This is a genomic window from Halopenitus salinus (assembly GCF_055397165.1).
The window spans coordinates 57,672-173,014 of sequence record NZ_AP043852.1; the positions used below are offsets into that span (position 1 = coordinate 57,672).

A 115,343-nucleotide genomic window follows, 5' to 3' on the forward strand; every position below is an offset into this window, starting at 1 on the left:
CCCCGCCCGACGCGAATCGCAATGATGTTCTCATTCGTTTCGTCCAGTACCTCAAACATTCGACTGGACGCTGTGATGGACATGGTTAGTGGGAGTGGTTCGTGGTGCCGGCAGGGTCAGTGTCGAGGTCGACGTGGCCGACGAACTCGACGGTCGCATGATCGATCCCTCGATTCGTGAGATGGTCGTGGACTCGGGATCGAATCCCCCGTTGCTCTTCGAGAGTGGTCGCCGTATCGGTGAACCGGACGGTTGCCACGGTGAGTTGACTACAGACTTGCCAGACGTGGAGATCCTCGATCTGGTCGACACCATCGAGTGTCGTCAATTCATCCCGGAGTTCTTCGGACGACACCGGGCTCCGTTCCAACAGGATCGAGGTGCTTTCTCGGAGGACGTTCCCAGCCGACGCGAGCACCAGCAGCCCGATGAGCACGGCCGCCACGGGGTCTGCGATAGGGAGGTCAAACACTGCGACGGCGGCAGTCGAGACGATTACCGCAACAGATCCCCCGGCGTCACCGAGCAGGTGGTAGAACGCCCCGCGTTCGTTGAGACTCATCTCACCACCCTGCAACACGTACACGGAGCCGATGTTCACCAGCAGGCCACCCGTCGCGATGATCAGCGTCAACTCTGGATTGATCGCCACCGGCTCGAGGAACCGCTGGTAGGACTCCCAGACGATGTATCCGACCATCGGGAGGAGCAAGACGCCGTTCAGGAAGGCCGCAACCGGCTCCAGTCGGTGGAGACCGTACGACCACGCCTCGCCACCCTCGAACCGTTCGGCGGTATAGCTCGCGCCGAACGCCATCGCGTACGCCAGCATATCGAACAGCATGTGGAGTGCGTCGCTGATAAGCGCGACCGACCCGAACAGGAGTCCACCAGCCAATTCGACGACGAATCCAAGGAAATTGACGACCGCGACGAGTGCAAGCCGGCGCGTACTGCCACCTGTTGCAGACGCGGATTCGTGTTCTGCCGTATCTTGTGTATGCTCGTGGGGGCTCATACATTCATTTTGGAGGGAGAGCTATTTCGAATCTGAGGACTCTGGGTTTTCTTGAGTAGACTCCTTCGACCTATCTTCGGTCGCCAACGGCGAATCCTCCGCCGATGATTCAGTACGGTCCGAGGGTTCGGTCTCGCTATCGCCTTCTTCAGGTGCTGTGTCGGACTGTTCCGATTCCTCGGTGAGCGATGTATCCTGGGCGGAGGAGCCACTGAAGTCGAGCGGACGAAGCCAGATGAACCAAACGACAAATATGGTTGTGCCATAGCCGACGATCCACACGAGATCAGCTACGGCAGAGAGGTTCGCCTGTTCGAGAGTGTATACCAACAAACCGGGGCCGATGAGCCCAATGAGCACTACGAGGACGGCAAACTGCGGAGACGAGAGTCCGAACGGGTATTCTCGCTGGTCGGCCACCATATGGGAATTCACAGTTTCCTCGTTCTCTGTCCCCATATTATCCCTCCAGAGCGTTAGTTTCGGTGTCTGTCTCCGGCGTGATTCGAGAGAGTCGCATCGCATTCCCGGTGACGGCCGTCGTCATCCCGGCGTCGCCAGCGAGGACAGCGAGCCAGATAGGGACGTATCCGAACGGGACTGCCATTGCCAGCCCGGCTTTTACAGCGAGACTCGACCAGATGTTCTGCCGGATGACGCCGTTCGCATCGTTTGCGAGTTCGTAGAGGTACGGGAGCTTTGCGAGGTCATCGCCCATCAGAGCGATATCTGCAGTCTCCAGCGCCGTGTCGGTCCCGGCTGCCCCCATCGCCACGCCGACTGTGGCGGTGGCGAGCGCCGGCGCGTCGTTGATACCGTCCCCGACCATCGCAACGCCGTCGTACTCGTCGACGAGCTCCTCGATCGCGGTCACCTTCTCTTCGGGGAGCAATTCGGCTTGGTACTCGTCGACGCCGACCTGTTCGGCGATCGCGCGGGCAGTCCGCTCGTTGTCACCCGTCAGCATCACCGTTCGGGAGACGCCGAGTTGCTTGAGTCGCGTCACTGTTCGCTTCGCTTCCGGTCGGATCTCGTCGGCGACTGCGATGACGCCTTCGAGTTCGTCTTCGGTTCCAACGAGGACAACGGTCTTCCCTTCTGCTTGGAGTTCGGGGACGGTCTCGTCGAGAAGGTCGAGGCAGTTGTTCAGGTCGCACATCTGCCTGGCTGTCTGGGTGACGACACCGCCGTCAGTGGTCGCGTGGACGTGTGATAGGTCGAATCCCAGCTCCTCGAACAGCCCCGGCTTGCCAGCGAAGTGGGGCGTCCCGTCGAGGTCGGCCCGGACGCCCTTGCCGGTGATGCTCTCGAAATCATCGATCTCGCGCTCGGCGACTCCCATGCTGCCGGCCTCAGCGACGATCGCCTCGCCGATGGGATGTTCGCTCCGTTGTTCGAGCCCGCGGGCACACCGCAGGACGTCTTCCTCCGAATTCTCGTTCAATGGAACGACGTCAGTGACGGTGAGCTCACCTTTCGTGAGCGTCCCTGTTTTGTCGAAGGCGACGACGTCGACGACCTCCTCGGTATCGTTATTTTCGGGAGCGTCGCTCGGGGCGAGGCTGACCGCCAGAGCGACATTGATTGTTTCGTCGTCGTCGATGGCGACCGGACGACAGCTCGCCGACGAATTACTAACGTCGTTGCTGATCTCCAGTCTGAACGCTTCGACGGTGACCGATTCGCGTTCGAGCCGTATGTTGAATCCGCCGAGAGCGCACGCAGAGCCGGGTCAAAACTCCGCGAAATATTCGGGGAGGGTATTACGGTGTACGGCAGCGGCGACCTTGACTCGCTCCGAAAGGAGGTCGTCGCCGATGAGTAGTACGCGAATCGAGCAACTCATCGACAACGTGCAAGCCGCGTTCGACCGCCGCCCAACAGATATCGAGGCCGGACTTGATGTCGAGGATGCCGCCCTCCTTCAGCTGCGGAAGGCCTGTCGCTTGCTCGCCGGCGCCGAGGCGCTTCAGGATGCAAGCTACTACACCCTCGTCATCGAAGCGTCGTTCGTCGCTATCGAACGGACCGTGGAATTCCGCCTCCTCGAACGCGGCACGATGCAGCCGGACGATCTCCCCGGAACGCATCCTGGTGTCTACCGAGAGGCGGCGGTGACCGGTGTTTTCGGGGAATCGATGGGGCTGATCTCGCAGATCTCTGGCGTGACCACCGGGCAAAAACGTACTATCAGGACGGGCTCGCCTCAGCATCGCGTGCTGACGCGATGTATGAGCTCGCCACCGAGATTCATGCATACGTGACTGGGCGGTCTCGACAAGGGCACGAATGTATCTGTGGGGTGCCAACGTAGGCGAATGTGTCTAAGTAGTCGAGGGAAAGTCATCAAGGCTATTAACCAACACGAGATGCGATTAGACGCGGATTAGTTGGTTAAATAGATGAGGATCTTCGTAGTTTACCTGAATTGAGGCGATAAGGCCCCTTCCTCAACGAGCGAGCGGAGCGAGCGAGTAGGGAGGGGATACAGCGTTGACGAGACGCTGTGCGTCTCGTCCGCACACGAGAGCTTTGCTCTCGTAAACGCCGCACAGGTAGCAAACCCGTCCGACGCTCGGCCTACAGGCCCACCGCCATCTTTATGTTAAAACATAATATAAACATTGGTGATGGACAGACACGAAATCGAAGGTCATGAAGTCATCGACGGGACGGCCAAAGCCACCGGCAACGGCGCTCACGTTCTCGTCCCGAAGGGTTGGCGTGGCGCAGACGTGAAAGTCGTCCGGACCACCGAACCCGACGAGTAGCACACTCGATGAACTACAACTACAGGTACCGACTCCACCCGTCCGACGCCCTCGAACAACGGTTAGCGTGGTCTGTCGATACCTGTAGACAGGTCTACAACCACTTCCTTCACCGACTCAACCGCACCGACAACACCTCGGTATACAGCGAACAGAAACTCCTGCCGAGTCTCAAGAAATGGTGGAACGACCTGAAACACGTTCACTCGAAGGTGCTACAGAAGGTCGTACAACGGCTGTACGACAACCTCTCGACGCTTCGCGGCCGCAAAGAGAATGGCTACCGCGTGGGGACGCTCAAGTGGAAAGCACCGAACGAGTACCGCAGTTTCACCTACAGTCAATCCGGCTTCAAGCTCAAGAACACGAGCGGTCGGACAAAACTATGGCTCTCGAAACTAGGAGAAGTCCCACTCACGTTCCACCGCGACCTACCCAACGACACCGAAATCAAGACAGTCACCGTCAAGCAAGAACCGACTGGGAAGTGGTACGCCATTCTCGGCGTCGAAACTCCGGACGACCCGCCGGAGAAACCGGAGAACCCCGAGAAGCGCGTCGGAATCGACGTTGGGATTCTCAAGTACGCCCACGACACCGACGGGACCGCCATCGAATCCCTCGACCTATCCGATGAGCGCGAACGCTTGGAACGCGCACAGCGCGACCTTTCGCGGAAGGAACACGGGTCTGCGAATTGGGAGAAACAGCGCCGGGTCGTGGCCGAGCGTCACGCCGAGTTGAAGAGTAAGCGCCGCGACTTCCTCCACAAGTTGTCGAACTACTACGCCCGAGAATACGACCTTGTGGCCGTAGAGGACTTGGACGCCGCCGGACTGGTCGAACTCCCCGGCAACTCACGGAACCGCGCAGGGGCGGCGTGGGGGACGTTCCTGCGGATGCTAGAATACAAATGCGAGCGCGAAGGCACGCACTTCGTCGCCGTAGATCCGGCAGGAACCACCACGGAATGCGCGTCCTGCGGTGTTTCGACGGGCAAGCCGCTGTGGGTGCGCGAACACTCGTGTCCGGCGTGTGGGTTTGAGGCGGATAGAGACGCGAACGCGGCGTGGAACATTCTTTCTCGTGGTGTGAATAAGCGGTTAGGAGCGGGACGCTCCGAATCAACGCCTGTGGAGACTGCGCTCCCTGTGTCCTCTGTTGCGGATGCAAAGCGCGTCGTGGAAACAGGAAGCCCCACCCTCAAGCGCGAGCTGTCAGGCGAGCGGTAGGGTGGGATAGTTCACTCTAGAGTAACCCACTTTGCCACTCTCAGTCGAACATACAGCTATGGGCGCCAGTTTGGACGATGAGAATTATATCGCATACGGGGTATGGGTGTTCGTCATCGTGAGAATCGTGGTTAACCAACAAAGCTCTCTCAATCGATCCCTGTGTTGGTTAATCTTGCTCGCAGGCCCCGAACGCCGTCAGCTCCGGCACCCGTGTCTCTGCGAGCTCGCGACGGATCTTCGAGCGATCCCAGCCAAGCGGTGACAACACACTTTCGACAGCTCTGACCAGCTGCGTTTCGTAGTACGACGGATCGTACGACTCGATCTCCTCGTGAGCCAACGCGACCCGTTCTCGCGAGGTCTTCTCGTCGTCGAGGACCACGTACTCGATATCCTGGCCCGGATGGACTGCCAGGTCCTGCTCGCGAGCTCGTTTCAAGGCGGCCACGTTCTGGGTGTTCTGTGAGTAGCCTTCCAGCGGCTTGGAGACACGATTCCGCTCGACGAGCCGCTCCACTGCTACGTTGCCCGTCTGCAGTTCGTCGATTGCTCGTTCGAGCCGTCCGAGTACCGCATCCGGTGACCGCGTGGCATCGAGCCGTTCGAGACAGTCCCGCTGGACGTCCTCGATGAACGGCGGGGTCGAACGCTGCCGAGCTTCGATGCCTCGGATCTTGAACTCGTCGTCGCCAGCGACTTTGCCGAAGTACTTCGTCAACGCCCCGGCGTCGCTCTCGCGCTGCGGGACGAACGCCACCCAGTCGTAGTGAGCCTCGTGTTCGAGCCGAATCTCGACGCGTTCCGTAATCTCCGTCGCGAGCGCCTCGAGGTCCTCGCGGTCCGCGTCGTCGACGTCGGGGTCCGGGGTCACCCAGATGGAGTCGACGATGCCGTGGACGACGCGCCAGCCGCCGGCTTCCAGTCGCTGTTTCGCCGTTAGTAGGATCTCGCGAGCGAACGCGTTGATCGCTTCGTGGCACTCGATGCGGCCGAACTTCGCGTTGCTGAACCCCTGATAGCCGAAGCAGGCGACGAGGATCCACTTTAGCGCTCCCGACCGCCCCTCGAGTTCTGCCAGCCGCTCCTCGTCGGGGTTGTCTCGATCCTTCTCGCGACGGATGGCCGCCTTGATCTCGTCGCGAGCGTCGATGATCGGCTGCAGCACGTCGACGAGGTAGCCCCGGTCGTCGCAGATCGAGTACCCGAGGCCGGGGACGTCGTCGCGGTCGCTGTGGCAGTCACACCGGATGACGTCCGGCGAGACGTTCCGGGTACAGATGATGTTCGGGTACAACGAGGAGAAGTCGAGTTCATGGACGTTCTCGTGGAGGCCGACCTCGGGCGCGAAGATGAACCCGCCGCGGTCGGCGTCGTGGAGCGTCCCCATCGGCTTGTAGAACTCGTGGCGCCAGGAGTTCCATGGGACGAGGACGCCGCGGTCGTGGGCCTCGCAGATCTGGATCGCCGTGAGCACGTTCCCGATCGACGCCCACGCAAGTTCCTGGATGGGCTTCTTTGAGCGCGACACGAGGTCGAGAACGCCGTCGAGGTTGGTCTCCCCGTAGAAGAACGTGTTCGACTGGTCGATGATCGCCCGCCCGGGGACGTTGTACCGCGCCGGCGAGTGACCGACGCGGCCGTAGCTCGAGTACGTCGACCGGCTCGCGAGCTGCTGATAGTCGACGTCCGGCCACCGACTTAGCGAGAAGTCGTGGACGCCGGCGTCCGTCGCCATCTCGTACAGGGTCGGGACGATCTCGCTCGTCGAGGAGATCAGAACATCTGGATCGTGCGCTTCGAGTGCCCCTTGGACGGCGGTCAGGAGATCCGTTGGCGAGCCGGTGACGGCGTCGCCGGCGACGTGTAGTTTCTCGTAGACGTCGTTGCTCGTTTCGGTCACCGGGACGCTGAGCCGGAGCGTCGACAGCTCGCTCGCCGGCGTCGGATCGGCGCCGGTCTCCAGACAGTACCGGAACTCTCGCGAGAAGTCGACGTTGAAACAAGCGAGATCCCCGACTGGATAGTCCGACAGCTGGCGCGCTTGCCGGGCGAGTGGAGTGACGCGGTCGATGTGGGCGACGTCGACCGCGAGAACGGCCTCCTCGTCTCGTCGAAAGTCCGGCCGTCGCGCAACCAGCTCGGTCGCGACGACATCCGGGTGCTGGTCGTACACCGACTGAAGTGTCGTGAGGTCGAGGCCGGACGCTGGGTCGCGAGGAGCGACGTAGAAACGCGGGGTGTAGTCATCGCGCTCGGTCGCGACGGCGCCGTCGGCGGTTGCCTCCCACTCCAGGACGCGGCCGTCATCCAGGAAGTCGATGCTGAACGGCATCTACGTCTCTCTGACGTTCGAGTCGCCGATAAGCGATGGCGTGTCGTTTCCGGATTTCAACGTAGGCCTCCAAGGGCGCCTCTACTGGTGTTCTCTGGCCGTTTGTCCGTTCTCCGTTATCTCTGAACGGTTTCCGGAATTCATATCGTTGGATTCAGTCGGTGTACTCTCCAATAGAAGTAATATAGGAATGTACCAAAGGACTATGTTCCTCTATCCCGTGCGTTTCCATATGAGCGACCGAAACCCGCCGGAGGAGTTTGGGGACATCAACGAGGCGGTCGGTGAGGAATGGGAGGCCGAAACAACGCCCTACGAGCGCATTCGACACGTCGTCGCGCATACGTACAGTCCCGTCTCAGCTGATGCGGTGGCTGACGATGCACGGACCGCTCCAAAGACCGCGCGAAAGCACCTGAACACACTCGCTGACGAAGGATTTGTCGAGACGGCACCTGGCGACCAGGGTGGTACGCTCTATCGTCGCTCACCTGAATCACTCGTTGTCGAACAGGCTGCCGACATCCTCGAGCATGTCTCGACTGACGAACTCGTGACACGAATCCAGGAAATGCGCGAGCAGCTCACCGAGTACCGGTCCGAATTCGGTGTGGACTCGCCAGAAGAATTGGCGGTCGAGCAGACGAACCAGGCTCTTACCGAGGCCGGATCCCCACAGGAGGAGATCGACCCAGAGACAATTCGTGAGTGGAAGACGCTCCGGCGGAACCTCGCGTTTGCGAACGCTGCCCTCTCGATTGGGAACGCTGAGCAGTTCGTCGACACCGATCATCGCTCGACTGACGACAGCGTCCCTGCCTGAGCAATGCGAGATTCGTCTGACCAAGCAGAAACCCATACTCTCCGGGGGGCTACGGATCGGCCGGCGCTACTGACGATTCGTGACGTCGTCGAGGAGATGGAACCGCTCGCAACAGCTGAACTCGACGACTACCTCCATCCATCCGTCCTCGAAGTTGTGCTTGACGACGGACTATGTGCGGCCGATGAGGCCCGAATCGACATCCAGTGGACGACACGAGATGATTACAAATTCCACTACACCGACACGGAAGGGGTGAATCTGCGCTGGGGGAAGCACCCACACGCAGGCGACTACATCCACGTCCCCGGATTAGAACACTACCACCCACCGCCGAATGCGAATTCTGACCCAGACAAGGTCGAGGAGTCTTGTATCACACAGTCTCCCGAAGAGTTAGTCACTCGCGCCGTCCTCAAACTCTGGCGGGTCGCCTACCACACGAATTCGTATGAACCTCTCAATGCAGGTCGCAACCCGCCGTAGGAACCAATCCAAGTGCTTTCCTCCACGAATCTCTACTGAGACGCGATTTCTTCAAGCGATCGGCTCCAGCGACTTCATAGAGAAATCTGACTTTGAGCAATACCGTTCTGCAAGCTCCATCAACGCTCGAGTTCGTCGGATATCGGCGACGTTGTGAGTGATGAGTGGCCCGTAGGCCCCCTCCTCCCATGCTGTGACTGCCTCGCTACTGTCGGTGAATGGATCCAGCTCGTTCAATCCGGCGCCGATCAGTTCGTCGTATACGCCACTCAGCGTGTCTTCACTCGTATTGAAGCGTGTCTCGAAGACGTCCATCACGTCGACGTATGGCAACGTGCCAAACGGCCAGTCGAGGCCGTGTGTACAGAGCCGTGTGCGAAGGAACGGGAGGTCGAATCCTCCGTTCCACCGCTCACCGTTGTATGCAACGAGCTTTGCATCACGTTGAGTGAGTGTCGATGCGACAAACGTTGCCAGTTCGTTCAGGAGGCCCTGTTCGCTGTCATGGAGTGAGAGCTGTACCGGTGTCTGGAGGGCGTCGTTGAGCCGATCCGCGAGGTCTGCTTGTGGTGCCGTTCCGGTATGGAGAAACACTCGCGACGAGACCGCCGAGTCAAACCCAACTACTGTGAGTTCATCACCGGCCTGAAATCCCGTTGTTTCGATGTCGAAGGCGATTGTCGTCAACTGAGTCATTTTGATCCTCCAGTGGTGCCTTCGGTAGGCGATTGCTGTTGTTCGACCACGGTTTCCGAAAGCTGTTGCTCAAGCTCTGCTAGACGTTCCTCGTGGTCGTCGAGGCGGGCCTCCTGTTCGAGATCGATGCTGAACAGCGCCGGCAGCAGCGGGTTCTGGTGGTTCAATAGCCCGCTCGCGTCGGCGTGTTCGCGGGCGTACTCGAACAGCCGGTCGAAGCGCGGCTGGTCGCGACGCCGCAGTGCCCGGCGGAACTCCGCCCAGCGCTCTTCGATGGCCCGCAGCGCATCTCGGTAGGTTGGGTTCGTCCGCCCCATCGCTATCGTCCTCCTGCCCCAGTTGCGGTCCACGCATCGAGCAAGGGGTCCGCGGTGGCCGCCACCGTCTCACCGTCAGCGGTGACCCCCGTGCCGACACCCTCTGGGGTCGGCGTCGATGGCGCCGGCGTCCTCGGTTCCACGCCGACCTGCGTGGCGCGTGCCGCGAGCAGCTGCCGCCAGTACGCGAACGTCGTCTGGTAGTACGCGCCGTCGTCGACGGGATAGACGAGCGTCTCGAAGTCCTCGCCGACGACCCGTGGGCCTATCCGAGTTTGCTCGCACTCCAGATGGTGGTCGGCGACCGTCGCGACCGGCTCGGTGAATTCGTTTCGTTCGTTTCGCGTAATGAGCACCGGGATGTCGTACCCCTCGGCGTAGGTCGCCAACCGGGCGAGAGTTCGAGCCTGAAGGATTTTCGCGTGGGCCTCGCCGAGGGTATCGTCGGCGCGGTACTGGGCGTCGACGGCCGGTGCGACGATGAGGGCGGGCGTGTGGGGCGACGTGTCCTCGTCGTGACCTGGTGCCCCTCGACCGGCCGTCCCTGAATCGGCGGTGGACATCTGGATCGACTTGTTCACCGCTGACGGGAGATCACAGACGGCGCCGTAGTGCTGGTAGGCGGTGAATCCGCGTGCCACGTGGATTCGGTTGAGCAACCGTTGACTGGGCGCGATCTGAGCGAGTGTCGTCGTCGTCGCGTGACCATTTGCGTCGACCCAGAAGGCGGGCCCGTCGTGCAGGAGGAGATGGTCGAGCACGAGCGACTGCAGGATTGGGACGCCGCGGCCTCCCTCGACGTCGAGCAGCGTGATGCCGTCGCCGAGTGACGGCAACAACATCCCGTCCGTAGCCGGATCGGCCTGGTCAGCGAGGGACCGATTGCGGTCGGCTCCCCGTGTCGGCTGGTCCACCGCCAATCGGTTCGACGTTGAGTGTTCTCCCATACTCGACTAGAGGTCCACTTTCTCGATAAGCCGCGGCGTGTCGCTTCCGCGTTTCAGGGAATTCGACTTGATTCCCTCCAATCCCGGCACAGTCCCGGGTAGCCTCTGTTTGGATCCTGTTTCCGAGAATAGTTCCTGAATCCCGTGTTCTTCGTGTTAACCAACATCCGGCCGTATTGCCGGCGGCGTGTTGGTTAAACCTACACAGCTGCAGTCTCGAGTCTGACTGCTCGGAATGTTAATGCTCAACGCCACGTTGGAAGAGGTGCACTATGAGCTACCCACGAACCCACGTCGACCACCGAAACCCCGATCACCACGAGTCAATCCACTCAACTTGAAATATCGCAAATGTCCACGTCGTTGCCCGGGAATTCCTTACTTCACGGTACCACGATGTGCTTCAAACAGTTCTCCACCCCCTTGGCGAGTCTCTGGACACCAAAGACCAACATGCACTCAACGACCTTGGAATCGTCCATGCTACTGGTTCCTTGAACGAGCTTTCCCCCTTCGTTCGAACATACGTCAAACTCGACGAGTATTGAACGCGCCCATCGTACTGCGCTCAACGAATTGTTCGCTGATCGACGCGCTCACGTCCTGAGTTGCTGTACGCGGTTGGGGTGCCATAGAACTGTTTACACGGTGGTTGTTTTCAGGAGCATCAGAAATGGTCCGTTTGCTCAGTCTCTTTATATTGAGTGATTCGGGGGTCAGCTGTCGCGTGTGGCAACCGGTCTATGATACACTATTACTGTGCTTTGCCAGCTTATAAGTCGTGTTAGTGTGTAGCATAGAGTAGGGAGGAGTCGCTATCGCCAGAGGCAAGAGTGAGACTCAAGGAAAAGAATAATAATCAGGCTGGAAAAAGACTCGGACCTGTAAACGTATCCCTGACAAAACACACACTGAAAAATGGAACGGACAGGCACTCTTTACGATTTCGCGGAACACGAGACGGAGACTTCCTTCCGTGCATACATTGAGGAGCTTATAGAGGACCGCGAAGAACCTGTCCGGGCCTTAACTGTTATCTCGGAGCGTACTCCGAAAGAGATCTTCGACAAATACCCATTAGAGGAATACAGTGTTTCAGTCAAGGATCAAGAGGTCTTCACGAGCGGTCGCCTGATCAGAGAGATCGAAGGCGAGTCGTACGAAGGAGGCTCCCGGCAGTTCAAGGATAACTTCTTCATCGTAAGTCACTCCGAGGAGAAACTATACACCATTTTCACGGTCTCTGACAAGGATTTCTTCGACAAAGCGCTCACCCGTTACATCGAGACTCTCCCTTCGGAGATTACTGGATCTTTCCTGTCCAGCGAAGATCTCCGCCGCCTTATCCAGAACTTCGATAACCGTGTGAACGGCAATCTCGTGGTGAAAAAAGCCGTTCTCAAGTCGACCGGAGAGGACACGCAAATCGAATACCACGAGGACAAGCCATACTACGAAGTCTTCAACGAGGCCTCAACCAATGATCTCTACGTCGACAAAATCGAACTCACCGTTCACAATACGGGTACGGCATTCCAGTTCTTCGTGTCCCGTAACGGAGCAACTCGTTACATCCGAGGCTCCAGCGACCTCTACTTCAACGTCTTGTTGAACAGCTTAGCCTCCTTCATCTCTGACAAAGGAGAGCTCTTCCAGGACCGTGACAGAGAGTACGGATCTCGAGATACAGACCCAATCAAAATCCAGTACGAAGAAGGCTCGATAACTGGTGTCGAGGAGAACAAACGGCTGATAAAGGCACTAAAGGGGATAAAACGCACCTCTGTTACTGTCTACCACGACAATCCGTATATGCACGCATCTGTTCTCGACTTCGACGACGGAACCAGCGTCGATGTTTACCTCACATCGGACAGCGATATCTCGATCATCCCCGGATTCAACGCCTCGAAAAAGTCACTGAGCAGGATCTGCGACCAAATTAACAAAGGATTCCTTGAGGGGGAAGTCAAAGCCGAGGAGGAGCAGGAACGCGATTTCGACGACTACTTCTCAGCAGCATAACCACCCGTGACAGAGTCAGATAGTTTCGTACAGTGCGTTGACCAAACCTTCGATAGATTTGAGAGATACGACAGATACGTCGATGTCGTTTCTGCCTGGGAAGAGTTCCTTGATGACCAATATAGCTCTGAATTCCGAGACTTCACCTTCGATCGCTTTCCAGAGGAAAGTATCCAGTACAACGGGTCAGAGCTGACTCCGACCTTTACAGCCTATTTCGATGAAGACTACGGTATCCTGTTCGACGTCCAGCATAATCTTCCTCGAGACGAAGAAGATCTGAAGAAATTTTTAGAGGAAATCTCCGGCTATGACCAGGGCTATCCGTTCCGGGTCAACGGGTCAGATACCGAGATACCCGAAAAATATGATATCGCCTTGCTCATCAGCAATCAGAATGCTCAGACGGCGGAACACAGGGTCCAGAACTTCCTCTCCAAGGGAGAGGTTCAGTTCGACTCAAATCTGGTACTGCTCAGCTACGATTACGTCGATCAAAACACGAATCCGAAATACGAGTTTGGAAGACTGTCAAAGGTGGATCAGAACTTCCGAGACAACGTGCTCCCGGAACGTAAGCAGATCAGCACTCGTCTTTCCATAGGGGACGGCGGCTTCGAGACCATCGATTCACCGCCTGGATTCTTCGACGACAAGAAATCAACAGGCGTCCTCTGTAACAAGGAACTCTCTGAACTCTACTTCGCCTGTTACCTCTGGCACAACGTATTCTTCAACTGCCTTGATGACACCGAACAGGTCATCTGGCAGGGTAAGAATCCGCGCCGGATTATCGAGTTCAAGGTCACGGTTGACGAACTCTATGCGATGCTCAACCGGAAATACATCCCTGGCAACGGAGTTCGGGAAGAGTGGATCCGGTCTACACTGGAGTATCTCGTTGGAGTCGAGGCTGCTGAACAGGTATCTGACGACGAGTACCGGGTTAAGTTCCGTAATCTCCAGGACAAACGAAGAGATCACAAAGACGTTGTCACCCGTCGATCTGATCTGGCTGACTTAGCTCACATCTTCGCAGAATGGTACTGCGAAAACGCTGTCGACACCGGTACCTCTGTTCGGTCAGATATCCGTGACGACTCTACACAGACTACTATCACGAGCGACCTGACTGAGCCGGAGAAAGGCGAGTACTGAATCTATGTCTGGAAGTGAAAAGGAGGGGCAGAAGGAAAAGAATGGGGAGGCCTCTGGAGGAGGAGAACAGGCAATCAGTTCTAAGCGCGATTTAGCGAATAGATATCAGTCGATGGTGGCCGACCAGTTTCAGTCGGTCTCAAACTTCGAGGATAAGGCCTGGAAGGCTATCAGAGCGAATATCGCACTCATCGGTATCTATCTCACAGGTATCTCTGTCCTGCTGCGTACCTCAGATTCGACGCCTAGTATCGCCCTGATTGATACTCCGCCGGTCCTGATCGGGATAGTCGGCCTGTTCGCGTCCCTTGTCTATGCGATTATTGTGATGCTGGGGATCAAGATCGGGTTTGGGCCTTCGACTGATACTGCTGAATCCTTGATTAAGAGTGAGTTAGAGGCTGATGAGTATGATTCTATCATAGTTACAAACTATGCCAAGACAGTCAACAGCAACTGGGGTGTTTTGGAGGACAAGTCCACGCGACTGAGGAGGTCTTTCGCCTTACTCGTTGTCGGCTTGACTGAGATGTCTCTGGGGTTGCTGTTCATCATCTCCCCTTCCCATTCGCGGATAGTCGAGATCAAGGCCGGATCTTTCATTGTAGTCTCAGCGATCGCAGGGTACATAGCCTACTATCTCTGGACGAAGGGCTACGAGTCCGAGGATAATGGCGAGGAAGAAGTGGGTGGTGAGGGTGAGGATTCAGACTTGAATGAGTCTTAGTATATCGAGCGGGCTCTGTTGAAATCCTCAACCAGTGATATGTTCTTAGAGCCGTGCTGAATACAGAGTATCAGTTCACCACAGCAAGATTTTCATAATCCCCTACTTATGGAAAGGTCAAATACTATTACCGATTGGAACATCTTTTAGTCCACGACCCGTGCAACCTGATAATGACATAGAGTTTGACAGAGTTACGGATAAGCAGCTTTGTGCCTGTATCAGAGGTTCTCTCAATACTACTGAGGCCGATCTACACGGTCACGTTGTGCCAGCTGATTTGTATCCCAAATTCGTTGAGTCGATGAAGGAACACCCCGAACGAAGGCTTGTTTCTGCCCATCACAAGAGAGACGAAATAATAGGTGAGATTCTATGGGCAGGTGTCAGAGAAGCTGAAGAAAAGACACATCTTGTTGGTGGAGTGGGGATCTATGAAGATGAGAGAAATCGATTGAATGAGATTGAGAAAGACATCCTCGGTGGGTTTAGTATCACTCTCGTCGGATATTCAAACAGTGCCGAAGATGATTGGGATCCGGATGCGGTGGATTTTGAATACAGAGGCTTTGGGGACGATTATCACAGGCTGAAAGGAGTTGTCGATGAAGGCAATATCCCCGCCCGGTTTGAAGTCCAAAAGTCAGCTGCTGGAGCATTCTTTCTGCAAGCTGTCGCTCAGAATTGGGTAACTATCCTGGAACTTGCGATGGCAGCGTGGGCAGTCTATGAGGCGCGGAAAGCCCGCCTGAAAGATTCAGAAGATCCTGCTGAAGAAACCACACCGCAAGTAGTCATCAAGGACACCGAGGTGAATGTCAATCAAGACATCGACGAGTTCCTCGACGGTTTACTGGACGCGCTTGACAAGGACCTCGATGAGGCCCAACGGCAGGTCGTGATTGAAGAAGCACTCGAAGCAAGAGAGGTTGCCAAGGGCGAGAAGGAAATTGAATCAGAGGCAGAAGATTGACCAGAGTCGATTTGATCTATTACACTTGTTGACCCGCGATTCATTTAATGATCCAGCTGGGTCTTCAACCTCTAATTGAAGTCTACAAAGTGCTTCGTGAAAGATTCGCGCCCTCTATTCAGCAGGCCGTTTGTATCAGCCGCTGAGGAATTCAACAGAACCATCGAGCGGTATTTTCGCCCAACACATAACATCTAGAACTCAGCTCTGTACTGCGCACACATAGCGGGAGGGAATGAGGTGTGGGAACTCTTGAATGACCGCCTCGTACACGGTTCCTTTCTGAGTTCTCTCGACACACACTCGAAGTCGAGTCTGGCCGTTCCGGAACTGCACTGGAAAGTGCCCTTGCTCCACTCCTTGAAAGCGGATTTCTCTCACACACAGATGATGAGAAAACGCCTTATTCTGTTGATGAACACCACGCGCTATATCGACCGACTGAACGGCTCTTCGACGCACTTTTTGACCAAGTAGCTGTTCTCTGTGAGCTACTGCCCCCGACCGAGCTCTAATCGAACGAGTCAGAGCCGTTCACATTTCCAGATACGTTGAAGACTCTCCCGGTCGGACCCGGATGTATGTGTGGCCGAAACTCGCTTTTCATCGATCAGGCTGACCTCGAGGCTCGATTCGACGCCGAGGTCGTCGCGGACGGCGGGTATACACCCCGATACAACATCGCGCCTGGCGACGATCTCCACATCATCACGAACGAGGCCTCCGACGAGATCGACACCTACCACTGGGGCCTGATTCCGTTCTGGGCCGACGAGCCCGAAGCGGGGATGATCAACGCTCGTTCGGAAACCGCAGACGAGAAACGCGTCTTTGACCGAGCGTGGGATTCTCGACCCTGTCTCGTCCTCTCGTCGGGCTTCTACGAGTGGCGATCGACGAACGGAGGATCGAAACAGCCCTTCCGGATTCACCGCGAGGGTGATCCGGCGTTCGCGATGGCCGGCCTCTGGGACGTCTGGGACGGTGCCGACGAGTCGATCTCGTGTGTAACGATCCTGACAACGGATCCGAACGACCTGATGAAGCCGATTCACGATCGAATGCCGGTCGTCCTTCCGAAAGACGTCGAGTCCGAGTGGCTCTCCGCCGGGGCAGATGCACGCAAGCGGTTGTGTCAGCCGTATCCAAAAGACGATTTAGCGGCCTACGAGGTCTCCACGCGGGTTAACAATCCCGGCAACGACGATCCGAAGATCATCGAACCGCTCGAACACGAGCAATCGGGACTCGGCGAATTCAGCTCGGGATAGCTGTTGACAGCGCGTGCCATCGAATCAGCTGTGAGATAGCGTGTATCTCGATCGAATCCGTAGGACTATGAAAATCCAGAGCAGTAGCGAACACGAGTAAGAAATCTCGCTATGACACCGCCACCGCACGGCGATGATACCGTCAAGCCCCTCGTCCAGCAACACTGGAACGGGCGGGCAGCAACATTTGACGAGGAGCGTCAACACGGAATCCACTCCGAGGAACAGCACGACCGCTGGCTCTCAGTGCTGCGGAAATGGACGGGGGACGACTCCCATCGGATACTCGACGTCGGTTGTGGGACAGGGGTCATCTCGCTGTTGCTCGCAGAACTCGGCCACGACGTCGTGGGCGTCGACGTCGCCCGGGAGATGCTCAAACACGCCCGATCGAAGGCTCGACAGACCGAGTACTCGATCGCGTTCCAGCAAGGGGACGCGGAGCGACTCGCCCTGCCGGATGACGCCGCCGAACTGGTAACCGCTCGCCACCTTGTCTGGACGCTTCCCAATCCGACTACAGCACTGCAGGAGTGGCAACGCGTCGTCGAGCCAGGTGGGCGGGTTCTCCTGATCGAGGGGTACTGGAACCACGACGAGCCGTGGGACGAGTACGAAGCCATACACGACGATCTGCCGATGTACCACGGCCGACCGCCCGACGAACTGAGCGACGTGCTCCTCCAGGGGGGCTTCTCCGATGTCACACACGAACCGCTGATGGATGCAACACTGTGGGGCGGAGAACCCTACCACGACTACTACATCATGAGCGGCACTGTCCCCCGTTGATGCGGGCTACATCCCTGTAGCGACGGTTTACTCCGTATTCCACGGGACACGTGGCTTCTCCTACGACACGATCGGGAATCTGCTTCGTGGCGGATTCGTTGCGGCAATTGACACAACGATCATCTCGGGACCTGCCTGTGTAATCGACACCTCCCATCTCCTTGAGGATGCTGCCGACGAATCGGGTCGATCGCCGGTCCAAAGCAGAAAGAGTGGTTATCCCGCCACCGTCTTTCGATGAGAGACGAACTCTAGCCAGGAATCGTCAGTCAAATAACGTCCTCTGTAGTCGATGCGTTCTTGAACGTCTTCAGGTCTGTGTAAACACGACCCTGCGGTGCCTTGTTCTTGTACCGGATCGGGTCTTCTAACTCATACAAACTGCCGGGTTCGAAGATGACAACCTGATCACCGGGGTCAAAATCTGCTTCGTCGCCAATGTACGATTCTTGGTCGCGAGCCAAAGTAGCCTCCTCTGCAGGAACGATCTCTTTGATAGACGCGATGTATTGGATTTCCATCGGGCCACCCGCGACGTAGAACGCTGCATAGTCGGGATCCTGACCAACTCGGACGAACCCCCAGGCGTTGTTCTCTTTGAGGAACTGAATGCCTGAGATTCTCGTGGGGAAGATGGCTATCTGGCTATTCGGCGGTCCGGGGATATCCGCCCGTGCAATCGTTCCCGCGAGAGCGTCTTTCCCCTTACCAGGTGTCCACTCGAACTCATCGCCGTGTTCGATTTCCTCAATGTTTCTTCCTCCTATCGAGAAATCATCTCGACCTTGGCGTTCGAGAGATGACGCTAACACGTCGACGAATTGCTTTGCCCCGTCCTGCACTGTCTGTGAGACGGCATCTCCGATTTCATCTGTAACGACACCCGCTATCCGCGTTGAGATCTCCGCTTTATTTTCCCGAAGTTGGTCCGCAGCTCGGCGGGTGGTCTCGACGTTTTCGGCGATCGTCTCTGATTCTCCGGATGCAATAGAGTCTCGAGAGAAGGCCCGAAGTAACCCGATCCTGTCCGGTAAATCATTCAGATCTATGTTACCAAGATGTATCTCGTCAGGCCTCTGGCTATCCTGTTTTCGTTTGTAGAGTTCCACCGTCGTTCCGTTGGTGAGCATCCCCCAGTCCACACCAGTCTGGCGCATGTAGCTCGTGAGTTGGTCTCGGTGTCCTGATGAAATAGCCGTGTCAGCTCCTTTTGCTTCGACAAAAACCACTGGTGCATCCTCTAATTCCAAGGCATAATCGACTTTCTTCGTTCCCACACCCATTTGGACCGAGTACTCTAATTCGACTTCGGAGGAGAGCATATCCCAACCCAGCAACTCCAGAAGCGGCTCAATGAGCTTTCGTCGCGTATTCTGTTCGTCCATTTGCGGGGACGACTCGAGAAGAGACTTTGATTGGTCGACGTAGTTAACTAACTCCTCCTTATCCATATCCAGCCACTTTTGACCCAGTTCTCTTAGTGATAAGGATCTGTGGTAATCGATAGCACGATTCAGTATGAGTACCGACCCAACCGGCTCAACGAAAGAGGAAGATCTGGGTACAGTGCTTGGAATCATCGCCACGACGGTCTCTCAACATCCCGGAAACGATGATCCGCTGGTCATCGAACCACAACCAAGCAGGCCTCGGTGAGTGTAGTTCCGGATAGGTGACGGCGTCACGGTCACCCCATCGGCGAAGCGACCGTCGAATCGACGATTGAGTATTCTCGATCACGACTCGTTCCCTCGGCCTCGAGGTGGTTGTACTGGACCATTTTCGAGAGATACGTCCGGACGGTCCGCTTCGTCCGGGGATCGTCGATGTCGTCGGAATAGCGCTCGTGGATCTCACTCGGCCCGAGTGGCCCGTGATCGCGCACGATTTCGTAGACGACCCGCTGATGGGTCGTGAGTGACTTGAGGCTCTTCTGCTTAATCTGGGCTCGAGCATCTTCGGGTCACCAACTCACCCTTACTCGGCCGCACTCTTCACGCTAAGGTTGACACCTTTTTTCATCGGCTGTGTTATGTTTATGTTTGAAAAGAGGATTTCAACAGTGTCGTGTATGAGTAGTTCGACGCGAATCGGATCCTCTGTCAGGGCTTGGAGCCTTCCGATAAAGCAACTAGCCCAGTGTGAGGTGGCCAACGAGAAGACTATAATGACTCTCACGAATCACCCGATATGGCCAATCCCTACGACGTTCTTGGGGTTCATCCGGATGCCGACGAGGAAGTTGTCAAGGCAGTGTATCAGGCCCTGGTAAAGAAACACCATCCAGACCAAGGAGGGGATCAAGAAGAATTTCAGCGAATCAAGGAAGCGTACGACCAGATCGAAGACAGTACTGGGACAAAACAGCAGCGGCAGGATCGTGATGCTGCATTCGAGGGCTTTGCGGATTCGATACTCGGGTTGAGCACGCCAGTTACATCCGAGACAATTCGTGGACGGCTTTCGGATGACTTGTCGATCCACCAAGGTCCTGTTCAAGTATCTCTCCTCGGATTCTTTCGAACGGACATTACTGATCTCGTCTGGGAGCACAAGCGTGATTCAGCAAACACTTCGAATCGATTTCTCGCCCTGTTCCATATCGAGAACACGTCTGAATACGTTCAGAAATGGCAGGGATCAGCGGAGACGAAGTATGTTGGAACAGACGGGTACAATTATGAGTCAATGCAGAACTCATTCTTGGCTACTGAACAGTATTCGCCGCTTCCAGCTCAGTATAGCGTGGATTTCGTGGACATGGAACCGGGGACCCAAACACTGGGTGTCGTTGCGCCAGAGGAAATCCCAATCGGCGTCGATGTTGATCGAGTGATTTACTCTCAGAACGTTTTTGAAGGAGACCAAACCGATGGATGGGTCCAACACAAGTATCGATTCGTGTTCGATATCACGCCAGAGACCCGCAAACAAATGCGAGCCCTCGTTGCTTCACCATTCGAACCGGCCGGCGAAATTGATGCAAAGCCGAAGGATACACCGAATGCCGACGTGTCGGCGGACGAGGAATCATTATCACCAGACGGCGATCTATCGGATACTGACCGACGAAGGTTACAGGACATTCTCCGACTGGAACCAACGAGCAACAAAGAGCTCGCATCCGAATGGAACTTAGAAAGTGGAAAACAGGTCTATCAGTACCTCTCAACGACTCTTGATGAATACTACTACCGTGATGATGAAAAACGTATCAGAGCTACCGAGTCCGCTAGTGAGATACTTTCCTAAATCTGAGTAAGAACAGACTCGAAGTAGTGGCTGTCTGCCGGAGCAGATGAATGTAAGCAGTTGTGTCAGCTATATTTTGACACCATTTGGCGGCTTACGAATACACGATCGAACCAAAGCCCGATCGCTTCGCGACATCGCCGATCAGTCCGGCGCCGAGGACTTCGAGGAGTGGTGTCGGTGGATCAATCGGGACCGGAGACTGCCCAAGAGTTCGTGGCCTTCTACGAGACCATGAACGAGCAGGCTGTCGCCCGTCGTGAACGGGACGGTGTGTACTGGGTGGCAGGCTGATGATATCCAGCGACGACGTTGATTACGACCAGAACGATCGCGCCGGCATCAAGGCCGGTCCAAATTCCACGAAAATCCGGCTGTGCAGTCCGGTTCCGACGGTCTTTTTTCTCATCTGTGTGTGAATCTCCCGTGTAGCCAATTAGGAAAGTTGACTCCGACCCATTCGACCCCCCAACATCATACAACATCCTGATTGGCTGCATTCCCCCTTTGTTGTTCCGTCGATCGTCGCCCAACACTCATCCGTATCCCTGGTGAACGACCGTATCTGCCCGGCGACTCACGTCGATCTCGTGACCGATCGCCGAAGAATCAGGTCCGTTGCATCGCCAAGCACAACCGCAGGTCGCCTCTTGGCCGACGTCGATCAGCGTGACCGCGGCCCACGCAGACAACGACGGCCCGCAGGTTACGTACGTTAAGTCTCATCAGACGCAACCACTACCTTTACTCCTAGAGTAGAGGGAGGCATGTTTCAACGGTATGGATTAACGACACGTGAGGGAGTTATCGCCCTTGGGGTGATTCTATCGGTGAATGCGCTTGGGGCATTACCGGCGGTATTCTTTGGTGCAGATACGGGATGGATCGACCGTCCGTGGTTCTATCCACCGGAAATTCTCTTTCCAATCGTATGGACGCTCCTGTTCACACTGATGGGAGCAGCTTTATTCATCGTCTGGCGGCATGGAACGGATCAACGATCTGTCCAAGTCGCTCTCAGTATATTCGCCATCCAGTTTGCCCTGAATCTAGGCTGGACACCGGTTTTCTTTGGGCTTCAGCGAGCTGATCTGGGACTCGTTTTGATCCTTCTGCTGTGGGCCACAATTGTTGCCACAATCGTTCTATTTTCTCGGGTTAGTCGTATCGCGGCCGCATTGCTGGTTCCGTATCTCGGATGGGTTTCGTTTGCAGTCATACTCAATTACGCAATCTACGCTGCAGGATAAAATGGCTACTTGGTTGTGACTCTCAACCAACTTTTCCGATAAATGGCGTTGTTGTTCGAAGGGCCGTGCTGAATAAACCAATGTCAGAGGAGTATCAACCCCGTCTGAGTAAATGTTAATAGAAAGCACCGAAATTGTACTGGAATTACTCTATGAACCGACGTCACTATATCGGCGCCACTGGGACGGTGGTAGTGAGTTCCGTTGGAGTGTGGGCCGCATATCAGCTAGATCAAGGAAACATCTCTCTTGGCGAGGATTCAGATATTTCTGAGACCGTAAGTCGGAGTCCCGAAACGGTAGAGTTTGACGTCTTGGCTGGGACCGAGATCCGCGTTAGTGTGAGAGATACGGGCTCCGAGAGCGCCCCATATACCGGTTCATTTACGTTGCAAGATCCGAACGGAAACGATGTTCTTACTGCAGGACCTCGATCGTCGGAGACGACGATGGAAACACATACTGCCGAACTGGATGGCACATATCGTCTTATTGTTAATCCACAAAACACGCGTCTCATTGTGAATATTTTTCTTCAAGAGCAAGGTGAGTGACTACGAGGCTGTTCGCTACGTTTGTCTACGATATCGTTTGAGAACAAACGCGATCGGACTGGATGTACGTACGATATACAAATCATTTAGTGATTCACATCTGCATTCGGTGTTATAATGTGGTGTGAGACTCCGTCGTGGAGCCGGAGACGAGTTTTGAAACGGTCAGCCGTCTCGGCTGTCGGTGTGGCTGCGATCGGTCACTCAGGATCAGTCTCTGCTCAGTCCACAGATGCGTCGATCGCGATCGACGATCAAGAGACGGATGGTCAGACGATCGTCGTCGCAGAGGCTCGAACCGACGTCGAAGCCACACTCATCATCATTTCGGATCATCAAGTCGACGGAACCAACATCAACTATCGAACGATCGAACTGGGTGCCGGTACCGACGTTACCGATCGACCTCTCGAACTGAGTAAGCCAATCCCCGAAACACAGGAGATACGGGCCGAGATCTGGGCTGATGATGAACTTCTTGCCCGGGATAGTGCACTCGTGGCGGTTGATGAGTCAATTGCGGATGCAGGACCGGCAGTCGAACTCGTTGAAGCCGATCCTGATTCCGGATTCTACCTTCCGTACGCTCTGTTTAAACCCACGACAGATCAGACAACTGAACGTCCGATTTACGTTCAGCCAAACAATGCCCCACGGGTCGAAACACGGGATGAACTGCAAGACCAAATCACCGATAGTGAATTCCGGGCTGCTGGTGAGCTTCGATTCCCGGGGCTTATCCCCGGATTGCCGCGGTTACCCGAAGACGGACTAGATCTCGTCCAAACCTTAGCGATTCAAACGTTACGGCCGGAAACCGGATTGGACGACATTACAACCGACGCATTCCCACAAGAGACGATCGAGCGGGTTGACGAGCAGATCGTGAACATGATCGATGACGCTCGAGAACGACTGGGCGATGAAGGATACCCAGTAAGCGATCTGATTCACATGGAGGGATTTTCGGGAGCAGGGACGTTCACGTCGCGATTTGCGTTCCTGCATCCAGGTCGAGTCAGCACCATTTCGGTTGGCGGGACGGGTGCAGCTCCGCTCCCCCACGACACGCTGAACGGGACACGCCTGCCCTATCCGCTCGGTACGGCTGATTATGAAGATCTCACGGGGAGATCATTCGACGAAGAGGCTTGGATGAACATTGATCAGTTCTTCTTCAACGGTGAAGAAGACCAGCCACTCCCGGAAACGGATCCACGAGGGTACTACGGAATCTCCACACAGTATGGCGATCGGGCTGTCGACGTCTACGGCAAAAACCGGATCACGGAACGGCTCCCAATCACGATGTCCGTGTACGAAGAAGCCGGCGCGAGTATGACATCCAAAGTGTACGAGGGTGTCGGACACTTGGTGAACGGGGAGATGCTCGATGATATCGTCGCCTTTCACCGAGAACGTTCGACGGCTGAGCACGCATTGTTCGGACTATCTGTGCGCCGATCCGCTGATCAAATCGGCGTCGACGAGTCGGTCACCGTGACCGTCGATATCGAAAATCGAGTGAGCCGTGTTGCAACCGCAACGCCGAGTTTGAGCGTCGATCAGCGAGAGATCAGTACGAAACAAAAGCAGATATCGCCTGGTGAAAGCGAGACGATCGAGTTTGAGCACTCGTTCGACACTCCTGGCTCGTACGAGTTTCGTGTTGATGGGAGACGAGTAAGTGGGAGTCCGATCGAGGTGGTTGAGAATCCACAGAGTAGTGCGGCGAACTCCAGCGATGTCTCAACAGCAGGTACGGAACCAACGAAGAGTCCGACTCCAGAGCAGGATGACGTAACGGCTGAGGAACAACCTGGGTTCGGTGTACTACAGGCGATCGCGTCAGCAGGTGGACTCGGATACCTGATCAAACGGCGAGCGTCAAATAACGAGTAGTGAGCGAGGTTGGTCACCCCATGGGCGAAGCGACCTTCGAATCGACGATCGAGTACTCCCGATCCCGACTCGTTCCCTCGGCCTCGAGGAGGTTGTACTGGACCATCTTCGAGAGATATGTCCGGACCGTCCGCTTCGTTCGAGGATCGTCGACGTCGTCGGAATAGTGCTCGTGGATCTCACTCGGTCCAATTGGCCCGTGATCGCGCACGATTTCGTAGACGACGCGCTGATGGGGCGTGAGCGACTCGAGGCTCTTCTGTTTGATCTGGGCACGTGCATCCTCGGCTGAGTCGAGGAGGATGTCGTCGGTGATCCGGTCGCAGTTCTCGCGATCGGCCTTGCTGGCCGCGGTCCGCAGAATTCCGATCGCGAGGCGGGCGTCGCCGGCGGCCGCATCCGCGATCCGGTAGAGCTGGTCGTCGACGATGACGTCCTCGTCGAGGCCCCACTTCGCGCGAGCACGCAGAATGTCGAACAACTGGTCGTCGTGGTACTTGTCCATCCGGACGTGCTCGCTCGACCGGAGGCGGCTCACGAGGCGATCGTCGATCTGACTGAACAGCTCTTCTTCCGTGTTCGCGATGCAGATGATCGCGAATTGTGGGAGATCATGAAGGGTGTAGATGATGCTCGGGTCCTCGAGCTGATCGACCTCGTCGAGGATGACCACGGTTCGAGGACCGTCGTACTCCTGGAGTCGATTGGTGAGTTCGTCGTGGGGTGTCGACTGACGGTGGATGTCGATCGTCGTTCCGAGATCGTCGAGAATCTGGTAGAGCGCACGAAATCGGGTGTGGTTCCGCCAGCAGTTGACGTAGGTCGCCTCGACGTCGAGAACCTCCTCGCGAAGGCGCTCGGTGACGAACTTCGAGATGCAGGTCTTACCGGCGCCGCTTGGGCCGGTGACGATCGCCGTGTCGGCGGGCTCGTCGTTTGTGATCGGCTCGAGGACGCTGGAAAGGTGGTTCACCTCGGCGTCGCGATGCTCGACCTCACGAGGGACGAACCCGGCACGGAGAACGCGAGCATCGCGAATCATCTGTCGGTGAGTGACTAGTTCCGGTGTGAGTCATAAAAGTATGACTGGGTGGATTCCGGAAAGGCTCTGATCGCCGTTGGAACGCTTCCGCTATTACTCCGCCTCCACTCGATTCTGATTGTGGAAATATCCGGTTTCCGGAAACGGCCGGAATCCCAGTCACCGGTGTGGAGCTCGTCGTCGATCTCGATTGGGGATGAGACGGGCAACTTCTCTGGAATGTAGTAGGGGTGGGGATGCGACTGCCGGTAGTGTCCCGACGCCTCCGAAGGTTGCTACCGAGTTCCCATTTTGAATTAGATTGTGTGTGACGCGTCTTATTCATATTTGGTATAAGTTAATTTGGCCCTGTTAAAATCCTCTTCTTCAGACATATTCTTGTCTGAAACAGCCGGTTGCTGAAAAGGGCGAACCTATCGTCACTAGTTCTATCGACTTCCGTTGATGTTCAACGTAGCTCGCTGAATACAGGGCGCGAATCCAGCAATTCAACTGTATTTTCCCGACTCTAAGCAGTTCTACTCATGTGATTTCTTGAGGAAATATTCTACAGCCGCGTTGAATGTTTGGGAATTCATATGTTTTTGAAGAGTTGGTAAAACATCGCAATGATCACGAAGACGACCATTACATAGACAAGACCGGATATAACTTCAACAATAATGTTATCGAGGATGCTTGCGATACTCGGCGCGCTGATCGTCGCAACGACGAACGCACCAATAACAAGGATGATTCCTGCGACGAACAGTTCAATTACATCGTCTGGAGTCATAATTCCCCCCGCTTCAAACGTTCAATCGTAATTCGGTTGTACAAGCTGATTAATAAGGCGATAATCACGAGTGAAGTGACACCTGACAGTACAGCTGCCGAGGGAATCGGCAAGTCTTGACTGAGAACACGATACGCGCCGGCGAAAAGCCCGCTCCCGGTGCCGATAATCCCAAAGAATAGTCCCGCGAACTGGGAGAAGCTTAGATCGATCACGCTTTGAGCAGACTCCTCATCATTCAAGACTGCCTATTCTTGTGAATTTATATGTATTAAAAGTTAGCTTCAATACCAAGATCGCGTTAAGTTAGAGGATGAGGCGGACGAGTTCTGAGTGTCTATGGCAGAATTCGACCGCCTCAGCGAAGGTATCGCGTGGATCGACTTGTCGTTTGTGGAGCGAGATCGAACTCCGCGGTGGGCGATTGAAGTAGGGATCCGCTGCCACTTGGCTGGTATGTCACTACGCGAAATAAGTAAATTACTTGGTGAGTATGGAATTGAACGGAGTCACGTCGCTATTCACGACTGGGTTCATAAAGCTGATCTACAGCCGATCTCGACCGTCTCCGAGGATCAGCTTGCGGTTGACGAAAAGATGCTCCGCCTCCACGGTCAACAGTTCTGGACCGACGGGGACACCTTGAAGGAGGGACATTATCCTACCAATTAGGAGATCGTTGATAAAAGGACTCCTCCGAGAATTCATTTCTCCGAAGCCGTCAAGAAGTAGGGCACATATTCAGCAAGGTCCGAAAGTCAGTTAGAAAGAGAACATAGTGGTAGTCGAAGACAGGACAGGATAAAACTGACTCTCTGTTCGAAACATAACTTAAAGTGACACACTCATCCTTATACCGGGACACGACATACTACGAATACATCCTGCATGTGGAGTCAATACGATTTTGAAGCCATTGAAGCCCTCCACGAGGAAGTCGCCGAGGACTACTCCGACCTGAACCACCCGCACGGCGAGTACGCTCGAGTACTTCTCACGGCCACGCAGAATCTCCACGATACTGACACCGGCCTACGGCACGTGCACGGCGATGTCATCGGCGACGAACACAAAATGCAGATGTTCTATCTCCGTAGAGGAGTCAGAGCGCTCTTCTCAGTATATCATTCCGCGAAATACCACCACTACAGCACGGCATACTCACGGATCCGTGTACTCCTCGAATTGTACCTTGTCGTAAGAGAGATGAACCGGAAGCAAGAGAAGACGAAACAGAAATTCCAGGATGCGCGGTCCGAAATCCGAGAGAACGAGTATGGCCCGTTTGACCCTCTCCCGTTCGCAGATTATGTGGACGGGCTTCGACGGCATCTCCTCGGCACGCTCACCGATGAGTATGAGTCGCTCGATGCGTTAATTGGGCGGCTCAGCGATTTCGGCGCACACCCCACTTCGATTAAGACGCCGCAGAGAGAGATGGAGCACGTTGATATCCTTGAGGAGAACGTGCTGGGTTTCGCGCTCATGTTCGCATTTGGCCTCGCAGCGCAGTACGCGCGTACGTTCAAAGACACCCCGCTCGAGCGTGCTATGCGGGAGGATATGGATGCAATATTCGTTGCTGTGCTTTGGCAAGTCGGGTCTTTGCCCGAGTTTTTCGCGGAAGATTTGCAGTTCGGGTCGCAGATCGGGTAACACTTAGTACTTCCTGATAAGTTAACAAGCCGCCAGTTTGGGGCCTGAGAGGGATCTCCTCACTCTTCTCGAAGATGCTGAACGCACAGAATACAACCTCAGAGGATGGATTTGATGGATGACTTGTTTTCATATGAGCCTGTCCACAATCATTAGTTGGGCATCCTGTTGACCGGTTACGATACTTATTACACTTTTCAGGGAATGAGGGATCGCAACGGTACTGAGCGAGACATGCTTCCCCTTGTTTTAGCGGTACGTTAAATAACGAAGTCTCGAAAGGTCACCCCGATAGATGACAGCTTTCGACAAAGACGCCCGGGAATTCCACAAGGAACTGGCCCAAGACTACATCGCAAAACTAGAAAGCAGCGGCGTCATAGATCCAGAGAAATACTTTGAACAGGTCAACGCCTTCACCCATGGGCGGATCACTGAGGAAGAAGACGTTCGGGAGTTCCTCGGGGACGAAGAGCTTCCTTTGGAGGCTTTCTACCGGGTTACTCCTACCTGCGGTCAGGATGTAATGATGGCGACGTTGAACCCTGGGATGCAGAACTCGCTTAGTCTTTCTACGTTCACGGATGGTGAGTATGGACGTCAGCACGAGGTCGGCGCCGATCTAGAATGGAAAGCGGCGAAGGTGGCTGCGAATCTGGACGGGTTCCTGACCCATCGGGACAATATGTTCAGTGATTTGATTGACGGTCTTCGCAGCGAACTGGATTTGATGGACGGATCTGGGAGTTTGGAGGATTACTTGGACTGCAGCGAGGACTCTCCGCTGGATGGCTTCTTTGGGGATGTCTGTTATACTTGGATGTATAAGCTGGCGACTCCGGACGATGGATACATCAGCGGGCTGGGAGGACCGAGTAAGTCGGAGGCGAGGGAAAGGTTTGCTGAAGAAATATTCGATGTTGTCGAGCCGAAAGTGTTGGTTTGCGTTGGGAAGGATGGTTGGAAGACGGTGTGGGATTATCTAGATAACCCGGAAGATAAGATCGAGGCGTATTCAGAGGATTCGCCTGTGATTGATAGCTATCATCCGAAACTCGAGAAAGGTGCATACAGCGGTTTATACCGTATTGAGTCAGAGGATCTATGGGTGATTACGACGTGGCACGCCAGCTACTGGGTCAAGTCTGATCGGCTCCGACGGAACGCCCAAAAACTGAATGATGAACTGAGTATGTAGCTAGACAAGGTTCGTATAGCACGTTGCTTACAGCTTGATTCTGTGTGAAGTACAATGTTGTATCGAAGGATAACGACCCGTATGAAATACCCAGTAAATCTATCGGCACTCCTACTTATCGGTTTTTTACTAGCTCAAGGAATGGAACGAACGACACCCGCTTGCTGAGTACATCCTCTATATTCAGCAGGCGGTTCTTGGCACATTTCGGATAGATGGATAATCGCTTCGGTAATCGCTTACCCTGTACTGAACGAGTGAGCGTAGAAAATTATCAACTACTGAGAGTTACAACAGAGCCGTTAATTTGAATAGTGAGACGAGATTCGACACTATGTGTGCTCACCGCCATCCATTTTGGATGCGGAGCATGGGCGGAGCAGTATGCACCCCGGAGTGCCGCTGTAAGCACGGGAAATGTAGGGCAGTTTGACCACCTGGCCGTGATACTGTCGCTGCCGCTCACACGTGCTTGCCGGACTGTTCAGCACGGACCGCTCCTACAGCGTATCAGCTACCCATGTTCTTACCTAACAGTTCCTGTCTAATCTGGCCATGATTTTGGTAAGAGTCTGAGAGATTAAGGCGAGAGACATACCGTAATTGCAAGTGCAGTGCATCAAATGAGAGTCACGGGTGAGTAGCCCGAACAACACACCACTACTGCAAGTGAAACTGCTCGAGATTCGGTAATAGTACCACATCTCCGTTCTTCACTTGCAAACGTGATGTGTGGCCCCCACAGATCGATGGCAGTCTGAAGACACACACCACTGTTTCACCAATGTAGCGAGAGTGTCGTCAGGAGTTCACGAATTCTATTTCGAGCCGGGGAGGGGCGAGCTCAGACAAATCTACAAGACACCCACCAGTGTTTCAGGAATTAATTCAGCCGGAAGGATACTTGACTCATAACGGGAGAGTGGTCAACACTCGATTTGAGGAGTTGAGGATAGCTATCTCGGAAGACTGGAGACATTACACATCTCTCAGGAACTCGCCCCAGGAGAGTAACCACGATATTCTCGTGGTCGATCCAGATATTCGGATGGTCGGTTAGCCCGAATATGGTCACGAATACCTCAAGACCCCCACCACCGTTTCACCAATTCATCCGGATTAGAGTGTGGGTCGAGTACTAAAGCGTCGAACCTTGTCGTTCTCGAATTGCTTCAGCCACGTTGAACCGGAAACCGCAGAATCATGGCTTCTAGGCTTCGCTCGTTGACACAATGCTACTAACTAAACACCACAGGTCATACCGTCAATGAATACTAGTAAGAGCTCGGCGAGTCATAGCACCATCTACATTCAAATATTGTTGAGCAGTTTCCAAATCTTTCCAGCCAAACATTGCTCGAAGCGCAGTCATATCTAATCCACGACCAGCGTGATAGGAAGCTGCCGTTGCTCTAAGCCCATGCGGTGATGTTGTATTTGACTGTAATTTTGGAGCATGTTCAAGCGCGCTATTGAGTCGACGTTGAAGTGTAGATAATGAATACGGCCACCCTCCGTGTTCCTCATCTAAAAACTCTAATGCAATATGGACTCGAGACGAAAAATGAAAAGGCACAGCACGAGCTGCTGCTGATGTTTTTGGTTGCCAGTATTTTTTACTGAGTTTTGCATATTCTTTAGCCGAGTCTGATTGTTGACTAACCGCTTGACGGCAGTAGCCACACAAGCCGCCGTTGCGTCCCTTATTACAGGAATGATGGTTTGGAATTCGAATCATCTCCCGTTGCCAATCGATCCACTCTCCAGAGAGATGCGTGAGTTCGCCTGGGCGAAGTCCTAAACGGCCACCAATAAGGATGATAGCATGAGCCTCCAAACTTGCATTGGTATCGTTCATTCGGTGGGTGGCTTGAAGTAGTCGTTCGAAATCACGCTCGGTGAGTGTGCTTTCATGTGTAGGTGGCATGAATACGGCCATCTCCCGTGTACTGGTAAGCCAAACTATGTTGTGATACGTAGGACAGCTATATTGGAAACTAGTGTGTTTGTCAAGCAGGCCTGTATCTGCTCAAATTAATATAATAGTACTCAAACAATCTCGATTACGTAACGAATATGCAGATATAATTTTACATAGTGACCGTTGATTATTACCTATTTACTTTGCTAAAATTGCGACAACCAATTTAGAACAATCTGCTCAGCATCGTCGATATCTGTTATTGGATTCGACCCCCCTAGTAGATTAATCTCTCTTTCACTCGTTACTGCGGGCTCTACAACAGCCGCCTGTTTTGCATCAGCAACCCGGCTACTTCGAGTAACTGAAGATCCACTTTCTCCATATTGGCCACAGACGAACTCGACATTATCAACTTCTGCTGGAGCAGCTTCGCGGACGAGCGCTTCGAATAGTGGATCTCCAGGTAGGAGCAGCCGAATTGACGGGAACTGCTCAGCAATCTCTGGCTTGAACGTCACAACAACACCGCTACCCCCTCCAAGCTCTGCCTGAGCTGTCTCTCCGAGCGACTCCGGCATTGCTACTGCACCCTCCTCCGGCAGTTCCAGAACGTATGCATCGTCGACGATATCTTCGTAGTCGTCGGCGCGGGCATGGTTCCGGAGGGCAGTAAACGACCAGTCTGTCTCTTCGAGGCGGTCGCTTTGCGTAAGCTGTATCTCGATCGTCTCTAAGCTCACCAACGGTTCATACGACCGATCACCGGTCCCGATCTCATCGAATGCGGGATAGCAATAGGGTTCCCACCCGTCAAGTCCGGAACTTTCGATTATCGCCTCTTTCGTCGACACCTCTTCTGGCTCACCTGCTAGCCCGGTCTCCTCGGCTTTCTCCTGGGCACGTTTTGCCCGTGAGTCCGCTTCTTCGACGACTTGTTCACTGGGCTCTCTAGTGTCATCAGACCCGGAACTACCCATAACAGCGTCTTTGATGTCCTGTTCGATGCTGTTCAGTACCGGACGCATCGGCCCAACCACGTTCTCGAACAGCTGTAACCGTCCCTCCAGTTCCTCATAGATGTCGCCGTCGATGCTGTCCTTGTAGGCGTAGTTGATGATCTTCACGACCTCGTTCTTCTGGCCAATACGGTCGATTCGACCGATGCGTTGTTCAACCCGCATCGGATTCCACGGCAGATCGAAATTGATCAGCGCATCTGCAGTCTGGAGGTTCAGCCCCTCACTCGCGCTGTCTGTACAGATCAGGATATTGGTGTCCCCGTCAGTGAAATCGCGCTTGATCGCCTCTTTACCGACGTTCACCCACTCTCCGGATGTTTCGTCGTACTGCATCCCGCCACCACCACTGTACGTACCGACGTTCGGATGTGTGTCTGTCAGGGTCTCACGGATATGCTCGAGGGTATCGTGATATTGTGTGAAGATGATGATGTTATCACGGGCGCTCTGACGGAGCGAGCGAATGTCGCGGCGCAACTGCGCTACCTTCGGGTCGGTATGGGCCTGCCTGAGATCGTCCACGAACTCTTGGAGGGCCGTCCGCTCCGCCTGAATCACGTCGGCGGCACCACGACTACTTGGCTGATAGGCGTCGAGGGATGCTTGGCCGATCGCCTCGTCGATGGTCGCCTCCGTCACTCCGGCGTCCCTACTAAGCTCGGAGACCTCCTCGGTCATGTCCTCAACCTTCTCGTCGAGCTTCTCCATCCGGCGCTGGAGGCTCTGCTTGATGGCGTGTAGACTGCTCGTCAGGCGCTGACGATACGTGGTCATCACGAAGCCCAACGCGAGTTTCTCCTTCCCTGTCAGGACTTTCTGCGACTGCTTATACGTCTCATCAATATACTGCTCTACCTGATCGTACAGCGGGGCTGCGTCACCCAGCTCGATACGTTTTGTCTCGACATCCCGAGTCGGAACCGTATCGTCGAGCAGCTCGAGATCCTGACACTGCTCCAATACCGCTCGAGTATTCCGGAAGATGCGGGACTGAACCGGTGTCGCCCACTGAGAAGCCTCCACTAGTGCGCTCCACTCCGTTGGCCCACAGTCGAAAATGAGCGAGCGCGGATCGTCAAATCGGGGTGAGGTTTCGCGCACGCCGACGAGTTTCTCGAGGGCTTTCCGCTGCTGAATTGACTCCGTGTCCGTCGCCTCGACTAGCGCCTTCGCCTGCTCGTCGTAGCCGGGATTCGACGTGAGATGTTCGTGAATGAGTTTCCCGAACCGTTCAATTCTTGGTCGGCCTTCGTCCTCCTCCAGATCGAGCTCTTTCTGGAACTGTTGGAGAACCTGTTGCTGTCCATCGGCTATATTCTGATACCGAGAGCCGACGGTACTGAGGCTGTCCTCGAGTGCCTGCCGTGTTTCGAAGAACTCGACGAATCGGTCCTTGTCGTCCCAACCCTCTGGGAGATCGCATAGTCGAAGGAGATCGTAGAGCTCGCCAACATTCAGCTGCATGGGCGTCGCCGTGAGAGCGTAGAGACACCGGGAGGCCTCTTCGGCCTGTCCGAGCAAGTCGTAGAGTTTCGTCTCCTCGCGAGCACTGTGTGCCTCGTCGACGACTGTGAGATCCCACACGTTCTCGTCGATGCGTGGGGCGACGTGTCCCTGATTGCCCTCGCGGCGGGCGGTATGCCACGACTCGATCACGACGGTTGACTCATCTCTATCCGTAACGAACGAACCAATCGGCGTGTTCTCCCACGCGTCGGCGTCGATCGCTCCGGATGTGGGGATACGGTGACCCTCTGCGTCTCCGAGAGGGCCGATCATGTAATCGCCGTCGTAGGACCGTTCGTGATAGTAGGCGTGGATATTGAAGCGGTCGAGGAGTTCATTCTGCCACTGCTGAACCAACCCTGCAGGAACCAGAAACAGCGCCTGCTCAGCCTCCCCGACCTGCATCAGCCGTGAGAGCGTCAGGCCTGCTTCGATGGTTTTGCCGAGCCCCACCTCGTCACAGAACAGGAGGTTGTTCGGGTAGATACTGACCGCGGTATCGGAGATCGTTCGCTGATGGGGCCAGGGCGTGACAGTACTGATCTCCTCTGCGAGGTGGATTCCTCCTGGTGTCCGTCCGGCGATCGAGACCACACCGGCGGTATCGTCTTCGGGCACCGTCGTCTGGGGGTCGTGATTCTTGACGCGCTCGACGTGTTCCTCGAGCATTCCATCGGTGTCCTTCCAGTCGATAAGGTCCTGGCGGGCAGCTTCGTCGAGCTCGAAGACATCGACGGAGGGGTGGAAGCCGTTCCAGAGTGCGTTGAACGTCGAAACGTCTTCCTCGACATACTTCGCCTCGCCGCGGCTCCAGGAGCGATGAACTTTGAAGCGTTCGTAGTTGTACTGCCACGCACTGAGCGTCTCGTTGATACTCCCCTCAAAGCTGATCTTGTTGCCCTCGCGATCGACACCGATGCCGAGCTTCGGGTGGAAGATCCCGTCACCGCCTTTGGGGTCACCGACCTTGATTTGGAGGTCGCCGCGGTCGAGGAGGGTCGCGATGATGGTGAGTTGGGACTGAACCCACGGTTCCAGGGGTTCATCTGCATCAGGGAACATCGCTCCCTTCTCGCGCTTCTGGAGGTCGGCTCCAGCGATGACACGTACTGTTCCATCAGTCTCGAGGAGGGAGTCAACCCCTTCGAGAGCGTCCGCCAGACTACGCAGACTCAGATAGCCGGCGAGCCGGTCGTAGCGGATGATCTCGTTGAGGAATGGCCGGTAGAACGTCTCCATAAGCGTCCGGTTGGTCTGGAACTCGCTCTCGTACACCGGCTCCCATGAGGCGTCCCTGAGGGTCATTTGTCGTGTTCTTCTAAGGAAGTCTGCCTCTCTAAACCAGACATATCGATATGATCAACATTTATATCGAGATAGTCTCCTGTCTCACCTGAGATCAAATTGGTCAGAACTTCATACATATCTTCGTCTTCTGGCAGTACTTCCAGTAGTGCAGTAATTGCAACTTTAAATTCGTCGTTGGATTTCAAATTCCGCTCTGTAAGCCATTTCCACGCTGCTCTGGGGCCGTCACGATCATATACGTGAAGCGCAGAATGTACTAGATCGATCGTATACGTGAACCTCGTGTCTGTGGGATTTACTGGATATTTTCTGGAGGATGGATTATCAACGCTATCGTCCTGTAGCAGAATAATATCCTGAACTCTGTCCTGATAACCTTGGAGGGTGACTTCGGTTCCTCCTCGCCATAATTTCGTGGAACGTTTTATATCGTCAATGTCGACTCCTGCGGCTACTCCTAATTGCCGTCCTTCATCATATGGTATCGTATCGTTTTCGTAGATTAACCATGCGAGGATGTACCAACGAGTCAACGCATCCAGCTGTTCAAACCCTTTTGTATTAAGGAATTTCTCTGCGATCACACTTGTGACCGCTTTACGGGCTTCTGTCAGCGCCTTTCGGGGCCTAATCGATTCACCTTTCTTATTAACTACTGGATGGGCTTCTGCAAATCGTTGAAGCGTAGGACCATATACTGCAATTGCGGTGTCTGTCTTCGAAATATTATACTCTGAATTGAGAATTTTCTCTGTCTCTTCTTCTGCAAGAGATTCGATATCGCGCGCAATATTCTCCCATAACGTCGACTCATCGGAGGAGGTCTCACTTGTTTTTCGAGCGACCAATAGGATGGAGCTGTCGGCGCTAGATTTTCCTTGGAGTCCTACACGGTCTGTCTTCTCTGTCTTGATGGGATGTGTTGCTGAAATAACGAACCCAGCATCAATTAGAGCAGTAGTTAGGGTATCCCAGGCATCCATATCCCGATGTGTAAACATGACCGTCATGATCCCGTTTCCACTTAGTAATCTATGAATTTCTGAAAAAATATCATTCATTTTATCTTCATAGAATTGGTTTGCTAACTCCTTCTTTGATTCATTATCACCGGCGATCTCGTTGAATCTGGATGGATTAGCTACTGCTTCATCATCCTTATTCGGGAGAGTAGAGCTGAACAGGTCTGGGAATATGTCTTTTAAATATCTTTTTTGAAGTACGTAATATGCCTCTGAGAGCTCGGCATACATGATACTACTATAGTACGGAGGGTCAACTACTGCAATATCGACATCCCCTTTAGATATCTCGGTATTAAGTGATGCAGCGTCTATCGAGTGAGTTTCAAGATCACCTGACACATCATATGTGGCCAATTCCTCATAGGAATCCAAAACATGTGATAAACTCTGCACATATCCCCTTCTCGGAGCCGACAAATTATTGTCCCCGAACATTTTCTTGATTGCATAATTATTGTCGGTAAATAGTGGGTCAGGATACCCCCGAGAATCGTACCACTGTGAAAGACGAGAATTGAAGCTAAATGCCCTACTAGCACCAAGTGTTAGAATAGTTAATATCGCTTTAGATCTCCTTTCAGAGTATTCCCTCTGAATCTCATCTTTGAACTTTTCATACGCTTGATGGTATTCATAATGCACAACCAGTTGGCGGGGGATGAAAATGTCCTGCCACTGGTCAATGCCATACCGTTTGATTTGCGATGTATTTAATCCGTGTTCGACTGGCTCAGAGAGAAAATCCAGCATGGCGAAGTCTGTTTCGACCCGCTCCGCCGCTTTTTTCATTCCCTGATTGTCAACTTCATCTCCGGCTCGGTATTTCCGATCACCGCTTGCATCTTCATAATTTACACCATATACACTGTACTCGAAATCCCCATCATGGATTTTGTTGCGTATTTGCTTCTCTTCTGTAACTACTCCACAGAAGGGACATTCTGCGTCTCCCCGAGAAACAGGTGCATTGGCCGGGTCATATTCCGACTTAGGTGTTCTGTCCATATCGACGAATTCGTACTCAACACTTCCATTTTCGTACTTTGGTCGGACAGCAGCTCCCCCCTTTGAACTTTGATTCAACCACCACTTCGATACTAGTGGAATGTCTCCACCGCAGGAGTCACATCTAATAATGTATGTACACGCACAGCTCAGAATGGTGCGTTCTTCAGAATTTGTCGGATAGTACTTTTCAATTGATCTTTTAGCTTCTTTATGAATCTTCTCTCCCCATTTTTCTACGTCTTCTTCTAGCGAGCCTACTTCTGGGGCGTACTCCACTCCTGCCTTAATAATCAGCGACGGTACTGGATTGAGCTCGTTTGAAATCGTCGGAAATCCATATCGAATCGATTCGAATGGGATAATCCCTCGTCCAGCGGTCGGATCGAGAAGAGTCGGTAGGTCACCTCCCCACGCTTCTTTGACTTCCTCGTGGAAATTTGAGAGTTGAACCTCGGTTGGGGAGATCGTATTCGGATTAGGATATCCGTAGTGTTCATCGATTGTTTTTCCGTTCCGATCTTGTGCGAATTTCTCTTGTATATAGTCAGAGATCCCTTCTTCCATCGCTTTTGGTCCGAATCGCATAATCTTGAGGAGTTTGTCGGCCTCTATTTGGCCAGGGTAAGCAGATGCCAAAACAGAAAGTCTGGCCGCAGGGGTAGGCCTTCCAGCAAACCATTTGTGGAGGCCTCTTAGTGCATGATAACGACCTGACTTCATGTCTTTTTGACTTTCAATGTCAATTGCTGTTAGAGGCAGTCGGGATTCAATTGCTACATTGTCGGGTGCTTCTTGCTCTATACTATCGGGTGCGGAATTGTTCTCAGACATTATTATTTAAGATGATCAGCGAGCAGAACGCGAAGTGCTTTCGTACCGCTGGGCGAGGACGGCGAGCGAGCCTTGGCGTGCCAGTAGTAGCATTCACCCAGGCTCATCTGGTCGATTCCCTTTGCGACTTCACGGAGACGGTCTCGACGTCGCATCGGCTTCATCGCACGGAACGCGATCGAAAGTCGAACCCCGGCCGCTTCGGGGAGACTGACGCTTGCGGGGTCGCCTGTACAGACGGTCTCAGGATCAAGACTCAGCTCCCGGAAGGTGGATTCGATAAGGAAACTCACCTCGTTGAACGCCCCGCCGCGTAACGTCGCGATACGAATCGCACACCAGTCGTCCCAATCGTACGCCGCGTCATCTGCCCCGGGGAGTTCGGACGGGGAACGATCGCCGATAATGGCCTCCTCCAGTTCACGTACTGAGACGCTTACTGCTTTTTGTACTCTCTCGAACCGTTCTCGTCGAGCCGTCGCGATATCACGGGGCGCCAGCTCGTAGAGCGTAATTTCGTGCTGGTCGTCGACCCGATCACGCGTCAACACGAACGTCGGTCGATTCCCGTACGCGCCGGTGGTGAAGGCGAACGAATTCCCCTCGGCGATGCCCTGGCTCATACTTGGGTCACCTCGCTGGATTCGATCACACGGATCTGCGTGTGCATCGTGACGGTGAACGCGTTGTCGACCGCGAGGAGCTCGTCCAGGTGGTCGAAGGTGTCGCCATAGAGACGGTCATCGCCCTCGTCGAACTCAATCGCGAACTCGGCTTCAGCGGTACGACCACCATCCGGATTCGCGAGATCTTCCGGCTCCATGTTGAATCGGAGGTGGCTTGCGAAGACCTCCGGGCGTCCATTGAAATCGACTTCGAACTCCGACTTCGAGTCGGCTCCGTCGTTGGCCTCATAATCGAAGTCCATCGTCGTGTCCTCTGCGAAGTCCTCATCGTTGCTGAGTTTGTTCGCAGTGAACCACGCGCCCTTCCACGCATCAGCCCCGTCCAGATGGATCCAGACGCCTTCGACGATGGGCGTTAGTTCGTCAGGGTGTCCGTCATACTCCTCGCGAGCGCTGGTAAGCTCATCCGCGATGTCAGCCCGCATTTCCTGCAGGGCCCGAGAGACGTGTGCGGGCTCAGAGGTGCGAACTTCGATGAGTTTACTGAACGGCTCAGGTTCGTCATCGCCACCTGAACCGCCGCCACTACTGCCGCCAGTCTCCTCATCATCGTCGTCAGTAGTCTCGTCCTCTTGCTCTTCGTCTTCGTCGGGTTCCTCCCAGTCGATCTCACTCCCGACGTCGTCGACCAGCTCATCGAGCGAGGTGTAGAGTGTGTGCGACTGCGAGAGCTTCACGTCCTGATAGCTGAGGCCCGCGTGCAGATTCTTCGCGTCGTCGAGTTCGTGATCGGTTGCAGTGAGCGTCGTCTCGGGCGTGTAGTACCCGGTCTTCTGCTCCTCGTCCCAGTAGGCGTACCCGTCTTCACGGACGAGCTGGGCGATCGTTTTTCGCAGTGGGATGGGTGACAGGAGAATCTCCGCATCCTGGCGTTTCCCGAACTGTTCTTCGATCGCTCTCGTCGTCATCGAGGTCGAGCCGACGTTCCAGATCGTCGCCTCGAACCAGTCAACACCGTAGGCGTCCTCTCCTTCGGGGATGATCGCGCCTGCTTCATCGAGCTTCTCGATGACACTCTGATGGATGGTGCTGTCGGTGGTGACGTTCCGATGAGCCAGGCCATCTCCAGTCGGGAAGTAGAGATGCGTATACGCCTTTTTGATGTCCTGATCGAGCGTTCCCTTCGCGCTATCGAGGCGTTCACCGAGCTTGTCCTGCTGTTCGGTGTTGAGCTCGTACTGGTCGCCGAGATTATTCTGGATGTGTTTGATGGCGGCGACGCGCTCTGCGGTCCGCTTCGCGTCGGTCACGTCGTTCGCGCTCGCCGCGAGGAAGACGACGTTGTTCTTGAACACCCGTGGCGTTTTCTGTCCGCCACTCGACGATGCTGTATTCTTGAATAGCGTTTGGATTGCCTCGGGGACGGTCTCGTAGTCTGTGATGGTGACCGTATCGAAGTCCATCACGCACAGATGCGCTTCGTCGGCCGTATCCGGGATCTCGTGTGGCTCCTCCGGTCCGACAATCACATTCAGACTGCCCTGACCGAGTGCCTCGTCAAGGGCTTCCTCGAGATGCCGTCGGGCGAGCCCGTCTTGCAGTTGCTCGACGACGGAATCGATGAGTTTCGTGAGGTTCGGCTCTGACTTGAACTGGATCTTCTCACCGTTGTCTCCGTGCAGGTAGAAACACGCAGACCGACGTCCCTCTCCAAGGAGGTTATTGAGCGCGTCGTCGTAGTGCGCAAGCTCGACTTCGGTGTTTGCAATCGCGTGTCGAAGAGGCCGGCGTGTAGTGCCGCGCCCGTCGGCGCCCTTCACGATGCTTTTCCAGAGGATTGCCGTCGTCAGATGTGTTCCGAGTGGGGGGTGTCCGTTCTTGACCCAATTCCGGTCCTCTTCCTCTGCGTTCGCCGTGCCATCTTCCGAGAAGATGTCGGCTTTGATCGCGGCCTCGAAGTCCATGTCGACCGACGAGAACAGTCGGAGAAGCGTCGAACGAACGTCCCCATCGGAGGGATACATATCGAACAGACGGACAAAGTGGCGTTCTTGGTAGTCGCTCTGGTGCTGCCAGAGGCGGTAGACTGCGCGGGAGAGCAGCTTGAGCGCACCACGAGTGCGCTGGAACGACGGGAGGGAGTCCAGTTCCTCTGTGAGTGTATCGATGACCGTCGGATGAATCGGGTAGCTGTCTTCGAGGCGGTCTCGGTGTTCCGGGTTAGCCGCACTGTCGGGGAAGGAGTCCCGATCACCCGTGTAGAGGGACATATAGGCAGCAACAGTCGTATCGCGCCCATCTTCCGCGACGCTCTCGAACAAGCGGTGTCGCAGGACAGCGGCAATTTCGTTGTCCTCCGTCGGCGTGATGGAGCCCTCGACACGGTCGCTGATACTGTTGAACTCAGAGATGGTCTCGGAGACGAGACCACGGACGTCTTCGGCTTGGTCGGCGAAGGCGGTGTCTGCGATACTGAGGACAACAGTGATCTTGTCGTTGTTCTGCGTCGCGGACAGCAGCGACATCAGGAAGGTATTCGTCTGCTTCGCGAGCGTCGAATCCCCGATTTCGACAGCGGCAGCTTGCTCGAGATATGCGGCAATCTCGTCAATGAGGATGAGCGACGGATTGTCGTTCCGCTCGAAGAGCCGTTCGAGTTTGGTTGTTCCTGGAGGCGTTCGATTCTCGTCGTTTTCGCGCAGGAACTCGTAGCCTTCCCGCCCGAACAGCTGGTAGGCCATTTCTCCCCACATCGTCTTCGTCGCGGGGGCGTCAGGGTCGTCGTAGTTCGAGCGAGCATCCTCGGCGTCGACGTGTGTGCCCACGAAGACGGCCGAGTTGACGTCGAGGCCGAGTGCAGCGGCGTCTGTATACTCATCGGCGATTTCTTGGTTGAGGATGAAGTCAGACAGGTCGGGAACAGCACTCGGCGATTCTGCGAGGTGATACGCGGCGATCTGGTTGTGGGTTTTCCCGCCACCGAAGCTGGTGTCGAGTCGGAGAATGCCGTTCGTGCCGGTGTAGTCGTCGTTATGTGCGCCGACGAAACGGGTTGCGAGACGCGTGAGAAGCTCCTGCAGACCGCTAGTGGGGTAGGTTTTCTCGAAGAAGAGTTGGGTGTCAGCGTAGACAATGGGGGCATCATCGCTATGGGCGACGTCCGCGAGACTGGCTGCGAATTGGTCTTCCGCGAGCTCTCCGGTAAGAACATCTTGACGAGGTTCGCAGGTATCGTAAATAGTCTGGGTGTTAGCTTCTCCAGGCGGTGTCGGTTTAGAATCACTCATAATGGTGACCGGATTCAGAGGACATTTTTTGAGAGATCATCTGATTACCGCTCAGATCCCGACGGGAACCTCCCATTTCGTAGACCGGTATCCCGCGACACTTTTTAAAAAAGAGTGTGAGTAACTTACAGGGCGAATCATTCGCTGACAATAATCTACCCGTTAATAAAAAATATCAACGAGCAAACTAACAAGTATTAGCGAAAGCCATTTGAGGTGTGCAATGACACATGTACTAAACTATGCTAAATTCCCATGGTAAGAGACTAGTGAGTTCTTCTTGGGAGCTGTTTCCATCCGGAATACAGATGAACAAAGAGCCCTGTAAGTGTGCCGGACGGACGACACCTTCTGGCCTGAAATTGGGTCTGATTCTGTGGAAATCTGTGACTAATTGTGCATCAAGAACATCGACATTTAATCAATTAGAACTACAGGAGAAGTCCTCAGCTACGACATCTGAAGGATTTATTACTGGTGCACGGATTCCATGAATAGCAAATATCCATCTCTTCTTGAAAGCTGTCAGCCACGAGATGATGTCTTAGACGGCTCACTCCAGGAGGAACAGTTTGCTGCGAAACTCTCGACTGTCGTCCACAACCCTGAGAAGGCAGCACCAGTCTATCGAGACCCCGACTCGTTCTACGATATGACTTATCCCACGGAGGGGCTCCGTACGCTGCTCTCCAATCTCACAGGCCGTTTCTTGGCGACGACAGAGTATGACCCGGGGTCATATACTTCGAGTATTCTCTGTCTCGACACGCGATTCGGTGGTGGAAAAACGCATGACCTCATCGCCTCGTACCATCTTGCTGAGAACCCTGCCAATATTGACGGCCTCTCGCACTACCTGCTAGACAGTGATGTGGAACTTGCAGCTGACTACCAGAATGCGGTAGCCGAGGGCCTCAACATCGCGACGGGGGTCTTCATCGGCACAAAAGCTGACAGCAAAGATGCCCGTCACGCCGACGACGATCCGGATGCCCCGAATACCCGGACGATGTGGGGTGAACTCGCGTACCAGCTCTACGGGCTCGATGGCTACGAGTACCTCAAGGACTACGACCAAGACCGGGACGCCCCCGGTGAGGGGACTCTCTCGAAACTCTTCGCTCAGCACGACCAGCCGGCCCTCATTCTGATCGACGAAATCGCCGACTACATGAACAAAGCCGCGGGCACGCCTGTCGGCGACAAGACGCTCGCCGATCAGACGCTTTCGTTCGTGATGGCGCTCCTCGAAGCGGCTGCCGAGTCGGAGCACGTCACGGTCGTCTACTCTATCGCGGATACGGCGTTTGGTGAGCAGGCTGACCGGGTTCGTGATGGCGTCCGTGATCATATTGAGGAGGTCAACGAGATCGGCCGGCGGCAGCACAAGACGGTCACACCGACCGACGAAAACGAGATCGGACAAGTCCTTCAGCACCGACTCTTTTCGGAAGTTCCAGAAAACGCCGCGAGCGAAGCCGCTGACTCATACTTCCAATTCTATGATCAGGAAGACCGGCAGTATCCACAGGAAGCCACCGACGCTGGCTACGTGGATGTCCTCGCTCGCGAATACCCCTTCCATCCCTCCTTAATCGACGCTCTCACGGACAAGATCGATACGATCCCTCGATTCCAGCGCACTCGTGACGCCCTCCGCTTACTTGCACGAGCTGTCTACTACCTCTGGAATCACCAGCCCGACAGTTACGATCGCCACTGGATCCGGATCTACGACCTCACAGTCGCCGACGATGATCCTGGCGGGGGTATTCAGACGATCCTTCGTGAGCGCCTATTCGACTTCGTCGATCTCGGCCCCGCAGTGACCGCCGACATCTACGACGACGATGGTACCGCGCACGCCCAGCTTGAGGACCGGAAATGGACCGAAAACGGCCTACCGCCTCTCGGTACCCATCTGACGACGACAGTTCTCTGGCACAGCCTCGCATACGGTGAACAGGCCGCAGGCCTAACTCACGCCGATCTGAACCTCGCTATCGGCCATCCCGATCTGAATTTCGACGACTACGATGCCGCACTATCCGCACTCCGGGGCGACGATATGGACGTCGCGTGTTACTTCCTCTACGAGGAAGAGCGCCTCCGATTCAAGCAAGAACCAAACCTGATCCGAATTATCGACCAGCGGATCGAGTCTACCCCCGAAGCGAGTGCTCATTCGCGTTTCGAGAACCGTCTCACTTCGAAGGAAATCGGCGATGGTGGCTTCCAGCCGGTGGAGTTCCCTGAATCGCCGGCGGACTTACCGGATACCCCGGATACCCCGAAGCTCGCGGTGATGCATCCGGACACCGCTGCTGTCGAAGACGGCGGCGATACGCCGCCGACTCGGGTGACTCAGCTCTACGAGCAGCAAGCCGCAAAACACGAGGGAGAGACTGAGACGCGAATCTACAAGAACTACGCTCTGTTCCTCGCCCCTGACACTGATCGAATGGATGCGGCAATCGACGAAGCTCGGCGTCTCGAGGCTATCGAGGCTCTGCTTGATAGCCCTGAACAGAAATCCGACCTCTCCTCGGAACAAATCGAGGAGCTTCGAGAACGGAGCGACGAGGCACAGCTGATGCTCGGAGAGCTCGTTCGGAACGTCTACCGGCACCTCTACTACCCTGACCGGGACGGGCTTACCCACATCACTATCGGTGTGACCGAATCCAACGGCGGGACGACACTGGTTGACGCTGTCCAGACAACGCTCGAGGATAAGATCGTGAAACGCGACGCCGGCGCTCGTGGGTCGGCCCACGTCCAACAGAAACTCTGGCAACAGACCCAGGACGCTATGTCCACCGAAGCGCTGGTCAACCAATACGCGAAGAAGCCGGGATTGGATTACCTCTTCAGCACGAAACCGATTCGAGAGACTGTCTCCTCTCTCGTTAGTGACCACGGGTACGCATACTGGGATGGCGAGTCTGGGGCGGCGTACTGGGCTGGGACGACAGAGCCGTCGACGTGGCCCCACCCGGAACCGTTCGCGGAATCCCCCGATATCGAGACCTCGATTCGGGACAGCGATGTCCAGATCGGGGGCGCCTTCGTCGTTTATCGAGAGATCGACGCGCTCGTCGACGACCACCTCGACGAAATCGACCGGCCAGAACAGACGGTTGCCACTTGTGCTGAGTGTGGGGCGGAGGTTGAAAACCCAGAAGGCAGCGAACCCTACTACTGTGAGGAACACCAGTCCGATACGACCTGTAGCTCCTGTGGCAAAGAGGTCGCTAGCGTGCAGCTGCTGGACGAACGAGGTCGATGCCAGGAGTGCCAGCCCGAGGAATCCTGGGAGGCGAGCAAGAAGATGATGTCCGCTTCGCGGGCGTTCTCGGAAGTCCGTCGAGATGCGGAATCGAAGGCCGGGACTGACCGGACGCCGCTGATCGAAGAAGTGACTATCCAAGTCGGTGGGGACGATCCCTTCCAGGCGGCCAAGTTCGTCAGCCAGCGCCCCGGATTCAAAGCCCGTGAAGACTCGGTGACGGTCCGAATGCAGTACGAAACCCGGACTGACGACGGGACGTACAGTGCAGAATTCACAGGCTCACCGAGCCGATTCCGGGACGTGATCGACCAGCCCGGCTCGTTTGGCGATGATCGAGAGACCATCCAGTTCCGCTTCCAGTTTGACGAGCCCGAACCGATCACAAACGAGGGTGACGACCTCCTCGCTGCCCTCGATAATGACCTCGATGCGGGCAACATCGACGTCCGGGTCGAAGGGCGTGGCCCGATTCAGGCGAGCTCGGAGGTGACGGTCTGATGGCGAGTCGCGGTTCGGAATTTGAGACCTCACCCGCTGAGGGAACAGAGGAGGATCGGCTGGTTCGCTACGGGACGAGTATGTTCGGTGGCCGCCCGACGTTCACGCTCGTCCGACGAGAGACAGACGGTGGCGGCGAGTGGACGCTCCACGAACTACTCCCTCGTGAACAGGCTGAAGCCCGCCGCGATCGCCTAGAGCGAGATGGTCGTTCGCTGAGTATCACACCAGTCGAGGATCTCGTCTCGGACATCGCTGGCGACGACCTCCTTTCCAAGCTCGATGGTTGGACGTGGGATGAGTGGGCCGGCGCAAAGGTCGCACGGCTTGACCCGACCCGCGTACGTGCGCTCCAGGACGTCGTCCGGGAGGCGATTGAGGGCACGCCAGGAGATTCATCAGAAGTTCTCACTGGGGGGGCTGGATTCGTGTTCCTACCCGAGACAGCAGGCGTACGGCTTGCTGTTGCCTTCCGTGGCGTGAAGCCGATCCAGCGTATCGACCGGATGCGGTCGCTGGCTCGAGGTGTTGCACGGATGAGCGATGAGGAGTGTTACTACTGGTACGCAAAGTGTCGGTCTCCGTCGAGTCCGAACGGCGAAAAGGCCCTTCGAGTGCTGCTGACGGACCATATTGAGTGATTTTCCATGACTCAAAATAACCCTGATATCGATGGGCAATCCGAATTAGATCAGCTTGCTATTGAGGGGAATCTCCCGCTCAAGGCAGTTGGAATCGAGAATCTAAAAGAGGCTAACCCCCAACATATGCCGCCTCACCGGTATCTTCATCCTTGGTTTGCGCGGCGACCAACTCCCGCCTCCCGACTTGCCGTCCTAGCTTCTGTCCTACCTTCGAGGGTTGATGCTGACGATATGCTTCGGTGGATGCAGATTGGCCCATCTCAAGGAACAGACGGTGAGAGTATTGTAGAATACGTCGCACGAAAGAAGAGTAATGAGGATGAACGGGATGGAACACTAGAAGACCACTACGATTACCCCCGTCCATTCACTCAGTCACCGAGTGAGAACGAACGAAATGAAATTCACCAACTTCTTCGGCGTCAATGGGACGGAGAACTACCTACCGTTCTAGATCCAACAGCTGGTGGCGGTGTGATTCCATTTGAAGCACTCCGGTACGATCTCCCAACGATTGCAAACGAATTGAATCCCATCCCGTCGCTAATGCTCAAGGTTATGAATGAGTACGCGCCGAAGGTGGGTTCTCTGCAGAGCGAATTGAACCGGTGGAGTGACAAAGTTGATGAGCTCGGTTCAGAGCGGCTTGAAGAGTACTTCCCTAGTGAGAACGACCGCCGTAGTCCATCCCATTATGCTTGTACATATATCGTCACTTGCCCTGACTGTGGATTCGAAATACCATTAGTGAAGAAGTGGTGGCTTCAGAAACAGTCGTCGACAAGCGGCGTTGCTGCCCGCCCGCGTCTGAATGAAGAAACGAAAAGTGTCGAGTACGACTGTGTACGGCTACCTGATGAGGTATCGAAAAACGAGTTCAACCCTCAGAATGGCCCTCATTCCCGAAGTGGCGCAGAATGTCTGAATTGTCCTGTCGTGATGGAGTCAGATGATATCCGTACAGCGTTTAAGAATGGCGAGTATGACACGACAATCTACGGTGTCAAGTATGTCAACGATGGTTCTGGATGGCGGGCCCCGACCAAGGAAGATTACAAAGCCTGTGAAAAAGCCTCTGAGCGTACGGAATCTGACTTCCGACTGAATACAATTCTCACTCAAGATCGGTACATCGGCGATGAGGATCGAGCTGGCCCGTACGGAGTCAGTAAATGGCGAGATGCGTTTATTGATCGCCAACTCGTCACTCATTATGAGTATCTTCGAGCTTTTGAGGAAGTAGAAGACGAAATCCGCGAAAGCCACTCAGGGAAGGAGGCAGAAGCTATCCTCACGATTCTCTCTCTTGTATCCAGTAAGGCTATTGATCGAAATACACGGTTTGCACCACTCGACACTGGAAAAGGATACCCCGCAAATGCTCTTGGCGGGAAGCACTTCACACTCCAATGGTCGTTCGTTGATAACAACCTGTGTGCAGGAAATCAATCATGGGAAGATAACTTCAATCGTGTCCGCGACTCCTACGAGGAGCTTGTCTCATATCTTCAAGATATCGAAGATCCCGAATCGGAGGTTCTAGTCGGCGACGCAGCCGACTTGAATATTGAATCTGACACCGTCCAGGCGGTTGTTATTGACCCGCCGTACTACGACAGCATTATCTATTCCGAACTTTCGGACATTTGTTACGTTTGGTTGAAAGAATACCTTGGGGACACTTTCCCCGAGATGTTCACCGGTGAACTCTCAGATAAGGATGACGAGGCTGTGGCGAATGTCGCTGAGTACGAGGAAGTCGCAGATAGCTTAAAGTCCAAAAAGGAGTTCGCCTCTGAAGATTATGAAGATAAAATGGCAGAGATTTTTCAGGAACTCTACAGAGTGCTTGAGCCTGGTGGAGTAATGACCGTCATGTTCACGCATAAGGAGTCCAGCGCGTGGGATACTCTCACCAAATCACTCATTAGATCTGGGTTTACTGTAACTTCGACACATCCCATCACGAGTGAAATGCCACAGAGGACCGATACCCGAGGTGGCGGGTCAGCCGACAGCACGTTACTCCTCACGGGCCGCAAACCCGTTGATGCTAATCAGCACGAGACGGACTCGACCCCGACCCTTTGGAGTGATGTTCGTACAGATACACGAGACGTTGCTAAGGATGCTGCCCGCGAACTCCTTAATTCGGGTCTTTCACTTACAAAAACGGACGTGATTATCTCTGCATTCGGACCAACTTTGAAAGTCTACGCTGACGCCTATCCAGTTGTTGATGACCAAGATAACGAGGTTCCACCCCGTCGCGCTCTCGAAGAAGCCCGTGAAGCAGTGACGCGGGTCCTTGTTGAGGAGTATCTTGAGGGTGAAGGACTCGGAGACTTGGACGACATTACTGAGTGGTATATCCTCTCTTGGCTGGTTCACGAATCCGACACCTTCCACTACGATGACGGTCACCAACTGGGCCTCGGCGTGGGCGTCGATATCGACGAAATCAAACGCTCTACGAAAATTTGGGGGAAGAAACGTGGCGACATTCAGCTGAAAACTCATGAGGACCGCGTCCAAGATATCACATTGCCCCCCGAAGAGAGATCTAACCGGACGCCCGTCGATCCTGAAGCACTGTCCTACACGATCGCCCTCGATGCGGCTCACGCCGCTATGCACGTCTACGAGAAACAGGGCGAGGATGTCGCGATCGATTGGCTCAAAGAACGCAACTTCGACACAGACGCAGGCTTCAAGGCAACACTGAAAGCTCTCCTGCAAGTTCTTCCCCAGAGGAGTTCGGAATGGGAAGCCGCTCGCGACCTCGCCTTAGGTCGGACCCACGACGCACTTGGTCTCGAATTCACCCCCACTGATTTCACTAACGTCTCAGAAGACAGGGCCGAACAGACCGAACTCGGTGACCACGCCTAACTCGGAACTCCTCTAGTATGACTAATCTACTTGACCGCGAGTGGCAGTCCATCTACGAGAGCAAACCCGAGCAGGGACGCGCCCATCTCGTCAAGGACTTCTACGAGCCCGCACTGGAACGCAGTCAGCAATACGATCGGATTGCGGGCTACTTCTCCAGTACGGCACTCGCGGCTGCTGCCAACGGCATTCACGCCCTCGTCGAGAACGATGGTGAAATGCGTCTCATCGTTGGCACCGAACTCTACGAGTCAGACCGTCCGGTTCTAGAGACGCTCACCGACCGCCTTGAGGAAAACCTCGAGGACCTCGATGACGAACGCCTAGATGCGAATCTCCGTATTCTCGCGCGTCTCCTCCGCGAGGGCCGGATCCACATCAAGGTCGCCTATCCACGCTCTCCCTCTCACGACTGGGAGATCTTCCATCCAAAAGTTGGACTCTTCCACGATAGCGACGGAAACACGATTTCGTTCGAGGGCAGCGTCAACGAGACGGTCGGCGGCTGGGCTCGCAACTATGAGCGGTTCAAAGTTCATCGGTCGTGGGTTCCTGAACAGGCGGACTACGTCGCCGGCGACGAGGAGACCTTCGAGCGACTGTGGAGTGATGAACACCCCTTCGTCGAAGTGTATGACCTCCCCGAGGCGATCGAAGAGGACATCATCGACTGGAAAGCCCCAGACACCGAGAGCGATCTCCAGGAAGCGATTCAGATCGCGAACGGTACAGCTCCGCCGACGGAGCGCGACAAAGCGAACATCATTCAGGATGGACCGCTCTCGCCCGGTGGGCTCGCACTGGCCGAGGAAGCGAGCACGATCACGCCGTGGCCGCATCAACGGGTTGTCTCGGACACACTCGTCAATACGTATCCACAGAGCTTCTTGCTGTGTGACGAGGTGGGACTCGGGAAGACGATCGAGGCCGGTCTTACACTCTCCCGGCTCGGACTCACCGGCGAGCTGGAAACCGGGTTGTTGCTGGTTCCTGCGAGTCTGCAGCGGCAGTGGCAGGAAGAGCTCTGGGAGAAGTTCAACATCAACGCCGTCCGGTTTGACCGGGACACAGCGGGCGATCACGTATTCCGGGACGTCCGCGGTCGCGACCACTATCCACCATCGGCAACGGACCTCGACCTAACCGGGGAGCGCGAATGGGCGGACAGCCCCATCTGGCGGTTCCTCTACGAACAACAGTCGACTGATGCCGATGCATCGTCGCCGCTGGATGGACCGACGGTCGTCATTATGTCCTGGCATACGGCTCGTCTCGACGACCGCTGGGATCAGGTCGCCCCCTTAGACCGGATATCCGACCGGTCTCGGAACGTTATCCCGGCAAGCTGTCGCGGACGCGACCATGATACGGAAGACCGGATGGGCGTGTGGGACGCCGTCATCGTCGACGAGGCGCACAACGCTCGGCGTGGCAGTAATTTCTACGCTCTTCTCGAACAGCTTCGCGATTATACGCACGCCTACTACCTCTTGACGGCTACCCCGATGCAATTGCACTCTGGCGAACTCTACGATTTGATGCAGTTGCTGGATCTTCCGGGTGGTTGGGATAACCGGGATACCTTCATGGAATTCTTCGAAACTCGAGACGGGCTGTCGCAGGCCCTCAACGAGGTTCTCGACAACCCGAGTTCAGAGTCCGACGAAGCGGAGGCTTCCTGGGACACGCAAGCCACGCTCGATGGACTGGAACACCAAGACCGGATCCCGACGGACCGACCGTTCTCCTCAAAAGTCTTCCAGCACCTTGCAGACGAACTCGAGATCAATGAGGACAGACAGGACCGTGCCATTGCCAAAGAGCGTGTGCTGACCGCGTGCCGGCTCGCACGAGCTTATGGAGACGCCTACGACGGCTACCTCGACCATGTCGACGAGGCGATGGCAGATTATGACATCGACCGCTTCGAGGCGAGCGAGGATACGAAACTCAAACGGCTCCTCTATCCTGAAGACGCCGACGAGTGGTTGATGGCGTCCCGTAGCGACCGACAGGACGCACTTGACGAACTTTCCCCGGGCGGTTGGCGAGTCATCCGCGATGTTCTCGCGGAGTCCACGCCCGTCGACGCGCTCATCCACCGGAATACACGGGATACACTCCGAAAGTACGAGGCGGTCGGACTCCTCGATACGACCGTTCCGAACCGGAATCCCGAACAACGGAAAATCGAACTTACCGAGGAGACACGGGCGGTCTACGACCAGATCGACGAGTACACACGTGAGTTCTACAAGCGAGCCCAACAGACTGACGAAGCCCAAACACGCGCCATCGGGTTCGTGATGACCACGTACCGACAGCGACTCACGTCGAGTGTGTATGCGATCAGTCAGAGCCTGAAACACCGGCTTGAGACACTTCGGGCGCAACGAACCGTGCTTGCCGGACGGGAACGCGCTCGTGATCGGGACTATGGTGATGCGGAGCAGGTCGTCCTCGAAACGCTACAAAACGCAGACCTCGACGACGGGGACGTTCTGGATGAACTCGATGCTAGTAGCGACGACCTGGACCTCTCTGAACTCATCCCGAGCGTGACTGAAGAGGGGAAACAGCTTATCGAGGAAGAAATCGAGGCCCTGGAAGCGTTCGTCAACGACTTAGACTTGGTTGATACAGACCCGAAGATTCAGCAGCTGTACAACGACCTCGACGAGCTGGACCGGGCTGGTCACAACCGGGTGATTGTCTTCACGCAGTACGCGGACACAATGGACTTCATCCGGGACAGTCTCGCGGACCTTCTTGGAGCAACAATCGCGACGTACTCCGGTCGTGGCGGCGAGCTGTACGACCCCGATTCTGAAACGTGGGAACACGTCGGGAAAGAGCGCGTGAAGCGTGAATTCTCACGTGATGATGGGCAGGTCGATATCCTCGTCTGTACCGACTCCGCGAGTGAGGGGCTAAACCTCCAAGAGTGTGGGGCGCTCATCAACTACGACCTGCCGTGGAATCCGATGCGGGTTGAACAGCGTATCGGTCGGATTGACCGTATCGGCCAACGATTCGACGAGATTCGCATTCTCAACTACAGCTACGAGGATACGGTTGAGACGGACATCTATGATCGCCTTGACGACCGGATTGGCCTCTTCGAAAACGTCGTCGGTGAGATGCAACCCATACTCTCCGGCGTCAGCCAACAGATTCGGGATGCGACCTTGAACGTGGACAGCGCTGACGACAAGTCTGCGGTCGAATCAGCTGACCGCGAGTTCTCTGAAGAACTCGAAGAACGCGATCAGGGCGACCGCGTCGATGTCGGAGAGTCACTCGAGGACGTCGACGATCTCGTCGCTCAGGACGTCGTCGACGAAGCAAAACTCGATGCGTGGCAGTCCTACAGTCACCCGGATCTCGTCGACGTCGGCGAGGAGGAATACGAGTATCAACCTCCGTTCGAGACACCAAGCCTCCAGTCAGTGTTGGTCGATAACGACGCGCTTGCCGAGGCCGGTGTCGAATTCACCACGATTCACGAGATTGACTTCGAGTACGATGACGGAGACTTCGACTTTGCGGACAGTACATATCGCCTCTCAGTAGGTGACGCACCGATTGAGGTTCCAGACAGGGATGGGGAACAGACGATTGCACAGGCTATTGCGACTGCTGCTGATGAAGTGGCGGTGACGTTCTCGGCTGTGTGTGCTGACGAGTTCCCATCGGTTCAGCATCTTGCGCCAGGTCATCCCCTTCTCGGGGCGCTCCTCACAGTACTGCAGGATGTGAGTGAGGAGCCGTCGCGGCTCCAGCTGCGAATCGTGACTCGACCCGATCAAGACCAGGAGCCAGTAGTGTGTGCGTGGGGACGGGACGGCGTGTTTAGCCGGATTGCAGGCGATGGGACTGTGGCTGAAAATGGACCGATGGATTCCCTTCCGACGTGGTGTGATCAATTCCTCGATAACCGAGAGAAGTCAACAAAGCAGCCACAGTAGCTGGGTAGTTTTGTAAGCATGGACTTCCCAGATGAACCAATAGATGCCAAACACTGCTCTCGAAGCAAATCTCCGCGCTATCGGAGACGGTGCGAGACTGAAACAGTTAGCTAACGGTTTCAGCACTCACCTGATGATGTTGTTGGGCGCTGACATCGATCACGTGGATAGAGAGGAATCGATCATCTACTCCTCCATCAGGTCGGCGATAGATGCGTGAATACGGGGTATCGTTCATATCATCCTCCAATTCGAAGTCTCCCTCGAGTTCCTCCAACCTTTCATCTATCTTCTCCCACACCCTTCGGATGTCGATTTCTTGGAAATCATCTGACTCAAAGAAGATAATGATGGAATTGAATGTCTCACCCTGGTCGTATGTCGCCAGTTGTTCGAGAGGTTTTTCGAGATTCGATTTTACGCCAGAATTGCTCTCATTCCAGTACTTACATTCGCCAATGTAGATGACTTCCCCTTCATCATTCCGTAGGCGAATATCAGAGGGTCCTCGTCCGGTTTCTGCCTCACGAGTGAGATTACCGTCGATTCGTTGATCCAGTCCAACAGTGATGACACTCCGGTATCCTTCCTCGTCAAGTTCGCTAAGATCACCAGCAGACAATCCAAGCCCTTCGCCGGCTTCGTCGATCATCTCCACCAACCGACTGAAACTATCGTAATCAAATTCGCCATCCACCAAGTCAGCAGTACTGGTCTCCGTACCCACATCATCGAAGAGAGCATTTAACGACCCTCTAAAGGCTTCGGCTGTCCCACCCGAGTCAAGCTGGTCTTGGATGAAACCCTCGATGCCCCTGAAGGAGCTCTGCCTTACTATACCTGACAGTGAGTCTGATGCAGTGTCATCCGATGTATAACTGACACCTGCCAAGAGTCCAGCGGCGGTCAGGTATCTCCTGCTTCTCGGAAGGTCCTCGTCAGAAGCTTGGTCATACAACACCTGAAGTACTGCATCCACCTCTTCGATTGAGTCGGCCTTGATATTCGAGAAAACAAGGGAATGGTCTTCGGATTCCAGTCGTAGATTCTTGCTTTCAGATACTGTTTGGTGAGACGCGAAGTAGAGGCGATAGTGTTCAGTACCGACAACAGCACGGAGAATATCATCCGCGAACTCCTGACTGATAACTCCTTCATCGCTATGTTTTGCGAACACCACATCTCCGTTGTCGGTTTCTCCTTCGAATTTCTGTATATTGGACTCGGACAACTCGACCCTTGAGCTGTGTTCTGTGTACGCTGTCTCATTACCGACAAGGTTCCGGTAGATGCGGCTGGCTGTCAGCCATCCGTGCTTGAATTGGATGGTATCGCGCTCGAATTTCGAGATATCTTCGCTCCGTGTTAGTCCGAACCACCCTCCTTCAAAATCGTATTCCAGCATATGGGGTTCGCCTTCGAGTGATTTCTCAATTAAGAACGAGTTCGAATCCGAATTGAGCAATAAGGAACTGTCTTTGATCATGGTCAAACATTGGTCTCGTGCAAAAGAGTACGTCACAGTATACCTCTCGTCGTAGAGCGGATTTCCGTTGATGTATACCTCTCGTTCCGGAATCTCCCGAAGCACATCGTCTGAGAGGACTCCGAAGATCTGCATGAACGTGGTTGACTTCGTATAGTAGTCAGCGTCAACTGCTAAATCGTCACCATCAGCCGATGGCTCTAATGCGAACATACTGATGACGCTATCTTTGTCGACACGATCTCCGCTGATCAGTTCGTTTGAATCCTTTACCCATCCCTCACTAGCGTGGTAGTGTGCCACGAGTACTTCGGAGTCCGTACTGTGGAATAACAATCCCTTCTCGGCCTTTTGTACTGGATGTAGCTGTTTTGACAGTGATGTAATATTCTCCTTTATTATTTCCTCGTTTCCATCCTCTGTCCAAGATTGCTGATAGACCCTTGAGAGCTCGAAGTTCGTCGTTAACTCTTCCTCTGAATCTAATCTATTCGTAAATGTTCTTTTCAGCTCATCGATGAATCCAGATTGAACCTGAACGTCCGTCACCATCTCTCCCAAATCTGGTGAATCGTTTTCCGAAAGTATCTCTAAATCGAGGATGAAACTTGGCATTAACCCTGGTATTCTATCTAACTACAATTATATATTGTGACAGCGTTTAGACTATAGGATTCGAACGTTTTGGTGCATCACTACAAAGGGCTTCTCTGGGGTTGAATACCTCCTATGACAGCCAATCCAGTGGATAAGCTTGATGACCTTGGGGATAAGCTCGCTGAGGAATTCGAGGCGTACAGACAGCCAAATGAATTCAAAGACGTATCGCTTGTCATCGACAACAACGATCCAGACCAGCCAACGCTGATCGTACACGTCGATAGAGAGGACGCCGATACGCTGGCAGATGAAATCGAGGACTTCCTGGAAGAACGGGGCGCTCGAACTCAGCGTGAACGACACTCGGAAACAGATGTCCGGGTGCTAGCGACCGTCGACTGAGTTCTCAGACCTCTCTGATTTATTTTGGCCGCTCTCGGTAAGTCCCTCCTAAGCTGTCAGCCTCGCCAAGAGTGAAGCGAGACCGATATCTTGGTAGGAAGTGTTCGATGGCTTCAACGCATCTCACCGGCCAAGACACGCCCGGTGGGAACAGCGGGCGTGTCAGCTGGCTATGGAGACTCGTTGAGTAGGCCGGTTCTCAAAATCTTCTGACGAAGATTTATCTGACACCACCGACTCCTCCGAATGTGCCATTTCCCCGCGCAAAGTCTCCAAGCAAACTCTACGACGACGTCGCGGAGTACGACCTCGTCATTACGCCCGACGGTCCGCTTGCGAGTGCCCTCAACCGCCATCTCGATCGCCCGCATCTCGGTCCGTTCGCGATCCCGCCACGCCGGCTCGCAGCCGGTCGACGCCAGGAGTCCGAGGATCGCCTCGCATTCCTCGGCATGATCGGCAACGAGGACATTTCGTGGAAACGCTGTGCGTACGCGGTTGGGAACATCCTCCAGTGTTGGGAACACCACGGGTCACACGACGCGATCTTTGAGTACGACGCCTACGTCGACGACGCCACCGAACGAGCCGTCGAGCGTATCGCGGAACTCGAGACGGCGTCGATGAAGCTCACGACCGAGACGATCGATCCGGATCTCGACGTGGTCGTCGTCGAACCCGAAATGCTCACCCAACTCGAACGAGCGTATCTACCGGCCGGGTACGATACGGTCGACCTCTTCACTAACGCGACGTTCGATCTCCCGCCGTTCCGCATCCATGACTCGCCAACGGCGATCGTGGAGACGGTCGTCGATGCCGTCTCCGAAGCGAACGCCGAAAACGTGGGGATCGTCCTCGATCAGGAAAGCGAGTACTCGCCGCTCATTGAGTCCGCGCTCGAAGCGGCCGACATCCCGTTTTTCGGCGGACCAGGCTTTACCGATCGCAGCGACCACCGATTGTTCCTCCATCTCCTTCGGACCGCCCACCGCGGGACGGATACCCGAGTGAGCGAGATCCGGTCACTGTTGACGGCCTTTGATTGCGACGTCGACGACCGTGACGCAGACAAGCGACTGCACGAACTCGACGATGGAGAACTCTCGTGGCTGATCGACTACTCACACGATATCCAGGAGTACACGTTCGCGAACGCTCTCTCGGAGTTTGAACGCCGCTTCGGCGACACGCTCGATGCCTTCCGTGAGGAGCTCAAGACGCTCGAAATCGCCGACGAATTCGTCACTGAATCGCGAGTCGACGAGTTGTCGTTCTACCTCCAGACCTACGAAGTACCGGTCGATCGAGAGAACGAGGGCGTACTGCTCGCCGACGCGAAATCGGCGTCGTACGTGGGTCGTGAAGTCGTCTTCTACCTAGGCCTCGACGACCGGTGGACGCACTCGGCACCACGTCGCCCATGGGTCGATCAGGACGCACAGTTCACGCGGAACCTCAAGAGCTTCCAACTGCTGTTACAGAGCGGAAATCAGCAACACTATCTCGTCCAAGACGCGACCGGCGGATCGCCCGTCACGCCGTGTCTGTACTTCGAAGAGCTCCTCGAGGCAGACTACGATCGGTTCTCCGATCTGCCTGCAACAAGCCATCAGAATCGACCCCCAGCACAAGCCGGTGATGGGTTCGGGAAAGAACCGGTTAACGTGTCTCCAGAACCCGTCGAAACGATCAGCCAGTCGAGTCTCAACACCTACGTGAACTCACCGCGGGATTACTACTTCAGCCGGGTCGTCGACGGGCCGGAGAAGGCGTATCTCACGGAGGGAAGCTTGCTTCACGACTTCGCGGAGTTCTACGTGAACCATCCGGACGTCGTTGACGAGGAGACACTCACGGAAATCGTCGATCTAATGCTCGACAAGGTCCGCCCGCTGGTTCGCTCCGTCGACGAACGGACTCGCCGCACCAAATACCGTGCGAGCCTCGAAACGATCGTCTCGTATCTCGATACCAACCCCCCGACAGATGGGGCGTTTCTCACACCGTCAAGCGGGGGCGACAACACCATCGCCACCCACTTCGGGCGAGACGTCGATTCTCCCGTGACCGAACGCCGGTTCACCGACGAGGAACTGAGCATCAACGGAATGATCGATCTCGTAGAGTCGCCGACGGCACTCCTCGACTACAAGAGCGGCAGCGAGAACAGCGCCACCTCGATCGTCAAAAACGCCGCACTCGCGGCGCCGACGGACAAACCAGACTTCCAAGCGCTATTCTATCTCACCTACTGGCGGTCACAAACGCCGGATGAACGGCTATCGTTTACGTTCTTCTACGTCACCGAACTCGTCGACGACGTGATCGCCGGCGATGCAGACCTTGACGACGCGCTTACCACGGTGACATACTACCCCGAATCACCCACAGCGCACGTTCAACGTGCGGAGTTCTTCGAATATCTCCGCGAAGAGGGAGCACAAAAGTGCCAGAAGATCCTCTCGAAGATCGACTATCAAACGTACGCCGCCCTCTTCGACGCCGCACCACTCGTCGAGACGACGGACAGTGACGAACTGATCGAATCGGAGTTCGGAGAGACAATGATTTCGCGGCTCGAATCGGAGATTGGCGAGTTCCAGTACGTGAAGACGGGGAGCAAGCAGGTCATGCGAAAGATCGCCGGGCTGCAAGAGGAAGCGTTCTTCAAAAGTGATCTAGACGCATTCGAGGAGTTCGTCGACGAACGCCTGACAGAGCTCAACCGGCGCCGTGTCGGCGACGAAGAGTTCCCCATCGAGGGGCTCGCCGGCGAGCCGAACTACCGTCGTGTAGATAACCGAGACCTGCTCTTGGAGGGTGAGCAATGAGCGGCGTCGAGCCGAACCCGGAGCAACGCGACCTCATCGAGGCGATCGACGGACTGTACCTCGTCGACGCGGGTGCCGGCACCGGGAAGACCTTCACCGTTACCCGGCGGTACGCGAACATCGTCGACCAACACGGGATCGACCCGTCGGACGTCCTGTTGGTAACGTTCACGAACAATGCGGCCGAGGAGATGCGCGAACGGATCGTTCGCCACAGCGAGTACGGAATGCGCGAGCTCGCGAACGCGCCGATCCAGACGTTCCACTCGCTGGCCCACGATATCCTCGACGAGCACGGGCATAACGCGCCGACGTATCTCGGGATCGACGAGACGATCACCGGATCCACGCGCATCATCGAAGACGACATCATCGAACAGGCGCTGTTTCGCGAGTTCATCGGCCAGTTCACCGACAACCACCCGGAGTATGACGAGTTCTTCACGGCACTTTCGGAGGCGACGGAGCTGCTCGATTTGATCAAGGAACTCGCCGCAAAGGGCGTGTTCCCCGAAGCAACTGGCTGGTACCGCGACGGTGAGTCACACCTGGATGGGGACTTCGAGGCGTTCGAGACGCTGTTTGCCGAGCGAAACGAACCTCGGAACGATGGGAGCAAGCAATCGAAGCTCCGTTCGAAGCTCTACCGCTACGGCACGGACAAGACCTACCTTCCGGAGGCTCCTGAAAAATGGGAGATTCGTGGAGACGGCAAGCAGATCCCGGCAGACGTCGCCCACCAAGTTTTCGAGGACGACCGAACAGCACTCAAACAGTTCGTTCACGACGTCTATCATTCCTACCTTGAGTTCGCGCTCCGGCGTAACTACCTGAACTTCGGATTCCTGCAGCTGTTCGCGTTCGTGCTCCTGTGTGAAGATCACGACCTCCGGGAGCGTCTGGACTACGAATACGTGATGGTCGACGAATTCCAGGACTCTAGTGCGATCCAGTTCAAGCTCACACTCCTTCTGGCCGGTACGAACAACGTCTGTGTGGTCGGTGACTGGAAACAGAGCATCTACAGCTTCCAGTACGCCGACGTCGACAACATCCGCGAGTTCGACGATCGGCTCCAACGATTTGCCCAGGAGTTGAACCGGGATGCGGATCGAGTTACCTTCCCCACGACCCCGGTCGACGGCAAGCAATTGACGCGGAACTACCGGTCGACGCAGTCCATTCTGGACTTCTCGACACACGCGCTGACGACGCCTGCAACGAAGAGCGAGTCACTTGATGTGGAGACGATCTCCGAACAGATCACCCCACTCAACGCCAACACGGACCGAGACCACAGCCACATCGAGGCGCTCACGAGCGAGGATGAACACGAGGCGATCCTCGCGAAGATCGACACGATCGTCGACAACGACGCCTACGCCGTCGAGGGCGATGATGGACAGTACCGGGCACCGGAGTACGGTGACATCGCGGTTTTAACGCGGACCCGTGATTTCGGCCGAGACCTGCTCGATACGGCGAGCAAATACGGGCTCCCGATGGCCTACGAGGGTGGGATCGAGGTCTTCCGGACCGACCCTGCAAAGCTGCTGTTAGCGTGGCTGCGCATCCTCGAACGTGACGCCGACCGGGGCTGGGCACTCGTCCTCGAGGAGGCTGGCTACACGATCGACGAGGCAAACGCGATCATCGACCGCGAGGCGTATCCCGAGCCGATGGTCACCTTCCGAGAGGATCTCCGTGAGCTGGAGACGTTCGGGGGTGTGGCCCGGCGCGTGTTCGATCGATACGGGCGAAGCGGTCCGACCGCAGACGTCGTTCTCGACACCGTCCAATCGGTTCACGGAATGACGACGTTCACCCGGGGAGAGCTGATCCGGTTCATCGAGGAGGCCATCGCGGACGGCAGCACACATGACGTCGACGCCGGAGCGGGGACGAACGCGGTGACCGTCCAGACGATCCACGCGACGAAGGGGCTCGAATACCCGATCGTCATTCTCGCGAACATGAACGCGAACAAGTTCCCGTCTTCCGGCGGCGGTGGGAACGATATCGCGTACTCCGATCCGATCGGCCTCCGACAGCGAAAGGTGTACTCGGATGACGCACACGGCGTCCCGCACGTCTACGACAACTGGAGGACAGACGTGCTCAACCGCTGTCTCCCCCAGAACTACGACGAGGAACGACGACTCCTCTACGTGGCGGTGACGCGCGCTGAGAGCCACCTTGTCTTGACCGGCGGCGCCGATCCGAATTCGTTCCTCGAGGGGCTTCCCGTTACTGCCGAGGACGTCGAACCCGATCTGTCTGCGTTCGATCCGGAAGACGACGACCACTCGCCGTACAGGATCGACGTTCCGGTGCCGGATGGGCCAGCACACTACTCGCCACATACCTTCATCGATGACGACGTCTTCGAGGGGAACACCGGTGGTCGGGGGATGGACTACGGGTCGGAAGTCCACGAATTCGCAGAACGATATGTTCTCGGTGAGACAGTCGAAGCCGATAATACTGACAAGGAGCACGTGAAGGCATTGATCGACTCACTCGACGGTGAAACGATACCCGAGATCGACGCGTTCCTCCCGCTTCCCATCGACGACGAAACGGTGACGATCGGCGGGATCATCGACTTGCTGCATGTGACGACCGAGTCCGTCGAGATCATCGACTACAAAACGGATCTCACGACCGACGCGGAAGACGAATACGAGAAACAGCTCAGTATCTACTACCACGTCGTCGCCGACCAGTATCCGGATCGAACGGTCACTGCGGAAGTTTTCTACACTGACGATGGCGACCGTCGCGAGATTAATCCCCTCAGTAAAACGGAGATTCGGGAGATGGTGCGATCACACGGCGGGTGATTTTGAAAAACCAAGAGGGAAACAGGGACTCAACAAGACCAACTAGGACGAATCATAGAGAGACAACCCAGTCAATTATCTCTAAATGCGCGATCAGCCTGTGCTTTCATTTTCTTAGCTGTCTTTTCTCCAACTCCTTCTGCAGCCATCAAATCCTCTAAATCCGCTTCATATACGTCTTCTACCCACCAGATTCCCACCTCTTGAAGTGCAACTGCACGGGTGTAACTAACATTCTCAAATTGCGTCGTTGTGCCATCTTTTCTCATAAGAGAATCTCAACACACCCTCAAAAATAAGTATTCGTTCAAGTACCTATGTGTCTCTGCTGTAATATGGGGTTGCTCGTGACCGATACATGCGTGGTATCCCTCACGGCTACATTTCCTTGAACTGGTATCACTCTCGGTTGTCAGTCCGCCCGCAGGGTCTTTAGGCTCATTCTCTCGGTGAGTGCTGAAAAGAAATATCTCGTTTGCAAAATGTGCTCCGACTCCTCGTTCAAAGTGAATGCGTCCGTCATCCCGACATGAAATACGCGAACCACAGCTGGACGCCTGCGAAGAGGATCAGCACGATTGACGTGAAGATGATCCCTTTCTGAAACTGCTTCGGACGTTTCACCGTCGATACATAGTGCGAGCGATCCCAAACGCTGAACGCGCTTGTAGGGTGTAGTGTGTATGTAGAATCACCTGGTTCGAGTGATCGCGGCTCGCTATTTATATTAATACCGGATGAAATAGAGAATCCGAGGACTGCGTGGCCTTCATAGGTCAACGGCCCGGTTTCAACGGTCACGGTGGTCGTTTCGCCAGGCGCAAGCTCCATGCCCATTTCCACGTTCTGCGACCAGACCACGTCGTCGTCGATCTCGATCCAAAAGTGAACTGCCGTATCTTCTCGCCACTGCACATCGGAGTTATTTGAAAAGGTGACCTCGACAGTCGGCTGCGAGTCCGTCCACAATACTGGCGACGGTTTGTCTCTGGGTTCAGCCCCAATCTTCAGTCCATAAAGTTCGTGCGTCTGAATAGCTGACATATGCTTCTCGAAGCGGTATACTCCAAGTTAAGAATTCACCTGGCGTCGACGTCTATCTGGATGTACCACTCCGTCGGTTCCGAAGCTTTGCTCGATCGGATCGAGTTATGTTGATGGCCAGGCACGGACCGCTCACACAAACGAATGGATACCGGGGACCTTACCAAACAATTCACGATCACTAATGCCAATGTTTGGTAAGACGACTCGTCCTGAGTCCGTCCCCGACCGCATAGTCGCGCTCGCACCGAGGCCTTCCGGAACATCGGGTGCTACAGGTGCACTACCTACTGAGCGCGGCGACGACGTCGTCGATCGTATAGAGACGTACATCGTCACGCCCGGCAGCGGCTTCGCGGACGCTATTCGTAAACCCGCTCCGGGAGAACAACGCGTATTCGACGGTTCGCGTGCCACCGCCTGACGGCTGCCACCGGAGTTCCTCGACATGCGTCTCCAGTGAGCCTAGTGCGCTGTAGTCGAGTGGCGATTCCTGATACTTGCACTCGCCGACGACGAGCGTTTCCTCGTCGGTGAGTCCAACGACGTCGATCTCGTGGTCCTGATACCACCACTGTCCAACATCGACGATCGGCGTCTCATCGTACAGTGTCCATAGGGCCTCACAACACAGTTGCTCGAACGCGGGAGCGACGAAGTCAGCTATTTCCGGTTCGACGAGTCGATCGTAGGCCTCCTCACCGAACTGGTCATAGCGGTCCGAACTCCCGTACAGAAACCGAAACCAGAACCGAAACAGCCGATCCCGAAGCCGGTACTGACTTCGCTTGGATCGTTCGGGTTTCTCAGTCACTGGTACGTGTCGTTCGATGAGCCGAAGCCGCGAGAGACGGTCTAAATACATCGATAGCTGGTTGTAGTCGATACCGGTCACGCCAGCGATCTCGTTGCGGCCGGTCGCCCCGCCGGCGATCGCTTCGAGGATCGAGAAGTAGCGAGTCGGTTCTGTCAGCTCCATGCGGAGTACATACTCCGGCTCATTACGGAGTGATCCGTGACGAGTCAGCACCGTCTGCTGGATATTCTCGCCAAGTGATCGGTCGGCCTCGAGTTCCTCGAGGTAGTAGGGAACTCCACCGAACACACTCCACGCGCGAACGGCCTCGTCTGCCGTCGTATCGTCCGGTAGAAACTCCGTCGCGGCGTCAAACGAGAGTTCACGGATGTCGAGTGTGAGGGACGATCGCCCATATAGTGGACTATCCCCGAGCAGCGTTGCCTCCTCCATCATGCTGATCGACGATCCGACCAGAACGAAGGTCGTCTCCGACTCGTCGAACTCGTGGTCGAACAACGCCTGTAACACTGACGGGAGACTCTCGTCCTGTTCGATCAGGTATGGGAATTCGTCGAGGACGACGATCGCATTTTGGTCGGCCAGATACCTGAACAGTCGCTCCCAGTCAGGTCGAATGTCCTCAATGCCGGGAAACGTCTCGGCTGCGGCCTCGATGAACTGTTCCAGTTGGAGCTCCCGCGTCTTCTGTCGGGCCTGATAGAATGCGGCGTTCTCCTGTCTCTCAAGCGCCTTCTTTACGAGTCTCGTTTTCCCCAGCCGTCGCCGCCCGTACACGACCGCGAGGTCTGCGCTCCCCGAGTCGAAGAGATCGTCGAATCGATCCAGTTCCTCCGACCGATTCACGAAATCTACCATGGCGACGAGTTAGTGACTCTAGAATAAAAATATTCTGAATAATCATATTCTAGACTATCATATTTGAGAATATTATAATGGGCAGTGACGAACTCGTGGGCTGCGTCGCGTACGTGCTCGTCGACGACAGTGAGGCCGTCGTCATTGGGGACATAGCCTGCGTCTTCGAGGCGGTTGACGGCCTGTCTCACCGTCTCATACGGTGTGTGGAGGTGTTGGGGATACGGCGGATAGAGTCGCCACTCTCGATGGCGAGGATAGTCTGTGCCGCCGTGTCGTCGAGCACCTCGTACATCTGGAGGTGACCAATAATCCGGGAATAGTCAAAAATATTATACGAACTGGATAATCTACCCCAGTTTGCTCAGAGTTTCAAAACCGACCCTACCCCACTATTTCCGAAGCTATCAGGGTCGACCGAACCCCCTCCACCGTTTCCGGAGCTTTTCGAGCCTGAAAAATCGACCTCATTCAAAATCTAAAGCGGGGCATCGAAACCCAGAGAAGGCTCAATAGTCGGAGATATCGGACTGTAAGAGGTTGTTATCGTCGGCCGTCGATTGGATGATGGTCGCGAGATCTTCGAACCGATTCGTCGAGAGGAGTACCTCGAGAACGGCCTTCAGCGGGACGTCGAGTTCGTACTCGTGGTATCGGCCGGCAGAGAGCCCCTCGTTCCGTTCATAGACGCTGATGAGACCGAGCATGTTCATATCGGAGAGGTGATCCCGAACACGGCGTTCACTCACGCTATCGGCGTCGAGTCGATCGCAAATTTTCACGTATCGCTGATAGAGATCTCGAGAGCGAACGGGAACCTCACCCGTCGCTTGGTGGTAGGCGAGCGCGCAAAGAACGGCATGCCCCTGAGTCGTGAGTTCCTGCATTCCCTCATAGAGTTGATTCTTTTCGAGCTCGTTTTGTGCGTCATGGACCAGATCGACGGTCACATTCTCGGAATCGGTTGCTTGAGCGAGCTCGCCGGCTTCGCGAAGGAGTCGAATTGCCTGCCGAGCCGACCCTGTGTCCTGGGCGGCGATCGCCGCACACAACGGGACGACTCCCTCATTAAGGACATCATCACGGAACGCTTTCTCCGCACGCGGTTCAAGGATCGATCGAAGTTGATTCGCGTCATACGGCGGAAAGAGGATCTCCTTTTCCGCCAACGTGTCCTTCACCTTCGGTGATAGGTTTTCCCGGAACTGGAAGTCGTTGCTAATACCGACGATCACCGGTCGGACATCGTCGACGTAGCCGTTCGATCGCGCTCGTGGAAGTCCGTAGAGGATATCGTCGGAGTGACCGATATTGTCGATCTCGTCGAGGACGATCACGACGGTACCACCGAATTCGTCGAGTTCCTCGTACAGAATATCGAATACGCGTTGTTGTGAATAGCCAGTAGTGCTGATTCGATCCTTCTCCTTACTCTCACGCAATTCATTGACGAGGGCGACGGCGACCTGATACGACGACGAAAGGTTCTCACAACTGATCCAGACGGTCGAGAGATCGACGTCGTCGTACTCAACGGCGTCATTCTCCAAGTGTGACAGCATAAACTTCGTCGCGACGGTCTTTCCCGTCCCCGTCTTACCGTACAGAAAAATGTTCGACGTCGGGCGGTTGTCGATGATTGGTTGGAGGGCGCGTTGGTACTTCTCGAGCTCGTCATCACGTTCACGGATGTCCTCAGGTTCGTAGGAATCGTCGAGGGGTTCAGCATCCGCAAACACTTGACGATCTCGCTGAAACATCCCCATGGAAAACGGCCTCACACCAGGAGATAATAAAACCACTGCTTCCTTAGTTTCCGAAGCGTCCTAAGCTCGGGAGTTTATAAATATACACACCACCAACGGTTCCGAAGCTCGGCTCCTTTTTATAACACACTCACTCCACTGTTTCCGAAGCAATGACTAAACCACGTGTCACCACAATAAGAACGAACGAATATATGGGAAAGAATTAAGACACTATACTAGGAACAGTTTCCGCAGTACCATAATAAGAAAGTGATACTAATACAATATATCTATTTTATTTTCTTTTGTTTGAGAAGGTACGTGAGTGATCCGGCGAGGCTTGCTGATTCCTTCGTCCTCTCCCTCTTTCCCTCAACGATAGCTTAGGAAACAGTGGAGTGAGGGTCTTTGTCTTTACCGTATGGAGAAAGCTTAGGAAATGGTGGAGGGTTGTCCGTCCAAAACGTGGATATGATTAGTCCACATTGATTCGATTAACTGCGAATGGAACGTCTCCTCGGTCCAATAACACTCGATCTCTCCAGCGTGTATTCCTCCAATTCTCTCGATTTTTATTGAGATTCAACGCGTTCGTTGGCATCTCATCCGATCGTGTTCGTGCAGCTCATACGAAGCTCCGGAAATGGTGGAGTGGGACTCGTCTCTTGCGGGTTAGCTTCGGAAATAGCGGTGTGTAGATTGCTTGCGTTTATCCACTATGTCCGTAGCATTCTGATCGCCGGTATATCGGTTACAGTACCGATATTGACCGGGATTGCTTCGGAAACGACGGGGGGAGGCAGCGGCTCGAATCTTACCAAACTTTTATGGTCTATGTCCGTCTAGTGTTTGGTAAGATAATGCCGAACCAACCACCTGCTCCTGATTCGCTTCCGAAGTATTTCGCTGAGGGTATTCCCAAACAGGACGGTCAGACCCTACACGAGCTCCAAGCGTGGATCGACGATCTTCTCGCATACCGCCAAGACGTCGACGCCACCGATATCGACGTCGACGACGATGAATCGATCGAGGCCGTTGAGGAATCGAGTGATGGGACAGTCGTGATCAAGAAGGTAACCTGCGGAAAAGATAGCTGCAAATGCCAACAGGGGGAGCTCCACGGTCCCTACAAGTACACAGTTCGTCGACGAGGTGACAGTCTCGAGTGGGAATACCACGGCCCGGTTTCTGATGGCGTCGAGTGAATACACTCGCACAGGAAAACACCCTCGACGAGTTACAGGATCACGTATCGGAACTCACTGATCGAATTGAAGTGTATCGCGATGAATATGGCGCTGGCCCACCGGCGGACGTGGACGTCCTCGAGTTTGATTCAGAACAAATCGACGACGTGTACGTGGAACTCGGTGATTAGGCCACCGCGTTTGAGGAGCGCCGCCTCCACGAGCGTGCACGGAGAATGGCCGCTGGCTCCGCTGCTTCATCTCACCGATGAGGATAGTACCAACAGGCGACGGTGCAAGTTCAGCGCCGATAGATCACGCCCACTGTTTGAAACCCGTCTTTGATATACTGATTAAAAAATAGGGGTATGAATAATACTAGTACGCGACTCTTCACCCATTAGGTATATTCAATACCTCAATTTTAATTGGCTGGAGGGAATAAATCCACTAGACAACAATGGTGGGTGAGGATTTACCTGATTCGGCTCCCGGGAAACACGTCCCATATGGTGCGAATCCGTATTACAAGCCGGAGCCACTCCCTCCAAAAACTGATCTCACGTTCGACGCCGCGTTCTATGAGACGTTGTCCGAGGCAACGTTTTGGCTCGGGAAGCTCGGTGGATTCTCCTTGACGGTGGATTTCGCGCCCGTATTATACACCTCGTTGCTGCGGAAGGAGGCGATGGAGTCGTCCGAAATCGAGGGTGCCGATATCGACTATAACGCCCTCTATAGTTACGAGACTCGGTCTGGTGCATCATCCACAGGGCAACACGGTACGGAGCTCACTGACACGAAGGACGTTCAAGAGGTCCTCAACTATGAGGATGCACTCGAAGCGGGGATCGAACGGATCGGCGTCGGCGAGCACATCTCGCTCGAGCTGCTTCACTCACTCCACGAAACGCTCCTCACGAACGTCCCTGCGGACAGACGCGAGACCGAAACGATCGGGGAGTTCAAACGGCATCCAAATCACCTCGGTGAGTTCGTCCCGCCAGTCCCTGGAACGGTGGAGGGCCATATGGACGCGTTGCTGACGTACATCCGAACCGGCGGGACCTATCACCCACTCATCGACATCGCACTGACGCACTACCAATTCGAGACGATTCATCCATATGGAGACGGCAATGGCCGTCTCGGCCGCTTGTTGATCACACTCCAGTTGTACGCCGGCGGATACCTCGAGCAACCAAATCTCTACCTGAGCGAGTACTTCAACCGGTTCAAGGATACCTACGTCGAGCGACTGGAGGCGGTCAGATACGAGGGCGAATGGGAAGCGTGGATCGAGTTTTTCGTGACGGGAATTCGCCACCAAGCGGAGGAGTCGTTACGTCGATCACGTGAACTACGCAATCTTCAGTCCCGGTATGAGGAGACCTATGGTGGATACGCACGCGCTGACGCCAGATTAGCGTGCTCGCTTTTCGAACAACCCTACGTCACAGCCGCACTCGTTCAGGAACTGCTGGACGTGACGGGCCCCACTGCGTATCGAGCGATCGACAGTCTGATCGATGACGACGTGCTCGAGGAAACCACCGGAAGAGAACGCAACAAGGAGTATCGAGCAACCGAAATCTTCGAGATTCTCGAAAAACCTCCCCAGACATACTAGGAAGCAGTCATCCCTCCACACGATATCTACAGGCGGAACAGGCCGAGTGCCTCGGGGTCGTTCGGAAATCTTCCATTTCCGTGATGACGAGAGAGCTTCGCTCTCTCGAACCAATTGACCCCGAGGCGGTTCACTCCGGAAACCACTCCATCGGAAACAGCGGAGGTACGTCGTCTCTTTGTGGCTACGGCGACTCAAACCAGCTCACGGAACCAGACACTCAAGACGGTGGCCGCCGTACCGATGAACACACACTCTCTCTCCAGAAATGTCGACGCCTGCTACTACTCGTATCGCGTGTGCATCTCCACAGTTCGTCGAGCGGGCTGAGTCATCACTGCTGGACGACTGGCTCACCTACTACGATCCGTCGATCGTCCTCTTAACGGGAGATGCTCCGGCACCGCGTGCTGCAAGTCGTCTTCGCCGACGTCTTGGTTCGGAAACCCTCCTGTACCATCCTGCGAGTAACGCACCAGCGAGTGGTCCACGTCGTATCGATGGCGTTCAGGTCGTCCTTGCACCGACCGAACAGTCCCTTCGCGAACTTCGTGAATGTGAACACCGGGACCTCGACGTCGATCAGCCATCGTTCGTCCTTAGTGGACTCCTCGAGCTGGATGTGGACGCGACATCACTCTCGACCACACTCGTCGGTCGCGAAGCGTACCTCTCATCCCTTCAAACGAGCCAGCTCGAGGGAGATTATGTCCACATCTCGGCGTCCCTTCCAGCCGACTATCGCCGTGAGTGGGACGGCCTCACCGTCATTGGTGGGGGGTTCGATTCGGGATATGCGGGCACTCCTCTCGTCGCTCTTGACTGTCGAGAAGATGGACGTGTGCTCACGCGTTCAGTGAACCGATCGCAACTAGGACTTCGAGCGTTGGATCAGGTCGGAGGCAAACGCGCACAACAGCTCCGAGAAGCAGGTTTCACGAGTCGCGAAGATATCGCCAATACGTCTTCGAGCTCACTGTCTGAGTTTCCCGGACTCGGGAAGACGATCGCTGACCGAATCCAACAAAGCGCAACGGCGATCGCTCACGACGAGATCGTACGCAAGTCCGACGACCCGCTTCCGAACGGAGATCCTGTGTACATCGACATCGAAACGGATGGACTCTCTCCGACGATCACGTGGCTTATCGGTGTCCTGGATGGCACAGCTGCGGACGGCCGATACCTGTCATTCATTCAGATGAACCCCGACGAACCAGGACAGGCTCTCGAGGACTTCCTGGCGTGGTACACGGCAAACGCGAGCCATCGTCCTCTCGTGGCGTATCGTGGCTGGAAGTTCGACTTCAGCGTTATCCACGACCACATCATCGAGTATTGTCCACACTACGAGGACGACTGGAACAGTACCTATCGCTTCGATCCCTACCAGTGGGCCGTTGAGAACCAGAACGCGATCCTTCCTGGCCGCACGAATAAACTCGAAGACGTCGCCGCCGCTCTCGGGTACGAACGTGACGAGACCGGATTGACTGGAGCTGCAGTTGCCCGAACGTATCAACAATGGATGGCGGATCGATCCCCGTCGACGGAGCCTGATTGGGATCGGTTTAAGTCCTACTGTGAAGACGACGTCCGAGGGCTCGCTGTGATCTATGAGTCACTCGCAAAGAGTAACCGTATCGTATCGACCAACGAACCATCTCGCGATACCACGGAAACAACCACACAGCAACGTCTCACTGATTGGTAACCATGAGCTCAGATCCAGACCCAGACCCACCGGAGTACGCCCCAATTACTGCTCGAGGACTCGAACGAACGTTTCCCCAGTACGACGGTCAGTTACAACACGCCGAATCCGTTTCTGCACAAGCCGGTGCATACGTTGATCCGCACGAAGTACTCGATGCTGGGCTCGCTGCTTCGGTCAGTGAGTCTGTGGGGGATCTCTACACCCACCAGGAATCTGCCCTCCGTCATTTAGCAGATGGTGATGACGTCTGTGTCGCAACCTCGACGTCATCGGGAAAAACCTACGTCTATGCCCTTCAAATTGCTCGAAACTATCTCGAGGATCCGGATTCGACGGCACTTCTCGTCTACCCGACGAAGGCGTTATCTCGAGATCAGGAACAGGAACTCAACGAGTTCTTCAGCACGCTGGGATTGAACATTTCCGTTCGAGTATACGACGGCGATACTCCCCAGGATCGCCGAAAGCAGATTCGGGAAACGGCCGACGTTATCATCACGAACTTCGTCGGGGTCAACGTCTACTTGGCACACCACACGCGATGGCACACATTCTGGGCAAACTGTGACCTTCTCGCGATCGACGAATCCCACACGTACACGGGCGTCCACGGGATGCACGTTGCGTGGACGATCCGCCGATTACGACGGATCCTGGAACACTACGACAGTGACCCGCAGATCGTCTGTACCTCCGCAACGATCGGGAATCCCTCTGAACACTCGCGGCGACTGACCGGAAAATCGTTTACCGTCGTTGATGAAGACGGCTCGCCTCAAGGCAAGCGTGACATCGCGTTCTGGAAGCCACCCGTCGACGACGGGATGTTGGGTCCTGATGCCGACTTCGAGGAGTTTCAACAGGCGCAAACGAATCCTGTTCGCGAAGCGAGTTCCGTTCTTGCGCATCTTGGACTCAACGGCATCCAGACGCTGATGTTCACTCGGAGTCGGAAGAACGCGGAGCTCGGAGCGAAATACGCCGGTAACGCGGCGAGTTCTCACCCAAAATCCGGCTATCTAAGCGTCGAACCGTACCACGCCGGTCTGGGTAAGGAGACACGTCGTGGAACCGAATACCAGTTCAAGAGCGAGCAACTTGACGGCGTCACGTCGACGAACGCCCTCGAGCTTGGGATCGACATCGGTTCGATGGATGCAACGATACTCACGGGATATCCGGGTACTCGACAGTCGTTCTGGCAGCAGATCGGACGATCCGGCCGTGGCGATTCTGATGCCCTCTCGGTGTTCGTTGCTCGGGCAGACGCGATCGACCAGTACATTCTCGATGATCCTACGTACGTTCTCGGCGATGCGATCGAGGATGCCGTCATCGGGCTCGAGAACAACCCTGTCTACGCACAGCATATCCTGTGCGCTGCACAAGAACACCCGCTGACGGTCGCCGATCGGGAGTGGTTCGATGGAGATCGCCTCGATCGTGCTGTCGAGATGTGGATCGATGCCGGGAAACTCGCGGGTGATCTGTCGCGAAGCGTTCGCTATACCGGCTCTCCGCGACCGCAGTCCGACATTTCGATGTATACGTCCTCAGATATCCAGTTTGACGTCCGCTGTCAGGATCGGGACATCGATATGGAGCCGATCGACCGTGAACGAGCATATCGAGACCATCACGAAGGCGCGCTCTTTCTCCACAACGGGATCCAGTACGAGGTCGTTGACTTCGTCGAAGACGTTCCAAACCCCTACATCACCGTCGAAAAGGTTCGGACAAACGAGTATACCGAGACGATCTCCGAAAAGACCGTCCGTGATATCGATCCCGAGGCAACCCGAGATCTCGGGAACGGATACCAGCTCTCTTGGGGAACGGGTACCGTCGAAATCCATTATACCCATTTTCGTCGGAAGGACATCAATTCTGGCTCAGCGACCCAACCGTTACGACCTACGGGCCTTCCGCCGATCGAACTCAATACACAGTTGATGTGGATCGAAACTCCACCGTCGCTACAGGATGACGTCCTTCGCGAAATAACGGGTGAAGATTCTTCGACGCTGACGGACGGCGACATAATGGAGGTCTTTGGTGGTGGCCTCCACGGCGCCGAACACGGAATGATCAAGCTCACACCTCTCGAACTACGGATGGACAAATCCGATCTTGGCGGCTTGAGTACTATCGCACACCCGGAGACGGGCGTTCCAACGTGGTTTATCCACGACGCCGTCGAAGGAGGGCTCGGCTTTAGCAAACGAATCTTTGAGCAAACAGCGACGATCGCTGAACGGACTCACGAGCGAGTTAGTCAGTGTAACTGTAACGGAACGAGTGGTTGTCCCGCTTGTATAATGGACTCTCAATGTGGGAACCAGAACCGGTTCCTCCATACTGACGCCACACTGCTTGTACTGGACAATCTGATCAACCAGCTCTAGACAGTCGTCTGGCACGATAGTGTTCCTTCAAAACGGGTTCGCTAGATCTGTTTGCCTTAGGCGAATGGCCCCTTGTTGGACTGCGTTTTCGACAGCCGACTGATCGGTCATTAGAAAACAGTTGTAGCCATTAACCGTCCGCTGGACGACGGATTCTTTGAAGATATTGTCCGGGTGGTCGGTATATTTCTTCACTACCACAACGAACTCCTCGATCACGTCGACGCCGACGAGTCCATATCCGTGATCCTCGAGAAATTCCCTGAGTTCGTCATACTCGTTCGCAGGAACTTCGAACCGATACTGGTGGTTGTTGTAGTACCGCTTGAGTCGATCGAAGACCGCCTCGTCCTCGAAGAAATGCTTGAAGAGATGAACGTCGTCGACGACGAAAACGTTGACCCGTTCGTCACCCGCGCGGCGGGATTCCGCCATCTCACCACCGTGTTAGTCCTACTCATAATTGAATATGCCGCCGGTAGCCACTCACACTGTGGTTTTCGGTAGTGAGTCGATCGAACGTTCGGGGTATCTATTCGGACGAGCCCTGCCGCGCCTGATTCAAGAACGCCAGCGCGGCGCCGAGCAGGGCGAGGTTCTGGAGGAACGAGGTCATCTCTTCGTCCCGTGATTCCTCATCAACCACCCAGAAGTCGTGCATGGCGGGAGTGACGCCGACGAAGAAGGTCGCGACGCTGCCAGCCGACAGCTTGGGTAATCGACTAATGATTACTAGGTTCTCGACCCCGAGTTCTTGAGGATTGATTTCACAGCGTTCTCATCAGCGATTTTCAATCGCAAGCGTGGCCGACCAGTATTTATTTTGACTTTTTCGGTGGATAGCGCGCCTTCCTCTTCTAACGCCATTTTCCTTCGAGAGAACGTTGATTTGGATCCAACCCCTACTTGTTCACCCCACTTCGAGATTTGGTAGAACTGTTTGTCATGTTTGGCTGCAATTAGGAGCGCTACCGTTACGACGTCGACGTCGTCACGCACCTCTTCGAGGTTTTCAATGGTAGTAATAAAGTCCTCCATGAGGTCCCTACCAAGATTTTCCTGTAATGTTCTTTGTACAGTCCTTCGTGATGGTGTTTCGAATCTGTAACTCTCTGCACTCTCAAACCGATGACGATATTGGGTATTCACATGTTCGACTAGATCGTTTTCTCGCGTTGTGATCCCTCGTACTTCTCCATCGATATCGAGTAGCGAACTTACTGCTTCTTCACTTACAAGGAGCGTGTTCTCCGTAGGTGATTCAAGGAGATGGATGGTAAGCGCCTCATCATCGACAAGATCTCCCGCTCTCGACGCAACCGCAAAATCTTCGAATGCGGTATTCAACGCATCTTCGGTCGCAAGTATTTCGACTGGTCCTTCATCCAAATCGACCTCGTTGACAACGTGGACAATAATCCTTGACGGTGGATCGACGAGTAGCGGCGATTGTAGTTCTGTACTGAGGTTTAGAACACCGAATGTAGTCATTATTACAAATTTTCGACGGTAAACCAATAACCGTCTTGTGATTTGTGGATAATGTGGTACGCCGATATGTGGATTGCCGTACTGGCCTTTCAGCATTCCCCTTTACGTCGATCTTGATCCACCTTCGCTTCGATAATTTTATGAAATGAAATACGCCATTATGTGTATGTACGATTTGACCGGTTTCCAACGTGACTTGTTGTACGTTATTGCAGGCCTGGATGACCCTCACGGGCTTGCGATTAAGGACGAGCTCGAAGACTACTACGAGAAAGAGATCCATCACGGGCGTTTGTACCCGAATCTCGATACGCTTGTTGAGAAGGGGCTTGTCGAGAAAGGTGAACTCGATCGCCGAACGAACTACTACACCCTAACTCGACGTGGACAGCGAGAAATCGAGGCACGTGATGAGTGGCAGGCTCAATACGTCGACGTCGCTACTGAGTGAGCTACCCGCCCTGTTCGGCCTGGCGGCCTCGTTGAGGACGGGGCTTCCTGTTTCTACGACACGCTTTGCCGGAACCGGATCGGTTCCCGTAGGCCAGTCGTATCTCACTTAGCGTCCGTCTGAACGTTTGCACCAATCGCTTCGATAAAGGACGTGAGAAATTCCTCCGGAGTACGTGCGTGATCGTCTGGAGGCTCTTTCCAAAATTCGACGTCGAACCCTTCCACTTGTCCCGAATCTTCGTTGACGTTTTCGATGACCAAAATCGAACTCTGGTAGATTACCACCGTTCGGTGGTTGTCGACGTCGAGATACTCGATTGCTGTCTTGTCCAGCACCGTGTGAAGATCCGTCTCTCGTGGTAGCGTGCAACGTTTTGTGGGTCGTCCACTACCATTGTCTTCCATTGGTACCCCGTTATTGACTCATTGACGGTTATTCGTATCTAGTCATCGAACGTCATCCCGTATCCCCACTCCTCCAGATTGGCCTCGACTTCGTCGAGGTGTTGGAGCCCCGCTTTCATTACGGCTTCGCGTAGGTCCGTAAGCGAGACGTCGTCGTCGAACCGGTCTTCGAGCTCTCGTTGGGCCTCTCGTTCCGCACTTTTCGTGTCCTCCTGGATGAACAACGGAACGCGGTCACGGCCGTCCTGTACGCCATCCCGTCGAAATTTGTACGGGATCTGCATCGATTGCCGCCCTGTGCTGGCTTGGTGGCTTCGGCTGTCATCAACTGGCCGATCGACTTCGGGTTCTTGCTCGGCTTTCTCCTCCTTTACATCAACCTCTGATTCGGTGTCATCATCACCGGCGAACGGGTTTTCGCCAGCTCCGGTCTTCATCCCCGTCATACGGAGAGCACCTCGTGGTTGAGGTCTCCGGGTTCAGGTGGGTTTGGTGCTTCCAGGCCTACTTGGTCTTCCAGGTGGCGGGCGATTCGATCGAACTGCGCGAGTGTCTCGATCTCGTAGTCGCGCTGTCGATCACGGTGGTCTCGGACGTAGGTGTAGGCGGAACATTGCTTCATCCAACATCCCTCCATTAGGGATGCCCGCTCCCCGATCACTTCGGGAATTGGGTAGTCGATCTCGTCGAGGATCGTCTGCTGGTCCCGCGTATTCTTGAATCCCATCGGGACTGCGGCGAGGACGCCGACTTCGACGTTCAGTTGGTCTTCGAGACCGGCCACGAGCGACTCGAGACCTTGGACCGCAGCTCGGCCTTTCGCGCTGGGTTCGACGGGGATGACCAGCGATCGCGTCGCGTGGATCGCGTTGTAGAGGTGGGGGCCTTCCGTTGCAGGTGGATCACAGATGAGGACGTCATACTCGTCCGGGACGCCGGCGTTTTGAAGTACACGGAGTAACTGGGCGTGCATCCCGAACGCTTCGCCCATTGCTTCTGCCTGGTCTTTCTCCCGCTGGAGATACTCTGCGAGATCTGAAAGCATGTTGTGTTCCGGAACGATATCCACTCCCTCTACTGTTCGAACGAGGTCGTCGAAGTCGCCCTGTGGTCGCCGGATCATGTGCCGGACGAGATTGTCGACCGATTCGGTGCGGTCGGTGTCCACGCCAAATAATCGCGAGAGATCGCCATCTTGGGGATCCAACGGGACAACGAGGGGTTTGAGTCCGGCCCGTGCATGAGCAACAGCCAAATTCGCAGCTGTGGTGGTTTTCCCAACCCCGCCTGCCTCACTGTACGTCGAGTACGCTAACATACTCACGCCATGGACACCACTCATCTTGAAAGTTCGGTTTATTCATTCATGACTGAACTATATTACATGTGTTAATGAACACAACTAATGAACATCAATAATGAACACAACAAAATTGTGTATTTATTTGATGTAGTGAACATCATGGATGGGGCTCAATCCTGGCTGAAAGTACTGTACGCACATAATGGGTTGTATTCGTTGAATATTCGTGTGAATGCACAGACGGAGCGGGGGACAGCCCGTTTCGCTAGCGTACTTCGGCTTTGCCAACCGGATCGGCGAAGGCTACTGTGTCTTTCACCTTGGTAATCTCGACGTCGACTCGATCCCCCGGCTGCGTGCCTGGAACGATCACAATGAACCCACGTTCGACTTTCGCCAGTCCATCTCCCTGATCGCCGAGTGTATCAATGGTGACCGATCGAACATCACCAACCTTCACTGGTGGGTCCGGCGTTTCGATTTGTTCCTCATCGGTGGCCTCGGTCACTCGGTGTGTTGATCCGGACGACTCTGATTTCTGTCCCGTTTGAGTCGGCGATTCTAGTAGAGCAACACGATATGGGCTTTCGGTGGTGAGAGAGGTACCCTCAACGAGTTCTTTCGGCAGTGTGAGTTCATATTTGTCCTCGTTTTCATCGAGTGTTGTCTCGTAAAGCAAACGCAGTGAATCCGCAATCTCAGTCATACAGGGTCTACACAGGCCTGCATAAAGGAAATTTGGTTTGCGAAGGGTTAGAACACCGTTGTAGCTGGTCTCTTCCGTGTTTTGAGTGTGCCAACAACATCAGGCCGACGGGAGATGAATTGGAAGCATTTGGTATCGCGATATATAGTTTATATCTTGACAATCCGTAGAATATCGCAAGTACGACGCTTCAAACAGCGTAATTCGGTAGATATAGCTTTCTCACCTATTGGTTATGATTACCCCAATAATCACGACCACTTTGAAGTACCCCGACGCCGTCGGTGAAGCACGAATGCTGCAACCGGCTCAGAACGGTGCTTCCCCCGGGGTAGCGCCGCCAAGAACGAGGTTCGAGATAGCTCTGGGGCTCCTCAGCTGAGTCGAGGCGATGGCGAAAAGGGAAACTCGATATAGGACTAATGACCTCAATCTATATTAAGACACAGTCCGAAGGGTGTTGTATGACCAAAGACGAATCGAACTCCGAGGGCCTGATGGAACGCCAGACCACGGGTGAAGACCGCGTGCGGATGGTTGCTCGGCAGCTGTCGGAGCCACAGACAGCCAACTGGATCGCCTCCGAAGCGGGCTGGTCACACGAACCAACTAAGCGCGTCCTCGAGCGACTCGTCGACGACGGCGTCCTCCACCGTGACGAAAGCGGTACTCACACGACGTATTACCCTGATTATCGCCGCCAAGCGATGCAGGAGGCGATGCGTCTTCGAGACAGCGGACACACTGTCGAGGAGCTTACGGACCGGCTCGCGGATATGAAGACCCAGATCCGCGACTGGGAGGACGAATTCGGCGTCGAGTCACCGAACCAGCTTCGCGGGACGCTCGCTGACGAGGCCCTGGACGCTGATGAGGAAGATCGGCGCCGTGAGATCGCCCGCGAGTGGGAGCACCTTCAACGGCGTATCCAGATCGTCGGCTTCGCCATCCGCGAATGGGATTTTCTCGCACCGACGACAGAGCCTGCTGAGGCCAGCAGCTAACGGATGTCGGTCCCGCATCCAGGTGGTGATCCGAACGCGAACCTCTACGCCCAACTGAAGCGAGACGTCCTTGACCGTGTGCCACAGATTTCGGCGGTCGAGTTCGTACCTGACGATATCGAGGCCAAGCAGCTGCGGGCGGTTTTTGATCCAGCCCGCCTTGATCCCCCAACGGGCCCTGATTCGCCGGAACTGACCGTCAAGTGGTATCGACAGGACTCACACGATTGGTTCCGTATCAACTACACCGACCCGAACACGGGCTTTCACGCCGGCTGGCACCAGGACGAAGACCATCCCGATCTCGGACAGGCGCATTTCCAGTACTCAGCTGCCGATAAGGAGGACCGCTGGGGAATCACATTTGAACACCGGACTCCTTCCCTGATCCTCTGGGAAATCGTCGAAGCACTCCTCGAGGATGTTCGTCCGACTTACCAGTACGCGAACGAGGAACCATGACACCCCGAGAACACGCCGATCAGTCACTCGCGAGTTCCTTCGAACGCTACCTCCAGGACAAGGGGAAAGGCCGCGGTGGTGACGGCGGGAACTATCGACGTAACGCTGCACGCGAGCTCGAGCGGTTCGCCGAGTGGGCCGCCGGCGACCGCGGCGCCGACGACTGGACCGGGATCGTCCCCGACGACGTCGACCGAGTGCCGACCTTCGAGGACCTCGACGAACGCGTCTTCCGGGAGTACGCCCGGCATCTCGGTGGAGATCGGGGACTCAAACAGAACACGGTACAAACCTATTACCGCTATATCTCTGCGTGGTGTGGCTGGTGCGTCAACGAGGGGTATCTCGAAGCGCATTACGCGCAGCGGGCGAGTGCGATGGCGCCGCTGCCGGAGGACGACGGCCGCAAGCCCGGCGACCAGCAGGCCTGGACGTCCGAGCAGCGCCACGCCCTCACCCGCCACGTCGACGAACGGGCCCGCGACGCCGTCGAGGCGTACACGACACTCCCGGAGGATACTGACCCCCTCGACAAACAGCGACTGCGCTACGCGGCGCTGAAGGCGGCTCGTGACCGGGCTCTGGTGTTCGTCCTCGCGTACACAGCCGTCCGCGTCGGTGAACTCCTCCGTGACCCGAACGATCCACGCCGGCGCGGGGTCCGCTGGGAGGATCTCTCGCTCGACGACGGGAGTATGGACGTCTACCGGAAGAAACAGCAGTGGGACGCCGCCAGCCTCCCTGACCCGGTGATCTCACCTCTTCAGAGCTATCGCAAACTCATGGATCCGCCAACTGAGCGGTGGCCGGTGTTCCCGACATTCGACCAGCGGACGCTCGCAGGACTCGTCCAGGATGAGCTCGCCGACCGAGGGGAACATACGGAGGCAATCGCCGAACGCCGTGAGGAGTACGCTCGCGACCTCCTCCTGGCGCTCGATGAGGATATTCGGCCGCCCTCGATTACGACGGACGGCACACGATCGATTCTCCAACGGCTCTCAGAAGCTGCAGAGATAGACATCGACCATCCGAAACACGATTACCTTGCTCCACACGGCGGCCGGCGTGGAATGGGTGAAGTTCTCGTTCGAGCATTCGGATACACGGTTGCCGCCCGGTATCTCGACAATTCAGAGGAGATGGTGAGAGAGCGGTATTCACATATCGAGGCCGGAGAACTCGGTGATGTCGCTACTGAGGCGCTCGAGGAGATCGATAGTATACCGGAGTAATTTTTTTTTTCGAGTGTGGGGGTGGACCGACGTGGTCACACCACTTCGACGGTGAACAGCGAGTCGTCGTTGTGGACGACCTGTACCCGGTGGTGCCAGGCGTCAGCGAACGCCTCCCGCTGTTGATCGCTTGCTGACCCATCCAGTATTTCCTGGAGATTCCCGATTGCGGGTCCCCCGTCAGGAACGTCGCCAACATGGTAGGTCACTTCGACGGTCTCGTTCGTATCGGTTCGCCGGAACCGGAACGTCGGCGCCGCCGTGTCTGGATCGAATGCGTCGAAGTGCAGGAGGTCACGGCGCCCCCCATGACCACCGGCGAGCCCGCTGAATCCGTCGTCCTCGGTCGCGCCAGTCACGTACGAAATGATGCGCCCCATCACGCCGTACGCAGCATCGTCTCGCGGGCCGGCTACCTGGACTTCGATTTCGCTTCGGATTGGATAGTCGTCGGGATACAGGGCATCGAGCCCGAGCTGGACGATCCGGTAGGCGCCCGAGGCAGTCGGACAGGAGTGACCGGCCTCTTTCACCGCGTCCGTGTAGGTGACGACGAACGGATCGCCTGATGTGAGGACGCCGAGGGCCTCCGCGACGGGGTCGCGGATTTCGATCGGGTCGGCGTCGTAGTCGACCTGCCAGTCGGTGCTAGTGTGCGTCGCGTCAGTCGCAGGTGAATTTGTTGTCATTGGTTGTGGTGATTAGTGTCGGAGCAGTCGCATCCCGTTGAGGATGACGAGGAGAACGCTGGCTTCGTGGACGAGCATCCCGGCGGCGAGCGTGACGTAACTGGTGAGCACGCCAGCGAGCAGGACGGTCACGGTCAGCACCGCGAGCCCGACGTTCTCGAGGACGTTCCAGCGCGTCGCCTTACTGAGTGCGACCGCGTACGGGATGCGTTCGAGGTCGTCGGCCATCAGCGCCATGTCCGCCGTCTCGATGGCGGTGTCCGTGCCGGCAGCGCCCATCGCGATACCGACGTCGGCGGTCGCCAGCGACGGCGCGTCGTTGATGCCATCGCCGACCATCGCAACGACGTGGCCGTCGGCCTGGTATTCTTCGATGACGGTCTGTTTGTCCTCGGGAAGGAGTTCGGCGCGGTACTCGTCGATGCCCACCTCCCCTGCGACGGCACTTGCCGTCCGCTCGTTGTCGCCGGTGAGCATCACCGTCTCGATGCCGGCATCTTGAAGCGCCGCTACGACGCCAGGAGCGGCCTCTCGAAGTTCGTCGCGCATCGCGATCACGCCGATGATGCTGCCGTCTCGCACGACGTGGACGACCGTCTCACCGCGTTCCTCGCGGCCACGGACGTACTCGGCGATGTGATCCGGGATGTCGATGCTGCGGTCGTCGAGCAGCGCCCGGTTCCCAACGACGACCTCGTGGCCGTCCGTATGGGCGACGACACCCTTGCCGGCGACCACGTCGAAGTCATCCGGATCCGGAACCGACCGGTGTTCGGCGCTCGCGGCATCGGAATGGGCGATCGCAGTTCCGCCATCGGTTGCGGCGGTCGGACGATCGCGTGCTGCGTCGACGATGGCGTCGGCGAGGTGGTGTTCGCTTTTCTTCTCGGCAGTCGCCGCGAGCGAGATTACCTCGTCGTCGTCGACGCCGAACCCCTCGACGTCGGCGACGGTGGTCTCACCTTTCGTGAGGGTGCCGGTCTTGTCGAAGGCAACGAGGTCGATCTTGCCGGCACGTTCGAGGTGTTCGCCACCCTTCATCAGGACGCCCGACCGGGCGGCGTTCCCGATGGCCGAGACGATGCTGACCGGCGGTCCGATGACCAGCGCACCGGGACAGCCGATGACCAGCAAGGTGAGCGATAGGATCGCGTTCTGCGTGACTGCGTACGCGCCGATTGCGAGCACGATGACGGCTGGGGTGTAGTACTTCGCGAACCGGTCGATGAGACTCTCCGTGGGCGACTGGGCCTCCTGGGCCTCCTCGACGCGGCGGATGATGCGCTCGAGCGTCGTATCCGAGCCCGCACCCGTCGTCCGGACCTCCAGTGCGCCTTCCTGGTTGACCGTCCCCGCGTAGACTTCGTCACCGTCGGCCTTGTGAACGGGCGCGCTCTCGCCGGTGACCGGGGCCTGATTGACGGCACTCTCGCCGTCGACGACGCTCCCGTCGACCGGGATCTTCCCGCCCGGCTTCACGAGGACAACTTCACCCTCCTCGACGTCGCGGGCAGGTACTTCTTGGAGGTCTCCGTCGCGACGGACGGTCGCCGTGTCGGGCGTCATCTCCAGAAGTTCTTGGAGGGCCGTCCGGGTCTTCCGCATCGTCCGGCCTTCTAGGTAGCTGCCGAGGCTGAACAGGAAGACGACGGCGGCGGCCTCCCAATATTCGCCGATGACGATGGCACCAATGGCCGCCAAGGTCACGAGCGTCTTGATGCCGAGCGTTCGGTTGGTGACCTCGTAGTAGGCGGTTTTGGCGATGTCGTAGCCGCCGATGATCGCCGCGAGGATGAGAATACCGGCACTCGCTGTATCGAAGCCGGTGAAGTGGCCGAGGCTCCAGCCGCCACCGTAGAGCAGGCCGCTGGACGCCGTGACGATGGCTTTCCGGTTCTTCCGGTAGTACTGTGTGATCGGTTGTGCGTTCATTGATCTAGGCGGGCTGGGGCGTGTAGCCCTGGTTTTCGATGGCTTGTGCGAAGGCGTCGGGGTCAGCGACGTCGTCGTCGTACTCGATCTCGACTCGGCCGGTCGTGTAGTGGACTTTCACATTCTGGACGCCGTCGACGTTCGAGAGGGCGCGTTCAACGGTGCTCGCGCATGTCGGGCAGTCGAAGTCCATCACACGGAGTTGGGTCGTTTCGTTCATCACAGTTCTACGTAGCACCCGGACCGCCATATATATTTTTTAAATGATATGTTTGAATAGGGATATAGGTCGTTGGAACAGTCCAATCGGTCGTCTAGGGCTTCGACTCGATCCGATCGCAGGCCAGTCGTCCGGTCGAAGCGCTCGACAGCAGTGTTCGCCGCTACCTTTTCCCGCACGTGTCTCGCAGTCCCATTATGAGCAGTTCCGGTGCCGACCACTATCTCGACGACATCGCGATCAGGGATACTCGCGTCTCGGACGCCATCGACGAACCAATGCGAGCGATGATCCTCGACATACTGGCCGACGAGGCACGGACGGCAGGCGAGGTTCACGACCGACTCACCGACCGAGGGATCGAGCGGACCGAAAACACCGTTCGACACCACATAAACGAACTCCGTGATTCAGGGCTAGTGGACGTCGTCCGCTTCGAGGAGGGACGTGGCGGCACGACGAAGTACTACCACGCGAACACGATCGTCCTCTCGTACTCCCTGCCCGACACCGCTGATGCCGCCGTCGAGGAGATGACCGACGCTATCCAGCCAGAGATTACAGAGGCGCTGAACCAGCTTACGGGGGAGTACGAGGAGTCTATCAAGGAGATAACGAGGGAGATGCAACCGTGCGATCACTGTCGGAACCAGAAGTACGAGACGTACGTCCTGCTGACCGTCCTGCGGCGAGCGTTCGTCCGCGCTCAGCGGGAATCGTAAGCGAAGACGGGACCACCACGGCGGCGATATCCGCTATCTCGGTCTTCGGAGAGATGATTTCGTACGGAAGATTAGCGTACTGGAATTGACGCTGTGGACGGCCGCTAGTCGTCGTCCTCCGCCATCACCCGATTGGGAATCGTCCCCTCCTCTAGGGACTCCGCCGGGTCCGAGACGTCCCGCAGCGTGAACCGCTTTTTCACCATGTCGTAGGCGAACACGAGCGTCCCGATGATGATGAGAGTGTCACCCGGGAGACGCGCCCAGAACAGGAGTTGGATGATCTCGCTGTTGTAGAAGGCGAGACTCCGAGCGGCACCATAGGTCTGCGTGAACGCCGTCTCGAGCTGGAGGAACCCGACTGGGAGCACCGAGACGAACACCATGACCGCGAGGCCAACGTTCCAGAGCCAGAACGACCAGCGAAGTCGACGCTCCGTCCACTGAGAGGGAATCGTCGAAATGCGGAGCATGTACGTAGCCATCCCCAGTGCAAGGAGGCCGAACGCGCCGAACATCGCGGCGTGCGCGTGTCCAACGGTAAGATACGTCCCGTGCTCGTAGTAGTTGACGATGGGGAGGTTGATGAAGAACCCGAGCACGCCGGCGCCGACGAAGTTCCAGAACCCGCTCGCGATGATGAACATGAACGGGAGCGTGTACGGGAACGATTCGTCGCTCGTCGCGAGCGCCCGGTACTGCCCCATCGCCTCGAACAGGATGAGGATGAGGGGAATGAGTTCCAGCGTCGAGAAGATCGTTCCCAACGGGAGCCACATATCGGGTTGGCCGATCCACCAGTAGTGATGGGATGCGCCGATGACGCCCGATCCCATCACGAACAGGGCCTGGAACGCGACGGCTTTCTCGGCCGAGCGCTTCCTGAGTAGCCCCATTGAGACGAGCGTGAGTCCGATGACGGCGACGATGAAGAACTCGAAGGCGCCCTCGACCCACATGTGAACCACCCACCAGCGCCAGAACTCCGTCATCACGATGTTCGTCTCCGGCGTATAGAACATCCCTGCGGTGAAGAGGAGGCCGATGGACCCACCGGCGTAGATGATCATGTGGGCGAGCCCGAACCGCGATTCGCGTTCGAGCATCGGTTTGAACCCGCGGTACACGAGGCCAGTCCACAGCACGAATCCGACGAGCAGGCCGACCTGCCAGAGCCGGCCCACTTCGAGGTACTCGAGCCCTTCGTTCCCGATGATCCACCAGAGTTCGCCGTCGATGTAGCCATGGGACCCGAGCCAGACGCCGGCGAGACCCCCGACTGCAACGACGATGAGCGCTCCGAGCAGGACGTGGATGAAGGTTCGTTGTCGCTTGGGTTCGTGGTTAGTGAGAAGGGGCGGGAGGAACAGTCCCGCGCCGAGCCACAGCGCCGCAATCCAGAGGATCCCAAGGTCAAGGTGGAACGTCTTGGCGAGCGCGAACGGGAATACCTCGACGATATGGATACCAAACACTTCCTCGATCCCGAAGAACGCGTGTCGCTCGATGTAGTAGTGTGCGAGAAGTCCGCCCAAGAAGACCTGTAAGGTGAATAGTAACCCCGCGAGCGGGATGAAGCGGGTTGCTGCGCGTTGACTAGGAGTTAGATTGATTTCGTCTGGCGGTGGGATTTCGATGCCCTTGATTTTCGGTTCTGGGAGTTCGACGGATTTGTAGAGGAAGACGCCGAGGCCGACGGCACCGACGAGCAGGACCATACTGATGACGCTCCATATCATCGTCGCACCAGTCGGTGTGTTACCGGCGGCGGGGTTGTACGGCCATTCGTTCGTGAAGCTCGTGTCGCCACCCGGTCGGTCGGTGTGGGATATCCACGCAGTCCAGAGCGCGAAGTCGGCGAACTGACTCGCTTCTTCTTCGGAACCGATGAAGCCGGCGGCGACGCCGCGGTCGAGTGCGCCCTCGTGGTATCGTTGGACGTACTCGTCGCGGACCTGCTCGTGGGCGTACATCTCCGCTTCGGAGTATTCAATTGTCTCTGCGCCTTCGGTGAACTGTTCGTCGAGGTCGTCCTGGACGAGGCGGTCGACACTCCCCTGCTCAGCCGATTCTAGGCCCGAATACGCTGTATCGTACCGGTCCTGTGCGTAGTAGTCCCGCATGTACTCGACTTTCAGGTCGAGCGTGTCGGCGGTGTAGTCGACCCCATAATATGCGCCATTGCCGAGGATTGACCCGTGGTTCATCAGACTGTTCTTCTGAAACGCGATTTTCCCGGCCTGAACCTGAGATTGCGTGGCGACGGTTTCGCCATCAGGACCGACTACCTCCTGAGGTATTGGAGGGACTTCTTGTGCGGAATAAATCGCACCCCCGCCCATCACGATCAGATTAAATACAAAAACCGTGATTAGGGCTTTTGCGATAGTTTGTCTCGTGATCTGCATAGAAATGCCAATACATTATGGGGACTTGAAACTGCGGGGGTAGCGAATATTCTAGTTCACCGGATATTACTACCCCCTGACGAGCCCTGTAAAAAGTATGAACGCTCACTGCTACGTCAGGCCCAGCCATAAACCCGCTTCTAATAAGCCAATACTGTCTCTGTTGGATTCGGTAAAGTAGGACATCCGGGTTCAGATGAGATTAAAACCGAGCGTCGCACCATCGGTAAAACGGATAGATATGGCTAAATGGCTCTGTTGAAATCCTTAGTGAGTTACAGGTTCAGCCGGTAGTTTGAGTAGATGCAGCCCCTCCCAAAGTCACGGTTGCTCCGATTTGTCGAGGAAGCATTTCAGTTAGCGCAACGTGCTGTAGCTCGATACTCCTCGAAGTTCTCGAAGCAACGCTACACGCTCCATCAGCACATCGTTCTTCTCTGTCTCAAAGTTCGAAAGGACACAACGTATCGAACACTCCTCGACGAACTCATCGAAATGCCCCGTATTCGGAACGCGATCAATCTCACTGAACTGCCTGCCCCATCAACACTGTGTAAAGCGTTCGATAGGCTCGATATGGCTGTCTGGCGAGTGCTGCTCAATCTCTCTGTTTCACTGCCCCCGACCAATGGCGTTGCGGGGATTGATGCTTCGGGATTCGACCGCAGTCACGCCTCAAAACACTACACGAAACGGGCTAAACTCACGATTCAGCAACTCAAAGTAACACTGCTGGTCGATTCCAAAGTGAATGCAGTCCTTGATTTACACGTGACGACGACACGAAAACACGATAGCCAGATCGCTCCGTCGTTGATCAAACGCAACCCCGAGACTATCGACATCCTGCTCGGGGACAAAGGCTACGACGACCAGAAAGTCAGACGGCTTGCCCGTCAACACGAGATTCGTCCACTAATCAAGCATCGTGAGTTCACATCGCTTCACAAGGCATGGAATGCACGCTTAGACGCCAATCTCTACGGCCAACGGAGTCAATCAGAGACAGTCAACTCAACACTCAAGCGGAAGTACGGCGCGTTCGTCCGGTCACGACGCTGGTGGAAGCAGTTCCGTGAACTCGCTCTTGCGTGTATCGTCCACAATCTTGACCAAGCAATCTAACGACCAGTACAGGGCATTTAGATAACGTTCACCCAAGAGGTGTAGATGGGCCGATAGCGCCTGCAATGAATACATCAGCAACAAATAGAAGGAAAGCAAACCACGGTTGAAACTTGTGTTCAGACGTGGTGGCAGAAGCGTGAACATAGGCGGCTAAGCTGACAACCATACTGATGAATTACATTCTGCCGATAAAAATCCCGTTATATCGTTGTTCAGTACGCACGTGTAGTGTTCAGTAGATTCACGTAAACAATTCTCTAAAGAAGAGGATTTCAACAGAGCCGGCTAAATCTGTCTTGTCTGATGGATAGCAGAAGCTATAGACTGATTGGATAGGTAGGCGAAGCTGTAATGTCGTGGTATATTCTCATACTCGCAGGCCTGTTCGAAATCGGCTGGGCAATCGGGCTTGAATATTCGGACGGACTCACGAAACCAGTGCCAACGGTCGGCACTATTGTCGCCCTCGTCATCAGTATGGTACTGTTGGCACAAGCCGTCAAAGATCTCCCAATCGGGACAGCATATGCTGTCTGGACAGGTATTGGTGCTGTCGGGACAGCCACGCTTGGAATCGTTCTCTTTGATGAACCCGCCGCTCTAGCCCGCATCTTATTCATCGGTGTGATTGTCGTCGGGATCGTTGGTCTACACGCTGTCTCGGGCGGGCACTAAACAGCTAATTATCACCACTCACACCTGAATCTACACGTATTGTAGTCAGTCTTCAAATCTCCTCTTGGACTTGACCACCCACAGCCATAAACGGATAGGGAGCGTATTTTCGTTGTATGACAAGTGAACGAGTAACCGAGCTCCTCCAGCGGGCATATAGTGACGAGATCGAGACCGTGATGAACTACTTGACGAACTCCATTGTCCTCGACGGAGTCAGTGCCGAAGAGGTAAAACAGAGTCTCGAAGCCGATGTTCAGGAGGAACTTAATCACGCCCAATTGTTGGGCAATCGGCTCAAGCAACTCGACGAGCGCCCGCCCGCGTCAGCTGATTTCGAAGCTCGTCAGGAGAGTCTTCAGCCGCCGGAGGACAGTACCGACGTCGTGTCGGTCATCGACGGAGTCTTAGACGCCGAAGAAGACGCCATCCAGATGTATCGCGACCTCATTACAGCCGCGACTGATGCCGATGACCCAGTCACCGAAGATCTCGCAGTCACAATTCTGAGCGACGAAGAGGCCCACCGTACGGAGTTCCGCGGCTTCAGACGCGAATACAAACAGGACTGAAGTGGTAACGACTACCCTCGTCGGTCTTTGCAGCGCTGTCAAAGGTCGAAATCGGCCGTCTAGGCCCTATTTATTCCCTCTCATCTCGTAACTGAGCCCCTTCTACAAAAGAGATACCTTACAATATATGAAATAAAAATCCCCATTTCAAAAATAAATTTTATTTCCTGACGTGGCCAGTCCCCGATAGGATCATCTCCTGCATTCTCAGAGTCGACGAATACGCTGGCGAAGGGAGGTATCGACCTCCGGTCCCCTAACCACATGCAGTTCCCTACCACAATGTGGTCGGAATCGGTCAATCACCTAATTCCATTTACACGGGGACGTCACAGACGTCAGGCGGAGTTCGGTCGGCTCCTGGGATTCCTTTGTTTCCACCACCTATTTGCAATGAGAGTCGGTACCAACGCTCGATGACCCCTCTTGAGATCAGCCTCCGCATCGGTGCGGGACTGTTCTTGATCCTGATCAACGCGTATTTCGTCGCCATCGAATTCGCGTTGACACGAGTCAGGCAGTACCCCAAATCGGAGTTCGATACACCTGGTCTGCGACGCGCGTGGGAGATGACCAACGACCTCGAATTGTACCTCACCACCTGCCAGATCTGGATTTCCGGAACTAGTATCGCGCTGGGGATCGTCGCTGAACCCGGCTTAGCTGCGCTCTTCGAGCCACTCTTTCAGGACACGTTCCTGGCATCCGTCGGTGCTGGTTCGCTGCTGGGCTTTTTCCTCATCAACATGGTCCACCTGACTCACGGCGAGCAGACGCCGACCTACCTCGGCGTCGAGCGGTCGAAGCAGGTCGCTCGGTACGGGGCTCGACCGCTGTACTGGTTCGCGTGGCTGATTTCACCCCTCATCAAGTTCGGTGACTGGGTTGCGAAAGGCACGCTCCGGCTGTTCGGTGTCGAAATGACCGGTGCGTGGCTCGAAACCGAGGAAGAAGTCCTGGAGACCAGGGCACAACTCCGAAGCCGACTCGGTGATATGCTCGAAGAAATCGAGGTTCCGGAAGAACGCCGTGACGAGGTTCTCAATGCGCTCGACATCGACGAGATCTCAGTCGAGGAAATTATGGTCTCGACCGAGGACATCGTCGCACTCTCTACGACAGTATCCATCGAGGAAAACTTCGATCGCATCCAACACACACCACATACTCGATTCCCGCTCGTGGGCGAGGAGTTGACTGACTTCCACGGTATCGTCTACGCCCCGTCGATCATCAACAACTTCGACGACCTCCAGGAGGGCGCAGTGACGTTCGAGGAGGTTGCAGCCCCGCCAATGACGCTGTCAGCGGATACGACTGTGAGCGACGCCTTCGATCAGTTCCAGGCACAGGGACAGGAGTTGGCACTCGTTGTCAGCGATGGTGAGGTGGTCGGATTACTCACTGCCACGGACACGCTCGAAGCCGTAATGGGACAGTTGGAAGACCCGCTCGATGACGAATATTTAGAGTAGAAACCTCTGACAGGCTCGACGGGAAAGTGGCAGATGATTCGGCGAATGTCCGGCCCCTGGTGGGAGTATTCGTCTGAATGGGTCGATATCTGTCGAATCGTGCCGGATACTACGTGTATAGAGCATACGGGCCAGCGAGAGAATACGATTTCTGGAAGTCGTACCTGTATTCGGCCTGTGAACGGGACTAGTCGTTCTGAACCCGAAGACGAGTCCACCTAAAACCGTGGCTGCTGCTACAGATCGTTCATGAGTTCGCCGTGCGTGTTTCGCGGACGAACTGTACCATTGCCACGAACAGGACGAGACAGATACCGATCATCAAACCCTGCGAGACCGTGGCGATAGTCGATTCGACCGGTTCACCCGTTAGCAACGAAATCACATCGGGGATGCCGCGCGTCGATCCGAGAGCCCCGACCACTGCCAGGAGGCCGATTCCATAGGCAGCAAGCCGTTGCCGTTCCGGGTTCTGGTGTCCCACCACCCCCAGGATAGCGACAAGAACTCCGAAGAAGGTTGGAATGAGCGCTGTGATACTCGCGAAGTCCGAGAGCACGTATGCGCCGATCCCTACGATGACGAGTACGACTCCGAGCGCGATTCCGAGCACGAACGTGGACGGGCTTGAACTCACCATATACGATATCCGTGTGAAGCAGGTGTATGCGTTTCTATACTGAGTTAACCGTTAGATGATTCGATCCAACTCGTGAGGGACACACGCAATGGCATCTCGAAAAAGCCATCCCTCCGAACGTCGGAACCGGGTATCTCACCATGGTATAGGAAGACAGACCTTCACCGTATTCCACTATACGGCCGTAGCACTGGAAAATCAACATTCTGCTGTTTTCTGAGGACCGTGCTACCCGATACGTGTTTGATCCAAAGAATCGATCGCTATGGAGAGAGGGTAAACCCATCCTCAGCCACGATCACGTCGCCGTCGAATACTGCCTCGGCATCTCGCCGCATCGATTCGAGATCACGGTACGGCATGATGTGCGTGAGAACGAGCGTCTGGACGCCAGCGTCCTGGGCGAGTTCTCCCGCGTCTGTGGCATCACAGTGATTGGCCGTCAGTGTCGACTGGTCCAGGTCTCGTTCTCCCTCGGCATACCGTTGCCAGACGAACTGGTCGTCCTCGTCCGGCACACGGTCCTTGTCGACCGGGGCAGTGTTACAGTCCTGCACGAGGACGTCTGCATCAGAAGCGAACTCTGCGAGCGACGGGATCTTCCGCGTGTCGCCGGAGAAGACGAACGACGAACCGGTTTCGTGTTCCTCGAAGCGGAATGCGTACGTCTCGATGGAATGTTCGACCGGGAGTGCGTCGACCTTCCAGCCGTTCATTTCTTGACTGAACTCCTCTGTCACAAGTTCGGTTTCGATGTTCGAGATGCCGTCAGTCGGATAGATGTCCTTGCGGTACTCGATGTCTTCCGCGTAGACGTCGTACAGCGCGTCGACGAGCCGGTCGGTGCCGTCGGGTCCGTACACGGTGAGCGATTCGCGGCCACCCTCGGTCCAACTCGTGAACGCGAAGTGGAAGAACGACGCGTTGTGGTCCAGGTGATGGTGGGTGAAGAACATCGTCTCGATCTCTCCAAATGGAATTCGCGCATCCATGAGGCCGTAGACGGTGTTTGGCCCACAGTCAATCAGAACGCGTTCGTCTGCGATGTCAACGACGATGCTCGTGCCACCACGCTCGGGAATTGGGATGGGACTTCCCGTACCGACGAGGGTGATTTCCATAGTTTTTCTACGGGACAAAGCCGTTTGTACGTTCGCACCGTCGCTTGGATCACAGGGTTCCTTCGACGGATAGGTACCACTGCTGTAGTGGGTCACGCTTCGCCGGGTCGGCCCCAGAAACTCGCAACTGGGCCCGAGATGACGAGACTGAGGAGTCCGAACGCAACGATGATGGTGAGCACGCCTGGGTCGCGGAAACTCGTCGTGGCGATGAGCAACGCGATGGCAACGTTTCGCGCGGCAGTCGTCGTGGCGAGGACTTCCCGCGTGCCTTTACCTGGTCCACCGAGGGCGTATCCGAGGAGTAACGCAGCGCCGACGACAGCGACCGAGATGAACAGTGTCCCGGTACCGACGAGTTGGCGCATTTCGCCGGCATAGACGAGCGTCAAGAGGATAATCAGGAGAACGAGCAAGACGGTTGAGAGTCCCTGGATCGGTGGATGCAATCGCGTTGCAATTGACTGAAAGCGCGCCTTGACGCCGAGGCCACCGATCAGAGGGATCAGCTGCGTCACGACAACGATTCGGGCGATTCCGAGCGGGTCAGCTGAGACATCGCCGGGCATGAGGAGTGCCACCGTAATCGGTATCGTCGCGACGGAGACGACACCCAGAGCAGCCATCAGCCCGCTCGCGAACGCGACGTCGCTGTTCGAGATCTCGGCTAGTTTCGGACCAAAGGGTGCTCCCGGGGCCATGGCGATCAACAGGAGTCCGACGACGTGACCGGTCTCCATCGGAACAGCAAGGACGAATGCGAACGCCAGCAGCGGAACGAGGACGAGATTCACGAGCAGTGATTTCGCCAGCAGCCACCGTTGTCCGAGTGATATGAGGATCTCGTCGGTCGTCAACGCAAGCCCCATCGAAAGCATCGTCGCGAGCACGAAGACGACTGTCACAAAATCGATGACTGCGGTGACTGTTATCGGTCCCATTTGTCTATGAACTCGTTTCTCGATTTGGAGAGAAAAGTGGCCTGTATATCGATTTCACCGCTTTTTATCGATGGTCTACGCGTTCACTCATATCTGCTGGGATACCTTATTTGCCGAATAGGAAACCATCGATTTTCGAATTCGCCCGTCCGGATTGCAGTCGGCGTCTAGCATATGAACGACCTACTCGGTGACCTTGATCAGACATAGGTACTCGAGAATTTGTGAGTCCATTTCTGAGGACTGTAACCGTGAGTGGAAATCAGAATTTGTCCAGATTCATCCGAACACTACGCGGCTCTTACAGCCTCGGTCAGTTCGTCGTAGTCGGGTTCGTTCGTCGGATCGTCGGCAACCCAATCGTAGGTAATCGTCCTGTCCTCGTCGACGACGAACACCGCCCGATTTGCGACGTCGTAGAGCCCGAGCGGCTCGATGTTGATTTCGAGATCGTATGCCCGGATGGCGTCGCCGGCCATGTCGCTGACGAGGTCGAATTCGATCCCGTGTTCCTCGCGGAACGCACCCTGAGAGAACGGGGAGTCGGCGCTCACGCCGAAGACAGTTGCGCCACCCTCCCCGAACTCATCGATTCGCTCCTGGAGCGCGACCATCTCGTTCGTACACGGAGGTGTGAACGCCCCAGGGAAGAAGGCGAGAACGACTGGATCAGTACCGATGTGATCTTCGAAGTTGAACGGTTCGTGGTCGCTCGTGCCGAGCGTTGCAGTGAACGTCGGTGCAGTGTCTCCTTGGGAAACCATCGAGATTCACTTCGAGCCGTCGGGTGAAAAATGCCGGCCCGAACATACTCTGTGTGAGTTCCTCACGAGGAGTACATCTGCTGCCAGCACGGGTCAGAAAAGCAGATGTCTGTGAGGTGGCCGTTAGGCGGTCTGTCGGGGCGCAGTACGGTCTGATTCGGTTCCGCGCTCGAACGACTTGACAATTCGTTCCTCGGCGCGGTGCAGAATCTCTGAACACGTCGACTTCGCCATGTCCAGTGACGCTGCGAGGTCCTCCTGCGTACACTGTCGTGGGGAGTCGTAGTATCCCCGTCTCAAGGCAGCTTCGATCAGTCGTTGCTGCTTGTTGGTCAGGATTCGATCGAACTCAGGCTTGGCGTGGATGTGCTCGACGACGTATCCGACCTCCGACTCATCCAGCGCCGACCCAAGCGTCGATAACCTGTTTCGCGTCGTGGTCAGTTTCCATTCGACCTGGCCGTTCTGGATTTCGAAGGGCATCTCCACTGGGACGCCCGCTTTGTCGAGAACGTCCAAGAGAATCGGTTTGTCCGCCTCGATCTGGAGGAGAGCTCGATTCGGCTCTTGGTGGAACACCTCCACAGTGTGTACAGGGTCGAACGACCGGATCGATTCGATAATCTCCGTTGGCTTCTCTGCCAGTAGCTCGACGAATCCAACGCCGACGGCGTCGGCAGACTGAGCAGATCGAACACGAAATTCTGCTGAAGGATGGTTTCGTGAGACGGTACCAATCCAAGTTCGCTTCGGGATCGTCAGGGTCAGTGAAGCACACACCATTTTAGGTAAACCTAAAATCGGTTAGCTATTAAAAGCATCTCCGAACATGTGCGAGTGACTGTGCGACCAAAATCGATCCCGAGGAGATTCCTCTGAACAAACGCTACTATCGCCAGATAACGGTGACGACCTGCTCGTCGCCTTCGATCGTCTCGTACGTGTAGCCCCGGTCGTCCAGTTGCGGATAGAGGTGCTGGGGTGCGCGGTCGTTCCGCTGGACGAGTACCACCTCGTCGTCGAGGTCAGCAAGCCGTTCGAGCGTGTTCTTCAGTGGTTGTGGCGGCGGTAGCTCTCTGGCATCGATGGTTTCAGTCGGTCGGTCAGTTGGTGCTCCGACTTCCTCCACGTACGAAGCAATCTCTGGCATAACTGCTCGTCAGGGCGAGATAGGCAAACACCTTAACCCGAATCTATTCAGGAGGTCCGATGGACGAGGGAAGATCACGTCCTGGTATTGATACGTGGGAATCGGCCTGGTATTTATCGCATTTGCCCCCGTATATCGGAATGGAAACTATGTCTAGTACCCACGACGACCACGACCACGACCACGACGCACAGCCCGTCACTGACCGAATTCACGACAACTCGTGGTCAGCGAACCTCGAGAAACCGGAACACGCCGACGATAGGCAACTGGTGGTCGACCAGGCCCTTTCGGCGATCGAACACACCGCCCCCGGCAACCACGTGAACCTCGTCACACACGCCAACCACGGTCATCCAGAGGGCTACCTCTACGACGTATTAGAGAGCGAAGGTGGTGACGACGTGGAGTGGGAATACATAGAACAGTGTGGTTGCGGGGGACACGTCGTCAGAGTTCACGTTTCGTAGCGGTCGTCAGCAGGGATCTTTCGACCGGCTCAATTTCTCTGGAAACGAAGACTAAGTGACTCCCCATTTCCTGTCCGAATCCATACTCGCTTGAATATATTCGGAGAACCAACCACGCTCCCCGGGACCGTACGATTACCTATGCCTGGGTTCCCATCTCCGTTCGGCGGCGAGGACGACGAGCTCTTCGATCCCTACGATGAGTTCGTCTCCGATAACGTCCCGATGCCAGGGCCGTTTCTCGACGAACACAATATCCTGGCTGGGTTGGACCACGTCATCTTCCACAGATTGACGCGTGAACTCTTTGAGGAGCGGAAGGTATACGACATGACGTTCAACTATAACCTCGCACGGTTGAACCTCGATACGCGCCATCCCGGCGCAGGGTATCGGTATGCGGTGGAATCACCCGATGTTGACGACGCCATCGACGCCGACGACATCGATAGCGTCTTGCGGGCTGAATTCACCCCCACGACGCCATTTTGTCCGCAGACGCACACGCTGACAATCGGATCGTTCAGGGCCTGGAACGGCCTGTCTGATCGTCACGAGTACGACCTCGTTCGCGTCCGGGCGGCGCCGATGCACCACCAGAGCGAAGCGATCAACGAACAACTCGCAGAACTCGAAACGACGTTCCTTGAGGAGGGCGACCCCGAAGCCGAACCGACCGAAGCCCGTGAAGTCGGCTCAAACCCGATGGAGCGCGCGATGAAGGAGGAGGGGACCAGCCGCGGTCCTCAGGCACCGTTCTGAGACGAAGGCGGGGGTAACGGTACCCACATCGGGGGCAGTAGCATGAACATTTTCGCATCGACACTGACCTCCCCACCCAACCAATGATTCAACATGGCAGTGACGAAAACGCTCCCCAAAGGATGGCAACTTCGACACAAACAGCAGTATCGTGATTCGTTCATCGAGCGCGACTACACTCGGATCGCGTATTCGGACGGCGATCGGACCATCTACATCAACGACATCCAAGAACCCAATTCGTTCGAAGGCTGGCGGTTTCTGGTTCGGGTCCAGGGTACTGACAACCGGCAACTCGGTATTACCGAGGATCTCTCGGAGGCCGAGACGATCGCACGCGAGTATATGAGGGAGTGATCGAATGCGACACCATCTCTCGAACGCAACGGCGACGTATACAGCGATAGCAGGCGACGACCAGTAGGATGCTCGCCGCTAGCGAAGCGACGGATGGCGTTGGTCCGTACGACCGCCGATACGCAGCTGTGACTGAATATATTCGGAGGCATCGACTCACAGGTCCATCACGAAAGCGTAGACGATGAGTGTCGTTCCTGGGAACCTGGAGACGGAGAAGCAGCCCCCGATGACCGTCCCGTTACGACACTTCGTCGTGGCTATCGGGTTCTTGTTTCTCGGGGGAGTTGCCGGCCTAGCAAACGCCTTCGGAATAGGATCGGGGCTCCTCCCGCTCGCTCACATTCACCTGCTGCTGGCGGGGTGGGTCTGTATCACGATTATGGGTGCGATGACCCAGTTCGTGCCCGTTTGGTCCGGCGTCACGCTCCACAGTCGCCGGCTCGCGACCGTCCAACTGTGGATTGTCGGTATCGGACTGGTTGGTTTTGCGGTCGCACTGACCGGCGGCTGGCTTCGGCTCACGCCGGTCTTCGGTACCTTGATGGCCATCGGTTTCTGGGTGTTCGTCTACAACATCGCCCGGACGCTGGTCACCATCGACGGTCGGTACGACGTGACCGAACGACACTTTGCGTTCGCACTCGCGTTCTTCGTGGCGCTCACGCTTCTCGGCGTGGCACTTGCGGTCGATTTCGTTCGACCGCTGTTCGTCCCAGTTGGACTTTCACGCGTCGATGTCGTCTCGGCCCACGCCACGCTTGCTATTTACGGCGCCGTTCTGACGACGGTCCTCGGTGCGCTCTATCAGTTGGGAACGATGTTCACCCAGACTGACCTCCACGGAATCGACACGTACCTCCAGGGCTTCGAGGAGGTATTCTACCCGATCGGCGTGGTCGCTCTGGCGACCGGTCGGCTGGTCGGTCACGTTGCGCTCGCCCGCGTGGGGGCGCTCCTGATTCTCGGTGGAATCGGGTGTATGAGCGTCGTCCTTGCCCGTCGTCTCTACGAAACCCAGGTCCCGTGGACGCCGATGCTCTCACGGTACACTGTCGCGGCAGCGGCGATGGCTGCGTGGGTCCTCGCGACTGTTCCGGTATGGATCGTCGATCCGGTCGCGCCGACAACCCGATTCGGCGCCCCGGGAGCCACACACCTGCTCGGACTCGGCGTAATCGGCTTCGTCGTCCTCGGAACGATCTACCATATCGTTCCCTTCATCGTCTGGGTGCACCACTACAGCGATCGCCTCGGCTACGAGGCCGTGCCGATGATCGACGACCTCTACGACGACAGGCTGGCAGCCCTCGACCTCGGTCTGTTCACGATCGGCGGCCTCGCGCTCATTGTCGCGGATTGGACGACTCTCTCGTCACTCCTCGCAGGGGTTGGCGGTCTCTTGATCGTTGCTGGCATTCTTGTGTTCAGCTGGAACATGGGTTCCGTGATTCGAACCCACAGTCCGAACGGGCTCGTGGGTGTACTCGTTCCTGACGTGTCACGGGGCTCGTCGACCGACACCACGTCGGAGGACCCACGGTGAGTGGCACGAAGATTCCTCGGACTACATCGATGCACTCGACCGAGACTCGTACTTGCCCGGGAGTACTCGAAAGTGTACAGCAAATTGTACCGCTCATCAGAGCTAACATCCCGCTTCATTCAGAGGCAAGGTTCATGTAGTTCGTCCGTCACTTATACTGAATATCTTGGATGTGGACCACTTACCAGTAATCTCAACGAGGCTTTTTTTTGTGATTGACTTCACTCCAACAGGTGGCCTGCGACGATACCGTTTAGCTGTCTGAAATAAAGTTCGTCGTCGTGCCAGAATGGTTGAGTCCCACTTAGGTCTTCCTCGGCATCCTTCCGAATCATTTCTCTGGCTTCCGTAGCCCGCGGTTCGGGCGTCTGTGCGTTGGATAACCAGCTCTCGACGTTTTGTACCACTGAGTCCGTCCGTAGATGATCTATTTCTATTCTCTGTTCAGTAAATACGTGTATCAATTCACTAATCGAAAGGGCCCGGACGTGTGAGGGATCGCGGAGACGCTCGAATGTATTGTGGTATTCAGCCCGGTCCGAATGTTCGCTGACAACCAGATCTCCGACGGCGAGAGTTCCATTCGGTCGACAGACACGAGCCATCTCCTGAACGACATAGTCGGGATGCTCGACGTGATGGAGCGCCAAACGGCAAACAACAACGTCAAACGAGTTAGCAGGACACGGAATAGCCTCAGCATCACCCCTGATGAAGGCGACGTTCTCTGTTTCGCTATCTCGCTTCTTCTCTTGAGCGATCTCGAGTGGGGCTTTTGTTAGATCTAATCCAACCACCTCTGCACAGTGATCACCGAAGCTGAATGCTACGTGGCCGGGACCGGTGGCAACTTCGAGCACGCGATCACTCGAGTCAACTCCAGTTGCTTCGACTAATCGGGCAATCCACTCTGGATCAGTTACCGACGCGTTCTCCGCGTATGCAGCAGCCTGTTTCGTGAACGCACGACGAACAGTACGCTTATGCTCGGATGGGTTAGGCATTCTGATTCACCGTCACTGGTTCCAGAGATAGTTGGGACGCTATAATAACCTGTACAGTAGTAGTTGTCAGACTTATATGGACGGTTGAGGAAACCGGTCACTCCCGCTCAGCCGGCGTGGATACCAACGAGTCGTCTCGTCAGTACGTAAGCGTAGATACTCGTGCCCACGATACCGAGCGTGGCACCGACGTCTCCTACCACCGGTGCGCCGAGTAGTGGTTCTACCGCTCGCAGTACGACTCCGAACCCGAGTGTGACGAGTGTCGCGAGACCGATACGGTCGCTCGCACCAGTGAACTGGCCCGTTCCGATCGGGAAGAACTCGTATGCATAGCCGATGATCGTCAACAGGAGAAACCCGTCGAGTACGAGTGGGACGTGTGCTTCGAGCAGCCAGGCGTCCTCCCCACTGATTGCAACCGTCGCGGCGACGAATACACCCCCAGCCCCTGCGAAAGCGCCTGCCAGGACGCCGAGGAGACCAACGCGTCGGCGGTCAGTCCGAACTGCGACGATAGCCACCATCCCGAGATAGCATATCACGCTGAACGATAGAACGACGGCACCCACCTGGAACAGTGGCCCCCTCCAGAAGCTACCGGCGATGAGGGCGGGAGCGACGACACCTCCACCGAGGGCACCCCACGTGAGTGGCCGTGGCGGGACGACGTGGAAGAAACCGACGAGGAGTCGCGTGCCCAGGCTGATGATCAACAGTGCCGCGAAGCCAACAGCGTAGAAGTGCACGACGCCGGGAATAGATGTGGCGGGAATCACCGGAATGCTTGACGCCCTCGCGAGGAGTGCGATGGTACCGATAGCTAGGTATAGAATCGCGAACGGGACTGTCGCGGTGGCGGCACGCGTCGAACGTTGCGGGCGGTCCCTGCTGCGGATCACCACGCTCGGATCCGCCCGAAGGACAGGAACGATTGTCGCACCCAGTGCGGCCAGGAAACAAGCGACACCGAGACTCCAGAGGCTAGCACCAGCTGTGACGAGTGGTCGGGGAAGGGTCGTCAGCTGTCCGGCCACGAGTACGGCAGCGCCGGCGTACGAGATGACGAGGTGGACGCCGGGAAGCCGGGGTGTTGCGAGGGTCGTTCCGACGTACGCCGGGAGCAACAGGTACGCCATACCGAAGGTCATCGGCAGGACGGCCCCCAGCAGCCCAAACAACCCGATCGATCGAATTGGCCAATCGAGCAGATACGTCGTCTGGAGGCCGACCATCCCGAGAGCGCTGGCGACGGCAAACGCATGCGTCCAGCGACTGACGCCACCAGCTCGGTTCACGAGCGTTGCCGACGAGGCCGATCACAATAAGCTAATTGCGCCGGCCCGCCGGTGCTACTGCTCTGCGTCGCCCTCGTTCGAGACGGGACACTTCCGGCAGAGTCAGGAGCCATAGCAACCCGTGTCCGATCCATCTCGGTACGGAATCCGAATAGATCCATCCAGGAGAGATGACGATCAGGAATTTCGAGATTCTACACCGTCCGATAGTTTCGTCTCCGCTTCAACGAAGAGGACGTTGTTCTCCTTGTGGACGTGTTCGTGTGTGTCTCGCTCGAGGGCATCGAGACGCTCGACCATGCTCTCGTAACTCGGACACGCGTCGGCCGGGACGGTGTACCCGTCCGTTAATTCCGCGATGAGATCCAGCAGTTCTGCCGTTTCCTCGTGGTCCGCCTCCATCTCCTCGATTACCTCCCGAAGTCGTCGGCGTTCCGCATCGGAGAGCGAATCCCCACGGTCGAGCTTCTCGATGATCGGGAAAACTTCCTCTTCTTCCTCCCGAATGTGTTCCTTCATCGCTGGCGCGAGGTCGAGATATGCTGCTTGGAGCGCCTCCAGTTCGGGATGGTTCTCTCCGTGGACGCGAGCGACCTTTCTGACGAGCCCCTCCAGTGCCGGCAGTTCCTCACGCAGGTACTGGTGGTGGGTTTCGACGACGTCGTCGATCAGTTCCGCGAGGTCGTCCCAGTCAATCGCTTGAGCGTCGTCTGTCTGGACGTCGGCGAGTTCTTCGCGGACATCGTCCAGATTGACCCCGGCCTGATTACACGCCATCGCAAGGGAGGCATCCCCACCACAGCAGTAGTCGATACCCGCTGCCTCGAAAACACGGGTGTAGGATGGTACCTCACGGGCGAGTTCCCCTATCGGTCGCTGTGGATCAATGGTCGCGTTGGACATCTCGGATCTACGTGATGATCGCGTCCGTAGGTTCTTGAGGGTGAAGCCGAACATTGCCGGACTACGAGCCACCAGCGGTCGTAGGAAGTCCATGAATACGGGGTCGGCGATATTGCTCCTCGAATTCGTGCGCATCCCCCTCGATCAATCTACGCGTGATTCAAGATACTCACGCAGGACGACGGCGTTATTGTGATCCCGGTCAGTAGCGGCGTACAGCAACGTCAGCTGATCGTCCTTGGCGACGTCGAGAACACGTTCGACGGCGTCGTCCTTCTGTTCGAGTTCCGAGACGTACCGCTCTTTGAACTCCGTCCATCGGTCTGGGTCGTGGTCGTACCACGTCCGGAGCCCGTCGGACGGCGCAACCTCCTTGATCCACGCATCGAGTTGCGCCTCCTCCTTCGAAACTCCCCGAGGCCAAAGCCGGTCAACGAGCACCCGCGTTGTATCGTTGTCAGGGTCGTCGTAGATCCGTTTCGTAATGATCTTCATAGAAAGCTCCTCATCGGCCTGGGACTTGATGGTCACGTCTATTCGGACGTCTTCAGGGAAATGGCGCGACGTCACGTGAACGAATTCGGGAGAGAGACTTCATCGTCGGAGAGTCGACGGAAACGTATGGCAACCGAAATCACCTCGACAGCCACCGGACTTGTCGGGGCGAGCGTCGGTCGGCGTACGGGGCAGTATCTGTTGGCAATTGATTGGCTATCCGAGGACACCGACCGAGTGGCGCCTGGTGAGATTGCGGCCCGTCTGGACGTTAGCGGAGCGAGCGTCACGGAAATGGGTTCGAAGCTAGAGGACGCAGGGCTGGTGACAGTGAAGAAATACACTGGCGTGAAGCTGACCGATAAAGGCAGCGAGGTCGCTCGTGAACTCGCCTGGCGACTCTGCGTCGTCGAGAATTTTTTCGAGGCGGAACTCTCCGCGGATCTCGACGATGAGCAGTCCTACGAAATCGGCTATACGCTTCCTCCTGAGGCTATCAAGCGATTGCGTGATCTGGTCGACCATCCCTGCATCGAACGCTGCCGACAGACGAGACAGGACTACGATGGGTGTCGCATCGCATAGCGGGTTCGTTCGAACATAATCGGGGTCGTGTATTGGACGACCCGTCATCAATTTGGTTCCATGAGTGCCGACCTAGACACAGATGCAGACGAAGTACTCGATGTCCGAAAGATAGACGGTCAACCGTTCGATCCGATTATGACCGCACTTGGCGAACTTCCCGAGGGAGAGACGCTGTTGCTCGTCAACAGTTTCGAACCCGAACCGCTGTATGAGGTCCTGACTGAGCGCGGGTTCGAGTACGAAACTGAGCAGCGTGGTCCGGGCCAGTGGCATGTCCGTATTGAACACGCTTGAGGGAACGACCAGACTCTTGCTGCATACGGTTCTATCGCGTCGCTCAACGGGGGGTAACAACGAGGTGGTCATCCGTTCGTCCAATATCCGGGACTGACTCTCGACGTGGGTCGAAGGCCGTATACGCAAACGCCTGCCAGAGGACCCGCTCGGGATACGGACGCTCTTCGAGACTGACGCCCAGATCGGTGGCGAGAGCGGCGTGATCGAGCTCTCCATTCTGGAGGGGGACGGCGAGTGGATTCGACAGCGACGCGAGGTCGAGGTCGAACGAGGGGAACAACCGGTCGGAAGCGTTCGAAACTGGATGGTGTATCTCGCGGCGGCCAGGATAGCGAACCGACAGTTCGGGTGTGATCTCCTCGGGTTCGTCATCGCTGATCCGCTCCACGATGTGTGGTGACAGTTCGATCCGCTGTCGGCCACCTACTGCCACTTCAACGTCGTCACCGTCCACCGCGAGACGGATCGAGTCGGGAGTCACGTCGACGATACGGAGATTGGGAGCTTCGTAATCTCGAACGTGTGCCATACTCGCATCGCCACCCGCTGTCCCGTCGACCACGATCGCGACGCCAGTCGCTAGTTCCGTCGTAAGGCCTCGAATTCCGACAGCGGTTTCGGAACAACCGACGAGATCGTGAGTGGTCGCGTACACGAACGACCAGTCGGTAGCTGGCGGCGACGAATCACGGAGGGCAGACCGCCAATAGAAGACTCGCTCTCTCGAACCATCGGTATACGGAACGGCGTCGGGGAAGAATTCTGTATTAAGTGTCGTCGGATCCAAGTCAGGGTGCTCGAGTACGAACTCGGCATAAGGAACCGTTCGAACGACCGGTTTCCGATCGTCGACATCCGGATGACGCCGCCAGCTGATCGAAGTCGTCGACGTTCCAGCCTCTCCCTTCATATATGCGGCTTCACACTCCGTACAGGAAAACTTCGTCACGGATGTATTCGCCTAGTGGGAACATGACGGATTTTCAGTCATCAACTCGTGCGAATTCGGTCTTGCGGTGTTGTGCTGGGCCCGTATCGAATATATCCGGACGCAGGTTTAGTTTTGACAGGCCTAATGTCAAACACGAGGCGGCCCCACGATGTCAAACCCCACTCAATCCGCGTCTAGTCCCACCACGGAGGCACTCTTTGACCGGTACCTCCTTCCGAAGGTCGCACTCACGATCATCGTAGCTGCGTCCTTGCTCGGCAGCTGGGTCTCTACCACGTTGGCCGGCGACAGTGGCATCGCCTCTGCAGTCGCGACGTGGGCGTTTCTCGTCGCACTGGGGACGCTCGTGGGCGGACTGCTCTGGAAGCATCTGTTCGTTCGTCCGGCGGACCTCGGGACTGGTGCTCGCGATTACTGTGCAGCGATGTACGAGCGGTTCGATCGTATCGCCAGCCTTGCGGTGATCGTCACAGTTCTCGCGGGGAGCGTCGTACTCTGGCGGTACGTCGGCCGATTTGGAACGACCGTCGAAGTTGCTTCCCTCGCCATGCTCGGCTTGACTACGGTTGGAATCGTCGCCTGGACTATCCTCGCGGATCGGACAGTCGAATCCCAGTTCAGAAGTCGAGCGGGGCTACTCGCGCTGACGTTCGGTCTGCTCACACTGCTCGCGACGGCTATTGCCGAAGTCGCGATGCGTGGTCTCGAACCGGCTGGTACTGTGGTTCGGATGCTCCATCTGCTCGCCTTTGCCGTCTGGATCGGTGGCGCTGTCTGGAACATTTTCGTGGCGGTCCCGTCGGGACAGGAGCGCCCGCGGGTCGACGTCGTGGCCGCGGCCGCCGAGCAACTGGAACGCTTCCGGTGGGCCGTCCGCTTCGTCATTCCGACGATCTTCCTTACCGGAGCGTATCAGGCAGTCGACGCTATCGGCCTGAACGTCTCGGTGTACGTTACGTCGACGATCGGCCTCGCGATTCTCGCGAAGGCCGGATTCATCGGAGTACTCGTCATCATCTTCAAACTGTGCCCCCTGTGGCGGGCCTGTTCACCCATCGAGGGTGTTTGTGACCTCGAGGAGATCGGAGCGTCGCGGGTGGAGACTGACAGCGTCGTGTCTACCGATGACTGAAGTCACGGATACTACGACGGACCCGGACATCGCTCCCGACATGGTCGTAGACAATCGGGGTCGCGGTTGCGCGAGTGGTATCGTACGCGTTCAAAAAGCGCTCGAAGACCTCGACGACGGATCGGTCCTCGTCGTGAAGAGCACTGACAAACGTGCTCGAACGGAGTATCCACAGCTGGCTGAACAGACGCCCCACGAATTGATTGCAATCACGAAAGATCGAACCGGACTGCTCAGAACCGAGTACACTACGTACCTTCGCATCCACGAGAACTGACCGGCTCCTCCAGCCGGGCTGATACGTCGAAGCGGTCGAAATCAACGATCGCGATCAGTCGCTCGACCGTTCAGCGAGGACGATCAGTGCGACGCTCGGTTCGATTGCCCGTGGAGAGACTTCCCGGCGCCCGTCAAAACGAACGATGTCGCCCGCATTCAGGTCGTACTCCTCGTCGTCGAGGGTGAGTTCGATCGCTCCCTCGATCAGATAGAGGACAATCTCGCGGTCCGGGTGGTCGTGGGCCGCTACCGCTTCGCCCGCATCCAGCGTCAATCTGATCGTCTTCGGTTCGGCGTCGGGAAAGACGTTTGCGTGGGGCGCTCCGTCCAGATCCCCGATGGATTCGATCTTAACCATTGTCACGCACTCCTTGGGTCGAATTCTCCTTGTTTGATCCCCTCGCGAACGGGGTCGTGTTCGGCGTCCGTCGGCGGCGGGGCAGAAACCAAGAATGCTTCGAGCCGACTATCCTCGTCAGCCTTGATCCCCCGGTCGGTATCGGCTTCGACGACGACCACGTCGCCGGGTTCGATGGCGTGTTCGTCCTCGCCGTCACGGACGCGTCCGGTCCCCGAGTGAACGTGAATCGCGACGTCGCTCGATGGAGCGTGAACGGGGATGAACTGACCGGGCTCGAAGTACCCACAGACAACCTTCATTCGCTCGCTTTTGAAGACCTCCACGGCGTTGAACTTCCGGTCGTCGTAGGCCCGTTCGGCGTCGAAGTTCGTCGCGGTCACAGCGACCACCTCGGCGGCCTCTCTGTTCGTCTCTCTGTCGAGCGAGATGAGACTGTATCGCGCATACGACTGGTGGTTGGCGTGTACAGAGGAAGAGCTTTGGTCCGAATGTTTCCGACCGGCGACTCGTGGAGGCAGCGATCGACTGGATATGTTCGCCTCCATACCCACGGAATTGGCCATTCAACGTTGATGCGTCTATGGCAAAACACGCCTTCCTGCTCCTTTCCTCACCGGAGACGCCGGGGAAATTCGCCAATCCGCTTACCTACGCACGTCAGCTCGACGAGGCGGGTCACCAGGTTGCCGTGTACTTCGACGGCGCGGCGACCTATTGGTTCGACGGAATCGAGGATCATCCGGAACCGGCGGTTCGAGCATACGAGGACGCCAAGGAACTGGGGCTGATTGCTGGCGTCTGCGATCACTGTGCGACGTTCAAAGGGGTCGCTGACGCCGTCGAGGCCGAAGGTTTCGAGATCCAAGGGACCGAACACGCCCCGGACGTTGCGGGACTCGTCGACGACGGCTACGAGCTTCACATCGTTTGAGCGACGCCGACCTCGTTATCGATCGATGTACTGGTCATCGAACCTCCCGACTCGCGGCGAAACGAGGCTGTTGTATTGGGCATGTCACCGTTCATCAAGGTACGGAACACAGTGATTGAGACATCTCGAGTAATGAAATCCGTGAGCCCAGCGTATATGTTCGAACCAACCGTCACGAGGTTTCGGTGCTATCGACGACTATGTGGATGTCTCGAGCGATTCCAGCCGAGTTGACCGCGCTTCCATCCCATCCAGGGGTGAGGTCATACTGATGTCGGTAGACCCAGAAGACGGGCGCGAACCGGTTACCATCCGCGAACACGATCGACCGTGGGCTGCCGATCTCGAGTCTGATCGACACGCGAATGATAGCCGTCTTGTCGTCGCGGAGGCCATCGATGCTATCGAAGAGACTCGCCCCGGCATCCCTGTTGACCTCGTGACCCACGAGTGTCACGGCGATCCCATGGACTACCTCCTCGATCCCTTGCGATCAAAAGTTCCCGACGTCGCCGTAACCGGACATCGCCGGTGTACTTGTGGCGGCTACGTCATTACCGTCATGCGTCGGATTTCGGGATCCGAATAGCGGAAGGGCGAAATCACTCGGGTGCGTATCCCCACGTCTCGACGATTTCGTGTAACTCTTCGTCGTTAGTAGTCTCGGGATCGTACTCGATCGCCAAGGCCCGATTATCCGTCTCAATGGTCACTCCATCGACCCCAGGGGTTCCTTCCAAGACGGTGATGATCGTGTTCTCACAGTTGTCGCACTCGAAGACAGTATCGGTGACCGATACGGTGGCAATTGAGTCCATATCGTTTTAATAGTCACCGTCGAATGGTGGTAACGATTCACACGAATTTGTTCCGAGTAGCAGTGACCGTCGTAGAGATCCACTTAGTTTATCGGAGAGCATTCAGCGCCCACTGCGGGTCTATGGCCTGTCGCACAGTCAGATAGATCGGGCGGTTACTGGGTTCCGGCAGGCAGCTGATCTACTGTCTCGACCTCCCCAATGCGCTCGATCGCCTCGATTGGGATTTCAGTAACAGCCGTGATGATGAGACCGTCCTCACCTCCATGTGAGCATTTCTCGACGTCGATTAGTAACTCTTCGTAGTACTTCCGAATTGTGGCAACAACGTACTCGTCCCGACCCGGTCTCGTTCGGATCAGATACGAATACTGCTCTACGTCTTCTGTATCTCCCATTTCACTCAAGTTATCGATGGTCAATCGTCCCCAAATTACTGCTGCTCTGGATCTTGTCTGAGGCAATAACGAGTCTATCCCGTAGCTCCGACCGATCGAACTCTGTCATTGGGTCCGGGGGCCCCTGACCGTCAGGAAGAGACTTTGAATCGCCTTCCCGACAAAAAATCCCACGATGGCGCCGAGTAGTACTGAATCGATTCCTTGGACGGCGATGACGGTGAGTGCACCGAGGATTGCGAACCCGACTCCGAACGTCCACCCCCGTCTCATCACGTCCATAGGTCGGATGATGTCGTCGAATCGATCCGACGCGGTATTGTAGCGATCATTGGGTGGGAACGCGTCCACACTGGCGAACCCTGCCGACTAACGACCGTTTGGGTACGCGCTCTACGGTGGGTAACACGGAACTGTCACCCCTCACTGACGTGTACTGGTGATTCTGTCGTCGATCGATCGACGGCGACCTCGTGAACCTCGACGGTATTCCCGGTCTTGAAGGCACGTTCCGCGGACGCTTCCTGGTGTGCTGATTCGAAGGCGGTACTTTCTCGCCACGCTTCGTAGTCTTCTCTCGTCTCCCAGAACGTCATGGTGATGTGGCCCTCCGCGTCGACGGGTGCGAGGACTGTCATCCCGCGGAACCCCGGCCTGTCCTCAATCCCGTAACTCGTTCGAAGGCGCTCTTCGAATGTTTCTACCCGTTCATCCGGAATGGTAACCCGGTTAGAAACGACGATCATTCCTGGGAGACCGTTAGTCTCGCCGTCTCCTAAATTCTCGCTCGGATATGTTCGTGCCGAGTACGTTCGTTCGTGAGTTTATAGTCATAGCCGTAGTAGCTTCGAGAATGGCCGACACCGTCAGCGATCACGAGAATCACGGGACCGAACCGGTCACCGATCACGTCCACAGGAGCGCGTGGGCAGCAGACCTTGAACGACCCGAACACGCGGCTGACCGAGAGCTACTGGTCGAGGAGGCGATCACAGCGGTCGAGAATACCGTCGGGGGGTCTCTCGTCCAACTCGTCACTCACGAGGCACACGGGCATCCATCAGCGTATCTCTACGAACCACTCGAGGAAACGTTCGGTGACGCGGTCCACTGGGAGTACGTCTGTCAATGCAACTGTGGCGGTCATATCGTCCGTGTCGAGGTATGAGTGTGCGAACGGTCAACCGTGACCTGACGTTCGAAAGATGACGACTACCGTTAGTGACCTTCGGCTCGCTGCCGAGCGATTGCGGAAGGCACTTGCAGAGTATGAGTCGTTCCTCAGTGGCTGGCAGGACGCAAACGAGCCACTCGCGAACGACGACCACGCTACACCGGCAGAACCGGACGTGACGATGCAGGAAGTAACTCAGGAGTCAGGCGTCGCGATCACAAACGATGTCCTTGAACGCTATCACGCAGCCAGCGACGCGGTGACGAGGTACATTCAGCGAGCCCGAGATCAAACAGATTCTGACTGGTCCGAAGTCGTCGCCGCAACCGAACCGGTACGGAAGGCGACACTGGCGGTTCATACAGCCGGGTATGGCTCCCACCCTGAGACGGGTGAACGCGACTACCTACTGCCAGCCGAGCTGTGTCTCGCCCGCCGGCTGTCGATGAACGCCGGGTCGTCGCCAGTCACCTTCGCAGACAGGATTGCCCAGTATGGAGCCGTCGCCAACCGGTTCGGTATCGACGCCGATGTCGTGTACCACCCTGGATCGGGTCACGACGTGAGCCCATCGGTCGCGTTTCCCGAAGCCGAGGTTACGTATGTCGACGTCGACGTGGCGGCGATGGACGACCTGGCGGCAGCGGGGTACGCGGCCCGCTTGGCCGATGCTACGGCATATTCTGTGGATGGCGGCGCCGACGTGATTATCCTTCGAAATGCGGGGCTCGTCGAGGAGGCAATCGTAGAGAGGAACCTGCAAGCGGGCAGTTGGGTGCTCGCCAATGACCACCTTAAATCCGCTCGCCATGTGGCTGGGATGGATGGAATAGATCTCGTGGGAGTCGTTCCGGACGATTGGCCAGGTGACACACCACGAATCAAGACCGCGGATTTAGATCCATCTCACATCGAAAGCGAGGGCAATAGGTCTCCGCAGTCCGGTCCCTCCGATTGGGCAGGGTCGCCACTCGATCTCTATGTATTTCGCGAGAGTATCCGTTGAGGACGCGCCGGGTCATTCAATAAAGAGTTTCCGTGGCGAGTCGTCAGACTATTGATCTGGAATCGGGGAACGAACTGTGAGGTGGCCACTTTGGGGTGTCGGCGGAAGTGTTCGCCCCAGTGCCTATCCACCCCGGCACTAAAGTCGACAGTATGCGTACGGAGATTGACCTGACGGATGCGTCTCGTGAGGACGTTCGGGATCGCCTCTACGAGCTGTTCGACGATGTCGAAGCGGGAGACACCCTTCATCTGATTGCAGATCAAGTGCCCGGTTTCACGTTGCTACGGTACCAAATCGAACGTAATGTCCAGTTCTCGTGGGACGTAACGAGGGATGCAGACGAGGTTCGGATGGCGATTGCAGTGGAAGGCGACCTTGCCGCCGCGCTCCCGGACTTCGACGTCCGAGTCATGCCGCCACAGCGCCGCCACGAGGTGCTGCTCGAGGGATTCGACGAACTCGCCCCTGGGGAGGGGTTCGTACTGGTCAACGACCACGACCCGAAGCCGCTCTACCACGAGCTCCGATCGACGCGCGGTGAGACCTTCGAGTGGGAGTATCTCGACGAAGGGGGACGTGAGTGGCGTGTTGCTATCGAAAAGACCGAAGAGTCCACTGCACCGGACGATGACATCATCACCCGGTACGACGTCCGTCAGATTCCCAAACCCGAGCGACACCCGTCGATTCACCACCGATACGGAATGATCCCCGAAGGCGAAGCGATGGAGATCGTTGCTCCCCACGAACCCCGGCCGCTGAAACAGGAGTTCCAGCAGCGATATGGCGACGCCTTCGAGTGGCAGATTGTCGAGCAGGAGCCGGGACGCGTCGCCGTCCGGATCACGAAGCGTGCGGACGTCGACGATGAAGACGCCGAAGCGAACTCCTGTGCCGGTGAGGGTGCCCATCACGATGGACATACTAATCACGCCGGCGGAGAGCTCGATGGAGACGGAGAAGCAGCGTCCAGGACCGACGAGGACCTCGACGTCGAAGTCAGCCAGGAACTCGACGTCAGGGAGTATCCGCCCGCTCGTCGCCACGAGCTGATCTTCCAGGCGTACGACGACCTCGAACGAGGCGAAGCGTTCGTCCTCGTCAACGACCACGATCCAAAGCCGCTCTACCACCAGTTCAGCGCCGAGGAAGGGCCAGAATTCCACTGGCAGTACCGTCAGAAGGAACCCGGGGAGTTCCGGGTGCTCGTCGGCAAGGTCGAACCCAAAGATCAGGAGGCGTCGTCGGATCCCGCAGAAGAGGGAACGCCATTCTGAACGGCGTCACCGATGGCTGGGTTGCAGGCGGTATTAGCCTGCGTTGGGGGGTACGAAGATCGGTCCGTAGATCGCCTGCGGCATACGGACAGTTAGCCCAACCTCGCTACCGGCAATGGCTACAACGAGATGAGCTTCCGCCGAGGACTCTACGTTGAAGGAGTCCGGCTACTGATTTTGTATCGTGTCCTGACTCCATACGAGTTAAACTCATCGCTCCTATGAATTCACTGAAGCCATTACTGATAATCAATTTCTCCGTCACCTTCGCCAATCCAGGCCCCACGGTCGGGTTCTCTCGATGCTAATGGGTCTGGCAAATCTTTATACCATGGGACATTTTTCAGCTGCTCCTTGTTATAGACTAAATCGTGTTTTGTATCACCTGTAAATTCAAATTGCTGAGTGAGAATGATCGCATCAGTTGGACATACCTCTTCGCAAAGTCGACAGTAGATGCATTGCCCGACATGCAGATTATATTGTTCACCGTTGCGCTGTTCGTCCATCACAATCTGAATCGTATTGTTTGGACAGACGTTTTCACATTGCCGACACCAGATACATCGTTCTTGACTAAATTTGTGAATTCCCCGGAACCGAGGACTGACTTCAGGTGCCTGCTCGGGATACTCGACGGTGAACGTTTTCCCGTCTAAGGCATGTTTCATCGTCACCGCCATCGATTTGAGAATCCCGATCATTACAGATAGATAGTCGATAGCGTCAATCATAATTGTTGGGGGGTGCCAACATGTGCCAATGTTTATCGGAGTGGCGGACGACAATTGAATATGGGACCAATTGAAATCCAACAGCTGTGTGAGCAAAAGGTCGATTTTCCAATTACACACGATGCCCTCCTCGACGAACTCGGTGAGGCAGAACTGAGGCCCCCCACTGGAGAACCCACAACGGTAGGGACTGTGCTGGAGACCACCAACGAACGAAGCTACGGGTCCGTCGACGACGTGTATCAGACTATCCTCGGGAATCTAGACGAGTCGTTCGTCGGACGCAAGTTCTACGATGACCGGGGAGGTGTCTGGGATTTCGACCAACGAGACCGGACCTATTCGTTCTGATGTCTCGTATAAGCGAGGCGAGTATATTCCCGTGATACTACTTACAACTCCGCCACGTATCCCGAATACGATGAGACACCAGATACCATGACAGAAAACGAACTCATTTGGCGACTCGCAGGAGGGTCCGGGGACGGCATCGACTCGACGAGTCAGAACTTCGCGAAAGTACTGATGCGGTCGGGCCTCCACGTATTCACCCATCGTCACTATCCATCACGGATACGTGGTGGCCACACGTACGCTGAGATTCGATCGAAGGCGACGCCAGTACGATCCAGAGGAGACGGATACAACTTTCTCCTGGCGCTGGGCGACTCGTTTGCACGGAGCCCGGACGAGGAGGCCTACTACGGAAACGAGGAAGTCAAGCCCCTCGTAGAAAACCTCGATGACCTCCGTGATGGGGGCATCATCGTCTACGACGAAGGGCTGATCGACATCGACGACGTCGATAGCGTGCTTGAGACGTCACTCGAAGCTCTCGCTGCAGAACACGATTGGCACGTCTATCCGCTCGACCTTCGGGACATCGCGACAGAACACGGTCGTGAGGTGATGCGCAACACGGCGGGCGTCGGTGCAACGGCGGCGCTCATATCGCTGGATCTCGATCCCATCGAAGCGTTGATGTCAGATTCGATGGGCGGCGATGCACTCGAGGCGAATCTGACGATCCTTCAAGCAGCGTACGATCAAGTGCGGGATGAACACGAAATCGACCACGACGTCGTCCTTCCGGAGGGAACGCACGAGGAGGTTCCGGTCCTCCTCTCCGGATCGCACGGCGTCGCGTACGGTGCGCTCGATGCCGGCTGCCGATTCATCTCTGGCTATCCCATGACGCCGTGGACGGAAGTGTTCACGATTCTGTCCCAGCATCTCCCCGAGTACGGTGGTGTTTCCGAACAGGTCGAAGACGAGATTGCCGCTGCCGGGATGGCGATCGGTGCGTCCCACGCAGGTGTAAAGGCGATGTCCGGCTCCTCAGGGGGTGGGTTCGCACTCATGTCCGAGTTACTCGGAACGGCCGAAATGACTGAGACACCGGTCGTCTTCGTCGAGGCCATGCGGGGCGGCCCATCGACCGGAATGCCGACCAAGCCAGAACAGGGCGACCTCGACCACGTTCTGTACTCCAGCCAGGGCGATTCCAACCGAATCGTCTTCGCACCGGGAACAATCGAGGAGTGTTACGAACAGACGCGTCGAGCGTTTGAACTGGCCTACGAGTACCAGCTCCCTGCGATCGTCGTCATCGACCAGAAGCTCTCGGGGGAGTATCGGACAGTCCCGGACAGCGTCTTCACGGAATCAGCTCCCGACCCGGATCCAGGCACAGTTCTCACGGAGGAAGAAATCGAAGACGCCGCACACCACGCGTCCGGATCGTATCTCCGCTTCCAGTACGACGCTGACGATGGCGTCGTACCGCGAACACTTCCCGGCCAGAAAGGTGGCCGATTCCTGACGACCGGAAACGAGCACAACCCTGCGGGCCACATCAGCGAAGATCCCGAAAATCGCCGTCGACAGGTCGACCGACGGAGGGCAAAACAGGAAACAATTCGCGAGACACTTGACGAGACGGGAACTCACCAGACCCGATACGGGGCTGAAGATGCCCGCTACGGAATCCTGGTGTGGGGAAGTCAACAGAGTACTGTCTTCGAAGCGGTCGACCGACTCAACGAGACTGATAACTTCGTTTCGGCACTAGGCGTAAGCGAAATGATGCCGTTCCCGGAGTCTGAGGTCGCTGACTTCCTCGAGAGCGTCGAGGAAGCTGTCGTGGTCGAAATGAACTCCGGCGGTCAATTCCGGGGATTGGTACAGCGCGAACTGGGGGCGTACGGCGATCGGTTATCCAGTCTGCTCAAGTACGACGGTAATCCCTTCGAACCCGCCGAGGTTGTCGATGGTGTTCGTGCCGTCATTACCGACGATCCGAATGTGGCGCCACCGACGACGCGTCTCGAACCAACGAAAGCAACCAACTCGAGGTAACCACAATGAGTGCATTCAACGCAATCGATGCAGATCAAGAGGTAGATACAGACGCGTTCACCCCCGGCGTCGAACCACGGGCGACGTGGTGTCCCGGCTGTGGGGACTTCGCCGTCCTGAAGACATTAAAGCAAGCGATGGTGGAACGTGGCAAGAACCCCGACGAAGTGTTGCTCGTCACGGGAATCGGATGCTCGGGCAAACTCTCGTCGTATTTCGAGAGTTACGGGTTCCACTCGATCCACGGTCGGTCGCTCCCGGTCGCGCGGGCGGCAACGCTCGCGAATCCCGATCTGGAGGTCGTTGCCGCAGGTGGCGATGGCGACGGATACGGCATTGGGGGTAACCACTTCACTCACACAGCCCGTGAGAACCACGATATGACCTATATCGTGTTCAACAACGAGATTTTCGGGTTGACCAAAGGACAGACGTCGCCGACAAGTCCGAAGGGACACAAATCCAAGACGCAACCATCCGGTTCGGCGAAGAACCCGATCCGGCCACTGGAGTGGGGCCTTAATGCGGGTGCAACATATATTGCACGGACTGCAGCGGTTAATCCCCGGCAGGCGACGGAAATACTCGTCGAAGCGATGGACCACGACGGATTCGCCCACGTCGATTTTCTCACTCAGTGTCCGACATGGAACAAGGACGCCAAGCAATACGTGCCCTACATCGACGTTCAGGACTCCGAAGATTTCGAGTTCGACGTCCACGACCGTGACGAAGCGGCGCAAATGATGCGGAAAACCGATACGCGCCTCCACGAGGGAGAAATTCTGACTGGCCGGTTCTTCGTGGAAGAGGGGCGACCGTCCTACAGCGAAGAGAAGCGCCAAACAGGCCAGATGCCCGACAAACCGATTGTCGAACAGTACTTTGACGAAGACGCCGAGTGGAAGCCGTCGTCTGACCTGCTCAATCGGCATCGGTGATCGAGCAACCCCAAATTCACCACATACGGCTCGATTTACTGGGATATTCTCCCACAACAGTCACCTATGAATACTCGGACTGATGGTTTAAGTAATCCATGACAGAGCCTCAAAGCGGACGGAAGCAAGAATACGTCGCAATCATCGATCAGGATGAGGTCACCGACGAAGTACGAAATATCGCGGTCAAATATGATCCGCTGAATCGGTCCGGACACGAGGGGTTCCACGTCACTGAGCATGGTGAACTCCACATCGACGACGCTAACGTCCTGGCCGAGCACAAACTCATCGAAAAGAAGATCCCCAACGACGCGATCCAAATTATTCCACTTCCGGCGGAAACCGGACAACTCGTCCACCAGTATGGTGAGAACGGATTCCGGTTGTACAATCTCCCCATCCCGGACGATGGTTCTGTAATCGGCCTTCTCGGCCGCAATGGCATCGGGAAAAGTACTGCGTTGGACATTTTGTCTGGTAGCCAAGTACCAAATTTTGGCGGGGGCGGTGAAGGGCCAGACTGGAACCGGGCGATCGAATCGTTTCGGGGGACGACCCTGCAGACTCATCTCGAACGACTCCGAGACGAATCGGTCGACACCGCCTACAAGGACCAACGGGTCGACTCCCTCCACGAGACCGACGCTGAAACGGTACGCGAACTGCTCGCTTCCCGTTCTGACGATCCGGATCGATTCGTCAATGCACTCGGTCTCCGCTCGATCCTCGATCGGTCACTGTCTGATCTGTCCGGAGGTGAACGACAGCGGGTTGCTATCGGGGTGACTCTCTCGAGGGCGGCAGATCTCTATCTGTTCGACGAACCATCGTCGTTTCTGGACATCAAACAGCGGTTGTCAGTAGCACGGACGATCCGCAGTCACGTGCAGGAAACCGATGCCGCGGCTGTTGTCGTAGAACACGACCTTGCGACGCTCGACCTACTCTCTGACGCAATCCACGTCTTGTACGGTGAACCGGGGGGATTCGGCGTCGTTGCCCAGCGGTCGGCAGTACGGACGGGCATCAACCAGTTTTTGGAGGGAAAATTATCGGAAGAAAACGTCCAAATTCGGCGTCACTCAATCGACTTCCCGTCGGCTGGCTCTCGCGACAGCGGAAACAACGAACCGGCCCTTGTATATCCGCAGCTTGAGA

General features: G+C 56.0%; 99 protein-coding genes and 9 pseudogenes (2 of these 108 cut by a window edge). 57 read left to right on the forward strand and 51 right to left on the reverse strand.

What is annotated here, in order from left to right; translation table 11 throughout:
• From ACZ5YD_RS00275 to ACZ5YD_RS00290, 4 genes and pseudogenes are all read right to left on the reverse strand, one after another.
• On the reverse strand, positions 1-59 hold the 5' portion of the coding sequence (locus ACZ5YD_RS00275) for a SpoIIAA family protein (protein WP_379739533.1). Its footprint begins 325 nt before the window's first position; only the first 59 of its 384 coding nucleotides appear in the window; it begins with the start codon at positions 57-59; its stop codon lies beyond the left edge, outside the window.
• Between the two features lie 26 nt (positions 60-85).
• Positions 86-1,018 carry a cation diffusion facilitator family transporter gene (locus ACZ5YD_RS00280; RefSeq protein ID WP_379739530.1) on the reverse strand — a complete coding sequence of 311 codons (933 nt, stop codon included), beginning with the start codon at positions 1,016-1,018 and terminating at the stop codon, positions 86-88.
• Positions 1,019-1,039: 21 nt separating this feature from the next.
• On the reverse strand, positions 1,040-1,477 hold the full coding sequence (locus ACZ5YD_RS00285; protein ID WP_379739527.1) for a hypothetical protein: 438 nt from the start codon (positions 1,475-1,477) through the stop codon (positions 1,040-1,042).
• A gap of 1 nt (position 1,478) precedes the next feature.
• Positions 1,479-2,534: pseudogene (locus ACZ5YD_RS00290) on the reverse strand (heavy metal translocating P-type ATPase); the annotation flags it as partial.
• On the opposite strand from ACZ5YD_RS00290, the pseudogene ACZ5YD_RS00295 reads away from it, so the two are divergent.
• The 4 genes and pseudogenes from ACZ5YD_RS00295 to ACZ5YD_RS00310 all read left to right on the forward strand — a co-directional run.
• Positions 2,523-2,843: pseudogene (locus ACZ5YD_RS00295) on the forward strand (nucleotidyltransferase domain-containing protein); the annotation flags it as partial. The pseudogenes ACZ5YD_RS00290 and ACZ5YD_RS00295 overlap by 12 nt on opposite strands.
• Positions 2,836-3,332 (forward strand): annotated as a pseudogene (locus ACZ5YD_RS00300) (hypothetical protein). The pseudogenes ACZ5YD_RS00295 and ACZ5YD_RS00300, both read left to right, overlap by 8 nt.
• 316 nt (positions 3,333-3,648) lie before the next feature.
• Entirely contained in the window at positions 3,649-3,789 is a 141-nt protein-coding gene (locus tag ACZ5YD_RS00305) for a DUF2080 family transposase-associated protein (RefSeq protein WP_379739524.1), read from the forward strand.
• An 8-nt stretch (positions 3,790-3,797) separates the two neighbouring features.
• The gene (locus ACZ5YD_RS00310) at positions 3,798-5,021 is read left to right on the forward strand and encodes an RNA-guided endonuclease InsQ/TnpB family protein (protein WP_379739521.1); all 1,224 of its coding nucleotides are present in this window, start codon (positions 3,798-3,800) and stop codon (positions 5,019-5,021) included.
• Between the two features lie 169 nt (positions 5,022-5,190).
• Here the strand turns inward: ACZ5YD_RS00310 and ACZ5YD_RS00315 are convergent, their stop codons facing one another.
• The gene (locus tag ACZ5YD_RS00315; RefSeq protein ID WP_379739518.1) at positions 5,191-7,356 is read right to left on the reverse strand and encodes a type B DNA-directed DNA polymerase; all 2,166 of its coding nucleotides are present in this window, start codon (positions 7,354-7,356) and stop codon (positions 5,191-5,193) included.
• 232 nt (positions 7,357-7,588) lie between these two features.
• Between ACZ5YD_RS00315 and ACZ5YD_RS00320 the strand changes: the two genes are divergently transcribed.
• The gene (locus ACZ5YD_RS00320; RefSeq protein ID WP_379739515.1) at positions 7,589-8,179 is read left to right on the forward strand and encodes a DUF7342 family protein; all 591 of its coding nucleotides are present in this window, start codon (positions 7,589-7,591) and stop codon (positions 8,177-8,179) included.
• A gap of 3 nt (positions 8,180-8,182) precedes the next feature.
• Positions 8,183-8,665, forward strand: coding sequence for a toxin-antitoxin system TumE family protein (locus tag ACZ5YD_RS00325; RefSeq protein WP_379739512.1), 483 nt, complete (start codon positions 8,183-8,185; stop codon positions 8,663-8,665).
• Positions 8,666-8,716: 51 nt separating this feature from the next.
• Here ACZ5YD_RS00325 and ACZ5YD_RS00330 read toward each other — a convergent pair whose 3' ends face one another.
• Genes ACZ5YD_RS00330 through ACZ5YD_RS00340 form a run of 3 tightly spaced genes read right to left on the reverse strand, consistent with a single transcriptional unit; the run spans position 8,717 to position 10,625 of the window.
• The gene (locus tag ACZ5YD_RS00330; protein ID WP_379739509.1) at positions 8,717-9,361 is read right to left on the reverse strand and encodes a ribonuclease H-like domain-containing protein; all 645 of its coding nucleotides are present in this window, start codon (positions 9,359-9,361) and stop codon (positions 8,717-8,719) included.
• The gene (locus ACZ5YD_RS00335; RefSeq protein WP_379739506.1) at positions 9,358-9,678 is read right to left on the reverse strand and encodes a DUF8156 family protein; all 321 of its coding nucleotides are present in this window, start codon (positions 9,676-9,678) and stop codon (positions 9,358-9,360) included. Before ACZ5YD_RS00335 ends, ACZ5YD_RS00330 begins: the two co-directional genes overlap by 4 nt.
• A 2-nt stretch (positions 9,679-9,680) precedes the next feature.
• Positions 9,681-10,625 carry a hypothetical protein gene (locus ACZ5YD_RS00340; RefSeq protein ID WP_379739503.1) on the reverse strand — a complete coding sequence of 315 codons (945 nt, stop codon included), beginning with the start codon at positions 10,623-10,625 and terminating at the stop codon, positions 9,681-9,683.
• 918 nt (positions 10,626-11,543) lie between these two features.
• On the opposite strand from ACZ5YD_RS00340, the gene ACZ5YD_RS00345 reads away from it, so the two are divergent.
• The 6 genes from ACZ5YD_RS00345 (at position 11,544) to ACZ5YD_RS00370 (ending at position 17,571) form a co-directional block, all read left to right on the forward strand.
• Positions 11,544-12,650 (forward strand): hypothetical protein, encoded by a 1,107-nt coding sequence (locus ACZ5YD_RS00345; RefSeq protein WP_379739500.1) that lies wholly within the window; start codon positions 11,544-11,546, stop codon positions 12,648-12,650.
• 6 nt (positions 12,651-12,656) lie between these two features.
• Entirely contained in the window at positions 12,657-13,808 is a 1,152-nt protein-coding gene (locus tag ACZ5YD_RS00350) for a hypothetical protein (RefSeq protein ID WP_379739497.1), read from the forward strand.
• A 4-nt stretch (positions 13,809-13,812) separates the two neighbouring features.
• Complete coding sequence (locus ACZ5YD_RS00355; protein WP_379739494.1) at positions 13,813-14,535, forward strand: hypothetical protein; 723 nt, start codon at positions 13,813-13,815, stop codon at positions 14,533-14,535.
• Positions 14,536-14,839: 304 nt separating this feature from the next.
• Positions 14,840-15,508 (forward strand): hypothetical protein, encoded by a 669-nt coding sequence (locus ACZ5YD_RS00360; RefSeq protein WP_464384447.1) that lies wholly within the window; start codon positions 14,840-14,842, stop codon positions 15,506-15,508.
• 581 nt (positions 15,509-16,089) lie between these two features.
• Positions 16,090-16,779, forward strand: a complete 690-nt coding sequence (locus ACZ5YD_RS00365; RefSeq protein WP_379739488.1) for an SOS response-associated peptidase — start codon at positions 16,090-16,092, stop codon at positions 16,777-16,779.
• Between the two features lie 111 nt (positions 16,780-16,890).
• Positions 16,891-17,571, forward strand: a complete 681-nt coding sequence (locus ACZ5YD_RS00370; RefSeq protein ID WP_379739485.1) for a class I SAM-dependent methyltransferase — start codon at positions 16,891-16,893, stop codon at positions 17,569-17,571.
• Positions 17,572-17,840: 269 nt separating this feature from the next.
• On the opposite strand, the gene ACZ5YD_RS00375 is transcribed toward ACZ5YD_RS00370, so the two are convergent.
• Positions 17,841-19,022 carry a type I restriction enzyme HsdR N-terminal domain-containing protein gene (locus ACZ5YD_RS00375; RefSeq protein WP_379739483.1) on the reverse strand — a complete coding sequence of 394 codons (1,182 nt, stop codon included), beginning with the start codon at positions 19,020-19,022 and terminating at the stop codon, positions 17,841-17,843.
• Positions 19,023-19,258: 236 nt separating this feature from the next.
• Positions 19,259-19,531 (reverse strand): annotated as a pseudogene (locus tag ACZ5YD_RS00380) (BlaI/MecI/CopY family transcriptional regulator); the annotation flags it as partial.
• Positions 19,532-19,761: 230 nt separating this feature from the next.
• Between ACZ5YD_RS00380 and ACZ5YD_RS00385 the strand changes: the two are divergent.
• The 3 genes from ACZ5YD_RS00385 to ACZ5YD_RS00395 all read left to right on the forward strand — a co-directional run bounded on the left by ACZ5YD_RS00385 (position 19,762) and on the right by ACZ5YD_RS00395 (position 24,529).
• Positions 19,762-20,823 carry a DUF5797 family protein gene (locus ACZ5YD_RS00385; protein WP_379739480.1) on the forward strand — a complete coding sequence of 354 codons (1,062 nt, stop codon included), beginning with the start codon at positions 19,762-19,764 and terminating at the stop codon, positions 20,821-20,823.
• 767 nt (positions 20,824-21,590) lie between these two features.
• Positions 21,591-22,073 carry a TspO/MBR family protein gene (locus ACZ5YD_RS00390; protein WP_379739477.1) on the forward strand — a complete coding sequence of 161 codons (483 nt, stop codon included), beginning with the start codon at positions 21,591-21,593 and terminating at the stop codon, positions 22,071-22,073.
• Positions 22,074-22,813: 740 nt separating this feature from the next.
• Complete coding sequence (locus ACZ5YD_RS00395) at positions 22,814-24,529, forward strand: alpha/beta hydrolase (protein ID WP_379739474.1); 1,716 nt, start codon at positions 22,814-22,816, stop codon at positions 24,527-24,529.
• 13 nt (positions 24,530-24,542) lie between these two features.
• Here ACZ5YD_RS00395 and ACZ5YD_RS00400 read toward each other — a convergent pair whose 3' ends face one another.
• A complete protein-coding gene (locus tag ACZ5YD_RS00400) occupies positions 24,543-25,571 on the reverse strand; it encodes a Cdc6/Cdc18 family protein (protein ID WP_379739471.1) in 1,029 nt (342 codons plus the stop codon).
• Between the two features lie 574 nt (positions 25,572-26,145).
• On the reverse strand, positions 26,146-26,346 hold the full coding sequence (locus ACZ5YD_RS00405; protein ID WP_379739468.1) for a hypothetical protein: 201 nt from the start codon (positions 26,344-26,346) through the stop codon (positions 26,146-26,148).
• Positions 26,347-26,685: 339 nt separating this feature from the next.
• On the opposite strand from ACZ5YD_RS00405, the pseudogene ACZ5YD_RS00410 reads away from it, so the two are divergent.
• The 4 genes and pseudogenes from ACZ5YD_RS00410 to ACZ5YD_RS00425 form a co-directional block, all read left to right on the forward strand.
• Positions 26,686-26,982, forward strand: a pseudogene (locus ACZ5YD_RS00410) (IS6 family transposase); the annotation flags it as partial.
• Between the two features lie 252 nt (positions 26,983-27,234).
• Complete coding sequence (locus ACZ5YD_RS00415) at positions 27,235-28,002, forward strand: hypothetical protein (RefSeq protein WP_379739465.1); 768 nt, start codon at positions 27,235-27,237, stop codon at positions 28,000-28,002.
• 295 nt (positions 28,003-28,297) lie between these two features.
• Positions 28,298-29,200 (forward strand): hypothetical protein, encoded by a 903-nt coding sequence (locus tag ACZ5YD_RS00420; RefSeq protein ID WP_379739462.1) that lies wholly within the window; start codon positions 28,298-28,300, stop codon positions 29,198-29,200.
• Positions 29,201-30,332: 1,132 nt separating this feature from the next.
• A pseudogene (locus ACZ5YD_RS00425) lies at positions 30,333-30,428 on the forward strand (IS6 family transposase); the annotation flags it as partial.
• A gap of 36 nt (positions 30,429-30,464) precedes the next feature.
• Here ACZ5YD_RS00425 and ACZ5YD_RS00430 read toward each other — a convergent pair.
• The 5 genes from ACZ5YD_RS00430 to ACZ5YD_RS00450 form a co-directional block, all read right to left on the reverse strand.
• On the reverse strand, positions 30,465-31,127 hold the full coding sequence (locus tag ACZ5YD_RS00430) for a tyrosine-type recombinase/integrase (RefSeq protein WP_379739458.1): 663 nt from the start codon (positions 31,125-31,127) through the stop codon (positions 30,465-30,467).
• Positions 31,128-31,327: 200 nt separating this feature from the next.
• Positions 31,328-34,954 (reverse strand): DEAD/DEAH box helicase, encoded by a 3,627-nt coding sequence (locus ACZ5YD_RS00435; RefSeq protein ID WP_379739455.1) that lies wholly within the window; start codon positions 34,952-34,954, stop codon positions 31,328-31,330.
• Complete coding sequence (locus tag ACZ5YD_RS00440) at positions 34,951-37,821, reverse strand: DUF1156 domain-containing protein (RefSeq protein ID WP_379739452.1); 2,871 nt, start codon at positions 37,819-37,821, stop codon at positions 34,951-34,953. The genes ACZ5YD_RS00435 and ACZ5YD_RS00440 overlap by 4 nt, the downstream gene beginning before the upstream one ends.
• A 2-nt stretch (positions 37,822-37,823) precedes the next feature.
• Positions 37,824-38,444 (reverse strand): DUF7680 family protein, encoded by a 621-nt coding sequence (locus tag ACZ5YD_RS00445; protein WP_379739449.1) that lies wholly within the window; start codon positions 38,442-38,444, stop codon positions 37,824-37,826.
• Positions 38,441-41,734: an ATP-binding protein gene (locus ACZ5YD_RS00450; RefSeq protein WP_379739446.1), complete on the reverse strand. Its 3,294-nt coding sequence runs from the start codon at positions 41,732-41,734 to the stop codon at positions 38,441-38,443. The genes ACZ5YD_RS00445 and ACZ5YD_RS00450 overlap by 4 nt, the downstream gene beginning before the upstream one ends.
• A 490-nt stretch (positions 41,735-42,224) precedes the next feature.
• Between ACZ5YD_RS00450 and ACZ5YD_RS00455 the strand changes: the two genes are divergently transcribed.
• From ACZ5YD_RS00455 to ACZ5YD_RS00470, 4 genes are read left to right on the forward strand one after another with little or no spacing between them, the layout of a single operon-like run.
• Positions 42,225-45,524 (forward strand): ATP-binding protein, encoded by a 3,300-nt coding sequence (locus ACZ5YD_RS00455; RefSeq protein WP_379739443.1) that lies wholly within the window; start codon positions 42,225-42,227, stop codon positions 45,522-45,524.
• The gene (locus ACZ5YD_RS00460; protein WP_004594464.1) at positions 45,524-46,165 is read left to right on the forward strand and encodes a DUF7680 family protein; all 642 of its coding nucleotides are present in this window, start codon (positions 45,524-45,526) and stop codon (positions 46,163-46,165) included. Before ACZ5YD_RS00455 ends, ACZ5YD_RS00460 begins: the two co-directional genes overlap by 1 nt.
• Positions 46,166-46,171: 6 nt before the next feature.
• Positions 46,172-49,060 (forward strand): DUF1156 domain-containing protein, encoded by a 2,889-nt coding sequence (locus ACZ5YD_RS00465; protein ID WP_379739439.1) that lies wholly within the window; start codon positions 46,172-46,174, stop codon positions 49,058-49,060.
• Between the two features lie 17 nt (positions 49,061-49,077).
• Positions 49,078-53,028, forward strand: coding sequence for a helicase-related protein (locus tag ACZ5YD_RS00470; RefSeq protein ID WP_379739436.1), 3,951 nt, complete (start codon positions 49,078-49,080; stop codon positions 53,026-53,028).
• Between the two features lie 106 nt (positions 53,029-53,134).
• On the opposite strand, the gene ACZ5YD_RS00475 is transcribed toward ACZ5YD_RS00470, so the two are convergent.
• Entirely contained in the window at positions 53,135-55,129 is a 1,995-nt protein-coding gene (locus tag ACZ5YD_RS00475; protein WP_379739433.1) for a hypothetical protein, read from the reverse strand.
• 114 nt (positions 55,130-55,243) lie between these two features.
• On the opposite strand from ACZ5YD_RS00475, the gene ACZ5YD_RS00480 reads away from it, so the two are divergent.
• The 3 genes from ACZ5YD_RS00480 to ACZ5YD_RS00490 all read left to right on the forward strand — a co-directional run bounded on the left by ACZ5YD_RS00480 (position 55,244) and on the right by ACZ5YD_RS00490 (position 61,193).
• Positions 55,244-55,516, forward strand: a complete 273-nt coding sequence (locus ACZ5YD_RS00480; RefSeq protein WP_379739430.1) for a hypothetical protein — start codon at positions 55,244-55,246, stop codon at positions 55,514-55,516.
• 248 nt (positions 55,517-55,764) lie between these two features.
• Positions 55,765-58,350 carry a PD-(D/E)XK nuclease family protein gene (locus ACZ5YD_RS00485; RefSeq protein ID WP_379739427.1) on the forward strand — a complete coding sequence of 862 codons (2,586 nt, stop codon included), beginning with the start codon at positions 55,765-55,767 and terminating at the stop codon, positions 58,348-58,350.
• On the forward strand, positions 58,347-61,193 hold the full coding sequence (locus ACZ5YD_RS00490; protein WP_379739424.1) for a UvrD-helicase domain-containing protein: 2,847 nt from the start codon (positions 58,347-58,349) through the stop codon (positions 61,191-61,193). Before ACZ5YD_RS00485 ends, ACZ5YD_RS00490 begins: the two co-directional genes overlap by 4 nt.
• A gap of 71 nt (positions 61,194-61,264) precedes the next feature.
• On the opposite strand, the gene ACZ5YD_RS00495 is transcribed toward ACZ5YD_RS00490, so the two are convergent.
• From ACZ5YD_RS00495 to ACZ5YD_RS00515, 5 genes and pseudogenes are all read right to left on the reverse strand, one after another.
• Positions 61,265-61,462, reverse strand: a complete 198-nt coding sequence (locus ACZ5YD_RS00495; protein WP_379739421.1) for a helix-hairpin-helix domain-containing protein — start codon at positions 61,460-61,462, stop codon at positions 61,265-61,267.
• Positions 61,463-61,712: 250 nt separating this feature from the next.
• On the reverse strand, positions 61,713-62,237 hold the full coding sequence (locus tag ACZ5YD_RS00500; protein WP_379739418.1) for a hypothetical protein: 525 nt from the start codon (positions 62,235-62,237) through the stop codon (positions 61,713-61,715).
• A 283-nt stretch (positions 62,238-62,520) separates the two neighbouring features.
• Positions 62,521-63,912 (reverse strand): ATP-binding protein, encoded by a 1,392-nt coding sequence (locus tag ACZ5YD_RS00505; RefSeq protein WP_379739415.1) that lies wholly within the window; start codon positions 63,910-63,912, stop codon positions 62,521-62,523.
• A gap of 80 nt (positions 63,913-63,992) precedes the next feature.
• Positions 63,993-64,207 (reverse strand): annotated as a pseudogene (locus ACZ5YD_RS00510) (helix-turn-helix domain-containing protein); the annotation flags it as partial.
• 214 nt (positions 64,208-64,421) lie between these two features.
• The gene (locus ACZ5YD_RS00515) at positions 64,422-65,678 is read right to left on the reverse strand and encodes an orc1/cdc6 family replication initiation protein (protein ID WP_379739412.1); all 1,257 of its coding nucleotides are present in this window, start codon (positions 65,676-65,678) and stop codon (positions 64,422-64,424) included.
• 842 nt (positions 65,679-66,520) lie between these two features.
• Between ACZ5YD_RS00515 and ACZ5YD_RS00520 the strand changes: the two genes are divergently transcribed.
• From ACZ5YD_RS00520 to ACZ5YD_RS00540, 5 genes and pseudogenes are all read left to right on the forward strand, one after another.
• A complete protein-coding gene (locus ACZ5YD_RS00520) occupies positions 66,521-66,868 on the forward strand; it encodes a DUF6788 family protein (RefSeq protein ID WP_379739409.1) in 348 nt (115 codons plus the stop codon).
• A pseudogene (locus tag ACZ5YD_RS00525) lies at positions 66,856-67,122 on the forward strand (ubiquitin family protein); the annotation flags it as partial. The gene ACZ5YD_RS00520 and the pseudogene ACZ5YD_RS00525, both read left to right, overlap by 13 nt.
• A gap of 188 nt (positions 67,123-67,310) precedes the next feature.
• Complete coding sequence (locus tag ACZ5YD_RS00530) at positions 67,311-68,480, forward strand: Fic family protein (RefSeq protein WP_379739406.1); 1,170 nt, start codon at positions 67,311-67,313, stop codon at positions 68,478-68,480.
• A 622-nt stretch (positions 68,481-69,102) separates the two neighbouring features.
• On the forward strand, positions 69,103-70,194 hold the full coding sequence (locus ACZ5YD_RS00535; protein WP_379739403.1) for a ribonuclease H-like domain-containing protein: 1,092 nt from the start codon (positions 69,103-69,105) through the stop codon (positions 70,192-70,194).
• A 2-nt stretch (positions 70,195-70,196) separates the two neighbouring features.
• Positions 70,197-72,602 (forward strand): DEAD/DEAH box helicase, encoded by a 2,406-nt coding sequence (locus ACZ5YD_RS00540; protein WP_379739400.1) that lies wholly within the window; start codon positions 70,197-70,199, stop codon positions 72,600-72,602.
• 27 nt (positions 72,603-72,629) lie between these two features.
• Here ACZ5YD_RS00540 and ACZ5YD_RS00545 read toward each other — a convergent pair whose 3' ends face one another.
• The 3 genes and pseudogenes from ACZ5YD_RS00545 to ACZ5YD_RS00555 form a co-directional block, all read right to left on the reverse strand.
• The gene (locus tag ACZ5YD_RS00545; RefSeq protein ID WP_379739397.1) at positions 72,630-73,037 is read right to left on the reverse strand and encodes a hypothetical protein; all 408 of its coding nucleotides are present in this window, start codon (positions 73,035-73,037) and stop codon (positions 72,630-72,632) included.
• Positions 73,038-73,134: 97 nt separating this feature from the next.
• Positions 73,135-73,323: pseudogene (locus ACZ5YD_RS00550) on the reverse strand (DoxX family protein); the annotation flags it as partial.
• A gap of 11 nt (positions 73,324-73,334) precedes the next feature.
• Positions 73,335-74,093, reverse strand: coding sequence for a transcriptional regulator TbsP domain-containing protein (locus tag ACZ5YD_RS00555; RefSeq protein ID WP_379739394.1), 759 nt, complete (start codon positions 74,091-74,093; stop codon positions 73,335-73,337).
• A gap of 166 nt (positions 74,094-74,259) precedes the next feature.
• On the opposite strand from ACZ5YD_RS00555, the gene ACZ5YD_RS00560 reads away from it, so the two are divergent.
• The gene (locus tag ACZ5YD_RS00560) at positions 74,260-74,544 is read left to right on the forward strand and encodes a PadR family transcriptional regulator (RefSeq protein ID WP_379739391.1); all 285 of its coding nucleotides are present in this window, start codon (positions 74,260-74,262) and stop codon (positions 74,542-74,544) included.
• A 104-nt stretch (positions 74,545-74,648) separates the two neighbouring features.
• On the opposite strand, the gene ACZ5YD_RS00565 is transcribed toward ACZ5YD_RS00560, so the two are convergent.
• From ACZ5YD_RS00565 to ACZ5YD_RS00580, 4 genes are all read right to left on the reverse strand, one after another.
• A complete protein-coding gene (locus ACZ5YD_RS00565) occupies positions 74,649-74,882 on the reverse strand; it encodes a hypothetical protein (protein WP_379739388.1) in 234 nt (77 codons plus the stop codon).
• A 107-nt stretch (positions 74,883-74,989) separates the two neighbouring features.
• Entirely contained in the window at positions 74,990-75,397 is a 408-nt protein-coding gene (locus tag ACZ5YD_RS00570) for a DUF7970 domain-containing protein (protein ID WP_379739385.1), read from the reverse strand.
• The gene (locus ACZ5YD_RS00575) at positions 75,394-76,269 is read right to left on the reverse strand and encodes a ParA family protein (RefSeq protein WP_379739382.1); all 876 of its coding nucleotides are present in this window, start codon (positions 76,267-76,269) and stop codon (positions 75,394-75,396) included. The genes ACZ5YD_RS00570 and ACZ5YD_RS00575 overlap by 4 nt, the downstream gene beginning before the upstream one ends.
• Before the next feature lie 250 nt (positions 76,270-76,519).
• A complete protein-coding gene (locus tag ACZ5YD_RS00580) occupies positions 76,520-76,960 on the reverse strand; it encodes a TRAM domain-containing protein (protein WP_379739379.1) in 441 nt (146 codons plus the stop codon).
• 422 nt (positions 76,961-77,382) lie between these two features.
• Between ACZ5YD_RS00580 and ACZ5YD_RS00585 the strand changes: the two genes are divergently transcribed.
• The 3 genes from ACZ5YD_RS00585 to ACZ5YD_RS00595 are packed head-to-tail and all read left to right on the forward strand — an operon-like array spanning position 77,383 to position 79,661.
• A complete protein-coding gene (locus ACZ5YD_RS00585) occupies positions 77,383-77,964 on the forward strand; it encodes a DUF7342 family protein (RefSeq protein ID WP_379739376.1) in 582 nt (193 codons plus the stop codon).
• Between the two features lie 3 nt (positions 77,965-77,967).
• Positions 77,968-78,426, forward strand: a complete 459-nt coding sequence (locus tag ACZ5YD_RS00590; RefSeq protein ID WP_379739373.1) for a hypothetical protein — start codon at positions 77,968-77,970, stop codon at positions 78,424-78,426.
• Positions 78,423-79,661, forward strand: a complete 1,239-nt coding sequence (locus ACZ5YD_RS00595; protein ID WP_379739370.1) for a tyrosine-type recombinase/integrase — start codon at positions 78,423-78,425, stop codon at positions 79,659-79,661. The genes ACZ5YD_RS00590 and ACZ5YD_RS00595 overlap by 4 nt, the downstream gene beginning before the upstream one ends.
• A 35-nt stretch (positions 79,662-79,696) precedes the next feature.
• On the opposite strand, the gene ACZ5YD_RS00600 is transcribed toward ACZ5YD_RS00595, so the two are convergent.
• From ACZ5YD_RS00600 to ACZ5YD_RS00610, 3 genes are read right to left on the reverse strand one after another with little or no spacing between them, the layout of a single operon-like run.
• On the reverse strand, positions 79,697-80,350 hold the full coding sequence (locus ACZ5YD_RS00600) for a hypothetical protein (protein ID WP_379739367.1): 654 nt from the start codon (positions 80,348-80,350) through the stop codon (positions 79,697-79,699).
• A gap of 12 nt (positions 80,351-80,362) precedes the next feature.
• Complete coding sequence (locus ACZ5YD_RS00605) at positions 80,363-82,282, reverse strand: heavy metal translocating P-type ATPase (protein ID WP_379739364.1); 1,920 nt, start codon at positions 82,280-82,282, stop codon at positions 80,363-80,365.
• Positions 82,283-82,286: 4 nt separating this feature from the next.
• Positions 82,287-82,502, reverse strand: coding sequence for a heavy-metal-associated domain-containing protein (locus tag ACZ5YD_RS00610; protein ID WP_006667201.1), 216 nt, complete (start codon positions 82,500-82,502; stop codon positions 82,287-82,289).
• A gap of 197 nt (positions 82,503-82,699) precedes the next feature.
• On the opposite strand from ACZ5YD_RS00610, the gene ACZ5YD_RS00615 reads away from it, so the two are divergent.
• Positions 82,700-83,224 (forward strand): winged helix-turn-helix domain-containing protein, encoded by a 525-nt coding sequence (locus ACZ5YD_RS00615; protein WP_006667203.1) that lies wholly within the window; start codon positions 82,700-82,702, stop codon positions 83,222-83,224.
• A 104-nt stretch (positions 83,225-83,328) separates the two neighbouring features.
• On the opposite strand, the gene ACZ5YD_RS00620 is transcribed toward ACZ5YD_RS00615, so the two are convergent.
• Positions 83,329-85,632 (reverse strand): nitric-oxide reductase large subunit, encoded by a 2,304-nt coding sequence (locus tag ACZ5YD_RS00620; protein WP_006667204.1) that lies wholly within the window; start codon positions 85,630-85,632, stop codon positions 83,329-83,331.
• A 303-nt stretch (positions 85,633-85,935) separates the two neighbouring features.
• On the opposite strand from ACZ5YD_RS00620, the gene ACZ5YD_RS00625 reads away from it, so the two are divergent.
• The 4 genes from ACZ5YD_RS00625 (at position 85,936) to ACZ5YD_RS00640 (ending at position 89,482) form a co-directional block, all read left to right on the forward strand.
• A complete protein-coding gene (locus ACZ5YD_RS00625; RefSeq protein WP_379739359.1) occupies positions 85,936-86,757 on the forward strand; it encodes an IS5 family transposase in 822 nt (273 codons plus the stop codon).
• Positions 86,758-87,111: 354 nt separating this feature from the next.
• Positions 87,112-87,435, forward strand: a complete 324-nt coding sequence (gene sugE / locus ACZ5YD_RS00630) for a quaternary ammonium compound efflux SMR transporter SugE (RefSeq protein ID WP_006667205.1) — start codon at positions 87,112-87,114, stop codon at positions 87,433-87,435.
• A gap of 116 nt (positions 87,436-87,551) precedes the next feature.
• A complete protein-coding gene (locus tag ACZ5YD_RS00635) occupies positions 87,552-88,007 on the forward strand; it encodes a ferritin-like domain-containing protein (RefSeq protein WP_006667206.1) in 456 nt (151 codons plus the stop codon).
• 416 nt (positions 88,008-88,423) lie between these two features.
• The gene (locus tag ACZ5YD_RS00640; RefSeq protein WP_006667207.1) at positions 88,424-89,482 is read left to right on the forward strand and encodes a CNNM domain-containing protein; all 1,059 of its coding nucleotides are present in this window, start codon (positions 88,424-88,426) and stop codon (positions 89,480-89,482) included.
• A gap of 247 nt (positions 89,483-89,729) precedes the next feature.
• Here ACZ5YD_RS00640 and ACZ5YD_RS00645 read toward each other — a convergent pair whose 3' ends face one another.
• From ACZ5YD_RS00645 to ACZ5YD_RS00670, 6 genes are all read right to left on the reverse strand, one after another.
• The gene (locus ACZ5YD_RS00645) at positions 89,730-90,122 is read right to left on the reverse strand and encodes a hypothetical protein (protein ID WP_006667208.1); all 393 of its coding nucleotides are present in this window, start codon (positions 90,120-90,122) and stop codon (positions 89,730-89,732) included.
• Positions 90,123-90,385: 263 nt separating this feature from the next.
• Positions 90,386-91,243 (reverse strand): MBL fold metallo-hydrolase, encoded by an 858-nt coding sequence (locus ACZ5YD_RS00650; RefSeq protein WP_006667209.1) that lies wholly within the window; start codon positions 91,241-91,243, stop codon positions 90,386-90,388.
• Between the two features lie 92 nt (positions 91,244-91,335).
• On the reverse strand, positions 91,336-92,184 hold the full coding sequence (locus ACZ5YD_RS00655) for a bile acid:sodium symporter family protein (protein WP_006667210.1): 849 nt from the start codon (positions 92,182-92,184) through the stop codon (positions 91,336-91,338).
• A 290-nt stretch (positions 92,185-92,474) separates the two neighbouring features.
• A complete protein-coding gene (locus ACZ5YD_RS00660; RefSeq protein WP_006667211.1) occupies positions 92,475-92,948 on the reverse strand; it encodes a redoxin domain-containing protein in 474 nt (157 codons plus the stop codon).
• Between the two features lie 123 nt (positions 92,949-93,071).
• Positions 93,072-93,731, reverse strand: coding sequence for a helix-turn-helix domain-containing protein (locus tag ACZ5YD_RS00665; RefSeq protein WP_006667212.1), 660 nt, complete (start codon positions 93,729-93,731; stop codon positions 93,072-93,074).
• A gap of 106 nt (positions 93,732-93,837) precedes the next feature.
• Positions 93,838-94,098 (reverse strand): DUF2249 domain-containing protein, encoded by a 261-nt coding sequence (locus ACZ5YD_RS00670; RefSeq protein WP_006667213.1) that lies wholly within the window; start codon positions 94,096-94,098, stop codon positions 93,838-93,840.
• A 149-nt stretch (positions 94,099-94,247) separates the two neighbouring features.
• On the opposite strand from ACZ5YD_RS00670, the gene ACZ5YD_RS00675 reads away from it, so the two are divergent.
• The 4 genes from ACZ5YD_RS00675 (at position 94,248) to ACZ5YD_RS00690 (ending at position 97,233) form a co-directional block, all read left to right on the forward strand.
• Positions 94,248-94,568 (forward strand): CGCGG family putative rSAM-modified RiPP protein, encoded by a 321-nt coding sequence (locus tag ACZ5YD_RS00675; protein ID WP_049904002.1) that lies wholly within the window; start codon positions 94,248-94,250, stop codon positions 94,566-94,568.
• Positions 94,569-94,709: 141 nt separating this feature from the next.
• Positions 94,710-95,330 (forward strand): hypothetical protein, encoded by a 621-nt coding sequence (locus tag ACZ5YD_RS00680; protein WP_006667215.1) that lies wholly within the window; start codon positions 94,710-94,712, stop codon positions 95,328-95,330.
• Positions 95,331-95,423: 93 nt separating this feature from the next.
• Positions 95,424-95,687: a hypothetical protein gene (locus ACZ5YD_RS00685; RefSeq protein ID WP_273739172.1), complete on the forward strand. Its 264-nt coding sequence runs from the start codon at positions 95,424-95,426 to the stop codon at positions 95,685-95,687.
• A 184-nt stretch (positions 95,688-95,871) separates the two neighbouring features.
• Positions 95,872-97,233, forward strand: a complete 1,362-nt coding sequence (locus ACZ5YD_RS00690; protein WP_006667217.1) for a heme-copper oxidase family protein — start codon at positions 95,872-95,874, stop codon at positions 97,231-97,233.
• A gap of 221 nt (positions 97,234-97,454) precedes the next feature.
• On the opposite strand, the gene ACZ5YD_RS00695 is transcribed toward ACZ5YD_RS00690, so the two are convergent.
• From ACZ5YD_RS00695 to ACZ5YD_RS00710, 4 genes are all read right to left on the reverse strand, one after another.
• A complete protein-coding gene (locus ACZ5YD_RS00695) occupies positions 97,455-98,237 on the reverse strand; it encodes a class I SAM-dependent methyltransferase (protein ID WP_083873416.1) in 783 nt (260 codons plus the stop codon).
• A gap of 107 nt (positions 98,238-98,344) precedes the next feature.
• The gene (locus tag ACZ5YD_RS00700; protein ID WP_379739349.1) at positions 98,345-99,472 is read right to left on the reverse strand and encodes a hypothetical protein; all 1,128 of its coding nucleotides are present in this window, start codon (positions 99,470-99,472) and stop codon (positions 98,345-98,347) included.
• A 240-nt stretch (positions 99,473-99,712) separates the two neighbouring features.
• Positions 99,713-100,573, reverse strand: coding sequence for an iron-sulfur cluster repair di-iron protein (gene ric / locus ACZ5YD_RS00705; protein WP_379739346.1), 861 nt, complete (start codon positions 100,571-100,573; stop codon positions 99,713-99,715).
• A 9-nt stretch (positions 100,574-100,582) separates the two neighbouring features.
• A complete protein-coding gene (locus ACZ5YD_RS00710) occupies positions 100,583-100,969 on the reverse strand; it encodes a DUF488 domain-containing protein (RefSeq protein ID WP_304450016.1) in 387 nt (128 codons plus the stop codon).
• Positions 100,970-101,059: 90 nt separating this feature from the next.
• On the opposite strand from ACZ5YD_RS00710, the gene ACZ5YD_RS00715 reads away from it, so the two are divergent.
• A complete protein-coding gene (locus ACZ5YD_RS00715; RefSeq protein ID WP_379739343.1) occupies positions 101,060-101,518 on the forward strand; it encodes a metal-dependent transcriptional regulator in 459 nt (152 codons plus the stop codon).
• Between the two features lie 60 nt (positions 101,519-101,578).
• Positions 101,579-101,815, forward strand: coding sequence for a DUF2249 domain-containing protein (locus tag ACZ5YD_RS00720; protein ID WP_304450014.1), 237 nt, complete (start codon positions 101,579-101,581; stop codon positions 101,813-101,815).
• 43 nt (positions 101,816-101,858) lie between these two features.
• Here the strand turns inward: ACZ5YD_RS00720 and ACZ5YD_RS00725 are convergent, their stop codons facing one another.
• Complete coding sequence (locus tag ACZ5YD_RS00725) at positions 101,859-102,728, reverse strand: hypothetical protein (protein WP_304450013.1); 870 nt, start codon at positions 102,726-102,728, stop codon at positions 101,859-101,861.
• Between the two features lie 190 nt (positions 102,729-102,918).
• Between ACZ5YD_RS00725 and ACZ5YD_RS00730 the strand changes: the two genes are divergently transcribed.
• Positions 102,919-103,902 carry a hypothetical protein gene (locus ACZ5YD_RS00730; protein ID WP_304450012.1) on the forward strand — a complete coding sequence of 328 codons (984 nt, stop codon included), beginning with the start codon at positions 102,919-102,921 and terminating at the stop codon, positions 103,900-103,902.
• Positions 103,895-104,179 carry a sulfurtransferase TusA family protein gene (locus ACZ5YD_RS00735; protein ID WP_304450011.1) on the forward strand — a complete coding sequence of 95 codons (285 nt, stop codon included), beginning with the start codon at positions 103,895-103,897 and terminating at the stop codon, positions 104,177-104,179. The genes ACZ5YD_RS00730 and ACZ5YD_RS00735 overlap by 8 nt, the downstream gene beginning before the upstream one ends.
• A gap of 54 nt (positions 104,180-104,233) precedes the next feature.
• Here the strand turns inward: ACZ5YD_RS00735 and ACZ5YD_RS00740 are convergent, their stop codons facing one another.
• Positions 104,234-104,539, reverse strand: coding sequence for a cupin domain-containing protein (locus ACZ5YD_RS00740; protein WP_304450010.1), 306 nt, complete (start codon positions 104,537-104,539; stop codon positions 104,234-104,236).
• Positions 104,540-104,541: 2 nt separating this feature from the next.
• Positions 104,542-104,922, reverse strand: a complete 381-nt coding sequence (locus ACZ5YD_RS00745; protein WP_379739340.1) for a cupin domain-containing protein — start codon at positions 104,920-104,922, stop codon at positions 104,542-104,544.
• 128 nt (positions 104,923-105,050) lie between these two features.
• Between ACZ5YD_RS00745 and ACZ5YD_RS00750 the strand changes: the two genes are divergently transcribed.
• On the forward strand, positions 105,051-105,473 hold the full coding sequence (locus tag ACZ5YD_RS00750) for a hypothetical protein (RefSeq protein WP_379739337.1): 423 nt from the start codon (positions 105,051-105,053) through the stop codon (positions 105,471-105,473).
• A 271-nt stretch (positions 105,474-105,744) separates the two neighbouring features.
• Positions 105,745-106,062: a CGCGG family putative rSAM-modified RiPP protein gene (locus ACZ5YD_RS00755; protein ID WP_006667230.1), complete on the forward strand. Its 318-nt coding sequence runs from the start codon at positions 105,745-105,747 to the stop codon at positions 106,060-106,062.
• 13 nt (positions 106,063-106,075) lie between these two features.
• On the opposite strand, the gene ACZ5YD_RS00760 is transcribed toward ACZ5YD_RS00755, so the two are convergent.
• The 3 genes from ACZ5YD_RS00760 to ACZ5YD_RS00770 all read right to left on the reverse strand — a co-directional run bounded on the left by ACZ5YD_RS00760 (position 106,076) and on the right by ACZ5YD_RS00770 (position 107,435).
• Positions 106,076-106,291 (reverse strand): heavy-metal-associated domain-containing protein, encoded by a 216-nt coding sequence (locus ACZ5YD_RS00760; RefSeq protein WP_006667231.1) that lies wholly within the window; start codon positions 106,289-106,291, stop codon positions 106,076-106,078.
• 155 nt (positions 106,292-106,446) lie between these two features.
• Positions 106,447-106,713 carry a hypothetical protein gene (locus ACZ5YD_RS00765; protein ID WP_379739330.1) on the reverse strand — a complete coding sequence of 89 codons (267 nt, stop codon included), beginning with the start codon at positions 106,711-106,713 and terminating at the stop codon, positions 106,447-106,449.
• Positions 106,714-107,105: 392 nt separating this feature from the next.
• Positions 107,106-107,435, reverse strand: coding sequence for an antibiotic biosynthesis monooxygenase family protein (locus tag ACZ5YD_RS00770; RefSeq protein ID WP_273739185.1), 330 nt, complete (start codon positions 107,433-107,435; stop codon positions 107,106-107,108).
• A 107-nt stretch (positions 107,436-107,542) separates the two neighbouring features.
• Between ACZ5YD_RS00770 and ACZ5YD_RS00775 the strand changes: the two genes are divergently transcribed.
• From ACZ5YD_RS00775 to ACZ5YD_RS00785, 3 genes are all read left to right on the forward strand, one after another.
• Entirely contained in the window at positions 107,543-107,857 is a 315-nt protein-coding gene (locus ACZ5YD_RS00775; protein WP_273739186.1) for a CGCGG family putative rSAM-modified RiPP protein, read from the forward strand.
• A 37-nt stretch (positions 107,858-107,894) separates the two neighbouring features.
• Positions 107,895-108,869, forward strand: a complete 975-nt coding sequence (locus tag ACZ5YD_RS00780; protein ID WP_379739325.1) for a hypothetical protein — start codon at positions 107,895-107,897, stop codon at positions 108,867-108,869.
• Between the two features lie 152 nt (positions 108,870-109,021).
• Complete coding sequence (locus ACZ5YD_RS00785; RefSeq protein ID WP_417447969.1) at positions 109,022-110,149, forward strand: DUF2249 domain-containing protein; 1,128 nt, start codon at positions 109,022-109,024, stop codon at positions 110,147-110,149.
• Positions 110,150-110,388: 239 nt separating this feature from the next.
• On the opposite strand, the gene ACZ5YD_RS00790 is transcribed toward ACZ5YD_RS00785, so the two are convergent.
• Positions 110,389-110,853 carry a NuoI/complex I 23 kDa subunit family protein gene (locus tag ACZ5YD_RS00790; protein WP_006667237.1) on the reverse strand — a complete coding sequence of 155 codons (465 nt, stop codon included), beginning with the start codon at positions 110,851-110,853 and terminating at the stop codon, positions 110,389-110,391.
• Between the two features lie 90 nt (positions 110,854-110,943).
• On the opposite strand from ACZ5YD_RS00790, the gene ACZ5YD_RS00795 reads away from it, so the two are divergent.
• The 4 genes from ACZ5YD_RS00795 to ACZ5YD_RS00810 all read left to right on the forward strand — a co-directional run.
• Entirely contained in the window at positions 110,944-111,234 is a 291-nt protein-coding gene (locus ACZ5YD_RS00795; RefSeq protein ID WP_006667238.1) for a DUF5789 family protein, read from the forward strand.
• 87 nt (positions 111,235-111,321) lie between these two features.
• Positions 111,322-113,241 (forward strand): 2-oxoacid:acceptor oxidoreductase subunit alpha, encoded by a 1,920-nt coding sequence (locus ACZ5YD_RS00800; RefSeq protein ID WP_379739317.1) that lies wholly within the window; start codon positions 111,322-111,324, stop codon positions 113,239-113,241.
• A gap of 5 nt (positions 113,242-113,246) precedes the next feature.
• On the forward strand, positions 113,247-114,182 hold the full coding sequence (locus tag ACZ5YD_RS00805; RefSeq protein ID WP_379739314.1) for a thiamine pyrophosphate-dependent enzyme: 936 nt from the start codon (positions 113,247-113,249) through the stop codon (positions 114,180-114,182).
• Positions 114,183-114,280: 98 nt separating this feature from the next.
• On the forward strand, positions 114,281-115,343 hold the 5' portion of the coding sequence (locus ACZ5YD_RS00810) for a ribosome biogenesis/translation initiation ATPase RLI (RefSeq protein WP_379739310.1). 728 nt of this gene lie beyond the right edge of the window; 1,063 of the gene's 1,791 nt are visible here — the first part of the coding sequence; its start codon is at positions 114,281-114,283; the stop codon falls past the right edge of the window.

Excerpts from the sequence above, each read along its gene's own strand:
- ACZ5YD_RS00310 (WP_379739521.1), top strand. The coding sequence starts at position 3,798 with ATGAACTACAACTACAGGTACCGACTCCACCCGTCCGACGCCCTCGAA.
- ACZ5YD_RS00465 (WP_379739439.1), top strand. The coding sequence starts at position 46,172 with ATGACTCAAAATAACCCTGATATCGATGGGCAATCCGAATTAGATCAG.
- ACZ5YD_RS00780 (WP_379739325.1), top strand. The coding sequence starts at position 107,895 with ATGACGACTACCGTTAGTGACCTTCGGCTCGCTGCCGAGCGATTGCGG.
- ACZ5YD_RS00495 (WP_379739421.1), bottom strand. The coding sequence starts at position 61,462 with ATGAGAAAAGATGGCACAACGACGCAATTTGAGAATGTTAGTTACACC.
- ACZ5YD_RS00635 (WP_006667206.1), top strand. The coding sequence starts at position 87,552 with ATGACAAGTGAACGAGTAACCGAGCTCCTCCAGCGGGCATATAGTGAC.
- ACZ5YD_RS00680 (WP_006667215.1), top strand. The coding sequence starts at position 94,710 with ATGCCTGGGTTCCCATCTCCGTTCGGCGGCGAGGACGACGAGCTCTTC.
- ric (WP_379739346.1), bottom strand. The coding sequence starts at position 100,573 with ATGCGCACGAATTCGAGGAGCAATATCGCCGACCCCGTATTCATGGAC.
- ACZ5YD_RS00790 (WP_006667237.1), bottom strand. The coding sequence starts at position 110,853 with ATGATCGGGATTCTCAAATCGATGGCGGTGACGATGAAACATGCCTTA.
- ACZ5YD_RS00715 (WP_379739343.1), top strand. The coding sequence starts at position 101,060 with ATGGCAACCGAAATCACCTCGACAGCCACCGGACTTGTCGGGGCGAGC.
- ACZ5YD_RS00505 (WP_379739415.1), bottom strand. The coding sequence starts at position 63,912 with ATGGTAGATTTCGTGAATCGGTCGGAGGAACTGGATCGATTCGACGAT.
- ACZ5YD_RS00595 (WP_379739370.1), top strand. The coding sequence starts at position 78,423 with ATGACACCCCGAGAACACGCCGATCAGTCACTCGCGAGTTCCTTCGAA.
- ACZ5YD_RS00650 (WP_006667209.1), bottom strand. The coding sequence starts at position 91,243 with ATGGAAATCACCCTCGTCGGTACGGGAAGTCCCATCCCAATTCCCGAG.
- ACZ5YD_RS00340 (WP_379739503.1), bottom strand. The coding sequence starts at position 10,625 with ATGGGAGAACACTCAACGTCGAACCGATTGGCGGTGGACCAGCCGACA.
- ACZ5YD_RS00460 (WP_004594464.1), top strand. The coding sequence starts at position 45,524 with ATGGCGAGTCGCGGTTCGGAATTTGAGACCTCACCCGCTGAGGGAACA.
- ACZ5YD_RS00515 (WP_379739412.1), bottom strand. The coding sequence starts at position 65,678 with ATGGGGATGTTTCAGCGAGATCGTCAAGTGTTTGCGGATGCTGAACCC.
- ACZ5YD_RS00620 (WP_006667204.1), bottom strand. The coding sequence starts at position 85,632 with ATGCAGATCACGAGACAAACTATCGCAAAAGCCCTAATCACGGTTTTT.
- ACZ5YD_RS00640 (WP_006667207.1), top strand. The coding sequence starts at position 88,424 with ATGACCCCTCTTGAGATCAGCCTCCGCATCGGTGCGGGACTGTTCTTG.
- ACZ5YD_RS00385 (WP_379739480.1), top strand. The coding sequence starts at position 19,762 with ATGGCCAATCCCTACGACGTTCTTGGGGTTCATCCGGATGCCGACGAG.
- ACZ5YD_RS00330 (WP_379739509.1), bottom strand. The coding sequence starts at position 9,361 with ATGACTCAGTTGACGACAATCGCCTTCGACATCGAAACAACGGGATTT.
- ACZ5YD_RS00325 (WP_379739512.1), top strand. The coding sequence starts at position 8,183 with ATGCGAGATTCGTCTGACCAAGCAGAAACCCATACTCTCCGGGGGGCT.
- ACZ5YD_RS00570 (WP_379739385.1), bottom strand. The coding sequence starts at position 75,397 with ATGACGGGGATGAAGACCGGAGCTGGCGAAAACCCGTTCGCCGGTGAT.
- ACZ5YD_RS00775 (WP_273739186.1), top strand. The coding sequence starts at position 107,543 with ATGGCCGACACCGTCAGCGATCACGAGAATCACGGGACCGAACCGGTC.
- ACZ5YD_RS00700 (WP_379739349.1), bottom strand. The coding sequence starts at position 99,472 with ATGGTCGGCCTCCAGACGACGTATCTGCTCGATTGGCCAATTCGATCG.
- ACZ5YD_RS00360 (WP_464384447.1), top strand. The coding sequence starts at position 14,840 with ATGAAGGAACACCCCGAACGAAGGCTTGTTTCTGCCCATCACAAGAGA.
- ACZ5YD_RS00305 (WP_379739524.1), top strand. The coding sequence starts at position 3,649 with ATGGACAGACACGAAATCGAAGGTCATGAAGTCATCGACGGGACGGCC.
- ACZ5YD_RS00440 (WP_379739452.1), bottom strand. The coding sequence starts at position 37,821 with ATGTCTGAGAACAATTCCGCACCCGATAGTATAGAGCAAGAAGCACCC.
- ACZ5YD_RS00370 (WP_379739485.1), top strand. The coding sequence starts at position 16,891 with ATGACACCGCCACCGCACGGCGATGATACCGTCAAGCCCCTCGTCCAG.
- ACZ5YD_RS00580 (WP_379739379.1), bottom strand. The coding sequence starts at position 76,960 with ATGACTGAGATTGCGGATTCACTGCGTTTGCTTTACGAGACAACACTC.
- ACZ5YD_RS00670 (WP_006667213.1), bottom strand. The coding sequence starts at position 94,098 with ATGCCAGAGATTGCTTCGTACGTGGAGGAAGTCGGAGCACCAACTGAC.
- ACZ5YD_RS00320 (WP_379739515.1), top strand. The coding sequence starts at position 7,589 with ATGAGCGACCGAAACCCGCCGGAGGAGTTTGGGGACATCAACGAGGCG.
- ACZ5YD_RS00355 (WP_379739494.1), top strand. The coding sequence starts at position 13,813 with ATGTCTGGAAGTGAAAAGGAGGGGCAGAAGGAAAAGAATGGGGAGGCC.
- ACZ5YD_RS00375 (WP_379739483.1), bottom strand. The coding sequence starts at position 19,022 with ATGGATAAGGAGGAGTTAGTTAACTACGTCGACCAATCAAAGTCTCTT.
- ACZ5YD_RS00760 (WP_006667231.1), bottom strand. The coding sequence starts at position 106,291 with ATGGACTCAATTGCCACCGTATCGGTCACCGATACTGTCTTCGAGTGC.
- ACZ5YD_RS00500 (WP_379739418.1), bottom strand. The coding sequence starts at position 62,237 with ATGTCAGCTATTCAGACGCACGAACTTTATGGACTGAAGATTGGGGCT.
- ACZ5YD_RS00690 (WP_006667217.1), top strand. The coding sequence starts at position 95,872 with ATGAGTGTCGTTCCTGGGAACCTGGAGACGGAGAAGCAGCCCCCGATG.
- ACZ5YD_RS00740 (WP_304450010.1), bottom strand. The coding sequence starts at position 104,539 with ATGGTTAAGATCGAATCCATCGGGGATCTGGACGGAGCGCCCCACGCA.
- ACZ5YD_RS00280 (WP_379739530.1), bottom strand. The coding sequence starts at position 1,018 with ATGAGCCCCCACGAGCATACACAAGATACGGCAGAACACGAATCCGCG.
- ACZ5YD_RS00475 (WP_379739433.1), bottom strand. The coding sequence starts at position 55,129 with ATGCCAAGTTTCATCCTCGATTTAGAGATACTTTCGGAAAACGATTCA.
- ACZ5YD_RS00660 (WP_006667211.1), bottom strand. The coding sequence starts at position 92,948 with ATGGTTTCCCAAGGAGACACTGCACCGACGTTCACTGCAACGCTCGGC.
- ACZ5YD_RS00365 (WP_379739488.1), top strand. The coding sequence starts at position 16,090 with ATGTGTGGCCGAAACTCGCTTTTCATCGATCAGGCTGACCTCGAGGCT.
- ACZ5YD_RS00585 (WP_379739376.1), top strand. The coding sequence starts at position 77,383 with ATGACCTCAATCTATATTAAGACACAGTCCGAAGGGTGTTGTATGACC.
- ACZ5YD_RS00450 (WP_379739446.1), bottom strand. The coding sequence starts at position 41,734 with ATGAGTGATTCTAAACCGACACCGCCTGGAGAAGCTAACACCCAGACT.
- ACZ5YD_RS00730 (WP_304450012.1), top strand. The coding sequence starts at position 102,919 with ATGTCAAACCCCACTCAATCCGCGTCTAGTCCCACCACGGAGGCACTC.
- ACZ5YD_RS00455 (WP_379739443.1), top strand. The coding sequence starts at position 42,225 with ATGAATAGCAAATATCCATCTCTTCTTGAAAGCTGTCAGCCACGAGAT.
- ACZ5YD_RS00420 (WP_379739462.1), top strand. The coding sequence starts at position 28,298 with ATGACAGCTTTCGACAAAGACGCCCGGGAATTCCACAAGGAACTGGCC.
- ACZ5YD_RS00720 (WP_304450014.1), top strand. The coding sequence starts at position 101,579 with ATGAGTGCCGACCTAGACACAGATGCAGACGAAGTACTCGATGTCCGA.
- ACZ5YD_RS00695 (WP_083873416.1), bottom strand. The coding sequence starts at position 98,237 with ATGCCTAACCCATCCGAGCATAAGCGTACTGTTCGTCGTGCGTTCACG.
- ACZ5YD_RS00435 (WP_379739455.1), bottom strand. The coding sequence starts at position 34,954 with ATGACCCTCAGGGACGCCTCATGGGAGCCGGTGTACGAGAGCGAGTTC.
- ACZ5YD_RS00625 (WP_379739359.1), top strand. The coding sequence starts at position 85,936 with ATGCAGCCCCTCCCAAAGTCACGGTTGCTCCGATTTGTCGAGGAAGCA.
- ACZ5YD_RS00335 (WP_379739506.1), bottom strand. The coding sequence starts at position 9,678 with ATGGGGCGGACGAACCCAACCTACCGAGATGCGCTGCGGGCCATCGAA.
- ACZ5YD_RS00400 (WP_379739471.1), bottom strand. The coding sequence starts at position 25,571 with ATGATTCGCGATGCTCGCGTTCTCCGTGCCGGGTTCGTCCCTCGTGAG.
- ACZ5YD_RS00415 (WP_379739465.1), top strand. The coding sequence starts at position 27,235 with ATGTGGAGTCAATACGATTTTGAAGCCATTGAAGCCCTCCACGAGGAA.
- ACZ5YD_RS00540 (WP_379739400.1), top strand. The coding sequence starts at position 70,197 with ATGAGCTCAGATCCAGACCCAGACCCACCGGAGTACGCCCCAATTACT.
- ACZ5YD_RS00470 (WP_379739436.1), top strand. The coding sequence starts at position 49,078 with ATGACTAATCTACTTGACCGCGAGTGGCAGTCCATCTACGAGAGCAAA.
- ACZ5YD_RS00675 (WP_049904002.1), top strand. The coding sequence starts at position 94,248 with ATGTCTAGTACCCACGACGACCACGACCACGACCACGACGCACAGCCC.
- ACZ5YD_RS00805 (WP_379739314.1), top strand. The coding sequence starts at position 113,247 with ATGAGTGCATTCAACGCAATCGATGCAGATCAAGAGGTAGATACAGAC.
- ACZ5YD_RS00530 (WP_379739406.1), top strand. The coding sequence starts at position 67,311 with ATGGTGGGTGAGGATTTACCTGATTCGGCTCCCGGGAAACACGTCCCA.
- ACZ5YD_RS00665 (WP_006667212.1), bottom strand. The coding sequence starts at position 93,731 with ATGGTGTGTGCTTCACTGACCCTGACGATCCCGAAGCGAACTTGGATT.
- ACZ5YD_RS00285 (WP_379739527.1), bottom strand. The coding sequence starts at position 1,477 with ATGGGGACAGAGAACGAGGAAACTGTGAATTCCCATATGGTGGCCGAC.
- ACZ5YD_RS00545 (WP_379739397.1), bottom strand. The coding sequence starts at position 73,037 with ATGGCGGAATCCCGCCGCGCGGGTGACGAACGGGTCAACGTTTTCGTC.
- ACZ5YD_RS00575 (WP_379739382.1), bottom strand. The coding sequence starts at position 76,269 with ATGTTAGCGTACTCGACGTACAGTGAGGCAGGCGGGGTTGGGAAAACC.
- ACZ5YD_RS00605 (WP_379739364.1), bottom strand. The coding sequence starts at position 82,282 with ATGAACGCACAACCGATCACACAGTACTACCGGAAGAACCGGAAAGCC.
- ACZ5YD_RS00770 (WP_273739185.1), bottom strand. The coding sequence starts at position 107,435 with ATGATCGTCGTTTCTAACCGGGTTACCATTCCGGATGAACGGGTAGAA.
- ACZ5YD_RS00590 (WP_379739373.1), top strand. The coding sequence starts at position 77,968 with ATGTCGGTCCCGCATCCAGGTGGTGATCCGAACGCGAACCTCTACGCC.
- ACZ5YD_RS00430 (WP_379739458.1), bottom strand. The coding sequence starts at position 31,127 with ATGCCACCTACACATGAAAGCACACTCACCGAGCGTGATTTCGAACGA.
- ACZ5YD_RS00490 (WP_379739424.1), top strand. The coding sequence starts at position 58,347 with ATGAGCGGCGTCGAGCCGAACCCGGAGCAACGCGACCTCATCGAGGCG.
- ACZ5YD_RS00735 (WP_304450011.1), top strand. The coding sequence starts at position 103,895 with ATGACTGAAGTCACGGATACTACGACGGACCCGGACATCGCTCCCGAC.
- ACZ5YD_RS00610 (WP_006667201.1), bottom strand. The coding sequence starts at position 82,502 with ATGAACGAAACGACCCAACTCCGTGTGATGGACTTCGACTGCCCGACA.
- ACZ5YD_RS00725 (WP_304450013.1), bottom strand. The coding sequence starts at position 102,728 with ATGAAGGGAGAGGCTGGAACGTCGACGACTTCGATCAGCTGGCGGCGT.
- ACZ5YD_RS00685 (WP_273739172.1), top strand. The coding sequence starts at position 95,424 with ATGGCAGTGACGAAAACGCTCCCCAAAGGATGGCAACTTCGACACAAA.
- ACZ5YD_RS00560 (WP_379739391.1), top strand. The coding sequence starts at position 74,260 with ATGTACGATTTGACCGGTTTCCAACGTGACTTGTTGTACGTTATTGCA.
- ACZ5YD_RS00755 (WP_006667230.1), top strand. The coding sequence starts at position 105,745 with ATGTCGGTAGACCCAGAAGACGGGCGCGAACCGGTTACCATCCGCGAA.
- ACZ5YD_RS00600 (WP_379739367.1), bottom strand. The coding sequence starts at position 80,350 with ATGACAACAAATTCACCTGCGACTGACGCGACGCACACTAGCACCGAC.
- ACZ5YD_RS00345 (WP_379739500.1), top strand. The coding sequence starts at position 11,544 with ATGGAACGGACAGGCACTCTTTACGATTTCGCGGAACACGAGACGGAG.
- ACZ5YD_RS00655 (WP_006667210.1), bottom strand. The coding sequence starts at position 92,184 with ATGGGACCGATAACAGTCACCGCAGTCATCGATTTTGTGACAGTCGTC.
- ACZ5YD_RS00800 (WP_379739317.1), top strand. The coding sequence starts at position 111,322 with ATGACAGAAAACGAACTCATTTGGCGACTCGCAGGAGGGTCCGGGGAC.
- ACZ5YD_RS00555 (WP_379739394.1), bottom strand. The coding sequence starts at position 74,093 with ATGACTACATTCGGTGTTCTAAACCTCAGTACAGAACTACAATCGCCG.
- sugE (WP_006667205.1), top strand. The coding sequence starts at position 87,112 with ATGTCGTGGTATATTCTCATACTCGCAGGCCTGTTCGAAATCGGCTGG.
- ACZ5YD_RS00405 (WP_379739468.1), bottom strand. The coding sequence starts at position 26,346 with ATGACTCCAGACGATGTAATTGAACTGTTCGTCGCAGGAATCATCCTT.
- ACZ5YD_RS00480 (WP_379739430.1), top strand. The coding sequence starts at position 55,244 with ATGACAGCCAATCCAGTGGATAAGCTTGATGACCTTGGGGATAAGCTC.
- ACZ5YD_RS00615 (WP_006667203.1), top strand. The coding sequence starts at position 82,700 with ATGAGCAGTTCCGGTGCCGACCACTATCTCGACGACATCGCGATCAGG.
- ACZ5YD_RS00315 (WP_379739518.1), bottom strand. The coding sequence starts at position 7,356 with ATGCCGTTCAGCATCGACTTCCTGGATGACGGCCGCGTCCTGGAGTGG.
- ACZ5YD_RS00645 (WP_006667208.1), bottom strand. The coding sequence starts at position 90,122 with ATGGTGAGTTCAAGCCCGTCCACGTTCGTGCTCGGAATCGCGCTCGGA.
- ACZ5YD_RS00795 (WP_006667238.1), top strand. The coding sequence starts at position 110,944 with ATGGGACCAATTGAAATCCAACAGCTGTGTGAGCAAAAGGTCGATTTT.
- ACZ5YD_RS00520 (WP_379739409.1), top strand. The coding sequence starts at position 66,521 with ATGCCGAACCAACCACCTGCTCCTGATTCGCTTCCGAAGTATTTCGCT.
- ACZ5YD_RS00445 (WP_379739449.1), bottom strand. The coding sequence starts at position 38,444 with ATGAGCCAGGGCATCGCCGAGGGGAATTCGTTCGCCTTCACCACCGGC.
- ACZ5YD_RS00390 (WP_379739477.1), top strand. The coding sequence starts at position 21,591 with ATGTTTCAACGGTATGGATTAACGACACGTGAGGGAGTTATCGCCCTT.
- ACZ5YD_RS00785 (WP_417447969.1), top strand. The coding sequence starts at position 109,022 with ATGCGTACGGAGATTGACCTGACGGATGCGTCTCGTGAGGACGTTCGG.